Below are 113,145 nucleotides of genomic sequence, written 5' to 3' on the forward strand. Positions count from 1 at the left end.
GGCGGCCCTGGCGGAAGGCGCCGGGCTGGGAGACCGCACTGGACGGGGAAGGGCGACGGGTGTGCGCTGTGTGCCGCTCGGCCGTCCGGTCGTACACGCACCGGCTGTACGCGGCCGGCTCCCGCTGGTTCGAGCGGTGCGTCGGGCTGACCTGGTGTCCCGGTTGCCGCGTCTACGGCGGCACGATGGTGCACGTGCCGCGGGAGCGGGTGCTGGCCGACGCGCTCGCCGGGCTGCCGGCCGCGCAGCGGGAGCGGATCGCCCGGTCGGAGGCCCGGCTGGTGCAGTTCCTCGACCGCCGGGGGACGTGACGGTCGGTGGACGTGACGGTCGGGGGACGTGACCGCCGGGGGTCGGGACGGCGGCTCTCAGCCGAACCGGTCGGGGCCGTCGTCGGCCTGGCCGCGTCCCTGCGGGGCGTCTCCGGCCGTGAGGTGTCCGAGTACCTCGACCAGTTCCTGGCAGGCCAGCTCCACCGAGCGGCGGGTGTTCTGCTGCTCGGTGATGACGGCGGACAGCAGCAGGGCGGTCAGGGCCATGGAGCCGTTGAAGGCCTGGAGCTTGACCATCACCTCGACGTGGGTCAGGCCCCGGAAGGAGCCGGCTCCGTCGGTGGCGGCGATCGTCGCGACGACGGACGTGCACAGGGCGCACAGCATGCTGCCGGCGAGCTGGAAGCGCAGCGCCGCCCAGATCAGCAGCGGATAGACGAGGTACAGCATGCTGAGGGTGCTGTAAGCGGCGAGCGGCACGAGGAAGCACGTGGTCAGGCCGAGGATCAGCGCCTCCGGCCAGCGGGACAGGCGCACCGGCAGCCGGATCCGGTGCAGCAGGATGAGGGTCGGGGTGACGATCAGGACGCCCATGGCGTCGCCCACCCACCAGCCCAGCCAGACGGGCCAGAAATCGTCGGAGGCGATCTTGTCGGTGAGGACGAGGAGGCCCGCGCCCGCGGTCGCGCTGATCAGCATGGCGCCGAGTGCGCCGAGGAACACCAGGGCGAGCCCGTCGCGCAACCGGCTCAGGGAGGGTCGGAAGCCCACGGCGCGCAGCATGAGGAAGGCGCAGACGGGGGCGGCGGTGCTGCCGAAGACGGTGCCGAGCGCGGCGGGCTGGAGGTCGGTGGTGATCGACAGCATGACGAGGAAGACACCGAGGGCGATGCCGGGCCACACGCGCAGCCCGAAGTAGAGCAGGGCGGCGACCGCGACGCCGCTGGGCGGCCAGACGGGGGTGAACACCGCGCCCTCGACGACCAGCTCCCTGACCAGTCCGAGGCGCCCGGCGAGGTAGTAGGCGCCCGCGACGGCCAGCGCCTGGCCCACGAGGACGAGGACGCCCCGCAGGCGCTGATCCCGGCTTGCCTCCACAGCAGCCATCACACACCGGTGGCGCCGGGACGGCGAGGCGAGCGGCCCCGCCGTCCCGCCCTATGGCTGAGAGCGCGGCGCGCGCTGCCCGTCGTGGCCGATGACGAGGACGGCCGCGTCGTCGGCGTGTCCGACGCGCTCGGCGCCCTTGATGACGGCCCCGGCGAGCGCGTCGACGTCGAGGCCGGCCACGGCGGCGACGCCGGCGAGGCGCACCACCTGGTCCAGGCCCTCGTCGAGATGCATCGACGGCCCTTCCACCACGCCGTCGGTGACCAGGACGAAGACCCCGCCGGTGGTGAGGCCGTAGCGGGTGACGGGGTAGCGGGCGCCGGGGACGACCCCGAGTGGCGGCCCGCCGTCGTCTTCGGCGATGCCGGAGCGTCCGTCGGCCGTGGCCCACACGCACGGTATGTGGCCGGCGCGGGCGCTCTCCAGGACGCCGGTGGCCGGGTCGAGGCGCAGGAAGGTGCAGGTGGCGAAGAGGTCGCTGCCCAGGGAGAGCAGCAGTTCGTTGGTGCGGGCGAGGAGGTCGCCGGGTTCGCCGGTGACGGAGGCGAGCGCGCGCAGTCCGGCCCGGACCTGGCCCATGAAGGCGGCGGCCTCGATGTTGTGGCCCTGTACGTCGCCGATGGACAGCCCGATCCGGCCGTCGGGCAGCCGGAAGGCGTCGTACCAGTCGCCGCCGACGCTGAGGCCGTGCGTGGCGGGGGTGTACCGCACGGCCAGGTGGAAGCCGTCGGCGGTGGGCAGGTCCCGGGGAAGCATGCCGCGCTGGAGTGCGATGGCCAGCTCGACCTGCGAGCGCTGCAGCTCGGCACGCTCACGCGCCTGGGCGGTCAGCGCGCCGAGCCTGGCGAGCAGCTCGTCGCCGTCGTCCGGCGGACGCGTGCGGGACATGGATCACTCCGGCAGGACTTGTGCCCGTGGACAGGGCAGGGCCCCGATTTCTGGGCAAAACCCCGGATTATGCTTTGAGAGGATGATAGCCAGGCAAAGGGGCGGACCGACATCCGTGCGCGCGGGGCGCCCTGCCCTCAGTGCCGTTGCGTGGGCCGTTGCGCCTCGTTGAGGATGCGGCCGCGCTCCAGGAAGCGCACCCCGCGCTCGCGCAGCACCCGGTCGACCTCGTGCGGCTTGCGGCCGGAGGAGAGCATCCGGGCGGCCTCGGCGACGAGGTCGGCGGGCAACGGCGCGGACAGCGCGGCCAGGCCGGACGGGCGCGGGGGAACGGCCGGGGAGGAGGGGCGCGCCGGCCAGGCCTCGCTCCGCTTCCCGCGCCGGCCCTTGCGGGTCACCAGCAGATAGCCGCCCACGAGCCAGCAGCCCGTGAAGATGCCGACGAACTTGACGGCGTCCAGGGCGAGCGGCCCGGTGTAGGTCTTCTCGTCGCCGATCGAGCCCAGCGGGGCCAGCAGCAGGGTGACGCCGAACCACACCCGCAGGGCGCGCTGCCAGAAGGGCCGCTCGGGCGGGGCCGAGGCGCGCACCGGGACGGAGGCGGGGGCGGTCCGGGTCGGCGCCTGGGCCGAGGGCTGCGCGACGGCCCGGCGCTGGACACGCCGGGCGACGTCGTTGGCCGGGGTCATCGCGCCGTCGAGGCCGTACCTGAACAGGGCGATGTCCCATTCCGCCGCATAGGTGAGGGCGGACTGGGTGTAGTCGCTGCCGGTGAAGAAGATCAGCTGGGCGGTGGAGCCCCGGGGCCGGGCGCCGACGAAGCGCTGCAGTTCGGGGCGTCCGACCTGGGCGGCCTGGTACTTCACCTGCCCGAGCGCGCCCCGCGCCCGTACGTCCACGCCCGCGTCGGGGCCGCCGGGCCGCGCGGTGGCGTCGGCGTACCCCCAGTACCGCATCCAGCGGGCCGCGTTGTGCTCGGCCCGCTGCCATGACGAGATCTGCGTCGGCTGCGGCACAGCCCTGTCCGTCGCACCGCTCATGTGGTCCCTCCCCTGCCCCGGTGGCCGGATCATGGTACGGCGCGTCGGCAGTGCTCCCACCAGGCGGTACGGCGTTCAGCACAGCACGCTGAGGGCTCCCGGCAGGACCCTGGCCGTGACCGGCAGGGTGGCGTCGACCTCGCCGTCGGCGCCGTAGGGCAGGGGGCGGTCGGCCTCGATGCGGATCTCCTTGGCGCGCAGGACGCGCACCTGCGGCCGGCGCACATGGGCGCCGGTGCCCAGCTCGTTCATGAGGGAGAAGAACAGCCGCCGGGGCGCGTGGGCGATCAGCACGATGTCGAGGAGGCCGTCGTCGACGCGCGCGTCGGGGGCGACGAGGCGGCCGGAGCCGTAGTAGCCGGAGTTGGCGGCGACCACGGTGTAGCCGTGGTGGAGATGCTCCTCGCCGTCGAGGGTGAGCCGGTAGCGCGCCGGGCGCCAGGTGGTGACGGCGCGCAGGCCGCCGAGGTAGTAGGAGGCGGCGCCGCGCAGCAGGCGGGCGTTGTTGGCGTGGAGGTTGGCGAGGGCGTCGACGCCGGCGTAGACGCTGCCGAGGACGGCGGTGCGGTCGTGGACGGCGGAGGTGACCTCGATGGTGTCGACGGGGCGCGGCTCGGCGTGCAGGAGGACGCCGGCCAGCGCCTCCGGTTCGGCGGGCAGGTTCAGGGCCCGGGCGAAGTCGTTGCCGCGTCCGGCGGGGACGAGGCCGAGCGGTACGCCGGTGCCGCTGAGGGCGCCGCCGATCGCGCCGGCCATGCCGTCGCCGCCGACGGCGAGCACCACCCGGCCCTGCTCCCCGGCGTCGCGGGCCAGCTGCCGGGCGTGGTCGAGGCTGCGGCTGTAGGCGGTCTCCAGCCCGGCGCCGGCCTCGCGCAGCAGCCGGGCCACGCCGAGCAGCGCGGCGGCGCCGGCGGACGCCCCCGAGGTGGGGTTGACGACGGCGGTGAACTGTCGCATGGGTGCTGCCTTTCGGGACCGGGACGGGGAGGAGGGGTGCGGCTCAGTCGGCGGGGAGCAGGACGCCGGGGTTGAGCAGCCCGGCCGGGTCCAGGCGGCGCTTGACCGCGTGCAGGGCGGCGACGCCGAGGTCCCCGGCCTCGCGCAGGTACCAGTCGCGGTGGTCGGTGCCCACGCCGTGATGGTGGCTGATGGTGCCGCCGGCGGCCAGGATCGCCTCGTTGGCGGCGTGCTTGGCGCGCGTCCAGTGGGCGAGGGGGTCCTCGCCCTGGGCGGAGACGACGGTGAAGTACAGCGAGGCGCCGTTCTCGTAGACGTGGGAGATGTGGCACATCACCAGGGGCGGGGTGCCGGCCTCGGTGAGGGTGCCGGTCAGCGCGTCGCGCACGGCGGCGTACAGCCCGGGCACGCGGGACCAGAAGGTCGCGGTCTCCAGGGTCTCGGCGAACGCGCCGGCGTCCAGCAGGGAGTCACGCAGGTACGGCGCCGAGTACCGTCCTTCGGCCCAGCGCTGTCCGGGTGCGTCGCCGAGCGGGGTGCCGCCGCTCGCGGCCAGCACGGCGGCCGCCTGCTCGCGGCGCAGCGCGGTGTCCTCCTCGGTGCCCTCGAAGCCGACGACGGCCAGGCAGCCGGCGTCCTGCCCGCCGTCGAGGGCGGAGCCGATGGCGTCGGGCTGGGCGAGGCCGATCAGGGTCTCGGTCTCGTCGGACAGGCGCAGCACGGTGGGCCGGGGGCCGTCCTGGGCGATGCGGCGCAGGGCGGCGGCGCCCGTGTCGAAGTCGGCGAAGCGCCAGCCCTCGTAGCGGCGGGCCTGCGGGCGGGGGCGGATGCGGACGGTCACGGAGGTGATGACGCCGAAGGCGCCCTCGGAGCCGAGGACGAGCTGGCGCAGGTCGGGTCCGGCCGCCGAGCGCGGGGCGCGTCCGGTGTCGAGGGTGCCCTCGGGGGTGGCGAGGGTGAGGCCGAGGACCATCTCGTCGAAGCGGCCGTAGCCCGCCGAGGCCTGTCCGCTGGAGCGGGTGGCGGCGAAGCCGCCGAGGGTGGCCCACTCGTAGGACTGCGGGAAGTGGCCGAGGGTGAAGCCGTGCCCGGCGAGGAGTTCCTCGGCCTCGGGGGCGCGCAGGCCCGGTTGCAGGGTGGCGGTGCGGGAGACCGGGTCGAGGTCGAGGAGCCGGTTCATGCGGCGCAGGTCGAGCGCGACGAAGGGCCGCTTGCCGGCCGGGGCGAGGCCGCCGACGACGGAGGTGCCGCCGCCGAACGGGACGAGGGCGAGGCCGTGGTCGGCGCAGGCGCGCAGGACGGCGAGGACGTCGTCGTGGTCCGCGGGCAGGACGACGGCCTCGGGGAGGTCGTCGACGTCGCCGTGGCGGATGCGCAGCAGGTCGGGGGTGGACTTGCCGCGGGTGTGCCGGACGCGGGTCTCGGCGTCGGTGCGGACGTGTTCCGTGCCGTGGACGGCGGTGGCCAGGGCCTGGTGGGCAGCGGCGTCGAGCCGGGGCTCGGGGACCGGCAGCTGCTCCAGGGCGAGCGGGGCGGTGGTGCGCGGGGTGACGCCGAGCCAGTCGCGCAGCAGTCCGGTCACCGTCTCGGGCAGCGGGGCGGCCTTGGCGGGGTCGCCCCAGCCGTTCCACAGCATGTCCATGGTCGTCGTCCTCACGGGTCGGTCCGAGGGTTTCCGTCCTGCGCGGCGTGTCCGCTCCGGCAGGGGCGTTACACTGTGACACATGACGCCTATTCGTCACAAGGACGCGGACAGCGGCGAGGACCAGGGCCCCGAGGGCGGGCCGGAGAAGGGCACGGCGAACGACCGGGTGCTAGACGCGGTGCGCGACTGCGTGCTCGCGGTCGGCGTGCGCCGCACGACCATGACCGACGTGGCCCGGCGCGCGGGCGTCTCCCGGATGACGCTGTACCGGCGCTGGCCCGATGTGCGGTCCCTGGTCGGCGATCTGATGACCCGTGAGTGGATCGCGGTCGCCACCGGGGCGATGCCCGCGCGCCGGCCGGATCTCGACGCCCGGACCCTGATCGTCGACGGGCTGGTGGCGGGCGTGGAGGCCTTCCGCGCCCATCCCCTCTTCCGGAAGATCGTCGACGTCGATCCCGAGCTGCTGCTGCCGTACGTCCTGGACCGCCGCGGGGCGAGCCAGGAGGCCCTGCTCGGGCTGCTGGCCGAGGCCATCGAGGCCGGCCACGCCGACGGGTCGGTGCGCGCCGGGCACACCGCCCGGCAGGCCCGCGCCCTGCTGCTGGTCGTGCAGTCCTTCACCCTGTCCCTGCGGACCATGACCGACGAGGACGACGCCGAGCTGACCGGCGCGGCCTTCCTCGGCGAGCTGCGGTCCCTTCTCGAGAGGACCCTCGCCCCATGAGCCCCCACTCCCCCGAGGCGGTGCCGGGATCCTCGCTGTCCGCGGCGCGCCGCACCCGCGAACTGGCCGACACGGTCGGCGGCCCGCCCGTGGACGTGCTGGTCGTCGGCCTGGGCGCGACGGGCGCCGGGGCCGCGCTGGACGCGGCGGCCCGCGGGATGACGGTCGCCGCGATCGACGCGCACGACCTCGCCTTCGGCACCTCCCGCTGGAGCTCCAAGCTGATCCACGGCGGCCTGCGCTACCTCGCCTCGGGGCAGCTCGACGTGGCCCATGAGAGCGCCGTCGAGCGGGGTGTGCTGATGGAGCGCACGGCACCCCATCTGGTGCACGCGCAGCCGTTCGTGCTGCCGCTGACCCCGCTGGTCTCCCGTCCGCAGGCGGCGCTGGCCTGGGCGGGGTTCCGGGCCGGTGACACGCTGCGGCTGGCGGCCCGTACGGCCCGGGCGACGCTGCCCGCGCCGCGCCGGCTGTCCGCCGTGGAGACCCGGCACCTGGCCCCTGCGCTGCGCGCGCAGGGGGTGCGCGGCGGGCTGCTGTCCTGGGACGGCCGGCTCAGCGACGACGCCCGCCTGGTGACCGCGCTCGCCCGGACCGCCGCCGCGCGCGGCGCGCGGATCCTGACCCGGGTGCGCGCCCTGGAGCTGACCGGCACCGGTGCGCGCGTGCGGGACGAACTGACCGGCGAGGAGGGCGAGATCCGCGCCCGCGCGGTCGTCAACGCCACCGGCGTGTGGGCGGGCGCCCTGGTCGACGGCATCCGCATCCGCCCCTCGCGCGGCACCCACCTGGTGCTGCGCGCCGACCGCCTCGGCCCGCTGCCCGCGGGGCTGCACATCCCGATCCCGGGCGAGACCAACCGGTTCGTGCTGGTCCTGCCGCAGGGCGACGGCCGGGTGTACGTCGGCCTGACCGACGAACCCGTTGACGGTCCCGTCCCCGACGTCCCGGAGGTGCCGGAGACGGACATCGGCTTCCTGCTGGACGTGCTCGGCTCGGTGCTGGACGAGCCGGTGGGCCGCGGGGACGTCGTCGGGGCGTTCGCTGGCCTGCGCCCGCTGCTGGACACGGCTCCGGACGGACCGGCCGGCGCGCCGCCGCGGACATCCGACATCTCACGCCGACACGCCGTGCTGACCTCGGCGGACGGGGTCGTCACCGTGGTCGGCGGCAAGCTGACGACGTACCGGCGCATGGCCGAGGACGCCGTCGACGCCGCGGTGGCCGCCCGCTCCCTCACCGCCGGCCCCTCCCCCACGGCGCGGCTGCCGCTGGTGGGCGCCGCCTCGCCGCGCACGCTCGGCGCGCTGCGGGCACCGCGCCGGCTGGTCCGCCGCTACGGCACCGAGGCGGCCGCCGTCCACGCGCTCGCCCTGCGGGACCCCGCGCTCGCCGCCCCCTTGCTGGCGGGCCACCCCGCCACGGGCGCCGAGGTGCTGTGGGCGCTGCGGCACGAGGGGGCACTCGACGCGTCCGACGTGCTCGACCGGCGGACGCGGATCGGCCTGGTGCCCGAGGACCGGGCCGCCGCGCTGGACGCCGTACAGGCGCTGGTCGAAGGGGCGCGGGTCACGCGTTAGGGACCGTCGGAACCCGGCAGGGCGTGCCCTGCCGGGTTCTGTCATGTCGGTACGCCCTCTGGCGCGGTGCGCGAAGCGTGCGCTATACCTCCCTCCGCGTGATTGTTTCTGCGTGATTCGCGCCCCGAACACGCAGATTCCGTCACCGCGTTCGCGGCACCGGGTCGGCTGGACCGGCCCTGCCGGCCGACTCTGCGAAGGGATCGCGATGACCGCTCCACCCCGCAGACCCGGGGCCCGCCGCCGAAGAGGCGTGGTCCTGGCCGCCGTAGCCCTCTTCGCCGTGCTGGGCACCGCGGGTGCCGCCCCGCCCCCGGCGGAGGCGGCGGCCGCGGCGGACACCCCGACCGTCATCGGCGCCGTCACCGGCTTCTCCGCCTCGGGTGCCGGCTTCACGCTCACGGCGGGCCCCGCCAAGGCCCGCGTCGACTTCGTCTCCCCCGGCGCCTTCCGGCTCCGGGTGGCGCCCGACGGCACGTTCACCGACCCCGTCGGCGACGACATCGTGCTCCCGCAGGGCACACCGCCGGCCACCCGGTGGGCGGACCGCGGCGACCGCTACGAGCTGTCGACGAGTCAGCTGACCCTGCGCGCCTACAAGTCGCCCCTTCGCTTCGCCCTGTACCGGGCCGACGGCACCCGGCTGTGGGAGGAGGCCAAGGGCATCAGCTGGACCGGCACGGCCACCACCCAGACCCTCGCCCGCGGCGCGACCGAACAGTTCTACGGACTCGGCGAGCAGAACGGCAGCGGCAACACCTCGCACCGCGGCAGGACCCTCCAGGTGGGCGTCGACTACAACTGGAACGAGGGCGGTCACCCCAACTCGGTGCCGTTCTACCTGTCGTCGGCGGGCTACGGCGTCTACCGCAACACCTACGCCCCCGGCACGTACGCCTTCACCGACCCGGTCACCACCACCGAGCAGGAGAAACGGTTCGACGCGTACTACGTCGCCGGTTCCTCCGCCAAGGACGTCATCGGCGGGTACACGAAGCTGACCGGCCGGCCCATGCTGCCGCCGGTCTACGGCCTGGAGATCGGCGACTCCGACTGCTACCTGCACAACGCCAACCGCGGTGAACGGCATACCCTGGACGCGCTCAAGGTGGCCGACGAGTACGTCGAGCACGACATGCCGCTCGGCTGGATGCTCGTCAACGACGGCTACGGCTGCGGGTACGAGGACCTCGCCGAGACCGCGCAGGGGCTCAACGCCCGCAAGATGCAGATGGGCCTGTGGACCGAGGACGGCCTGGACAAGCTCGCCGACCAGGTGCGGGCCGGGCAGCGGGTCGCGAAGCTGGACGTGGCCTGGGTGGGCGACGGCTACAAGTTCGCCCTGGACGGCTGCAAGGCCGCCTACCGGGGCATCGAGGACAACAGCGACGCCCGCGGCTTCACCTGGGCGCCGGAGAGCTGGGCCGGGGCGCAGCGCTGCGGGGTGCAGTGGAGCGGCGACCAGTCCGGCAGCTGGGACTACATCCGCTGGCAGATCCCGACGTACGCGGGCGCCACGATGTCGGGGCTCGCGTACACCACGGGTGACGTGGACGGCATCTTCGGTGGCAGCCCCAAGACCTACGTGCGGGATCTGCAGTGGAAGGCGTTCCTGCCGGCGGTGATGACCATGGACGGCTGGGCCGCCAGCGACAAACAGCCCTTCCGGTACGGGGAGCCGTACACGAGCATCAACCGCAAGTACCTGAAGCTGAAGGAAGCCCTGCTGCCGTACATGTACACGTACGCGGCGCAGGCGCACCGCACCGGCGTCGGGCCCGTCCGGCCGCTGGCGCTGGAGTACCCGGACGACCCGGTGGCCGCGACCGACGCGGCGAAGTACGAGTTTCTGAGCGGGGAGGACTTCCTGGTCGCGCCCGTCTACCGGGACACGGCCACCCGGGACGGCATCTACCTGCCGAAGGGCACCTGGGTCGACTACTGGTCAGGGCGGATCTACCAGGGCCCCACCACGGTGAACGGCTACCAGGCCCCGCTGGACACCCTGCCGCTGTTCGTGCGGGCCGGGGCGGTCGTGCCGATGTGGCCCGGCATCACCTCCTACCGGGACCGCACCGCCGACTCCCCGCTCGCCTGGGACGTCTACCCGCAGGGCCGCGGCTCCTTCACGCTGTACGAGGACGACGGCGTGACCCGGCAGCACCGCCAGGGCCGGTACGCCGAGCAGCCGGTGACCGTGGCGGCGCCGGCCGGCGGGGCGGGCGCGGTGCGCCTGGACGTCGGCGCGAGCACCGGCTCCTTCACGGGCAAGCAGACCGCGCGGCCGTACCGGTTCACCGTGCACACCGGGTCCGCGCCCGCGCGGGTGCTGCTGGACGGCCGTACCCTGGCCCGGCACGCCTCGAAGGCGGCCTTCGACGCGGCGGCCGAGGGCTGGTGGTACGACCCGGCGGACCGGGCGGGCGTGGCGCAGGTCAAGACGCGGGCACTGAGCACGTCCCGCGCGTTCCGGGTCGATCTGGAGGGCGCGAGCGCCGTGGGCGGGAAGGTGCCCGGCGCGGCCGGCACACTCTCGGTGGCGCCCGAAGCGGAGATGAGCGCGGATGCCGGGGCGAAGGTGGCGGTGGACTTCACCGCCGGTGCGGCCGGTGCGGACGCCACGGAGATCGCGCTGGACGCGCCCGAGGCCTGGTCCGTCCCGGCCGCGCGGACGGCCGGCCGGGTGGAGCCGGGCCGGACGGCGCACACCGAGTTCACCGTGACCCCGCCGGAGGGCGCCGGGGCCGGGGAGGCGGTGCTCACCGCGACCGCCCGGTACCGCGCGGCGGGCGAGGAGAAGGTGACCACGCAGCGGTTCGCGGTCCGTACGATGCCGAGGCCGCCGTCGGCGGACAGCTGGGCGAGCGATCTGCCGTGGCTGAGCGCGTCCAACGGCTGGGGACCGGCCGAGCGCGACCGCAGCAACGGCGAGTCGGGCGCCGCCGACGGCCACCCGCTCACCCTGAACGGCACGACGTACGCCAAGGGCATCGGCGCCCACGCCGACTCCGCCATCGAGTTCTGGCTCGGCGGCCGGTGCTCGGCGTTCACCGCGACCGTCGGCGTGGACGACGAGATCGCCGGCTACGGCGGGGTGTCCTTCTCGGTGGTGGCGGACGGCCGCAGCCTGTGGTCCTCGCCGACCGTCACCGGGAAGTCTGACCCTGTGGCCGTGGACGTGCCGCTCGCCGGGGCGCGCCACGTCCACCTGGTGGTGAAGGACACGGACGGCACGAAGTCCGGCGACCACGCCGACTGGGCGCAGGCCCTGTTCCACTGCGGCGGCTGACCGCCCGCGAGACCCGTCCCTTCCCCGGGGCGGGTCTCGCCGCGCGCCGCGGGCTATCCGCCGCGGGCTATCCGGCGCGGGTGTGCGCGAGCTTGCGGGTGAAGCGGTGCAGGTGCGGGTCCAGGGTGTCCAGGGGTTCGGCGAGGATCTGCCGCGGGGTCGCCCAGCGGATCGCCGCGAACTCCTCCCGGTCGTAGGCGGTGACGCTGCCCGCCTCGGCCCGCAGGACGTACCAGAGCGACACGTCGGTGTGCGCGCCCTGCCCCCGGGTCCGGGTGACGGTCAGGAAGAGGGGCCGCCTGCCGGTGCGGGGCAGGGCCCGCGCCGGGATCCCCAGCTCCTCCCGGCACTCCCGCACGACCGTGGACCACGGGTCCTCGCCCGGCTCCACATGCCCGCCGGGCGGCAGCCACAGGCCCGCCTTGCGGTGGTCGACCAGCAGCAGCTCACCGCGTTCGTCGTCCAGCACCACGAAGTAGCTCACCAGGTGCACCGGGGGCACGTCGGGCGGAGCGAGCCGGTGCAGCCGCGCACCGCTGGTGATCCACTCGGTCGCGGTCCGCAGGTGCGTCCGCTCCAGGTCGTCCCAGGGGTCGATGCCCTCGACGAGCGTGAGCAACTCGCCGCGCAGGGACTCCTCCTGGGGGCCGGACAGGCCGTTGCGGGATGGCATGCGCGCATCCTGGCACGCCCCCGCCTCCGCTGTAACCGGGGTGGAGCCGAGGGGCCGGAGGCGAGGGTTTATCATATGAGCGCCGTCTAGCTCGAAAGATGACTTCTGTGACTGTCAACGAGGACTCGTTCACCAACTGGAAGAACCGCGAGGAGATCGCGGAGTCGATGATCCCGATCATCGGGAAGCTGCACCGGGAGCGGGACGTCACCGTCCTCCTCCACAGCCGCTCCTTGGTGAACAAGTCGGTGGTCAGCATCCTGAAGACCCACCGGTTCGCCCGGCAGATCGCCGGCGAGGAGCTCTCGGTCACCGAGACGCTGCCGTTCCTGAAGGCGCTCACCACGCTGGACCTCGGCCCCTCCCAGATCGACATCGGCATGCTCGCGGCCACCTACAAGGCCGACGACCGGGGCCTGACGATCGAGCAGTTCACCGCGGAGGCCGTCGCCGGCGCCTGCGGCGCGGACAAGATCGACCGTGCCGAGGGCCGTGACGTCGTCCTGTACGGCTTCGGCCGCATCGGCCGGCTCGTCGCCCGCCTGCTGATCGAGAAGTCCGGCTCCGGCAACGGCCTGCGGCTGCGCGCCATCGTCGTGCGCGGAGGCGGCGAGCAGGACCTGGTCAAGCGCGCCTCGCTGCTGCGCCGGGACTCCATCCACGGCCAGTTCCAGGGCACGATCACCGTCGACGAGGACAACAGCACCATCGTCGCCAACGGCAACGCCATCAAGGTGATCTACGCCGACGACCCGACCTCGGTCGACTACACCGCGTACGGCATCAAGAACGCCATCCTCATCGACAACACCGGCAAGTGGCGCGACCGCGAGGGCCTGTCCAAGCACCTGCGCCCCGGCGTCGACAAGGTCGTGCTGACCGCGCCCGGCAAGGGCGACGTCCCGAACATCGTGCACGGCGTCAACCACGACACCCTCAAGCCGGACGAGCGGATCCTGTCCTGCGCGTCCTGCACCACCAACGCGATCGTGCCGCCGCTGAAGGCGATGGACGACGAGTTCGGCGTGGTGCGCGGCCACGTGGAGACCGTGCACTCCTTCACCAACGACCAGAACCTGCTGGACAACTACCACAAGGCCGACCGCCGGGGCCGCAGCGCGCCGCTGAACATGGTGATCACCGAGACCGGTGCCGCCTCCGCCGTGGCCAAGGCGCTGCCCGACCTGAAGGCGAAGATCACCGGCAGCTCGATCCGGGTGCCGGTGCCGGACGTCTCGATCGCGATCCTCAACCTCCAGCTGTCCCGCGAGACCGACCGCCAGGAGGTCCTGGACTACCTGCGCGAGGTGTCCCTGACCTCGCCGCTCAAGCGCCAGATCGACTTCACCACGGCGCCCGACGCGGTCTCCAGCGACTTCATCGGCTCGCGCCACGCCTCGATCGTCGACGCCGGCGCCACCAAGGTGGAGGGCGACAACGCCATCCTCTACCTCTGGTACGACAACGAGTTCGGCTACTCCTGCCAGGTCGTCCGCGTCGTCCAGCACATCTCGGGCGTCGAGTACCCGACGTACCCGGCCCCGGCGGCCTGACGCACCCCGCCTGCGCGACCCCCGGGAGCCCCTGTGGCTCCCGGGGGTTTCCCCTATGCCCCGCCGCCCGCTCTTGTGGCCGGGCGGGCCCGGACGCTTCAATTCCCCCACCCCCGCAGGAGAACGCCCGTCCCACACCCGTCGAAGGGGTTCTTCTTGACTGCCCTACGCGCCACCGCCGTCACCGCAGCGGCCTGCGCCGCCGTGCTCGCCACCGCGCTGCCGTCCTCGGCGATCAACTCGTACAACGCCACGCCCGCGCCCGAACGCACCGAGGTCGGCGCGCTCGTGGCCACCTGGGACAACGACGGGGATCCGGCGACCCCGGACCGCGTCGACTGGGTCTGCTCCGGCACGATGATCGACAGGGACACCTTCCTGACCGCGGCCCACTGCACCACGGACTGGCCGGACAACGTGCGCTTCTACGTCTCCCTCGACCAGGACGTGCAGGCCGGGCTGGACGCCGCCGCGAAGAAGTACCCGGGCGATCCGGCCGCGCAGGCCCGTGCCGTCGCCGTCGAGGGCACCGCGCACAGCCACCCCGACTACCCGGGCCCCTCCTCGGACCCGCACGACATCTCGGTGATCGAGCTGCCCGCCAAGCAGGTCGCGGCCCGCTGGACCTTCACCCCGGCCACCCTGCCGGCCGCCAACCAGCTCGGCGCCCTCGGGCCGCGGCAGCTGAACTCCACGGACTGGTTCGTCGCCGGGTACGGCACCCAGGAGGCCGTCAACGGCCCCGGCGGGCAGACCCACCCGGGCGGCGGTGTCCGGATGAAGGCGCCGGTCACCTTCGACGCCCTCAACGACGCGTGGGTCCGGCTGGCCATGACCGCGCCGCAGGGCAACGGCGGCGCCTGCTACGGCGACTCCGGCGGCCCGAACTTCGCGGTGATCGGCGGCCGGAACGTCCTCGCGGCCACGACCATCACCGGCGACGGCCCCTGCTACGCCACCAACGTGTCCTACCGGCTGGACACCCCGGCGGCGCGGGCCTTCCTGTCGCCCTTCGTGAAGCTGCCGTAGCCGCCGCGGGGCCGGGCGCACGGCAGCGCCCGGCCCTGTGGGGTGCCGTGCGGGCGTGCGGTGCCGTTCGAGTGGTGCCGGACACGAGGCGGTCGTAGGTTCAATAGCAGCACGACCGCAGCCGCCGGGGAGCAGACATGCGCGCACACACGGTCAGAACGGCCCTCGCCCTCGGTGCGCTCGCCTCGCTCATGGCGGCGACCGCACCCGTCTCCGCGAGCGCCGGCGAGCAGAGCCGGCCGGCCGGACCGCCGCCCGTCCTCGTGGACTGCCTCTGGCACGCGCAGGTGCGCCCGGCGGACTTCGTCCTCGCCTGCGGGGACGGCAACAGCCGCCTGGTGTCGCTGCACTGGTCGCGCTGGGACGCGCGGGCGGCGGTCGGCGAGGGCGTCAACATGGTCAACGACTGCAAGCCGTACTGCGCGGCGGGCCGCTTCCACGGCTACCGCGTCGCCGTACGCCTCGACAAACCGGTGACGTGGAAGAAGCAGCCGAGGCTGCGGCAGTACACCCGGATGACGCTCACCTTCAGGGACGCCCGGCCCGAGCGGCTGCCGCAGTCGGTCACCTACCCGCTGTGGAGCTGAGCGGTCAGTCGAGGACCAGCTCGGGCCGGTAGAGGTCGAGCCAGACGGCGAGGTCGAGGGCCCGCTCCAGGCTGCGCCGGGCCGCCTGGGTGCGCACCGGTCCGCCGGGGCTCGCGGCGCGGCGCAGGCGCTCGCGGTCCACCAGGTCGAAGACGGGGTGGGCGGGGCGGGCGAGCAGGTCCTGCACCTGGTCCTGGAGGGCCGTCGCGTAGGCGGGGTCCTGGGTGGAGGGGTAGGGGCTCTTGACGCGGTCGTAGACGGAGCGCGGCAGCAGGTCGGCGGTCGCCTCGCGCAGCAGGCTCTTCTCGCGGCCGTCGAAGGACTTCAGCGCCCAGGGCGTGTTGTAGACGTACTCGACGAGCCGGTGGTCGCAGAACGGCACGCGGACCTCCAGGCCGACGGCCATGCTGGCGCGGTCCTTCCGGTCGAGCAGGATGCGGACGAAACGGGTCAGGTGGACGTGGCTCATGCGCCGCATCCGGTACTCCAGGTCGCTCTCCCCGTCCAGCCGCTCCACCGCGGCGGCGGCCGTGCGCCAGCCGTCGGCGGTGTAGGCGGGCAGGTCGAGGGCGCGGGTCAGCTCGGGGCGCAGGACGCCGGCGTCCTCGCCGAAGTGCCGCGCGAACCGCACCAGCCAGGGGAAGGTGTCGGCGGTGCGGGCCTCCTCGTCGAAGAACTGCAGGTAGCCGCCGAAGACCTCGTCGGCGGACTCGCCGGACAGGGCGACGGTGGAGTGCTCGCGGATGGCGCGGAAGAGCAGGTAGAGGGAGGTGTCCATGTCGCCGAAGCCGGTGGGCAGGTCGCGGGCCCGGATGACCTTCTCACGGACGCCCGGGTCGGCGAGTGCCTGGGCGTCGAGCACGATGTCCTGGTGGGCGGTGCCGGCGGTGCGGACCACGTCGTGCACGAACGGTGTGTCGGGGGTGCCGCGCAGCTCGTCGGCGACGAAGTGGTCGGCCTGGCCGGCGAAGTCGACGGCGAAGCTGCGCACCTTCTCGCCCTGCTCGGCCAGCTGCCGGGCGGCCAGCGCGGTCATCGCGGAGGAGTCGAGGCCGCCGGAGAGCAGGGTGCAGCGCGGCACGTCGGCGACGAGCTGCCGGCGGACGATGTCCTCCAGCAGCGAGCGGACGGTGGCGATCGTGGTGGCGCGGTCGTCGGTGTGGGCGCGGGTCTCCAGCCGCCAGTAGACGCGGGTGCGCACTCCGGTGCGGTCGACGGTGACGACGGTGCCGGGTTCGACCTCGCGCAGGCCGTCCCAGACGGCGTGGCCCGGCGTCTTGACCAGGGCGAAGACCTCGCGCAGCCCGTCCAGGCGGACGCGGGGGCGGGCGAGCGGGTTGGCGAGGACGGCCTTGGGTTCGGAGCCGAAGAGGACGCCGTCGTCGGTCGGGGCGTAGTAGAGGGGCTTGATGCCCATGCGGTCGCGGACCAGCAGCAGTGTGTCGGTGCGGGCGTCCCAGAGGGCGAAGGCGTACATGCCGTTGAGCCGCTCGGGCAGGGCCTCGCCCCATTCGAGGTAGCCGCGCAGGACGACCTCGGTGTCGGAGCGGGTGGTGAACCGGTGGCCGCGGTCGGTGAGTTCGCGGCGCAGCTCGGTGAAGTTGTAGGTCTCCCCCGAGTAGACGAGGACGACCGGGCCGTCGGGAGTGTCCACCGTCATCGGCTGGCGTCCGCCGGGCAGGTCGATGATGGCCAGCCTGCGGTGGCCGAGCGCGGCCGGGCCCTCGGCCCAGATGCCGCTGTCGTCCGGGCCGCGGCAGGCCATCGTCCCGGTCATCGCGTGCAGCGTCGCGTCCTCGGCGCGCAGCTCACGGTCGAACGACACCCAGCCGGTGATGCCGCACATACGGGGCCTCCTGACAGTTGTATGTGACATCTATGTGTCGACCGTGCTCCTCCCCGGCTGGTCGGGTCAACGCGTTCGTAACATGTGCGACCTTGCAAAGGGAGCACTTTCGGCCGCGTTTTACCTGGTGATCACCGTGCGCGGCAGGCGGCGCCGGGCGGACCGCAATGAAATCCGGCCATATGCAAAGTCTTGGCCAACGGGCCGCTGGGCGGGGCCGCCGACCTGGTTCAGTCCCCGGTGCCGCAGCAGCCGCCCACGGGCGCGGACGTCTCCAGGCGGCAGAAGCAGGACGACGTGACCGGTACGTCGGCCAGGGCGGTCGCCACCTTCAGCTGCTGGGCGACGAGCTGCGCCTCGCCCGTCCGTCCGAGGCGCACCAGGCACTCGTGCAGGCCGTGCAGCGCCCATACGTTGCCCGGGTGCTGGAGCGGACGCGGCAGCGTGCCGTCGAGGCCCAGGTCGGCGCGGTAGACCGCCTCGGCCTCCGCGACGCGGCCCTGCTCCAGCAGGAGGGCGCCCAGCGCGTGCCGGGTGGGCTGCATCCAGCCCCAGGGCTCGTCGTAGGGCAGGGAGTCGTCCAGTTCGACGGAGCGGGCGAGCGCGGCGAAGGCGGCGTCGTACGCGCCCTTGCGGTACTCCAGCTCCCCGTCGAGCATCGCGGAGGCGATCGCCAGGATGTCCGCGCAGGTGTTGTTGAACAGCATGCGGGTCTCCGGGACCCGGTCGGCCGCGGCGCGGAACAGCCGCCGCTCCTCCTCCGCCTCGGCGATCCGGCCGGTCGCGGAGAGCGCCACGCCCCGGGCGTAGTGCAGCATCGCGGTCGTCACGCAGTACAGCTCCCGGTCGGCGGGCGGCGGCAGGCGCAGGACGTCGTCCCAGCGGCCGAAGCGGATCAGCACGTGCACCCGCATGGCGAGGAACGCCTCCAGCCAGTCGGCCATGGGCGGGCTCTGCACCCGCAGCAGCTCCTCCGGGACGCACTCCTCCAGCGCGGCCGCGGCCTCCAGGGCGACGCGGGACGCCCCGAGGAACAGGGCGCCGTAGATCCGGAAGTGGTGGTTGTGCGCCCGGTACAGGGTGTAGAAGTTCATCGCCCCGGACCGGGCGAGGTACTTGGTGTCGGCGGCGATCGCGGCGGTGTTGTCGGAGACGACACGGCGGTAGTCGCCGCAGAGCACCTCCAGGTGCGAGGGCATGTGCAGCAGGTGGCCGGCGTCGGGGACCAGGCCGCGCAGCCGGTCGGCGACGGCCAGCGCGGCCTCCGGGGCCGGGGACATCTCCATCAGGTGGATGTAGAGGTGGACGACGCCGGGGTGCCGCGGGCCCGCCTCGCCGGCCAGCACCCGGTCGAGGACCGCCTTGGCCTCCAGGGTGCGGGCGCCCTCGGCGGACTCGCCGGTGCGCAGGTCCCACAGCTGCCAGGGGGTGAGGTTCATCAGCGCGTCGGCGTACAGCGCGGCGATGTCCGGGTCGTCGGGCGCGAGCGCGTGGACGGCGCGCATCCGGTCGGCGTACGGCTCGTTCCACACCGAGCAGTCCTCGGCGGGCACGGCCTGCGGGTAGCGGGCGCGCAGCGCCTCGATCAGGGCGCGCTCGACGGGGGTGGCGTGCGCGGCCGCCGCGTGGGCGCGTTCGACGGCGGCGTGGGTGCGGTCGACGGTGCGGGCCAGGTCCCGCTCGTCGAAGAACTCCCAGGGCTTGTTGTAGTTCGGGCCGAGCGCGTAGGCGAGGCCCCAGTGGGCCATGGCGCAGTCCGGGTCGGCCGCGGCGGCGGCCTCGAAGCAGGCGACGGCCTCCTCGTGGTGGAAGGCGTACGTCCACACCAGTCCGCGGTCGAACCAGGTCTGGGCCTCGGGGGACGAGGTCGTCACCGGGCGGGTGTGGGTGCCGAGGTCGTAGTAGTCCATGCGTCCCTCCTGGCCGCTGTGCCGTCTGCCCCCTTAACGCGCGGGCGGCCCGGGGGGTGTCCCGTCCGCGGGTGCTGCGGTGGAGCCGTGCGGTGCGGCACCGTTGTGGGCCGCCGCGCCGGATGCGAGGATGCGCAGCCGCCGTATGTCGCCGGAAGGCACCGACGAGAGGGAGCATCGTGAGCGAACCCGGTCACCGGCCGTCCGCCGCCGTGGTGTTCGACGCGCTGGGCACGGAGTACGAGAAGGCGTTCGCGGGCTCCGCGGCGCATCGGGCGTCGCTGCAGTGGCTGCTGGGCCGGCTGGCGCCGCGCAGCAGGGTGCTGGACGTGGGCAGCGGGACCGGGCGGCCGACCGCCGCGACGCTGGCCGCGGCGGGGCACCGGGTGCTGGGGGTGGACGTCTCCCCCGTCATGGTGGACATCGCCTCCCGGCAGGTCCCCGCGGCGGAGTTCCGCTGCGCGGACGTCCGGCGGATGCCTCTCGACGACGGGGCCTTCGACGCGGTGTGCGTGTACTTCTCGCTGCTGCAGATGTCCCGCGCCGAGCAGGCGGAGCTGGTGCGCGCGCTCGCCGGGGCGGTCCGGCCGGGCGGCAGCATGGTGCTGGCGACGGTCCCGCTGGACGTGGAGGGCGTCGACGCCGTCTTCATGGGACAGCCGGTACGGGTGACCAGCTTCGGGGCGGCGGAGTTCACCGCGCTGGCCGAGGCGGCGGGGCTGGGCGTGGTGGCCCGGCACAGCGCGGAGTTCACGCCCGCGCACCCCGACGCCGTACCCGAGCCGCATCTGTTCCTGTACTGCGAGCGCGGGGTGGCGCGGGGTGCGGGGTGAGGGTCAGGGGCGGCCGCGCAGGAGGGCGCAGACGAAGTCCTCCTGGACGGCGCGCATCAGGGTCAGCTGCTGCGGCCGGCCGGCGTTGATCTGCGTGGTGACCGAGAAGGTCAGGGAGCGGCGGCCGTCGGGCGTGGCGGCGATCAGCTGCGTGTAGCCCGCGGTGTTGCCGGTGTGCCCGAGGACGGTGCCGCAGCGGGTCTCGTACCGGAAGAGCGCCAGGCCGGCCGAGTTGCGGCCGGGGCCGGGCGGCTGGGACTCGCCGGGGATCCAGCGCCGCTGCTCGCGCTGGACGGCGTCGCCGAACAGCGCTCCGCCGACGTAGCCGCGGATGAAGCGGGTCAGGTCGGCGGGCGTGGAGACGATGCCGCCGGACGCCCACGCGCCGGAGGCGCTGATCAGCTCGCTGACGTCCTCGGGCGGCGAGACGGTGACGTCGTAGCCGTGCAGGTAGGGCCGGGGCAGGCGGTAGCCCTGCGGGAGGCTGGTGTCGCGCAGGCCGAGCGGGCGGTAGACCAGTTCGGCGAGCAGCCGCTCGTACGGGGTGCCGGTGACGGCCTCGGCCATCAGGGCGACGGCGATGTTGTCGGAGTTGGAGTAGTGGTAGCGGCTGCCGGGCGGGAAGAGCAGGGGCTGGTCGGCGACGTAGTCGAGCAGGTGCCGGGAGTCGAAGTGGTGGCGCGGGTCGGCGATCACTTCGGCGATGAAGTCGGGGTCTTCGCTGTAGTCGGGCAGTCCGCTGGTGTGGTTCAGCAGCTGGCGCAGGGTGACGGCGCCCCAGGCCGCGGGCAGCTGGGGCAGCCGCCGTCGCAGGGTGTCGTCGAGGCGGAGGACTCCGCGGTCGACGAGGCTGAGGGCAACGGCGCCGCTGAAGGCCTTGGCCGTGCTCGCGATGCGCATGTGGTCGCCGGGCCGGGGCGGACGGCCGGTGGCGAGGTCGGCGACGCCGGCCCGGACCACGCGGGTGTGCCCGTCGGACTGGAGGACGGCGATCGCCCCGGGCGGACCGCCCGGTGCGCGGACGAGCTGTTCGAGCCGCTGCTCCAGGGCTCGGTCCTGGCCGTCGTGGTCGGGACCGGGCGTGGCGGCACCGGCCGGGAAGGCGGGCAGCAGCGCGGCGAGACAGAGCGCGGCGACGGCGAGCGCGCGCAGCCGGCGCGGGGGTGCGGGGAGCGGGGGCATGCAGCCTCCTGGGGACGGTGTAGGAGCGGGTCCTCGGCCAGCATCGGGCCGCGGGCCCGCACCCGCCGGGTGGCGCTGCTGCATCCGGCCCAATGGGGCGCGATGGCTCGTCGGCGGTCGGAGCGCGGACGCACCCGCCGCGCCCCCGCTGCCCTCAGCCCACGTCCCACAGGAAGCGATGGGTGTGGATGGCGAAGTACGGGAAGGGCTGGACCTGCCGGACCCCTTCGAGGGGGCGTACGGCGTCGTTGACGAAGTCGAGCAGGTCCTTCGGGCCGGGGGTGACGACCTCGGCGAACAGGTCGAAGCCGCCCGAGGTCAGCACCGAGTAGACGACCTCGGGACGTTCGGCGAGGGCGTCGGCGACGGGGCGCGGGTCGCCGTCGACGGTGATGCCCAGCAGGGCCATCGCCTGGCCGCCCATCGCCATCGGGTCGGTGACGCCGACGACCTGGACCTTCTTGGTGTCCAGCAGCCGTTGCAGGCGTTGCCGGGCGGCGGATGCGGACAGGCCGACCTTCGGGCCGAGGTCGGCGTAGGCGATGCGGCCGTCGGTCTGCAGTTCGCGCAGGATGGCGCGGTCGATCTCGTCCACGGAGTCCCTCTCAGCCCAGCAGTTCGGTCAGGGCGGCGGCGAACAGCCCGGTGTGCGTGTCGACGTCCTGCTCGGTGGTGTCCGGGCACATCAGGGCCATGTTGTGGAAGGGGGTGAGCAGGATGCCCCGGTTGGCCAGGTACAGGTGGAGGTAGTCCTCCAGCTCGGGGTCGGAGGCGGCGGCCGACTCGCTGCCGGTGCGCGGGGCAGGACCGGTGAAGCGGTACTCGGTGCGCGCGCCGAGCCGGCTCACCGACCAGGGCAGGCCGTGGGCGTCGATTCCGGCGCGGACACCGGCCTCGAAGCGTTCGGAGAGCTTGCTCATCCGCGCGAACGCCTCGTCGGTCAGGACGTGTTCGAGGGTGGCGCGCATCGCGGCGACGGACAGGGCGTTGCCCGCGAGGGTGCCGCCGACGCCGCCCATGTCGACCAGGTCGAGGTCGGGCCGGCCGAGGAGGCGGGCGGCCAGATCGGCGGAGAGCCCGTAGGCGCCGGCCGGGATACCGCCGCCGATGGCCTTGCCGACGGTGACGACGTCGGGTTCCAGGTCCCAGGCTGCGGTGCAGCCGCCGGGCCCGGCGGAGAGCGTGTGCGTCTCGTCGTTGATGAGCAGGGTGCCGTACCGCCGGGTGAGGGCGCGGACGCCGGCGAGATAGCCGGGCTCCGGCAGCACGATGCCGATGTTGGTGAGGGCGGGTTCCATCAGGACCGCGGCGACGTCGCCGTGGGCGAGTTCCCGCTCCAGCTGCTCCAGGTCGTTGAACTCGGCGACGCGGCTGGTGAGGGTGACGTCGCAGGGCGCGCCGACGTTGCCGGGGCGGGCGGTGCCGCGGCCGTCCGGGCCGACGACGATGAGGGACTCGTCGACGCTGCCGTGGTAGCAGTAGCTGTTGACGAGGATCTTCGGGCGGCCGGTCGCCGCGCGGGCGAGGCGGATCGCCCAGCGGTTGGCGTCGGTCGCGGTGAGCGCGAAGCTCCAGTGGGTCGGCCCGAAGCGGCGGGTCAGCTCGGCGCCCACCCAGGCGGCGTCCTCGGTGGGCAGCATGGCGGTCGCGCCGCCGAGTTCGGCGAACCTCCGCTGCACCGCCTCGGTGACGGGCGCGGGCGAGTGACCGGCCATGGCGCCGGTGTCGCCGAGGCAGAAGTCGATGTACTCGTGGCCGTCGATGTCGGTGACCCGGGCGCCACGGGCGGTGGCCAGGTAGCGCGGGAAGGCGCCGGCGGTCTTGTTCATCCAGGTCATCGGCACCCGCCCGAAGAGGTTCCCGGCCCCTTCGTAGGCGGCCCGTGAGCGCGGGTTGCGGCGCTCGGCCTCGGCGCTCTCGCGGGCCAGGAGCCGGTGCAGACGGGTGCGGTCCATGGGTACCCCAGGGAAGACGGCGGAAGTGGAATCCCCGGAGCGTACGGCTGATTCCACTGCGACAGCAAGCCCTCGCAACGGAATCGATCGTCGTGACGCGTGATTCAGGCGTCCACGTCGCTGGTGACCACGGACCGGCCGACCGCGGGCGGCACGGTCTCCCGCGCCGGTTCCAGCCGGGCCACGGCGGCCGCCAGCTGCTGCTGGACCGTCTCGTCGAGCGGGGCGCCCCGCACAGCGGTGACCAGGTCGCGGGCGAGGTGGTGGAGCTTGGTGTTGGTGTTCTGGGAGGCCATCACCAGCACCGTCCACGCGTCGTCGGCGCTCAGGCGGAAGGTGGCCATGAGGATGCCGCGGGCCAGGTCGATGGTGGGCCGGGTCTGCATGGCCCGGCGCAGCTGGACCAGTTCGACGACCAGGTCCTGTACGGCCGACGCGTCGGACTCCTCCTCCTGCTCCTCCTCGTCGCCGTCGCCGCCCGCGAACAGGGCGCGGGTTCCGGACAGCTCCAGCAGGCGCTCCGCGGCGGGGCCGGTCTCGCGCACGGCGACGGTCTTGCCCTCCTGCAGGGCGCGTTCCCGCAGGGCGAGCAGGATGTTCAGCGCGGAGCAGTCGCAGAATCCGACGCCGGCCAGGTCCAGGTCGACACCGCGCACCGAGCGCGCGAGCGCGGCGCGCAGCTCGTGCTGCAACTCCCGGCCGGCGTCGAGGTCCAGCTCGCCGCGCACCACGACGAGCACCCGGTCACCGTCCGGGCGGGTCTCGATCACCGGCGGCGCCGGCGCACGGGGCACCGACAAGCGGCTCGACGCCGCACCCACGGTCGAGTCCCCCTCGGGGGACTGCGCCTGATAGCCGGGTTCCGGCATGACCGCCTCCGGTCGGTCGTGGCACGTTCAGCGGATCCAGGGTGGTCCCACGTGCCTTACACGTCAAGGGATACATGAAATTTAGTTCAGGCTTTTGTATACGCGAAAACGGGGCCGTACAATCCCACTCATGGAGGGAGTGCCTGAGCCACACACGGGATGGACGTTTCTCACCAACCACGCGCGCGTGCTGGCCGCCATCGCCGACGACCACACCGCGCGCATTCGTGACATCGCGCTGCACTGCCGCCTCACGGAGCGCGCGGTCCAGAAGATCATTTCCGACCTCGAGCGGGACGGCTACCTGTCCCACAGGCGCGAGGGACGCGGCAACACCTACCGGATCGACCCCACCAAGGTGCTGCGCCATCCGGCCGAGGCGGGACTCGGGCTGACCGTCGCCTCCCTCCTGTCGCTGCTCGCCCACGACGAGGCCGACCGCGCGGAGGCCGGCCACCCCGTGGGCGGCGCCTGAAACGACCCGCGGCGCCACACACCGTCACCACATCGGCACAAGACCGCCGACATCACGATTACGTATCGGACATTCCTCGCCTCAACCTTCACACGAGGTACACAAGTTGGCTAGGTTGACGGTCGGGCCGCACGGACGACTCCGGCGAACTGCGCCGGGCCGGGCGGCCTCCGCCGAATCCGGACCGCCCGAGCGGTCGCCGGAGCCGGGGCCGACCACCCCGGGGTGAAGCGGCCGACTGCCCGCGCGGCAGGGCCGCAGGGCACGACCTCCATGCGTCCGCGCCCGCACCGACGGGCCGGCACGGCAGGCGGAGCACGGGAGGAGTACGGCATCGATGGCGCCGGAGCGCAACACGATCCCCACCACCGGTCCGGCCCGCGCGAGCGACCCGTTCCGCGCCCCGGCCGTTCGCTCCCGCCCGGTACCGGCCGGTGACACGACACCCCTCACGGGCGATGACAGTCCCGGCCGGGAGGAGGTGCGGCGCCGCATCGCCGCGCTGTACGACCTCGCGGAGAACGACACCGGGACCTTCAACGCCACCCGCGCACAGGCCACTCGGGGGCGCCGGCCGGCCGACGACGCGCGGGGGCGCGCCGAGTCGCCGCTGGGCGCCGTGACCCGGCAGTGGTTCGACGTGGCCCGCGCCAAGCTGGGCCCGACACTGCCGGCGGTGCTGCCCGGCAGGGCGCCGACGCGGGCTGAGACACCGTCACCGGCAGTGCGTACGGCGACCGATGCCCCGTCGCGCGCGTTGCCGCCTGCGTCCGGCGCACCCTCGCGGGCCCTGCCGGCGGCGTCCGGCGCACCCTCACCGGCGCTGCCCGCGGCGCCCGTGCTTCCGGCGCTTCCGGAAGCCGGGCCGGCATCCGGCCGCCAGGAGCCCGGCCCCGCGCAACAACGGCAGAGCGTCTCCCCCGCGGCGGCCAAGCAGCGCACCCAGGGCCAACTCGCGGCGTGTCGTGAGCTGTTGGCGGGGCTGAACGCGGCGGCCGACACGGGCTGGGCGCTCCCGTGCGACGCTGGGGGACCTACGGCCGACGGTGCGGAGTCCCGGGCCGACTCTTCGGGACTCTCAGCCGACCTTGCGGGGCTTGCGGCTGACACTGGGCAACACATCTTCGACAGCGGCCAGTTCGCACTTCCCGCCTACACTCCCGCCATGGCGCCCGCCCCGGTCATGGAGCCCGCCCCGGTCGTGGACCCCTTCCCGGCCATCGAGCCCGCTCTGGCCACGGAGCCCGTCCCCGACGGCAAGGCCGCGCCCGCCGTCGCCTTCGCGCGGGCGCAGACCGGCAAGCCCTGTGTGTGGGGTGCGACCGGTCCCGGCTCCTACGACGGACCCAGCCTGGTCCGGGCGGCATGGCGGGCCGCCGGGGTCGTACTGCCGCGCACCGCACAGGACCAGGCGCTCGCCGGCACGCCCGTGCCGCCGGCCGCAGCCCGCCCCGGCGACCTGGTGTTCTTCCAGGACGCGGCCGACCACGTCGGCCTGTGCACGGGCGCCGGGACCGTCGTCCACGCGCCCGGCCCCGGCGCGTACATCCGTGAGGAGCCGCTGGCCGAGGCGGGCCCCGTCGACGGCGTCGTACGGCCGAGCTGACCGCGCGGGGGCTGCCCCCGGACACGACGAAGCCACCGGGTGCGTCCCCGCACCCGGTGGCTTCGTCGTTGTGTGCCCGTGTCACATGGGACGGCGGCGTGTGCGGCGCAGCAGGAGGAAGCCCGCGGCGGCCAGCACCGCTCCCAGCGCCCCCGGCCACAACTGGGCGCCCGTCTCGGCGAGTCCGCCCTGCGCCTGCGGTTCGCTCTGCGGGAGGTCCGTCGTCGCCGGCCGGGCGGAGGAGGTGACCGGCGGCGCGCTGGCGCCGTCTGCGGCGGGGGCGGAGCCGGACTCGGTGCCGCCGCCGGTGCCGCCCTGCGCCTCCTGGGTCGAGGCCGCCGTCGGGGAGGCCGAGGCGTAGACCTGGGGGGCCGTGGCGGTGGGGCCGGTGGCCGGCTGTTCGGCGGCGCCTGCCGTACGGCTCGGCTGTTCCTGCGGGGCCTGGGAGTGCTGCGGCGCTCGCGAGGTCGCCGGTGCCTGGGGCGTCTCAGGCGCTTGCGGCGTCTCGGAGGCCTGAGGCGACTCCGGGGGCGCGGTCGTCTGGGAAGCCGGCGGGGCCTGGGAAGCCGGCGGGGCCTGGGAGGCCGGAGGCGTCTGCGGGGCCTCGGGGCTCTGGGTCGGCTCCTCCCCCGTGCCGGTGCCCGGCGCGTCCGTCGCGCCGCAGCTGCGGCCGCTGTTGATGCAGTCGACCATCTCCCCCATCAGGTCCTCGTCGAAGACGTTGATGAAGTCGCCGTGGTCGGTGACCGGCTTGTGCAGCTGCTCCGGGAAGGAGTCCACGGCGAAGAACGGCGTGGTCCGGCCGCCGTCGGCGAGGCTCGGGGCGTCGACGTCGTAGACGATCCGCTGCACGAGCTGCGGTATCGGCCGGAAGCCGGCCGGGCAGCTGCCGTCGGCGGCCGCGAAGGCCACGTGGGTGCGGTGGTTGGCGCTGTCGATGTTGCGGCCGTCCCAGCAGCTCTGGAAGCGGAAGGTGCGCACCACCTTGCTGCCCTCGGGGCACAGCGGGTAGCGGTCCTTCAGCTGGCGGTCCTCGTAACCGGTGCAGCTCCAGGAGGCGTTGGCGTTGGTGGTGCCGTTGACGAAGGCCTTGGCGTCACCGGTGATGATGCGCAGCAGCCGGGGCATCGCGGTGACCTTCTCGCGCGGGTTGCCGACGAAGGTGAGCGTGACCTCGGCGGGCGTGACGATCTCGCCGGAGTTGCCCTCGGTACCGCCGCCGGGCGCGTCGGCGTCCCGCTCGCGCGTGCCGTTCTGCAGCCGCAGCACCGGCCAGTAGTACGACGACCTGTCGCCCTTGTCCACACAGCTGGTGTCGGCCCTCGCCAGGTCGTCGTCGCCGGCGAAGGCGGTGTTGGACTGGTTGCCGACGTAGTCGTGGAAGTGGTGGGCGCCGTTGCTGACGCCGGGGGCGACGATGACGTTGTCCGAGTTGAACAGGCCCTGGGCATTGACGCCGCAGCTGGTGGTGAAGGTGCCGCGGAAGGCGCCCTGCTGGACCGGCGGTGCGGGGACGTTCGGCGGGACGGTGGTGATGTCGGCGTAGTCGTCGGCGTCGGGTCCGTTGCCCGACCGCTGCTGGTCCTGCTGCTGCGACTGCCCGGACCCGCCCTGGTCGCCGTTCGCGCCGTCGTCGCTGGTGCGCAGGGTGCAGGCGACCAGCTCGTCCAGGCCCTCCGGGCGGTCGCCGGCCGTGTCGACGGCGTCGGCGATCTTCCCGATCGTGGCCTCGCGCTCCTCCTGGAGGGGCTTGACGACGGCGTCGGCGGCGGAGCCCGGGTCCTGCCGGGCCGCGCCCTCCTTCAACTGCCGGTAGGCCCGGGCGATCTGCTCGTCCAGCGCGGCGAGCTGGAGGTCGACCTCGGTGCGTGCCGCGTCGGGCACGTCGCCGAGCCGGTCGCCGACGTCCGGGCAGTCGATGGTGACCGCGTTCCAGGTGCCGTCGGCGCCCTGTGCGGTGGTCTCGGTGGCGGAGGCGTACACGTTCGCCACCACCAGTCCCCCGCCGCCCAGCATCAGGGCGACGGCTGCGAAGGTTGCCCGTCGTGCGCCAGTGGGGCGCCTGCGCGTGTTGCGTGCCAAGGAGTGCTCCTGCGTCGTGGCCGGCCGGGACGGTGATCCCCCGGTCCCATACGCGGCGGGAGCCCGTCGTGTTCAACGGCCCCGGAGATTCACAGGAATTCTTCACCACGCGCTCCCCGCCCCTCGAACGGCCGCCCTCTTCGTGCCGTTGTGCGTCGGCTGTGCCAGATTCGTGCCCGGTGGAAGACGACAGCGCAGCGCACGAGCGGCCCGGAACGGCGCACGGCGGCCACGGCGGGCCTCCGGCGCCCGGCGAGCGGTGGGCGCGTTTCAAGGCGTCTCCGCTGCTGCCGGCCGCGGTGCTGGTGCTGATCCTGGCGAGCGCGGCGGCGCTGTTCGCGGGCTCGTACACCTACGCCATGGCGAACCCGACGCCGCACTCGATCCCCGCCGCCGTGGTCGGCTCGTACGAACAGACGCGCGGCCGGGCCTTCCTGGACGGGATGGAGAAGGCACTCGACGCCTCCGTGAAGGTGCACGCCTACGACACGACGGCGCGGGCCCGGCAAGCCCTGGACGAGCAGAAGGTGTTCGCCGTCTTCGACGTGCGCGACGACGGCCGGACGGTGGTCCTGGACCTGTCGAGCGCGTCGGGTGTGTCGGTGGCGGAGGTCCTCGCCGACACCGCGCCGGCCGTGGGCGAGCGCACGGGTGTCCGCGTCACGCTGAGGGACGTCAAGCCGTTGCAGGAGGGCGATCCGCGCGGCCTGGCGATCTTCTACGTCTCCCTCGCCGCGGTGATCATCGGTTTCGTCGGGGCGATCCAGCTCAGCGTCCACGCCCGGGCGCTGACGCCGGTGGAGCGCATCGCGTTCACGGCGGCGTACGCGCTGCTCGGCGGGTTCGCCGTCGCGGCCACCGTGGACTGGCTGCTGGGCGCGCTGGAGCTGCCGTTCGTCGAGTCGTGGATGATCCTGGCGCTGACGATGTTCGCCGCCGGCATGGTCTTCACCATGTTCAACACGCTCGTCGGCCGCTGGGCGATGCTGCCGACGTGGGGGCTGATGGTGCTGCTGGGCAACCCGTCGTCCGGCGGCGCGGTCTCCTGGCCGCTGCTGCCGTCGCCGATGGGGGTGATCGGGCGCTGGCTGCCGCCGGGCGCCTCGGTCGACGCCCAGCACACCGCCGTGTACTTCCCCGGTCATCAGCGCGCCTTCCCGTTCCTGGTGCTGGCGGGCTGGGCGCTGGTGTCGTGCGCGGTGTTCTGGATCTGGCGGCACCGCCACCCGGGCGGCAGCCGGCCGGCCGGGCCCGCGCCCGAGCCGCCATGAGCGGGGTGAGCCCCGGGATCCCGGCATGCCGGGGGCGGGGCCGGGCACCCGAAGAGCACTGTTCACGACATCGTTCCGGGAGAGGATCATGAGTCTGTTGCGCCTGGTCGGCCGTCCCCTGCTCGCCTCCATGTTCCTCACCGGGGGCCTGAACTCCCTGCGCGCGCCGGAGAAGGTGGCGCCCGTGGCCGAGCCGGTGGTGCAGCCGGTCGCGGAGCGGGTGCCGCTGGTGCCCGACCGCACCGAGCAGGCCGTGCGGCTCAGCGGGGCCGTGCAGGTGGTGGGCGGGCTGATGCTCGCCACCGGCCGTGTGCCGCGGATCGCCGCGCTGGCCATCGCGGGCACGCTGGTCCCGACCACGCTGGCCGGGCACCGCTTCTGGGAGGCCGAGGACCCCGGGGAGCGCGCCCAGCAGCGCATCCACTTCTTCAAGAACCTCTCGATGCTCGGCGGTCTGCTGATCGCCGCCGATGACACCGGCGGCGCGCCCTCGCTGCTGTGGCGCGGCCGGCACGCCGCGCACGACCTGCGGCGCGACGCCCACCTGGTGCGCCGTACCGCCAGGGTGGCCGCCCGTCCGGCGGCGGCCGTGGGCGGCGTACGGAGCAAGCTCCCGGTCTGAGCAGCCAGGTACCGAACCGAAGAACTGCGGGTCAGGCGACGCGGCGGAAGGCGAGAACCGTCGCGTCGTCCTCGGTGTGCGGGCCGGTGAGCCGGTCGACCAGCCGCTGGACGTAGGCGTCCAGGGCGGCGCTGCCGGGCGGGATGCCGTCACGGGCGGCGGCCCGGGCGGTCCGCAGCAGGCGCCCGCCGTCCCGGTCGAGGTCGGAGCCGCGGCGTTCGATCAGGCCGTCGGAGTAGAGCAGGACGACGTCGCCCGGCCCCATGAGGGTCTGTCCCGCCGTGTAGTGCTCGCCGGGCAGGACGCCGAGCGGCATGCCGGGACCGCCCGGCGGCGGGTCCAGCAGCGTCACGTCCGAGCCGTGCACGAGGAGCGGGCAGGGGTGGCCGGCGCAGGTCCAGCGCAGCAGGCTGCGGTCGCGGTGGAAGCGGGCGATGACCGCGGTGGCGGTCGACTCGTCGCCGTCGTCGCAGGCGACCTCGTTGAGCCATGCGGTCAGTTCCTCCACCGGCCGGCCGGTGAACGCCAGCCCGGCGAGCGCGTACCGCAGCTTCGCCATGAGGGTGACCGCGTCCAGGCCGTGGCCGCGGGCGTCGCCGAGCGCGATGAGGACCTGCCCGGAGGGCAGCATCCGGGTCTTGTACCAGTCGCCGCCGACCCGGGCCGTGCGGGCCTCGGGGCGGTAGACGGCGGCGGCCTCGACGCCGTAGCGGGCGAGTTCGGCGGGGAAGCGGGGTACGACGGCGTCGCGCAGCCGCTCGGCCACGTCGACGAGGGTGTCCGCCCGTTCGCGCTGCGCCCGCGCCTCGCGGACGGCCTGCTCGGCGAGCGCGCGGCTGTACCGCTCCTCGGTGACGTCGTGCAGCACCGCCCGCAGGGTCCACACCGGTCCACCGTCGGGTTGGACGGGCTCGGCGACGAAGTGCACGATCCGCTCGCGGGGCTGGACCACGCGGAGGTCGCACTCGGTGACCCGCTCGCGCAGCAGAACGTCGTGGACGGCCTGCTGGAAGTGCTCCAGGCTGTCCGGCGCCAGCATCCGGCCCAGGTCGACGAGGCCCGGCAGCGGGTGGTCGGGCGGCAGGCCGAGCACCGAGCGCAGGCCGAGGGAGGTCTCCACGGTCCCGTCGCCGAGGTTCCACTCGGCCCAGCAGACCCGCACCAGGCGCTGGGCCGCCCGGGCGGTCCGGCTGTGCTGGCCGCGTTCCCAGATGAGCAGCAGCAGATCCCCGCACGGGGCGACGCGGACCTCGTGGCTCATCCGCACCACGGTGCCGTCCGGCGCGGCCAGGGACCACTCGACGGGCTCGGGGCCCTGGACGCGGCCGGTGCGGTGGGCCTCGGCGAGCATGCGGGGCACGGGGGTGTCGGCCAGGCCGGGGAAACGTTCGAACAGCGGCACCGGTCCGGTCCATGGCGGCAGGGTGCCCGGCGGGACGATCCGGTCGGCGTGCGCGCGGGCGGCGACGTTCCGCCCGGTGTACAGGAAGTCCCGGGCCCGGCCGCGCTCGTCGAGCAGCGGGGTCACGGTCAGCGTGACGAGGGGCAGCGCGTCGAGGAGTTGCCGGGCCGACGGATCGGCGGCGGAAGCGGGGCGCAGAGGTCTGCCGGATCCGCCGCTCTCGCCGGCCGGGGCGGCACGCGAGAGGGCGTACGCGCTGATACGGCGTCGCTGTGCGGTGAGCAGCGCGTCCAGGGCCTCGATCCGGGGCCCGCGCTCGTCGTCGGGAGTGCCCACGCGGCCGGGGGCGGCCGGGGCCTCCGCCGTGGGGGCGGGGTCCTTCGGTGGCGTGGTCCGGTGGCTGCCATGGCTGGTGGTGCTCATGGTGTGCGAGTCACCCCGTACGGACGCTTGACGCGTCCCGTCGGGCAGGTCGTCGGCCGCGCCCGTTTTCCGCGGTTACGCCGCCCGTGGCCCGCCACCCGGGTCCTCGGGGTGGTCCGCCCCTGCCGCACACGGGCGACGGGCCCGGCCCTTCCGTGAGGGGGGCCGGGCCCGTCGGGATGGGCCGGGTCAGGGGCGGGACGGCTGCGTGCCGCCGTAGCGCCGGTGGAAGCGCTCCACACGGCCCGCGGTGTCGACGACGCGCTGGTTGCCCGTGTAGAAGGGGTGGCTCGCGGAGGAGATCTCGACGTCGACCACCGGGTAGGTGGTGCCGTCCTCCCACGTCACGGTCGCCGTCGGGGCGGCGGTGGAGCGGGTGAGGAACGCGACGCCCGCGGCGCGGTCGCGGAAGACGACCGGGCGGGTCTCGGGGTGGATGCCGGGCCTCATGGTGTGGTCCTTCCTCTCGGTGGTCCGACGGTGGACGGGGTGGGCGGGGTCAGCGCTCCTCGCGGAAGAGGACGTGCTGCCCGGCCACCCGGTCGTACTTGCGCAGGACCAGCCGGTCGGGGTGGTGGAGACGGTTCTTGCGCGTCACATAGGTGACGCCGGTCCCGGCCGTCGACTTCAGCCGGACGACGGGACGCGCGGTGCTGCGTGCCATGGGGCCCTCCTTTCGCGGACCGACACCCACCGGATTGATCGGTTCATGTCAGTCACGCCTTGTCCAACACGGGGCCGGGCCGGTTCATTCCCGGGTCATCGCGGGGGCGACGCCGCGACCCGCGCGGTGAACGCCAGGAGGACGCGAAGCATTCCTCGACGTCCGCGTCGGACGCGCCGATCCACAGATGGTCGGCGCCGGGCACCCGGTGGAAGGCGACGTCGGCGCCCACCGCGAGCAGGGCGGACGCGAGGCCTTCTCCCTGGGCGGCCGGTACGACGGTGTCGTCGGCGCCGTGCGGGACCAAGGGCGGCGGCGCGTCCGCGGAGGCATGGGCGACCGAACCGCTCAGCCGCCCTGACCGACCCGTCCTCGTCGGTGGACGGGCCCCGCTCACCCCCCAGCGGCGGCTCGCCCCAGGGGTACTACGACCTCCCCCGCGCCGCTCGCGCTCGCGCCCCCCGCCACCCGCACCGTGAACGGGCGGTCGGTGCCCTGCGCGCTGACGCGCAGCCGGTCGCCGTCGCGGCGGACGGTGAAGTGCGCGGCCGGGGCGCCGGTGAGGGCCGGCACCGTGACCTCGGCCGTGTAGTCGCCGGCCGTCGTGGGGTGGACGAGCAGGGTGGGGTTCTCCAGCCAGTCGCCGTCGGGGCGGCTGTCGTCGGAGGCGAGCGGCAGGACGGCGCCCTCGCGGACGTACAGCGGCAGGCTGTCGTAGCCGTGCCGCTCGGTGCGCCAGGCGGGGCCGGTGACCCGTTCGCCGGTCAGCAGGTGGGTCCAGGTGCCCGCGGGCAGGTAGACCTCGACCTCGCCGTCCTCGGTGAACACGGGCGCCACCAGCAGGTCGGGACCCAGCAGGTACTGGCGGTCCAGCGGGCGGCACGCCGGGTCCCCGGGGAACTCCAGGACCATCGGGCGCATCACCGGGACGCCGGTACGGTGGGCCTCGGCGGCGGCGCCGTACAGGTAGGGCATGAGGCGGTGCTTGAGCAGCGTGAACCGCCGGGCGACCTCGACCGCTTCCTCGCCGAAGTTCCACGGCACCCGGTAGGACGAGGAGCCGTGCAGTCGGCTGTGCGAGGAGAGCAGGCCGAAGGCGAGCCAGCGCTTGAAGACCGCCGGGTCGGGGGTGCCCTCGAAGCCGCCGATGTCGTGGCTCCAGAAGCCGAAGCCGCTCAGGGACAGCGACAGTCCGCCGCGCAGCGACTCCGCCATCGCCTCGAACGACGCCCAGCAGTCGCCGCCCCAGTGGACCGGGTACTGCTGGCCGCCCGCGGTCGCGGAGCGGGCGAACAGGACGGCCTCGCCCTGGCCGCGTTCCTTCTCCAGCAGTTCGAAGACGGTCCGGTTGTACAGGTGCGTGTAGTAGTTGTGCATCCGCTCAGGATCGGAGCCGTCGTGCCAGACGACGTCGGTGGGGACGCGCTCGCCGAAGTCCGTCTTGAAGCAGTCCACGCCCTGGTCGAGCAGGGTCTTGAGCTTGGCCTGGAACCAGGCGCGGGCGTCGGGGCTGGTGAAGTCGACGAGGCCCATGCCGGCCTGCCACAGGTCCCACTGCCAGATGTCGCCGTTCGGGCGGCGCACCAGGTGGCCGAGGCGGGCGGCCTCGTCGAACAGCGGGGACTTCTGCGCGATGTAGGGGTTGATCCAGGCGCTGACGCGCAGGCCCCGCTCCTTCAGCCGGGCGAGCATGCCCTCCGGGTCGGGGAAGACGTCGGGGTCCCACTCGAAGTCGCACCACTGGTACTCGCGCATCCAGAAGCAGTCGAAATGGAAGACGGTCAGCGGGATGCCCCGCTCGGCCATGCCGTCGACGAAGGACGTCACCGTCGCCTCGTCGTAGTCGGTGGTGAAGGACGTGGTCAGCCACAGGCCGAAGGACCAGGCGGGCGGCAGGGCGGGGCGGCCGGTGAGGGCGGTGTAGCGGGCGAGGACGTCCTTCGGGGTGGGGCCGGCGACGACGTGGTACTCGATCGTCTGGTCCTCGACGCTGAACTGCACCTGGCCGACGGACTCGGAGCCGACCTCGAAGGACACCTTGCCGGGGTGGTTGACGAAGACGCCGTAGCCGCGGGAGGAGAGGTAGAAGGGGATGTTCTTGTAGGCCTGTTCGCTGCTGGTGCCGCCGTCGGCCTGCCAGACGTCGACGACCTGGCCGTTCTTGACGAACGGGGTGAAGCGCTCGCCGAGGCCGTAGATCTGCTCGCCGACGCCGAGGGCGAGCTGGGCGAGGACGTGGTGGGCGCCGTCGTCGGTGGTGGCGAAGGCGGTGCCCTTGGCGCCCGCGCGGGTCAGCTCCCGGCCGTCCGGGCCCAGGAAGGCGAGCGCCCAGGGGGCGGCCTCGTCCAGACGCAGGGTCAGCGGGCCGCTGGCCAGCTCGGTGACAGTGCCGTCGCGGCGGACGGTGCCGGCGCCGTCCGGGTCGCCGGTGAGCGCGAAGTCGGGGCCGGGGCGGCGCTTGCCGGCGTGATGGGTGACGCGGACGCCGATGACGCCCTCGGCGGGCGAGAAGCAGTCGACCCGCAGGAGCGGGGCGTTGAGCGTGTCCCCCCTCTTCGTCACCTTCTTCACGGCGGCATGGGCGGTGAAGCGCTTCGACTCTGCGCGTACGTCACGGACCTCGGTGGCGTAGGAGATCTGCACGCCGTCCCGGATGCGCCAGAAGCCGTCGGTGAACTTCATGTTCTTCCTCGGGGGGAGAAGGGCTGTTCGAGCGAGGCACGGAGACGACCGCTCCGGCATTTTGATCGTACACAAAACAAATAGGCCGGAACAGGGTCGACTCTCTAGATCTGACGGCTGACCTGCACAGATATACAGAAGACCGGTGACCGTCACCCCGGAGCGTGAACGAGCGCACACGGATCCGGGTCTGGCGCGGGCAGCTCCGCATGACGTATTAGTCATCGCAGCAAACAAAACAGCTCCGGCGCCGCCGCCGGATGGGACGACAGCAAGGGCCGCCTATGTCGAAGCGCTTCAACAGACGCTCCCGAAGGGCCGTGATTCCGCTCGCAGCCGTCTCCGCCCTGGTCGCCGGGGCGGGACTGACCGGCTGCGGCCAGCAGCGCGACGCCTCCGTCTACACCGTGCTGAACTCGTCGACCGATGAGACGTACCACCGCTGGGACGCGGAGGCGATGGCCCGGTGCGGCGAGCGGCTGGGCGTCCGCATCGAGCAGCAGAGCGTCCCGGCGGCGCAGGTGATGACGAAGGCGCTGCGCATGGCGTCGTCGAAGTCGCTGCCCGACATCGTGCAGTTCGACGCCTCGGAGATGCCGACCTTCGCCGAGGCGGGCGGACTGGTCGACCTGCGCACGCTCGGCCTGAGCACCGCGGACGTCCCGCAGGGCATCGTCAACTTCGGTTCGTACAAGGGGACGTACTACGGGGCCGCCCGCTCGGTGAACACCCTCGCCCTCTTCTACAACAAGGACGTCCTCGACCAGGCCGGGCTGAAGGTGCCCACCACCTGGGCCGAGCTGCGCGAGACGGCGAAGCAGCTCACGCGGGGCAAGCGGTACGGGCTCGCGCTCAGCGCGGGCGGCGCCGAGGACGGCGTCTTCCAGTTCACGCCGTTCATGTGGTCCAACGGCGGCGACGAGACCCGCCTGGACGGACCGGAGGTCGTCGAGGCGCTGGACTACTGGAAGAGCCTCCTCAAGGACGGCTCCCTGTCGAAGTCGACGGTGGGCTGGACGCAGGCCGACGTCAACGACCAGTTCATGGCGGGCAACGCCGCGATGATGATCAACGGGCCGTGGCAGGTCGAGACGCTCAACACCAAGAAGTCGCTGCACTGGGGCATCGCCCGGATCCCGGTGCCGGAGGCGGGCGGGAAGTCGGTCGGCCCGCTGGGCGGCGCCGTGCTGACCGTGCCGAACACCGGTGACGAGCAGCGGGAGCGGACGGCGGGGAAGATCGTCGCCTGTCTCTCCAGCGAGCAGGAGCAGCTGACCTACGCGCTCAACAGCTGGATGGTCCCCGCCAACGAGAAGGCTGCCGCGGTGTGGCGGCAGCGGGTGCCCGAGCTGGACGCGCTGGCCGACCAGGTGGCCGCGGCGCGGTCCCGTACGGCCAAGCTCGGCGCCGGCTGGTCGAGCGTGTCGCTCGCCCTGCAGAGCGCCTTCCAGTCGGCCCTGACCGGCGAGTCCAGCCAGGCCGCCCTGAAGCGCGCCCAGCAGCGGGCCACGAGCGGGAACCGAGGTACGCGCCCATGACCACGTCCACCGTCACCGCGCCCGCCACGGTCGCGCAGGCGCCCGCGCCCGGCCCCGCCCGGCTGCGCGGCCGGCGCCGGCTCGCCCAGTGGGGGTTCGTCGCCCCCGCGGTCGTCTTCATGCTGCTGTTCTTCGGCTATCCGCTCGTCCGCAACGTCGTGATGAGCTTCCAGCACTACACGCCGAAGACGTTCTTCACCGGCGAGGCGCCCTTCAACGGCTCCGACAACTGGTCGAACGTCTTCCGGGACGCCCTGTTCGGCAAGGCGCTGTGGCACACGCTGGTGTTCACCGCGGGCTCGCTGCTCGGCCAGTTCTGCGCGGGGCTCGCGCTCGCCGTGTTCTTCAGCCGGAGGTTCCCGCTCAACGGCGTGCTGCGGTCGCTGATCCTGCTGCCCTGGCTGGTGCCCATGGTGGTGTCCGGCATCGTGTGGCGGCGCATCCTCGACCAGGACACCGGGGTGCTGAATTCCTTCCTCGGCACGCTCGGCCTCGACGGCAGCACCCCATGGTTGACCGATCCGCACATGGCGCTGCTATCGGTCATTCTGGTCAACATCTGGATCGGCATCCCGTTCAACATGGTCATTCTGTACGGCGGTCTGCAGGAGATCCCGCGTGAGCTGTACGAGGCGGCTTCTCTTGACGGGGCGTCGGCATGGCGGACGTTCCGGTCCGTCACCCTGCCGATGCTGCGGCCCGTCATCACGGTCGTGCTGGTCCTGGGCTTCATGTCGACGGTCAAGATCCTCGACCTGATCCTCGCCCTCACCGACGGCGGCCCCGCCGACGCCACCCAGACCCTGGGCACGCTCACCTACCAGAACTCCTTCGTGCAGCTGGACTTCGGGGCGGGCGCGGTCGTGGGCAACGTACTGATTCTGATCTCCGCGGTGTTCGCGGTGTTCTACCTGCGGGCCAACCGCACCGAGGGGAAGTGACCGACCATGGCCACCGAGACCGTGAAGCCGCGTGGCGGCCGGCGCCGCTGGGGTTCCACCGTGGCCGGCGTGCTCGTCCTCGCCGTGATGCTGTTCCCGCTGTACTGGATGCTCAACACCGCGCTGCAGCCGGAGGCCGGGCTGCTGGAGGTCGACCCGGTGCCGCACGGCCTGGACCTGTCCGGGTTCTCCAAGGCGCTGACCGACCAGGGCGGCCACCTGCTGACCTCCCTGGTGGTGTCGCTGGGCGCGGTGGCGATCTGCCTGGCGGTCGCCGCGCCGGCCGCCTACGGGCTGGCGCAGTTCCGGCTGCGCGGCTCGCGCACGATCGTGTTCGGCACGCTGATCACGCAGATGGTGCCGGGCATCGTGATCGCCAACGCGCTGTACAACTCGTACGTCGACCTGGGCCTGGTGAACTCGTACTTCGGACTGATGCTCGCCGACGCCTCGCTGGGCATCCCGTTCTCCATCGTGCTGATGCGGTCGTTCATGGTGTCGATCCCGGGTGAGGTGGTCGAGGCCGCGCAGGTGGACGGCGCGGGGCGGCTGCGGACCTTCGTGCAGGTGGTGCTGCCGATGAGCCGCAACTCGCTGATCACATCGGGTCTGTTCGCGTTCCTGTTCTCGTGGAGCGACTTCATGTTCGCGCTCACCCTGAACACCACCGATGACGTCAAGCCGGTCACGCTGGGCATCTACCAGTACATCGGCGCGCACGTGGGCGACTGGGGGTCGGTGATGGCCGCGTCCGTGCTGTCCGCGATCCCCGCCGCGATCCTGCTCGTCCTCGCACAGAAGTACATCGCCGCCGGCATCACCGGCGGTTCCGTCAAGTGACCCCTGGAGCCTCGTACATGAGCGACTTCCCGCGTTTCCCGGCGGGCTTCGTCTTCGGTGCCGCGACCGCCTCGTACCAGATCGAGGGCGCGGCGGCCGAGGACGGCCGCGGTCCGTCGATCTGGGACACCTACAGCCACACCCCCGGCCGGACGGCGAACGGCGACACCGGTGACGTCGCCTGCGACCACTACCACCGCTACCCGGAGGACGTGGCGCTGCTGCGGGAGCTGGGCGTGGACTCGTACCGGTTCTCGATCGCCTGGCCGCGGATCGTGCCGGACGGGTCGGGCACGGTGAACGCCAAGGGGCTGGACTTCTACGACCGGCTGGTCGACGAGCTGCTCGCGGCGGGCATCGAACCGGCCGCCACCCTCTACCACTGGGACCTGCCCCAGGCCCTGGAAGACCGGGGCGGCTGGCGGGTGCGGGAGACCGCCGAGCGGTTCGCCGAGTACACCGCCGTCGCCGCCGAGCGCCTGGGCGACCGGGTGCCGCGCTGGATCACGCTCAACGAGCCGTGGTGCAGCGCGTTCCTCGGGTACTCCGTCGGCCGGCACGCGCCCGGCGCGCGCGAGGGCCGGGGCGCGCTGGCCGCCGCCCACCACCTGCTGGTCGGGCACGGTCTCGCGGTGCGGGAGCTGCGGGCGGCCGGGGTGCGGGAGGTGGGCATCACCCTCAACCTGGACCGCAACCTGCCCGCCTCCGGCTCGGACGCCGACCGGGCGGCCGTGCTCCGCGCCGACACCCAGCACAACCTGGTGTGGACCGAGCCGCTCCTCGCGGGCCGCTACCCCGCGTCGGAGGAGGAGACCTGGGGTGAGCTGATCACCGGTCAGGACTTCCGGCGGGACGGGGACCTGGAGCTGATCGGGCAGCCGCTGGACTTCCTCGGCATCAACTACTACCGGCCGATCGTCGTCGCCGACGCCCCCTACCGCGAGGCCGATCCGGCGCGGCGCGTGGCGACCGACAACCGGTACGCCGAGGTGCGCCTGGAGGGTGTCCGGCACACGGCGATGAACTGGCCGGTCGTCCCGGAGACCTTCACCGACCTGCTGGTGGACCTGAAGGAGCGGTACGGCGACGCGCTGCCGCCGGTCCACATCACGGAGAACGGCTCCGCCGAGGCCGACGAGGTCGGCGCCGACGGCGCGGTGCACGACGCCGAACGGGTGGCCTACCTGCGCGACCACCTCACCGCGCTCAGGGCGGCGATGGACGCGGGCGTGGACGTGCGCGGCTACTACGTCTGGTCGCTGCTGGACAACTTCGAGTGGGCCCTCGGCTACGACAAGCGGTTCGGCATCGTGCGGGTGGACTACGCCACCCAGCGGCGCACGCCGAAGGACAGCTACCGCTGGTACCGGGCGATGATCGCCGCCCAGCGAGGCTGACGGCCGCCGGGCCGCCCGGGGCCCGCGGGGACACCCTCGCTCAGCCGGCCGCGGCCGCCTGCGTGAGGAGCTGTCCCATGCGCTCGGCGGCCCGTACGGCGGCGTCGCCGCAGCAGTTGTTGAACAGCACGTGGACGTCCTCGGCCCGGGCGGCGAGGTCGTGTATCCGGGGCACCCACTCGGCGAGTTCGGCGTCCGTGTACGCGTGGCGGAAGCGGTCCTCCTTGCTGCCGGTGCCCCAGGCCGGGCTGCGGCCGTGGAACCGCACCACGGCCGTCCGCGCGGTGACGGCCGTCACGGGCGGGACCGAGGTGGGCAGTCCGGGCGCGGTGTCCACGGCGACGGCGGCGAAACCGTGGCCGCGCAGCAGCTCCTCGGTGCGCGGCCGCTGGGCGCCGTCCCACCAGGAGGGGTGCCGGAACTCCACGGCGACCGGCCAGCCCGCGGTGCGCTCGGCGCACTCGGCCAGGAACTCCCGGGCCCGCGGGCCCGGCCGCAGCCACGGCGGGAACTGGAACAGGACGGTGCCGAGCCGGCCCGCATCGCGCAACGGGGCGATCCCGTCCGTGAACCGCGCCCACACCTCGTCCAGCACCCGCGGGTCACGGGAGTTCGGCGGCAGGCCCGGCGGCAGCAGCGCGGGGCGGGTCGGATGGCCCGTCAGCAGGGAGAAGGCCTTCACGTCGAAGACGAAGCCGTCGGGCGTGCGGGCCGCCCACAGACGGCTGTTGCGTTCGCTCGGCAGCGCGTAGTACGTCGCGTCGACCTCGACGAGGGGAAAGCGCCGCGCGTAGTGCCGCAGGCGCCCCTCCGCGTCCTTGTGTCCGGCCGGGTACCAGCCGCTGGCGACCAGTTCCCGGTCGGTCCAGGAACAGGAACCGACCAGAATCTCACCCATGACGGACGGTTACCCCCGAGCCGCCGCCCGAGTCCGCCTTCTCCTCCGCCCCTCAGGCACCCCGGTGCACGACATGACCCCCCGTCACCGTCAGCCGCACCGGCGCCTCGGCGACCTCGTCGGCCGGGGCCTCGACCGGATCGAGTCCGAACGCGGTCAGGTCGGCCCGGAAACCGGGGGCGATACGGCCCGCGACGGCGGACTCCCCGGCGGCGCGGGCGGCGTGCGTGGTGCACCCCTCCAGCGCCTGAAGGCCCGTCAGGCCCGGGTGGGCGGAGGCGGCGCCGCGCGGTGAGCGCGCGGTGGCCAGGACGGCACGGGCGTCGTAGTGCGCGATGGGCCAGTCGGAGCCGAGCGCGACGGTCGCGCCCGCCTCGCGCAGGTCACGCAGCCGCCAGGCACGCCCGGCCCGTTCGGCACCCAGCCGGCGCGACCACTCGTCGGTGCCGTCGGCGCGCGTGTACGCGGTGTGCGGCGGCTGCATGGACGCGGCCACGCCCAGGGCGGCGAACCGCGGCAGCAGGTCGTCCGGGGCGGTCTCGATGTGCTCGACGCGGTGGGCGCCGTACCCGTCCGGGCCGAGCGCGGCCACCGTGTCCAGGACGTGCCGCACGGCGGCGTCGCCGATCGCGTGCGTCGCCGTGCGCACGCCGGCCGCGTGCAGATGGCGTACGGCGGCCGCGTAGGCCTCGGGATCGGGCCAGAAGGCGTCCGTGCCCCGGCCGTGGCAGTCGGCATGCTCCAGCCAGGCGGTGCCGCCCTCGACGGTGCCGTCCATGAAGAACTTCACCCCGCCGACCCGCCAGTGCCGGCCGCCGCGGCCCTGCAGCGCGATCAGCTCGTCGAGTGCGTCGCGGTCCGCGCCGGGCATGCACCAGGGCGCGAACCGCAGCCGCACCGGCAGCACGCCCTCCTCGGCGACGGATCCGACCAGCTCCAGGTCGCCGCCGTCCATCACGTGCGCCCCGGTCAGCCCGGTCGCCGCCATCGCCGACAGCAGCTCCAGCAGGCGCGCGCGCCGGGCGGCGTACGGCAGGCGGGGCAGCACGTCGGCGACCAGGTCCATGGCCGCGTGCTCGACGAGATGCCCGGTGGGCCGCCCGTCCGGGTCGCACACCACCTCCGAGCGCTGGGTGAAGGCGCGGGGCCCGGTCACCCCGGCGGCGGCGAGCGCCGCGCCGGAGGCGAGCGCGGAGTGGCCGTCGTACAGACGCAGGAAGGCCGGGGCGCCGCCGAGGACGTCCTCGACGAGGTCGCGGTGGATCGGGCGGCCCTGGAAGGCGTTGTGGTCCAGGCCGTAGCCGACGACCCAGCCGTCGACGCGTTCGGCGGCGGCGAGCGCGGCCCGCAGCCCGGCCAGGTCGGTCACCGCGGACAGGTCGGCGCCGGTGGCCATCTCCAGGCCCCACACGGGGTGGCTGTGCCCGTCGGCCAGGCCGGGCACGAGGTGCGCGCCGCCCAGGTCGACGACCTCGGTGCGCGGACCGCGCCAGTCGCGTACGTCCGCTTCGTCGCCGACCGCGCGGATGACGCCGTCGGCGACGGCGACGGCGGTGGCCCGCGGGCGGTCCGGGTCGAGGGTGCGGGCCTGGGCGCCGATGAGCAGGAGGTCGGCGGTGGGCATGCGGGGGACTCCTTGGTGCGGTGGTGGTGGAGGGAGTTGGTTACGGCAGTTCGGCGGGCCTTGCCGTATCGGCGGGCTCGGCCGGCGGGGTGGGCTCGGCCGCCTCGACGGAGCCGGTGGGCTCGGCCGCGAAACCCGCGTACGCGTGGGGTCGCCTGTGACGGAGCCAGGCGGCGAGCGGGAGGCCGAGGAGGAAGACGGCGGGCGCTACGAGGACCAGCACGGTGTTGACGGTCGAGGACGCGCCGGTGAACAGGTCGATGTGGGTGACGACGAGGACGATCGCCGTGGCCAGCAGCGCCGTGGCGGCCAGCGGGGCGAGAACCGTGCGCAGGGCGCCCTCCTGGTGGCGGAACCGGCGGAAGTAGCAGGGGACGGCGATCGCGGCGAGGAGCTGGAGCAGCAGCAGGCCGATCATGCCGGGCGTGTTGACCCACAGCAGCAGCTGCCCGTACGGGTCGGCCCCGGCCGCCCGGAAGGCGAGGACGACGGCGGCACCGAGCACGGTCTGGGCGATCCCGGCGACGTACGGGGAGCGGTGGCGGGGGTGGACGCGGCCCAGGGCGCGGGGCAGCACGCCCTCCTCGGCGAGGGCGAGGCCGTAGCGGTTGATGGCGTTGTGGAAGGCGAGCAGGGAGGCGAGGACGCTCGTGACGATGAAGACGTGCATGAGGTCGGCGGCCCAGCCCCCGACGTACGTGGTGATCGCGGAGAAGAACAGCCCGCCCGGGTCCTCGGCGGCGGCCCGGACGACCTCCTCGTCGCCGAATGCCTGGACGACGGTCCAGACGACGAACGCGTAGAACAGGCCGAGGAATCCGACGGCGAGGTAGGTGGCGCGCGGGACGGTGCGCTCGGGGTCGCGGGCCTCGCGGCGGTAGATGACGGTCGACTCGAAGCCAGTGAAGGCGGCGAAGGCGAAGGCGAGGACGGCGGCGGTGCCGGGGACGAGCACGTTGCCGGGGGCCAGGGAGGCGGCGGACAGCCCGTGCGCGCCGCCCTTCAGCAGCACGCCGGCCGCGAGCAGGACGAGGATGCCGGTCTCGGCGACGAGCAGGACGCCGAGGATCTTGGCGCCGAAGTCGATGGAGCGGTAGCCGCCGTAGCCGATCAGCAGCAGGCCGGCCAGGGACACCGGCAGCCAGGGGATGTCGGTGCCGAGGAGGGCGTGCACGGTGTCCTGGGTGGCGGTGCCGAGCAGGCCGTAGACGCCGATCTCCATGCCGTTGTAGCCGACGAGGGCGAGCAGGGCGGCGCCGATGCCGACGGGGCGGCCGAGACCGCGGGTGATGAAGGCGTAGAAGGCGCCGCCGCTCTTCACATGGCGGCTCATGGTGGTGAAGCCGACGGCGAAGACGGCGAGGGTGAGACCGGCCAGCAGGTAGCCGACCGGGGCGCCGATGCCGCCGAGCAGGATGGCGAGCGGGGCGACACCGGCCATGACGGTCAGGGGCGCGGCGGCGGAGACGACGAAGAAGGCGATGTCGGCGGTGCCGAGGGAGCCGGGGCGCAGGGTGGCGGCCGCGGACGCGGCCGGGCCCTCCTGCGGGGCGTCGGGGGTGGTCACGGACATGCACGGGTCCTTCGAGCGGAGGGATCAGGAGGTGCCGGGGCTGCGACGTGAGGGGCGGGGGCGTGCAGGGCTGGGGCCTGCGTGGCCGGGACGTGCGGGGCTGGGACGTGCGGACGTAAACCTAAAGGCTTTCGGTTTCGGCAATGTAGCCTCTCCCTGGGCATCCGGGAAGATCCCCGGGCAGACCTTCAGGGAGAACGCAGACCATGGGACGGCCGCGCACACCGCTCCTCGACCGGGAGCGCATCACCACGACCGCGCTGCAACTGATCGACGAGCAGGGCGACTTCAGCGTCCCGCAGATCGCGCGGCGGCTGGGCGCGCAGACCGGCTCGGTGTACCACCACGTCGACGGCCGGGACGGCATCGTGGAACTGCTGCGCGAGCGGGTCGCGTCCGCGATCGACCCGGCGACTCTGGAACTGGCCCCGTGGGACGAGGCGCTCGCCGCCTGGGCCCGCTCCTATCGCGCCGCGTTCGCCGCCCACCCCCGGACGATCCCGCTGCTGATGACGTCCCCGGTGCGGGCGCCCAGCGTGCTCCGGCAGTACGAGCGGGCGGTGACACTGCTGGGGGACGCGGGTTTCGCGACCGAGGCCGTCATGCCGGTGATCGTGGCGCTGGAGAACCTGGTCCTCGGCTCGGCCCTGGACCTCGCCGCTCCGGAGGCGATGTGGGAGCTGCGCGAGGACACGCCCACCCCCCGGCTGGCCGAGGCCCTGGCGGCGGTGGGCGAGGGCCGCGCGGACCGGGCGTTCGAGGTGGCGCTGACCGGGTTCATGGACCATGCGCGGGCGTTGCTGGAGCGGGGCGGGGGCGGGGAGGCCTGACCTGCGCCGGTGCGGGGCGGGTCCGTCCGCCGGTGCGTGGGCGGGTCGCCGCCGATGCGGGGCAGGTCCGCCCGCCGGTACGGGCGCAGATCCCGTACGCCGGCGCAGGGCAGGTCCGCCCGTCGGTACGGGCGCAGGTCCGTCCGCCGGTTCGGGGCGGGACCGTCCGTGTGGGATGTGCCGCCCTGGCTCCGCCCGCCTCCCCCGCCCGGATCCCGGCCGTCGGCGCCCAGCGGATGCGCCGCGCCCCGCGCCTGGCGCATCCTTGCTGTGTCGCCCAGGCGGCGGCGCACGGACGAGGTAGGGCGATGACTGGGAGCGCCGGAGACGGCTCGGGGACATCCGGGCGGCTGGCCGCGCTGCTGACCGGGGCCGCGTCGGACGCGACCCGCGCGGCGGGCGGCCGGGTCGCGGGCGTCTACCTGCGCTCGGGCAGCCCCGGGCTGCTCCGGCTGGCCGCGCTGGCCGGCCTGCCCGGTGAACTGTTCCGTCCCTGGTGGCGGCTGCACGTCGACCGTCCCTTCCCGGTGGCCGACGCCCACCGCCTGGGCGTGACCGTGGTACTGCCGAACGCCACCGAGGCGATGCGCCTCTACCCCCAGTTCGCGGCCGGGCTGCCGTTCCGCTTCGGGTCGCTGAACGTGCCGGTGGCGACGGCCGACCGGTCCTTCGGCGTACTCACCGTGCTGCGGCCCTCCGTTCCCGACGTCACGGAGATCGTCACGCAGCGCGAACAGCTGGCCCAGGTGGCCCACGGGCTGGCCGCGGCCCTGCGCGGCCTGGAGAACGGCGGATCCCCGGTCCTGTGGGACGAGCCGCCGCTGTGCGTGCATCCTGCCGCGGCCGACTCCCCGAGGAGACGGCACGGCTCTCTCGCCTGGGAACCGGGCGACGACCGGCTCACCCTGGACGCACGGGCGCGGGAGCTGCTCGCACTGCCGCACGAGGACGCCTCGGGCACCCTGGCCACGCTGGTGTCCGCGGTCGCCGCCGAGGACGCCCGCCGCCTCACCGCCGTCCTGCGCGAGGCGGCCCACGGCAGACCTCCGCCGCTGCCGGTGCCGGTGCGTACCAGGGGCGGGGCGCTGCGGTTGCTCGACGTGGAGCCTCCGCCGTCCGGGGCGTCACCCGACCGGGCCCGTCGGGTCGGCGCGGCCGTACTGGAGCCGGGTCCCGCCGCTCCCGGCGACGCCGCCGCCGACCTGCTGCCCGAGGGCGTGTTCTGTCTGGACCGGCTCGGGGTGGTCGTCTACGCGAATCCGCGCGCCCTGCGGCTGCTGGACGTGGACCGGGACCGGCTGCTGGGCCGTGCGCTCTGGGAGGCCGTGCCCTGGCTGGGCCGCCCCGGCCACGAGGACCAGTTGCGCGGAGCGCTGCTGGCGCTAGAGCCGGTCCACTTCCACGCCCAGCGGCCGGCGGCCGGTCAGGACCGGCCGGGGTCTCCCGGCGGCGACCTGCTCGCGCTCTCCGTCTACCCCGGGGCGGACCTGCTCACCTGCACCGTCGTCACGGCGGCCAGCGCCACGGACACCCCGGCGGCCGACGTCACCGCACCGGCCGGGCCTCCCCTGTCCGCCGACGGCGACGCCGTGGTGCCCGCTCCGCCGGGGCCGGCGCCCGCGGCCCTGCCGTACCGGCCCATCGTGCTGGCCATCGCGCTGACCGAGGCGGTGACCGCCCGGCAGGTGTCGGCGGTGGTCATGCAGGAGCTGCTGCCCGCCTTCGGCGGCCGCCGGCTCGCGATCTACCTGCTCCAGGAACGGCATCTCTTCCTGGCGTGGGAGTCCGGCTTCCCGCCGGGCTTCCTGTCCCCCTTCGAGGGTGTGGGGCTGGACGCGCGGCTGCCCGGCGTGGAGACGCTGACCACCGGCCGGCCGCTGTTCTTCGACTCGATGGAACAGCTCCAGGCCGCCTACCCGGGCATCCCGCTGGACTCGACCGAGGGGGCCCGCGCGTTCCTGCCGCTGATCGCCTCCGGCCGCCCGGTCGGCTCGTGCATCCTCGGCTTCGACCGGCCGCGCAGTTTCAGCGCCGAGGAGCGCACGGTGCTCACCGCGCTGGCCGGGCTGATCGCGAACGCGATGGAGAAGGCGCAGCGCTACGACACCGAGGCCGCCCTCGCCCGCGGACTCCAGCAGGCGCTGCTGCCCCACCGGCTGTCCACGCACCCGTGGGTGCAGACGGCCGGCCGGTACCTGCCGGGGACGGAGGGGATGGACGTGGGCGGGGACTGGTACGACGTGGTGGAGGCGGGCGACGGGCTGGCGCTGGTCATCGGGGACGTACAGGGGCACGGGGTGCAGGCCGCGGCGACGATGGGTCAGCTGCGCACCGCGGTCCGCGCCTTCGCGCTGGGCGACCGGCCGCCCGAGGAGGTCGTCGCCGGCACCAACCACCTGCTCATCGACCTCGATCCGGGGCAGTTCGCGAGCTGCTGCTACGTCCGTCTGGACCCCTCGACCGGGCGGGCGCGGGCGGTGCGCGCCGGGCATCCGCCGCCCCTGCTGCGTCACGCGGACGGACGTACGGAGGTGGTGGACCTGCCCGGTGGGGTCGTACTGGGCGTGGACCCGCGCGCCCACTACCCGGTGGCCGAACTGGAGCTGGAGGCCGGGGCGGTGCTGGCCCTGTACACCGACGGCCTGGTCGAGCGGCCGGGCACGGACATCGACGAGGGCATCGCGGCGCTGCGGGACGCCCTGGCCCGCTCGGACGTCCCCGCTGGCCGCCCGCTGGCCGAGATCGCGGACCTGCTCACCGCGACCGCCCGCCGGGCGGCCGACCGCCCGGACGACATCGCCCTGCTCCTCGCGTCCCGCCGCGGCCCCTGACCGCACGGCGGTCCCCTCGGCCCGTCCGACTCGCCGGCACACCGGTCGACCCGCTCCCGTGCTCACCCGGTCCTCCGCACTGCCTCCGCCGGTCGGCCGGCTCCCGTGCTCACCCCGCCCTCCGCACCGCCTCCGCCGGTCGGCCGGCTCCCGTGCCACCCCGCCCTCCGGACCCCCTCCACCACGGCCCCCCACCGCCGCCCCGCACGCCCTCCACCCTTGCCCCGTACGGCCCCCGCCCCGCTCGGGCGGGGTCTCCTCCGGATGTGACGCCCCTCGCCTCACACGGCGCGGCAGTGTAGACATGGCACATGGTCCGACTTCTCGGTCGCTCCGGGACCCGGTCGCCCCGTCCCGGCGGCATGCGCTCCGCGCCCGCCTCCGACCGTGTCCGTCAGACCTCCACGGGACGGAAGCCCGCCCCGGCCGGGGACCGGGCGCGGGACGGCGGGGGCAGGAACCGGTGGGGGGCCGGGCTGCGGGCGGCTCTGGCCGGACGCAGCCTGGCCGGACAGGTGTTCGTCTTCCAGGTGGTCATCGTCCTGCTGCTGGTGCTGGCCGCCGTGGTGGCGCTGGTGCTGCAGTCGCGCGCCGACACCACGCGCGAGGCCCGCAACCGTTCGCTCGCCGTGGCCCAGACCTTCGCCAACTCCCCCGGCATCGTCGAGGCGCTGCGCAGCCCGCACCCCACCGCCGTGCTCCAGCCGCGCGCGGAGGCGGCGCGGAAGGCGACCCACGTCGACTTCATCGTGGTCACGAACACCGAGGGCATCCGCTACACGCACCCCAAGCCGGACCGGATCGGCAAGAAGTTCGTCGGCACCATCGCGCCCGCGGTGGCCGGCGGGACGGTCGTGGAGGAGGTCGACGGCACGATCGGCCGGCTGGTGCAGGCGGTGGTGCCGGTCAAGGCGCCCGACGGGACCGTGGTGGGTCTGGTGTCGTCCGGGATCACCACGCGGCACGTGGGCGGCGCCGCGGACCGGCAGCTGCCGCTGGTGCTGGCCGCCGCGGGCGTGGCGATGGCCCTGGCCACGGCCGGCACCGCGCTGGTCAGCAGACGGCTGCTGCGCCAGACGCACGGGCTGGGCCCGCGCGAGATGACCCGCATGTACGAGCATCACGACGCCGTCCTGCACTCGGTGCGGGAGGGCGTGATCATCGTCGGCGCGGAGGGCGAGCTGCTGCTCGCCAACGACGAGGCGCACCGGCTGCTGCACCTGCCGGCGGACGCCGAGCGGCGCCCCGTGCTCGACCTGGGGCTCGATCCGGACACCGCCGAGCTGCTCGCCTCCGGCCGGATGGCCACGGACGAGGTGCACCTGGTGGGCGACCGGCTGCTGGCGATCAACCAGCGGCCGACCGACCTGGAGGGCGGCCCGTCCGGCAGCGTGGCCACGCTGCGCGACTCCACCGAGCTGCGCGCCCTGTCGGGCCGCGCGGAGGAGGCCCGGGAGCGGCTGCATCTGCTGTACGACGCCGGTGTGGCCGTCGGGACGGGCCTGGACGTGGGCCGCACGGCGGAGGAGCTGGCCGAGCTGGCGGTACCGCGGTTCGCGGACTTCGCCACCGTCGACCTCTTCGACGCGGTGCTCGCCGGGGAGGAGCCGGAGCCGGGCGGCACCCTGCGCCGTACGGCGCTCAGCGGGATCCGCAAGGACGCGCCGCTGTACCCGGTGAGCGAGCAGCTGCGGTTCGTGGACTCCTCGCCGCAGGGGCGCGCCCTGCGCACGGGGCAGGCCGTCGCCGAGCCGCGGCTCGCGGAGGCGGCGGGCTGGCAGGCGCAGGACGCGGAACGCTCGGCGCAGGTCGTGGAGTTCGGCATCCACTCGCTGATCGCGGTGCCGGTGCGGGCGGGCGCGCTGATCCTCGGCGTGGTCACCTTCTGGCGCTCCGAGCGGCCGGTGCCGTTCGACGCCGACGAGGTGGCGCTGGCCGAGGAGCTGGTGGCGCGGGCCGCGGTCTCCATCGACAACGCCCGCCGCTACACGCGCGAGCACGGTCTGGCGGTGACGCTGCAGCGCAGTCTGCTGCCGCGCAGCCTGCCCGCGCAGAACGCCCTGGACATCGCCTACCGCTATCTGCCCGCGCAGGCCGGGGTGGGCGGCGACTGGTTCGACGTACTGCCGCTGTCCGGGGCGCGGGTGGCGCTGGTGGTGGGCGACGTGGTCGGGCACGGGCTGCACGCGGCGGCCACGATGGGCCGGCTGCGGACGGCCGTGCACAACTTCTCGGCGCTCGATCCGGCGCCGGACGAACTGCTGGCGCTGCTGGACGAGATGGTGGGGCGGATCGACCAGGACGAGGCGGCGGACGGCGGCACCGCGCCGGTCAGCGGGGCGACCTGCCTGTACGCGGTGTACGACCCGGTGACGCGGCGCTGCACGATGGCCCGCGCGGGTCATCCGCCGCCCGCGGTGGTGGCGCCGGACGGCACCGTGGAGTTCCCGGACGTGGCGTCCGGGCCGCCTCTCGGCGTGGGCGGGCTGCCGTTCGAGACGGCCGAGCTGGAGCTGGCGGAGGGCAGCCGGCTGGTGCTGTACACCGACGGTCTGGTGGAGGACCGGGAGCGGGACATCGACTCCGGGCTCGATCTGCTGCGCGACGCGCTGGCCGGGGCGGGCTCCTCCCCGGAGGAGACGTGCCGGGCGGCGCTCGACGCGCTGCTGCCGGCCCGGCCCGGCGACGACATCGCCCTGCTGGTGGCGCGGACCCGGGCGCTGGGCGCGGACCGGGTCGCCGAGCGGGAGGTGCCGCTGGACCCGGCGGCGGTGCGGGAGGTGCGCGCGCTGGTCGGGCGGCAGCTGGCCGCGTGGGACCTGGAGGAGCTGGCGTTCACCACGGAGCTGATCCTGAGCGAGCTGGTGACCAACGCGATCCGCTACGGCAGCGCCCCGGTGCGGGTACGACTGCTGCTCGACCGGACGCTGATCTGCGAGGTGTCCGACGGCAGCAGCACCTCGCCGCACCTGCGGTACGCGGCGGCGTCGGACGAGGGCGGCCGGGGCCTGTTCCTGGTGGCGCAGCTCGCCGAGCGGTGGGGGACGCGGTACACCCCCACCGGGAAGATCATCTGGGCGGAGCAGGCACTGCCGTAGGCGCCCGCGCACCTCCAACCGGGCCTTTGATCCCTCATAAGCGGCCCTTATGACGTCATAGACCGGACCCCCGTACCGGGTTAGGTTTGCCTTAGTTTAGGCTTCCCGACGAGTCGATCCACTGCCGCTCGAAGGGAACTGATCATGCCCCGCCCCCTGCGGGTAGCCATTGTCGGAGCCGGCCCCGCCGGGATCTACGCCGCCGACGCGCTGCTCAAGTCCGACGTGGCCGCCGACCCCGGTGTCTCCGTCGACCTCTTCGAGCGCATGCCGGCGCCGTTCGGACTGATCCGTTACGGCGTCGCCCCCGACCACCCCCGGATCAAGGGCATCGTCACCGCCCTGCACCAGGTGCTGGACAAGCCGCAGGTCCGCCTCTTCGGCAACGTGAACTACGGCACCGACGTCCACCTGGACGACCTGCGGGCCTTCTACGACGCCGTGATCTTCTCGACCGGCGCCATGGCCGACCGCGAGCTGCGCATCCCCGGCGTCGACCTGGACGGCTCCTACGGCGCCGCCGACTTCGCCTCCTGGTACGACGGCCACCCGGACGTGCCGCGCACCTGGCCGCTGCACGCGGAGAAGGTCGCCGTCCTCGGCGTCGGCAACGTGGCCCTGGACATCTCCCGGATCCTCGCCAAGACGGCCGACGAGCTGCTGCCGACGGAGATCCCGCCGAACGTCTACGAGGGCCTCAAGGCCAACCGGGCCAAGGAGATCCACGTCTTCGGCCGCCGCGGCCCGGCGCAGGCGAAGTTCAGCCCGATGGAGCTGCGGGAGCTGGACCACTCCCCCAGCATCGAGGTGATCGTCAACCCCGAGGACATCGACTACGACGAGGGCTCGATCGCCGAGCGCCGGGGCAACAAGCAGACCGACATGGTCGCCAAGACCCTGGAGAACTGGGCGATCCGCGACGTCGGCGACCGCCCGCACCGGATCCACCTGCACTTCTTCGAATCTCCGGTGGAGATCCTCGGCGAGGACGGCAAGGTCGTGGGCCTGCGCACCGAGCGCACGGAGCTGGACGGCACCGGCAACGTGAAGGGCACCGGCACGTACACGGACTGGGAGGTCGACGCGGTCTACCGGGCGGTCGGCTACCTCTCCGACAAGCTGCCCAAGCTGCCCTGGGACCTCGAGTCGGGCACGGTCCCGGACGAGGGCGGCCGGGTCATCGAGGAGGGCGGCGACCACCTGCAGTCCGTCTACGTCACCGGCTGGATCCGGCGCGGCCCGGTCGGCCTGATCGGCCACACCAAGGGCGACGCCAACGAGACTGTGGCCAACCTGCTGGACGACTTCGCCCACGAGCGGCTGCACACGCCGGTCTCGCCCGGCCCGGAGGCGGTCGACGCCTTCCTCGCCGAGCGGGGCGTCCGCTTCACCACCTGGGAGGGCTGGTACAAGCTGGACGCCGCCGAGCGCGCCCTGGGCGAGCCGCAGGGCCGTGAGCGTGTGAAGATCGTCGAGCGCGAGGACATGCTCCGCGAGAGCGGGGCGTAACTCCCCGGCACCACAAGGGCGTCGGGCCCCCGACCAGACCGGGGGCCCGGCGCGCCGGCGTCCGCGCGGTTGTTACCGTCCCCGGGTGTTCACCCTTCACGAGCCTCCCTTCTTCACCCGGCTGCGGGACGCCCGCAGCGTCCTCGTCGCCGGCGCCGGCGGCGGTTTCGACGTCTACGCGGGGCTGCCGCTCGCGCTGGCCCTGCGGTCGGCCGGGAAGGAGGTCCACCTGGCCAGCCTGTCCTTCGCGGACCTGCACGGGCTGGGCCTGGACCACTGGGTGGCCCCGGACGTGGCGGCCGTCGGACCCGAGACTCCGTTGCGCGGGGACTACTTCCCCGAACGGACGCTGGCGGCATGGCTGGACGGACAGGGCCTGCCCGCGACGGTGTACGCCTTCCCCCGCACCGGCGTGGCCCCGCTGCGGCACGCGTACCGGGCGCTCGTCGGGCGCCTGGGCGGGGTGGACGCCGTCGTCCTGGTCGACGGCGGGACCGACATCCTCCTGCGCGGCGACGAGCACGGGCTCGGCACCCCGGAGGAGGACATGGCCAGCCTGGCCGCGGTGGACGCCCTGGCGGAGATCCCCCGGCGGCTCGTCGCCTGCCTCGGCTTCGGCGTGGACGCCTACCACGGTGTGAACCACGCGCACGTGCTGGAGAACCTGGCGGCGCTGGACCGCGAGGGCGGCTACCTCGGGGCGTTCTCGCTGCCCCGCGACAGCGCCGAGGGCGCCCGCTACCTGGACGCGGTGGCCCACGCCCAGGAGCACACCCCGCACCACCCGAGCATCGTCAACGGCTCGGTCGCCGCCGCCGTACGCGGCGAGTTCGGCGACGTGCGCTTCACCGACCGCACCAAGGGCAGCGAACTGTTCGTCAACCCGCTGATGACCCTGTACTTCTGCGTGGACGCCCCGACCCTGGCCCGCCGCAACCTCTACCTGCACCGACTCGCCGACACGGTGCTGATGCGTCAGATCAGCACCCGTATCGCGGAGTTCCGCGAGGAGATCACCCGCCCCCGGCAGCCCCGCGTCTTCCCGCACTGACGCGGTCAGCGGGCGGCGAGATCCCGCCCGCCGACGACGGCCAGGGCCACGGTCAGCAGCGCGACGGCCACCGCCTGCCCGACGAAGCCGGCGACCACCACACCGGGGACGGACACGTCCAGCCAGGGAACGAGGGCGGCGACCCGCAACGCCAGCACGAGCAGGCCGAGAAAGGCCAGCGCGAGCGTGCCCGCGCCGCCCTGACCGGACGACCGGGCACGCCACAGCAGCCAGCCGAGGGCGCAGGCGAGGAACCCGGTGGCCGGCGCCCACACCGCGTCGGCCGACGTCGGCACCAGCACGACGGACGCCCCCATCACCACACAGCAGGCCAGATGCCAGAGCCCGGGCGTACCGGCCGGGAGGACGACAGCCGGCGCGTCACGGTGGAAGGCCGCGCACACACCGAACGCGGAGAGCCAGGCCAGCACCAGCGAGGCGGTGGCGTACGCCGGATCGGGCGGAACGGCGTCCGTCACCAGCGGCGCCACAACAGGCCACAGGGTCGGCAGAGCAGCCACCAGAACACAGACCCGCGCGAGGCCACGCCGCTCACGGAACAGGGCGAACCAGCCCCCCGTCCACAACAGGGGCAGCACCCACTGGGCGACGGCAACGCCCCCCAGCCCCGCACCGCGCCCGGTGAACCCGCTCAGGAACATGTCCCACCCGTGGGTCCCCGCCCAGGTCACCTCCAAGGCACGGTCGACGACCGCGGCGGCGGCCTGGAGCAGCACGGCGAAGAGCGCGAAATGGCGTACGGCGGCACCGAGCAGGGCGTAGCGGCGAGGGGCTCCGGCGGCGCCCAGCCGGGTGCGCACGGCAAGGGCGGCGATGCTCGCGACCTCACCGACCGTAGGCCGCGACTGGTCCTGCGTGTCGCGGTCGACGTCCCAGAGGTAGACCTCGACCATCTCCTCCTCGCGCTCGCGGCGGTAGTAGGCGGGGAGGAGCCGCAGCACGGCGCGGTAGCGGGATTCGAGCAGGGTCGTCATGCGAGGCCTCCGGCGAGTCCGGGTCCCGGGGCGTGCCGCCCCTCGGCGAGACGCCGCCGGGCCGCGTCGGCTCCGGCGGCCATGCGCTGCGCCTCGGCGCCCAGCGCGCGGACACCCTCGTCGGTGAGGCGGTAATAGCGCCGCAGCCGCCCCTGCTGGACCTCCTCACGGTCCAGCGCGATCAGTCCGTCGGCGGTGAGCCGGTCGAGCACCCCGTACAGCGTGCCGACACGCAACTGCACCTCGCCGTCCGACAGTTCCTCTATCTCGCGCAGGATGCCGTAACCGTGCCGGGGCTGATCGGCCAGAGCCGTCAGTACGAAGAACGCGGCCTGGGTCATGCTCCTCGATGCCATGCAGCCAGGATATATCGGCTGCCGATATATGCACACCGCCGCCCGGGGGAAGCCACGCGCGCGGAGACGGATTGCATCGCCAGGTCACGGGCATGCTGTGAACGGGCTCACTCCCGGTGGACGGCTGCTCCCCCTCGGTGACCGCCCCCCGTCTCCCGCACCGCTTCCCGAAGGACGTGTCGCTCTTGGCTCTCACGTACCCTCACGCACCGTCGGCCCGCCGTCCCGGCCGCTCCTGGACCATCCGGGTGGTCGGCCACCGCGACCGCACGGCCTCCGTCACCTGCTCCTCCGCCTGCGCCATGCCGCCGCGCTCCCGCGACGTGGCCGCGCTGCGACGGTTCGCCGAGGCCCATGCCGCCGCCCACGCCAAGGCGGCGGCGGTACGACCGGACGCCGCCTGCTGGTGCCGGCAGCAGCGGTGCGCCGCACACGAGGGCACGCGGGTGGCCTGCGCCGGCCAGGTCCTCCTCGTCCTGCGGCACGATCCCGCGGTCGGCCAGGTCTGGACCCTCTGCGAGGTGTGCTCCGCGTGCGCCCCGCTGATGACCCACGCGCGGGTGGTGGCCCGCGCCGCACCCCCCGAACGCACCCGGGTACCGGAACAACCGGGCCCCCGTCACACCGCCCCGGGCCCCCTGGTCCCGGGCGGCTTCAGCGCACCCCCGCCCGGGGACACCCCACCGGACCCACCCCGCCGCCGACGCCGGGGCGGACACCGCTGACCGGCACCGAAACGGACAGGACCCGCCCCGATGCGGATGGTGGACGGGCCCTGTCCGCCCGGACGATTCTCGACGGCCACCGGGCCCGGAACCACGTGTGAACCGACCGAGCTGTTGTGCGCGCCCCACACCCCGTGCGCGGCTCCGAGCCACCGACGGGCCGCAGCCGCGCACGGCGGGAAGGGGCCGCCCAGGCATCCAAGGGCGCGGGGAACTGCGCGAGCAACCCCCACCACCCCGCAGGCGAAATCCGCACCCCGGCCCCCCGTGACCAAGTAGAACCCACCCCCACCCATACTGGCTGGAGCACGCCGCCCGCCCCCGCCTCACGAATGGACCCATGCCCAGCACCCCCGCCGACCGGTCCGCCACCCCTCCCACCGTCTGGACGGCCCGAGGCCGTCACCTCGGCTACGCCGCCGCGGGCGTCGTCCGCAAACACCTCCAGCTGCTCAAGGACGACGGCACACTGCAGGACTTCCTGGAGCTGCCGGAGGACGAGGCCCCACCGGGCCGCCGGGCGTTCGAGGCCCGCTGGCGCCTGGAGGACGAGGTGACCGTCCGGGCCACGCTGACCGTGGCCGAGGGGGCCGACCGCGGACAGGAGTGGACGCTCCTCGCGGAGGCCGACCGGCCCTGGGACCTCGCCTGGCCCGCCCCCTCGGCCATGTTCTGGCCGCACGACCCGGACGGCACCTGGCCCCACGAGTCGGCCGGCGGCCCGCGCCACCTGCACGCCAACGCGCTGCCCGAGGACGACAAGGTGATGCGCCGGATCCTGCGCGACGCCATGCGCGACACCTGGGACGTCCATGTGGTCGTGCACGAGGCGATGACCCCCGACGCGCGCGGCCAGGCACCACTGACGCCGTATCTCCCGCCCGGCCTCCACCACCGCGTGATCGAGCACCGCGCCGCCCCGCACCAGCTGCGCGCCGTCAACTGGGCGCTGCGCGAGTTCGGCGTCGAGGTGCCGCGGGGCGGAGCCCTGGTGCTGCCGGGCACCCCGGCGCCGCAGGGCATGGAGACCCACGAGCTGTCGGTGCGCACCGTCTTCCTCGACGGCTCGGAGCCTCTCGAACTCGTCGGCACGGTGACACGTTTCGCCGCGCTGTCCAGGCCCCTGCCCGAGGGCGCCGAGGAACTGCTGACGGCCGTACGGGAGCACTGGCACCTGTTCACCCTGGAGGAGGAGCTGGAGCGGGAGCGCAGGCTCGTGGCGATGTACGCCGAGGCGCTGGAGGCGATGACCAGGTCCCGGGACCTGTACCGGGAGGCGGCCGAGCGGGCCCACGAGGCGCTCGCGGCCTACCAGGAGTCGGCCGGAGCCGTGATCCCCGCGCAGCAGCAGCCGTCCGGGCGGTTGGGCGGCTCGCCGTTCCAGCAGCTGACCCGCACGCTGGAACGGCTGAAGGACTCGGCGAAGGCCCTGCGCCCACCGACCGCACCACCCCGCGACACGGACGAGAGAACGAAGTCATAGCCCCGAAGCCCCGGACAGAGACGCGAGGTCTCAGCAGAAGAGCGGAAACCGCCCGGCGTCCGAGCCCAGCACCCGCCGCTCCTCCTCGGTGAGCGCCGCGCGCCCCGTCGCGGCACGCGCGTACTCCGCGTCGCTCCACGGCACAGGCACCGGCCGCCCCAGCAGGCCGTCGAGAGTGCCGCGCACCGCCGCCAGCCCGGCGGACGACGGCGGCTCGGCGCCGGGCAGTGCCACGACCAGGTCGAGGTGGTGGACGGTCGCCTCGACGGCGAGGGTCGTGATCAGGTCGCCCGCGGTGAGCACGTGCCCCTGGGTGGCCACGAGGCGACCGGGGTCGGTGGCGGCGGAGGCGTGCACGGCGGCCGCGGCGGTCTCCAGGTACAGGTCGCGCAGCTGCCCGAAGTCCAGGAACATGCTGGCGCCGACCCGCGCGAAGCGGCGGCCGTTGGCCGCGCCCACCGGGTCGCCGGGCCCCCAGTCCCGCCAGTAGGTGACGGCGTCGCGGTCGGCCGGGCCGGCGGCGGGCGTGTGCAGGGCGATCAGGGCGCGCCGGGCGTCGCCGAGCAGGTGGAACAGCAGATCCCTGACCGCCCAGCCGGTGCAGGCGGTGGGCAGCCAGGACTCCTCGTCGCCCAGTGGACGGACGACGTCGGCGAGGGAGCCGTAGGCGGCGCGCAGCGCGGGGACAGCGGCGTGGGGGACGTCTGTGTCGGCAGCCATGCACCGAGCCTAGAAAACGGCACCGCACGGTCAGAAGACGGCACCGCACGGTCACCCCCGTTTTCTCCCGCCCCGGCACGTGTCAGCCGCCGCAGCGTGGATACGCGGTCCGAACAGCACGACGGACCCCCGTCCCCCGGAAGGGCAGCCACGACATGACCGGTCAGCACACCCCGGCCGGCGCCACCGCCTCCCACGCCACCGCCTCCGACGTCACGCTTCGCGTGAACGGCAAGCCGTACACGCTCACCGTGGACCACCGGCGCACCCTGCTGGACCTGCTGCGCGAGGATCTCGACCTGCCCGGCGCGAAGAAGGGCTGCGACCACGGCCAGTGCGGCGCCTGCACGGTGCTGCTGGGCGGCCGGCGCGTCAACAGCTGTCTGCTGCTGGCCGTGTCCCTGGACGGCTGCGACGTCACGACCGTCGAGGGCCTGTCCGGCGACGGGGAGGAGTTGCATCCCCTGCAACGGGCGTTCCAGGAACGGGACGCCTTCCAGTGCGGTTACTGCACGCCGGGTCAGATCTGCTCCGCCCTGGGCATGCTGGCCGAGGCGGCCGCGGGGCATCCGTCCCACGTCACCGATCCGGCGGCGCCCGCCGACCGCCCGGTGCGCCTGGACCGGCCGGAGATCCGCGAGCGGCTCAGCGGCAACCTGTGCCGCTGCGGGGCCTATCCACGCATCGTCGAGGCGGTGGAGGACGTGATCCCGTGAAGCCCTTCGCCTACGTACGGCCGGGCAGTGTCGCGGAGGCCGCCGAGGCGTTCGCCGCCCGGCCCGGCGCCCGCTATCTGGGCGGCGGCACCAACCTGGTCGACCTGATGAAGCTGGGCGTGGAGGAGCCGGGCGCGCTGGTCGATCTCACGCGGCTGCCGCTGGACGCGGTGGAGGAGGTGCCGGGCGGCGCGCTGCGCGTCGGGGCGCTGGTCCGCAACAGCGACCTGGCCGCGCACCCCCTCGTGCGGGAGCGTTATCCCGCGCTGTCGCAGGCGCTCCTCGCGGGCGCCTCGGGCCAGCTGCGCAACGCCGCCACCACGGGCGGCAACCTCCTCCAGCGCACGCGCTGCCCGTACTTCCAGGACGTGTCGAAACCGTGCAACAAGCGCACGCCCGGCAGCGGGTGCGGCGCGCTGGAGGGTGTGAACCGCGACCACGCCGTCCTCGGCTGGTCCGAGCAGTGCGTCGCCACGCACCCGTCGGACATGGCGGTGGCGCTGGCCGCGCTCGACGCACGGGTCGAGCTGTACGGCGCCTCGGGGGTGCGGACCGTCGAGGCGGCGGAGTTCCACCGGCTGCCCGGGGAACAGCCGCAGCGGGACACCGTGCTGCGCCCCGGCGAGCTGATCACCGGGGTGCTGCTGCCGGCCGCGACGGCGGGGCTTCCCTCGCGGTACCGCAAGGCCCGGGACCGGGCGTCGTACGCGTTCGCGCTGGCGTCCGTCGCCGCCGTACTCCAGGTGACCGACGGTGTGGTGGAGCACGCGGGGATCGCCTTCGGGGCGCTCGCGCACCGGCCGTGGCGGGCCCGCCGGGCCGAGGAGGCGCTGCTGGGCGCGGCTCCGACCGCGGCGGCGTTCGAGCGGGCCGTCGACCTGGAGCTGTCGGCCGCGCGCCCGCTGCGGGACAACGCGTACAAGGTGCCGCTGGCCCGCGCGCTCGCCCTCGACGTCCTGACGCGACTGGCACCGCCCGCAGCCACCGCCTGACCGGCACCAGCCAGGAGGACCCATGGCCGACACCACCACCGCTCCGCCCTCCGCCCCCGAACGCCGTGAAGGCCCCCTGAAGGTCACCGGTTCCGCCCGCTACGCCGCCGAGCACCCCTCCCCCGGGCGGCTGTTCGCCCGGCCGGTGCCGGCGACGGTGGCCCGCGGCCGGGTGACCGGGGTCGACGTACGGGCCGCGCTGGAGACGCCCGGCGTGGTCACGGTGCTGACGCACGAGAACGCGCCCCGGCTCGGCGAGGGTGACGACCCGACGCTCGCCGTGCTGCAGGACGACCGGGTGCCGCACCGCGGCTGGTTCGTCGCCCTGGTCGTGGCCGAGACCCCGGAGGCGGCCCGGGCGGGCGCCGCCGCCGTCCGGGTGGACTGCGCCGAGGAGCCGCACGATGTGATCCTCATCCCCGGCCATCCGTCGGCGTACGTCCCGGAGGAGGCCAACGCCGGCCACCCGGGGCTGCGCCGGCACGGCGATCCGGACCGGGCGCTGACGTCCGCCGCGGTCGCGGTCGACGTCCGTTACCGGGTGCCGCCGCTGCACAACCACCCGATGGAACCGCACGCCAGCAGCGCGCACTGGGACGGGGAGCGGCTGACGGTGCACACCTCCAGCCAGGGCACGACGGTCGTACGGGCCGTGCTGGCCGGGCTGTTCGGGCTGCCGCGGGAGCGGATCAGCGTGCTCGCGGAGCACGTGGGCGGCGGCTTCGGCTCGAAGGGGACGCCCCGCCCGGACGTCGTGCTCGCCACGATGGCCAGTGTGGTGACGCGGCGTCCGGTCACGGTGGTGCTGCCGCGTCGCTTCCTGCCGCAGGTGGTCGGGCACCGGGCGCCCACCCTGCACCGGGTACGGCTCGGAGCCGGCCGGGACGGGCGGCTGACCGGCCTGGTGCACGAGGTCGCCACGCACACCTCGCGCGTCAAGGAGTTCGTCGAGCAGGCGGCCGTACCGTCGCGCGTCATGTACGCCGCCCCGAACAGCCTCACCGTTCACCGGGTGGTGCCGCTGGACGTGCCCACCCCGTCGTGGATGCGCGCGCCCGGGGAGGCGCCGGGCATGTACGCGCTGGAGTCGGCGATGGACGAGCTGGCCGGGGCGCTCGGCATGGACCCGGTGGAGCTGCGGATCGTCAACGAGCCGCGGACGGAACCGGACAGCGGCAGGCCGTTCAGCAGCCGGCACCTCGTGGACTGCCTGCGCGAGGGGGCCCGCCGCTTCGGCTGGGACGGCCGCGACCCGCGCCCGCGGTCCCGCGCCGAGGGACCGCTGCTGATCGGGACGGGCGTGGCGGCGGCGACGTATCCCGTCCTCGTCCAGCCGTCGACGGCGGTCGCCCACGCACTGCCCGACGGCACGTTCCTCGTCGAGATCAACGCCACGGACATCGGCACGGGCGCGCGTACCGTGCTGGCCGGGATCGCCGCGGACGCCCTGGGCGTGCCCCCGGAGCGGGTGCGGGCCGAGGTGGGGCGCAGCGATCTGCCGCCGGCGTCCCTGGCGGGCGGCTCGTCCGGGACGGCGTCCTGGGGGTGGGCGGTGCACGAGGCGTGCGTGGGGCTGGCCGGCCGGCTGTCCGGGCACGCCGGCCCGCTGCCGGCGGAGGGTCTGACGGCGCGTTCCGACACGAGGGGGAAGGCCGACGCGGAGAGCCCGTACGCGCGGCACGCCTTCGGCGCCGTCTTCGCGGAGGTCGCCGTCGACACGGTCACCGGGGAGATCCGGGTACGGCGGCTGCTGGGCGTCTACGCGGCCGGGCGCATCCTCAACGCCCGTACCGCCCGGTCCCAGTTCACCGGGGGCCTGACGATGGGTCTGGGCATGGCGCTCACCGAGGGCAGCACGGTGGACGCGGCCTTCGGCGACTTCGCCGAGCGCGATCTCGCCGCCTACCACGTGCCCGTGCACGCCGACGTCCCCGACATCGAGGCGCACTGGATCGAGGAGGACGACCCCCACCTCAACCCGATGGGCAGCAAGGGCATCGGCGAGATCGGCATCGTCGGCACGCCCGCCGCCCTCGGCAACGCCGTCCACCACGCCACCGGCGTCCGCTTCCGCGAACTGCCGCTCACGCCGGACCGGGTGCTGCGGGGGCTGACGGAGGCGGGCGCGCACTGAGCGGTCCCAGCGCACGCCCGCAGGACACCGACGTCCTGGGGCGCGTCCGCAAAGTCCCGTCTGCCGCCCGCCGCTAGGTCGGCGTCACTTCCACCCTCCGGTCCGCCGGGGCCCGTACGAGCAGCGCCGCCAGGGCCGCCACCGCGGCGACCACGGCGGCCGGGCCGGCCAGCCACGAGGGGGCGAGGGTCAGTTCGAGCGACCGCACCAGTCCCGGTGACCCGAAGCGCTCGGCGGCCACCTGGGCGCCGGCCAGGGCCGCCGGCACGACGACGGCCGCGCACAGCAGGACCCGGGAGGGCCGCACGGCCAGCAGCAGCGCGAGCACCAGGCAGACGCCGGACAGCGCCAGGGCCAGGGCGTACACCTTCGCCGGTGCGCCGTGGCGGTGCAGCGGGAAGTACGCCGCCCCGCACAGGGCGAGCAGTGCCGTGGCGAGCCAGGTGACCCACGGGGCGGGCCCGGCGGCCTTCGCGGCGGTCCGGGCGGCGGTCTCGGTGCCCGGCGCACGGCCCTTCGCGCGGCCCTTGCGACGGACCTTCAGGCCGGACCTGGTGCGGAACTGGGTGCCGGAGGTGGTGCCGGTGGGGCCCTGCGGCTCCTGCGGCTCCTCCGGCGCCTCTTCTGACGGCGTGACGTTCGTCACGTCACGTTCACGGGCGAGCAGCTCTATGAGGTGCGCGAGTTCCTCCACCGGCCGCCCCGTGGCCGCCGCCCGGACCGCCTCGTCGACGCGGCCCTGTTCCAGCGGCGGCCGGTGCAGCAGGCCCATCAGCCGGGTGACCTCCTCGACGGGGCGGGCCTCGGCCGCGGCGCGGATCATGCGGTCGGCGTCGTCGGCGTGGTGCGGCGGGCGGGACAGCAGGGCGGCCAGCCGGGACACGTCCTCCACGGGCCGCTCCGTGCCGACGGCACGCAGCATCTCGGCGGCCGTGCCGGCGCCGTCCTCGGACTGCTCCAGCAGGGTGATGAGCCGGGCGACGTCCTCCAGGGACCGCTCGGCGGCGGCCACCCGGAGCAGTCCGGCGACGGGGTCGGCGTAGCCGAGTTCGGCCTCGACGGCCTCCACGGCCTCCAGGGAACCCGCGAACTCGTCGGCCCCTGCGGGCTCGTAGGCCGCGGAGGACTCGTCCGCCCGGAGGTACCGGGCGGGATCACCGGCCTCGCCGAGAGGTCCTGGATCGCCGGGGTCACCGGGGGCACCAGGGGTACCGGCATCCGCCGGTGCTCCGGGTTCGGGCTCGGGCGCGCGGGCGAGGCCGGCCTCGGTTTCGGCGCGCACGCCGGGTGCGGGGGCCGGTCCGGCCCCGTTCACGACGGGCGTCGCGGCGCCGGGCGCCGCGACGGGCTGCACTGCGTCCCCGTAGGGCGGTGCGGTGCTCGCTCCGGCTTCGGCTTCGGTGAGCGTGGTTGACGGTCGGTCCGGTCCGGGCGGCGGTGAAGAGCGGGTGATCATGCTGAGCTCTCTCTGAGGGGTGCGGTCGCTCCTGCGCCCCGAGCTGCGACACGCGACTTGACCCTGCCCATTACTAGGGTCACCGCCGGGTGATCGCCACTCGGGCGGCGCACACGTGTGAGGACCGGGCCGAAACGGGAAAGCGTCCAACAGAAGCGGGGGAAGAACAGACGCGGCGCGGCGCACCGCGCAGGGGAGGATCCGTGGATTCGACCACCACGCTCGTCGCCGTGGCCGCGATCCGGGCAGCGGCCGTACCCACCCTGACCGCCGGCACCCGGCACGACGCCCGGAGAACGGGCCGGCGGCTCCCGCGACCTGTACATCCCGTGTCCGTCGACACCGAGGCAGCCCGCTGACGCCTCCCCGCAACTCCCCCGCACCACGCCCCTCGATCGTGCCGTGCCGCGACGGGCGACGAGGCCCGACTCCGCGCTGACTACGCAGAGTAAGGAAACCAATCACCCGTTCGATTCGTATAAGTGACTGGAGGTCGCAGGAACGCGCTGGGCCAAGCGGTGCCGTCCGGCGGCGCCGCTTGTTCGAGGCAGTACCGAAGAGGGAGAGACGATGCAACCGTTCGCGCTCAACTACGCACGCCCCGCGGCGGAGTTGGAATTCGCCACGCCCTACACCTACGACTCCGGACTGCAGCTGAACGTGCTCCTGGACGGCGGGATAGCGGCCCGTGACCACGCCCTGCTGAGAGAACTGGGGACCACCACCTCGACCGCGGGCTCGAAGACCCACTTCGACGACTGAACACGGAACCGACGACGATGACCGTGTTGATCCTGACCTCCGAAGAGGACGTCACGGCGGACATGGTGGTGGTCCACCTGAACGCCCTGGGCGTCCCGGTGGTCCGGTTCGATCCCGCCGACCTGACGAGCGGCGTCGCGCTCTCCGGCGAGTACGTCCATGGCGCCTTCCGCGGACATCTGTCGTCCGCGGGGCGCCTGGTGAGCCTGGACGGCCTGCGGTCCGTGTGGGTCCGCAGGCCCGGGGCGGCGGCCGCGCGGGCGGTCGTCCCCTCCGCGTGGCTGACCGAGGAGTCCCAACAGGCGTTGTACGGCATGCTGCGCGGGGTGCCGGCCCGTTGGATGAACCATCCGGACGCGGCCCGGCGCGCCCGGCACAAGCCCTGGCAGCTGCGGCTCGCCCAGCGCAGCGGACTGCCCGTGCCGGCCACGCTGATCACGACGTTCCCGCAGGCCGCGCGGGAGTTCGCGGCACGCTACCCGGACCTGGTGGTCAAGCCGGTGTCCGGGGCACACCCGCAGGACCCGCCGCGGGCGGTGCCGACCAGCCGGGTCGACCCGGACACGGACTTCACGGCGGTCGCCTACGGCCCGACGCTGCTGCAGCGCCGGGTCGCCAAGCGGGCCGACATCCGGCTGACGGCGGTGGGCGAGTCGCTGCTCGCGGCGCGCAAGCCGGCCGATCCGGACGCCGACCCGGACCATGTCGACGTACGCTTCGCGCCCTCCACGGGGCCGTGGCAGCCCGCGGAGGTGCCGCCGCGGATCGCCGACGCCGTCCGCGTCTATCTGCGCGAGGCCGAACTGGCGTACGGCGCCTTCGATTTCGCCGAGGACGCCGACGGGACCTGGTGGTTCCTGGAGTGCAACCAGTCGGGCCAGTTCGGCTTCGTGGAGGTGGACACGGGGCAGCCGATCTCCCGCGCGATCGCCGAGTGGCTGAGCCGGCCGCTGCCCGGTGAGCGGCAGCAGCCCCTCAACCGGACCGATTCCGTGCTGCCCTGACGGGCCGCCGGGTCACTGCGGCCGCGGGCCGGGCAGCAGCGCCGTGCGCTGCCACCCGGCACCGGGGTGCGCGCCGCGGCCGGAAGGGTCCGGGAAGCCGGGCGACTGGAGGGGACGCAGGACGAGTTCGAGCTCCCGGTGGACGCGCTCGGCCTCCCGGCGTACATCGGCGGGTACGTCGCCGCACTCCGCGATCAGTCGGTCGTAGATGGGGGAATCGTGGAACACCCGGCAACGCGCCTTTCATCTCATACGTCCATGTGCCCTGACACGGCTGCCGAGTCTAGGCGCCCGGCCACCCCCGGGTGCGCAAGAGGCCGGAGTGCGTGCGCCGCCGGAGGGAAGTGTGCCCGTGCCCCGACGGCGCGCAGGGGTCAGACGGCCAGCGACAGACCGGTCTCCCCCTCCTTCCCGGTCGTATCGGCCCTGCCGCGCCCCGCGTCCAGAAGCAGGGCGTCCGCCTTGGTGATGGCATCCTCCACGCTGGTGCAGCCCATCAGGACGCACAGGGTGTAGCTCACGTCCTCCAGTTCCCGGGCGGCCGTCGCCCTCTCCCTCTCCGCCTGAGCGATCTTCAGTGTGGCGTACCGCGTCAGCAGAATCCTGACGGTCTTCGGGTCCGGCACGAGCAACGGAGTTCCCCTCTCTGCATTTTTTGCTCCGTATGCCCGCACCAGGCCGGACTATGCACGCTTTTCGCGCGTCACCGCCGGAATTTTCACGTGAGCCGCCGGTCTGGACGGACAGTGCCGTCTTCGTCCCGGGATACGGACGGTCACCCTGATTCACCCGAACCGCCGTCACGGGGGCGCGGGCCGCTTCCCCCCGGCGCCGGACGCCGTTGGACACAGCAGTTGTCCCGGCTACGAACGGTGTCCATCCATGAGTTGGTCCAGCCGCTTCCTGACCGCCCTCTATGTCACCACCAGCGCCGGCCTGGCCTGGACGGCCGTACTGGAGTTCCGGTACGGCCCCGCCTGGGCCGGCTGCCTCTTCTGCGCGGCCTCTCTCGTACCGGTCATCGCGGTCGTGAGGGAAAGCGTGCTGTGCGATCTGCGCCGGGCCGCCCGCCTGAGCGCCGGCCCCCTGCCGCGGATCGCCGGCGCGGAGGCGGTGGTCCGCGCCGAACTGGAGGCCGCCTGCTGCGAGCGCTGGTGGACCAGCCTGGGCACGGACCACGACGCCGGCTGCCCGCACCGCTCGCGCCGCAGCAGCGCGGCCTGAGACACCGACGTACCGGCCCCACACGGGAGGGGTCAGGCCGCCTGACCCGCGTGCAGCGCGCTGTAGGCCCCGCCCCGGCGCAGGAGTTCGTCGTGCGTGCCCGTCTCCAGGATCCGGCCGTCGCCCATCACGGCGATGCGGTCCGCGCCGCGCACGGTGGACAGCCGGTGCGCCACCACGAACGTGGTGCGGCCCCGCAGCAGCCGTGCGAGCGCCTGCTGCACCAGAGCCTCGGAGCGGGTGTCGAGGGCCGAGGTGGCCTCGTCCAGGATGAGCACCTTCGGGTCGCGGATCAGGGCGCGGGCGATGGCGAGGCGCTGGCGCTGCCCGCCCGACAGCCGCGCCCCGTGCTCGCCGACGAGGGTGTCCAGGCCCTGGGGCAGCCGGTCGACGAACTCCAGCGCGTTGGCGTCGCGCAGCGCGGCGCGCACGCGCTCCTCGTCGGCCTCGTCCTCCATGCCGTAGGCGACGTTCTCCCGGACGGTGCCGTCGAAGAGGATCGACTCCTGCGGCACCACGGAGACGAACCGGCGGTAGGTGCGCAGGTCGAGGGTGCTCATGTCGGTGCCGTCCAGCAGCAGCCGGCCCGAGGTCGGCCGGATGAAGCCGATGACGAGGTTCAGCACGGTGGACTTGCCCGCGCCGGAGGCGCCGACGAGGGCGATCGTCTCGCCGGGCGCGACGGAGAGCGTGAAGCCCCGTACGGCGGCCCGGCCCGAGTCGTAGGCGTAGCCGACGCCGTCGAAGGCGACCGCCCCGCGCACAGCGGTGACCTCGGACTTGCCCTCGTTGTCCTCCAGTTCGGGCGCCTGGAGGACCTCGCCGACCGACCGGACGGACTCCAGGCCCTTGGTGATGACCGGGGCGAGTCCCGCAAGAGTGGTCGTGGAGTTGGTGAGGGTGGTGAGGAAGGCGCTGAGCATGACGACGTCGCCCGGGGTGACGCCCCAGACGCGGTAGTACGACACGAGGGCCGCGGCGGCGAGGACCAGCACGCCGACGACGTTGAGGACGACCCAGGCGAGCGAGCCGAACCGGCCGTTGACCAGGTCCAGGCGCATCCCCGAGGTGAGCAGCCGGCGCAGCGTGCGGTCCATGCGGTGCAGCGCCTTGCCCTCCAGGCCGTGGGCGCGGGTGACGGGGATGAGGCGGGTCATCTCCGTGACCCGGGAGGAGAGGGTCTCCACCTCGTGGCGGAAGTGCTCGTTGTGGGTGCGCAGCCGGGCCCTGAGACGGGCGACGAGGAGGGCGGCGGCGGGCACGACGACGAGGAAGACGGGGAGGAACTCCGGGGTGCGGACGGCGATGATGACGAGTCCGCCGATGAGGACGGTGGTCGCGCCGAGTCCGAGTTCGGCGGTCTGCTGGACCATCTGCTCCACGGTCTCCACGTCCCGGACCACCTTGGCCTGCAGCACACCGGCGCTGACCCGGGAGTGGTAGCCGATGGAGAGCTGCTGCATGCGGGTGCACAGGGCCGAGCGCAGGGTGGTGCCCATGCGGCGGACGCTGCCGTAGAGCAGGCGGACGTAGAGCACGTGCAGCGGGTAGTTGACGACCAGGATGAACAGGATGATCCCGGTGCTCGTCCAGATCCGGTCCACGGGCCCGCGCTGGACGACGGTGTCGATGATGGAGGCGGTGATCAGCGGAAGCAGCCAGATGGGGCTGTGCTTGACGGTGAAGACGACGACCGCGGCGGCGAGGCGCCGGCGGTCGGCGCGCAGCAGGTAGGCGAGGGTGCGGACGGGGTGTTCGTCCCGGTAGCGGTGGTCGAGCGGTCTTTCCAGTGACGACGCCATCGGCGTGGTCCTCCCAGGTGCCGAGTGAAGGGCAAGCGCTTTCCTTCCCCTGCGGCCCAGGAGTACACCAGCCCGCGTCCGCACCCCGGCGGCGTCCGCACGACGAGACGGCGGGCGGGGTGGCTAGGCGTCGAGCGTGCGGGCCAGTTCGGTGGTGGCGCGGGCGATCTCGGCGTCCTCGTCGGCGAGGAGCCGGCGCAGGTCGCCGCGGCGGGAGCGGACGGCCTGGCGGGCCGCGCGCTCCCAGGTGACGTGGTTCTCGCGGTGATTGAGGAGCTTGGGGTAGACCGCCGCGGTGCGCTCCCACTGCCGGGCGTCGGCGATGTTCTTCAGCAGCTGGATGATCTGCGCGCGGCAGCCGACGTGCGGCAGCTGGGCCAGCTCCCAGAGGAAGGGCACGGTGGCCGCGGTGGCCTGTTCGACCACGAAGCCGTACTGGCAGATGCGTTTCCGCACCTCGTCGAGGGCCGCCCGGGCGGTCTCGGGGTCGCCCCAGGCGATGCTCCTGAGCAGCCGTGGGATGGCCGCCGCCGAGCCGGTGGAGTCCTTGATGTCAGCCCAAGGGACCCGGTCGAGCGAGGCGAGGGCCGTGGTGCGGGCGGGGGCCGTGGGGGAAGTGCCGCGCCGCCCGTCGGTCCCGGTGACCGGCCGCGGCGCCTGAGACGCTGGTGAGGACACGGTTTTCTCCCTGATACGCAGTCAGGTACTGGCGCCCAAGCGGGGGTTGACGCCCGGGCTATTATCCACGCTGACAGTGCTCGCGTGCAATTGCACGAGAAATTGCGCGAACGGCGAGGAGAGTGCGGTGCCACCAGTACGCAACGGAGTGCGGGCCAGTTCGCTGGACGTCCGCTGGATCAAGAGCCGCTACAGCAACGCGGAGGGCAACTGCGTGGAGGTCGCCACGCTGCCCGGCGGCGGCGTCGCGCTGCGCAACTCGCGGGACCCCGACGGGCCCGCGCTCGTCTACACGCCGGCCGAGGTGTCGGCGTTCCTCGCCGGCGCGAAGGACGGGGAGTTCGACCACCTGCTGTGAGGCCGGGGGCCCGCTGGGGCACGGAGAGGGCGCGCGTGTACCGCGTGCGCCAACTCCCCTGACAGCAGGGCGGAGAAGAGGGGATCGGCCCGGCCGCCGTACGGTACTCTGACCTTCAGGTCTGCCGGTCAACTGGGAGTCAGGATGTCTGCCGAGTCACCCCGCACTTCCCGGCTGGAATCCTATCTGGACGGGACCGAGCCCGCCCCGACTCTGCTGAAGATGCTGGTCGGCGTCCAGCTCGCGGGTTTCCGCGAGGACGCGGGCCTGTCCCAGGACCAGGCGGCCCGCGAGGTCGGCTTCAGCGGGGCGAAGCTCTCCCGGATCGAGTCGGGCAAGGGCCGCCGCCCGCCGACCGAACAGGACGTCCGCGCGCTCCTTGACCTGTACGGCACGGGCGAGCACGAGGCCTCCGTGCTGCTGAGACTGCTCCAGCGGGCGGGTGAGCCGGGCTGGTGGCAGCGGTACGACAAGCGGCTGATGCCGGAGTGGTTCGAGCGGCTGGTCGGCCTGCAGGAAGCGGCCGCCACGATCCGGACCTTCGAGATCCAGTACGTCCCCGGCCTGCTGCAGACCCCCGCCTACGCCCGGGCCGTGGTGGAGCGCGGACTGCCGAACGCGACCTCGGGCGAGGTGCAGCGCCGGGTCGATCTGCGGACGCGGCGCGCGCAGTTGCTGCACCGGCCGGACGCGCCGCGGCTGTGGGCGGTCGTCGACGAGTCGGTGCTGCTGCGGGTGCTGGGCAGCAAGCAGGTCATGCGGGAACAGCTCGCGCACCTGATCGAGATGGCGCAGCGACCGCACATCACCGTGCAGGTGGTGCCGCTGGACGTCACCAACGCCTCGGCGCCGGCCATCCCGATCACCTATCTGCGCTTCGGCGGCCTGGACCTGCCGGACGTGGTGTATCTGGAGCACATCGGCAGCGCCAACTTCCTGGAGGACCGGGACGAGACGGAGCAGTACCGGCTCGCCCTGGACCGGCTGGCCGACGAGGCGCTGCAGCCGCGCGCGACGCTGAACCTGCTGCGCGAGACGATGGAGAGCCGCTACCCCGCCCCGTGACGGGAACGGCCCCGCGCCGCCGTCAGCGCAGGCGTCCGACGCCGCCGAACTCGATCCACTCCTGGGTGAGCTGACGGGGCGCCACCTCGCTGTCCGGACGCCAGGTGGAGACCTCGACCAGGCCGGGTTCGAGGATGTCCATGCCCTCGAACCACTCGGCGACGTCCTTCTCCTCGCGGACCCGGCCCCAGTGGCCCTGGGTGGCCTGGTCCATGAACTCGGTGACGAACCGCCGGACCTCGGGGTCGTCGCTGACGAGCTGGCACATCACCATCATGCTGCCCGGCACGAGCCGCTCGGTGACGCGGCGGATCACGGCGAGCGGGCCGTCGGTCTCGCTGTCGGGGATGCAGTGGAAGACCGAGTTGAACAGCACGGCGACCGGCTGGGAGAAGTCGATCAGCCGCCGGGTCTCGGCGTGTTCGAAGATGGTCCGGGTGTCCCGCAGGTCGGCGTGGATGACGGTGGTGCGCTCGTCCTGCTCCAGCAGGGCCCGGCCGTGGACCAGCACCATGGGGTCGTTGTCGACGTAGACGACGTGCGTGGTGGGGTCGACGCGCTGGGCGACCTGGTGCACGTTGTCCTGGGTGGGCAGGCCGGAGCCGTGGTCCAGGAACTGCCGGATGCCGTGCTCGGCGGCGAGCGTCTTCACCACGCGCTGCAGGAAGCGGCGGTTGTTCAGGGCGAGGGCCCGGGTGCTGGGGACGACCTTGTCGAGTTCCGCGCAGGCGGCGCGGTCGGCGGCGTAGTTGTCCTTGCCGCCGAGGTAGTGGTCGTACATCCGCGCGGCCGTCGGCACGCTCGCGTCGATCGTGGTGGACAGCTGCTCTTCGGTGGACATCGCTCCCCCAGCTCGGTGCCGCCAACTCCCTTGGTGTGACAGAGAGTACAGCCTCGTGTGCACGGGCTCGACCCGTCCGGGGAGGTCCGGGCAGCCCGGGGGACGGCCACCGGGGGCGGACCCGGTGGCCGTCCGGTACCCGGGACGGGGTCAGCCGCGGGTGCTCAGGTACTCGTCCACGCCCGGGGCCTTGTGCGCGTCCTCGGCGTTGACGACGCCGCCGTCGGCCTTGGCGTCGGGCCGCAGGACGTAGGCCTCCCGGCTGGCCGGGCTGCCGGCGTCGGAGAAGTCCTGCGGGGTGCCGAGGCCGGTGTCGGCGTTCTTCTGCGAGCGGTGCGCCTTGACGAGGTCCTCGCGGGTCAGGCCGCCGGACGCGCAGGCCTTCTTCAGGTCGGCGCCGAGAAGTTCGGCGGCGTTGTAGCCGGAGAGCACGCCGGAGTCGACCGGGGAGCCCGGGTACTTCTTCTTGTACGACGCGACCATGGCGCGGACGCCGGGCAGGTCGGAGCTGACGGCCGGGGCGGAGCTGATGATGTTCAGCATGGCCGCGAGGGCCGGTGCCGCGGGCGTCTTCATCAGCTGCGGGGCGAAGCCGGGCGCGTTGCTGACGACGGGGACGCGCAGGCCGCGGGAGGCGGCGACGCCGACCAGGGAAGCCGTCTGGGCGGGTCCCGCGCTGATCAGGATGGCCTTGACGCCGGCCTTGCGCAGCGCGGAGACCTGCGCGGACAGGTCGGTGTCGGTGGCCTTGATCTTCTGCCCCTCGATCTTCAGCCCGGCCTTCTTCGCGGCCCAGGTGGAGCCCTCCAGCGCGTTGGCGCCGTAGTCGCCCTCGAAGTAGACGTGGCCGATGGTGTCGCCCTTCTTCAGGCCCTTGGTGCGGGTGAGGAAGTCGACGGCGGAGATCATGTCGATGTCGTAGGTGGTGCCGATGACCTGCACGGAGTCCTTGCCGAGCAGGGAGGCGGCCCAGGCCTGCGGGAAGGTGAGCATGTGGTCGCGGTCGATGTCGTCGAGGAGCGCGGCGACCACCGGGGAGCCGATGACCTGGGGCAGCGCCACGACGTCCGGGGCGATGTCGGCGTAGGCGGTGACGGCCTTCTGCACGTCGTAGCCGTGGTCCTTGACGACGATCTCGACCTTGCGGCCGCAGATGCCGCCCTTGGCGTTGGTCTCGTCGGCCCACATCTGCTGGGCCTGCACGATGGACTTGCCGAGGGTGGCGTAGGGGCCGGTCAGGTCGGTGAGGGCGCCGAGCTTGATGGTCTTGGCGGTGACGCCGGGGCCGGTGCGGACGCCGTCGGCGCTGTCGGAGGAGCCCTTGCCGTCGGCCTTGGAGCTGCATCCGGTGGCCGCCAGCAGCAGGGCCAGGGCTCCGGCGAGGGCGGCCGCGGCGGTGCGGTGCCTGGAGTGCGTGGTGTTCACGGGGTGTGCTCCTTGGGTCGTACGGCGGGTGCGGAGGGGACGGTGGAGGCGGGGGTCTGCTCGGCCGGGGCCGGGTGCGGGCGCAGCCGGGCGCGGACCCGGCGGGCGAGGCCGTGCAGCCCGTCGGGGGCGTAGAGGAGGATGACGACGATGGCGGCGCCGTAGAGGTAGCGGGCGGCCTCGGTGGGGCCGACGCCGCCGTCCTCGGTGCCGGGGGTGGCGACGAGCGGCAGCTGGTCGGCGTAGCGGGTCATCAGCAGCGGCAGCGCGGTGACGAAGACGGCGCCCGCGGTGGCTCCGGCGACGGAGCCGAGGCCGCCGATGACGATCATGGCGAGGTAGTCGACGGACAGGGCGAGGGAGAAGTAGTCGGGGACCACGCGGCGGAAGGCGAGGGCGAGCAGCACCCCGGCGAGGCCCGCGTACATCGACGACACGACGAAGGCCGCCGAGCGGTAGCGAGCGACGTCGACGCCCATCACCGCGGCCGCGGTCTCGCTGTCGCGCAGGGCGGCGAGTGCCCGGCCGGGGCGGGAGCGCAGCAGGCCGCGGGCGGTGAACCAGGTGAGCCCGAACAGGGCGAGGCCCAGGAACCACAGCCGTTCCTCCGCCCCGAACGGCACGCCCAGGACGGTGAGTTCGGGATCGTCGGCGGTGAAGCCGAAGCCGCCGAGGGTGAGCGGGGGCACGGAGCGGCCGTTGAAGCCGCCGGTGACGGAGTCCGCGGTGAGCAGCAGATGGTGGCCGAGGAAGACCAGGGCGAGGGTGGCGACGCCGAGGTAGACGCCGCGCAACCGTCCGGCGACGGGGCTGAACAGGCCGCCCGCCACTCCGGCGAGGAGCACCGCGAGAACGGCGGCGAGCGCGGTCGGCAGGCCTGGGCCGGGGTCGCCGGCGAGCCAGGTGTAGCCGTAGGCGCCGACGGCGAGGAAGAAGGCGTGGCCCAGGGAGAGCTGGCCGGCGGTGCCGGACAGCAGGGACAGGCCGACGGCGCCGATCGCGGCGGCCACCGAGAACAGGCCGATGCGCAGCCAGAACGCGTCCAGGTAGAAGGGCGGCAGGCAGAGCACGAGCGCCAGGGCGACGGCCGCGGCGGGCTTCAGGTACCGGCGGTCAGACACGGGCCGCTCCCTTCGCGCCGAACAGCCCGGTGGGCCGGACCAGGAGGACGAGGACCATCACGGCGTACGGCGCCACGTCGCCGAACCCCTCGCCGAGGACGTGCAGATCGGACTGGTGTCCGGCGACGAGGGCCTCGGTCAGCCCGATCAGCAGGCTGCCCGCGAGGGCGCCGGGCGGGGAGGCCATGCCGCCGAGGATGGCGGCGGGGAACGCCTTCAGCGCGATCTGGCCGGTGGTGCGCTCCAGGCCCGGCGCGGGGAACGCGGCGAGGAACACCGCGGCCAGCGCGGCGAGCGCGCCCGCCAGACACCAGGCGAGCATGCGGACCCGGCTGAGCCGTACGCCCATCAGCGCGGCGGCCTCCGTGTCCTCGGCGGCGGCGCGCAGCGACAGGCCCCACGGGGTGAACCGGAACAGGGCGAAGACGGCGGCGATCGCGACGGCCGACACGGCGATCGCAGCGAGCCGGCTGTCGGCGACGGTCACGGAGCCGAGGGTGACCACCGAGTCGCCCCAGGGGTCGCCGAGAGAGAGCAGGTCGCCGCCGATGCGCCGGGACAGGTCGGTGAGCAGCACGATGTCGACGCCGATGGTGACGATGGTCTGCACGTGCGCCATGCGCGGGTCGGGCTCGCCGCGCTGGAGCAGCAGCCGGTCGAGGGCACCGGCGAGGAGTGCGGTGGCGAGGACGGCCACGGCGAGGGCGCCCGCGAAGCCGAGGTCGTCGTGGAGGACGGCGGTGAGGTAGCCGCCGAACAGCAGCAGGGAGCCCTGGGCGAAGTTGATGACGCCGGAGGCCTTGAAGATGACGACGAAGCCGAGGGCGACGAGGGCGTAGACGGCGCCGAGGGCGAGGCCGTTGAGGAGGTCGTCGAGGAGGGAGGTCATGCCGCGTCCTCCTCGCCCGCCGCGGTGCCGAGGTAGGCGCGCAGCACCTCGGGGTCGCGGCGCACCTCGTCGGGGGTGCCGTGGGCGATGCGGCGGCCGAAGTCGAGGACGGTGACCTCGTCGGCGAGGCGCATGACCAGGCCCATGTCGTGCTCCACGAGGACGACGGACAGGCCGAGTTCGGTGCGCACGTGCTGGATCACCTCGGCCATGCGGACGCGTTCGGCGGCGTTCATGCCGGCCACCGGCTCGTCGAGGAGGAGCACGCGCGGTTCCAGGCACAGGGCGCGGGCGAGTTCGACGCGCTTGCGGTCGCCGTACGACAGCAGCGCGACCGGGGTGTCGAAGTGCCCGTCGAGTCCGGCCAGTTCGGCGATCTCCCGGGCGCGGGCGAGGTGCTCGCGCTGTTCCCGCACGGCGCGCGGCAGGTGCAGGGCGCTCGCGGCGAACCCGGCGCGGGACAGGACGTGGCGGCCGAGCATGAGGTTGTCGGCGACGGTGCCCTCCGTGGTCACGATGTTCTGGAAGGTGCGGGCCACGCCGAGCGCGGCGATGCGGTGCGGGGCGAGCCGGGTCAGGTCGGTGTCGCCGAGCCGGACGGTGCCGGAGGCCGGGCGGTACAGGCCCGACAGGACGTTGAAACAGGTGGACTTGCCGGCGCCATTGGGCCCGATGAGGGCGTGCGTGGTGCCGGGGGTGACGGTGAAGGAGACCTCGTCGAGCGCGGTGAGCCCGGCGAAGCGGACGGTGACGTCGCGGACCTCCAGCTGCGGGACGGTCATGCGGCCCCCTCGGTGGTGTCGCCCAGGTAGAGGCGGCGTACGGCGTCGGTGCGGGCGAGTTCGGCGGCCGGACCGGACAGCCGTATCTCCCCCACCTCCAGCACATGGGCGTGGTCGGCCAGCGACAGGGCCATGCCGGCGTTCTGCTCGACCAGCAGGACGGCGGTGCCCTGGGCGTTGATCTCGCGGACGACGTCGGCGATCCGGTCGACCATGAGCGGGGCGAGGCCGAGGGAGGGCTCGTCGAGCAGGAGCAGGCGCGGGTGGGCCATCAGGGCGCGGCCGATGGCGAGCATCTGCTGCTCGCCGCCGGACAGCAGGCCGGCGGCCTGCCGGGTGCGTTCGGCGAGCCGCGGGAACAGCGCGAAGACGCGGTCGCGGGCCTCGGCGACCTGGGAGGGCTTGCGGCGGGCCAGCCCGAGGCCGCCGGTGCGCAGGTTCTCGTCTACGGTGAGTCCGGCGAACACCCGCCGTCCTTCCGGTACTTGTACGACTCCGGCGCGTACGGCGGCGACGGGGTCCCGCCCGTCGAGGGAGGTGTCGCCGTAGCGGACGCGGCCGGCGGTGATCGCGCCGCGGTGCAGACGCAGCGTGCCCGACACGGCGCGCAGCAGCGTCGTCTTGCCGGCGCCGTTGGCGCCGAGCAGGGCGACGACGCCGCCCGGCGGCACGGTCAGGGACACGTCGCGGAGGGCGGACAGGGCGCGTCCGTACGTCACGTCCAGATGCTCGACGTGCAGCGCGGGGCGCTCGTCCGGTGGTGCTTCGGGCATCGCGGCTCCTTGAGGCCGTGCCGGGGCGGCGGCACGGGGTGCGGGGATTGCGGGTCGTGCGGGAAAGCGGAGCTCACGACAGCACGGGCGACGGGCCTCGGGACAGCGTCCGGGGCCCGGACGCTGCGGGGTCCCAACGGGGGCGGGGAGGGGTTGTGCGGGTGCCCAGGGGTGCCGGCCAAGGGGGTTGAAGGGGCCGAGGTGGGTGCAGGGGGTGCAGGAGGTGGAAGGAGTGGCCGCAGGTCGCGTGGGGCGCACTTCGGCCGTGGGCGGCGCCGGGTTCGGGCACACGTCGGCCGTGGGCAGCGCCGGGTTCGGGCGCACGTCGGCCGCGGGCGGCGCCGGGTTCGGACGTACGTCGAGGGGCAGCGGGTGACCGGACGGGGTGGAGACGGGCCGCCCCGCTCCGCCCGCGGCCGAGTGCTCCGGACGGCCGCAGGCGGCGGCCGCACGGGACACCAGGCGCCGCGGCCGGAGCGGGTCCAGGCGGCGGCGGTCGGTCGGCACGGGCAGGACGGACCGGACCGTCCGCCGGAGGCACGCCCGGCCCCCGGTGAAGGAGCGCTCGGACGCCGGCCGAAGTCGCGGCCGGCCCCCAGGCCATGGGCACGGTGAGCCGCTCGACCGAGGGCACCGTCGGTCCAGGCCGCAGGCACGCCTGGCCCCGCTGAACGACGCGGTCGCAGCCGGCCGAAGGCGCGGCCGACCCCCCGGGCCGTGGGCACGGTAAGCCGCTCAGCCGAAGGCACGCCCGGCCCCGCTGAACGACGCCGTCGTGGGCCGGCCGAAGGCGCGGCCGACCCCCCGGGCCGTGGGCACGGTAAGCCCCTCGGCCGAAGGCACGCCCGGCCACGCTGAACGACGCCGTCGTGGGCCGGCCGAAGGCGCGGCCAGTCCTCCAGGCCGTGGGCACGGTAAGCCCCTCGACGGGCGGCACGCCCGGCCACGGCCGGGAGCACGGCCGTACCGCCCGGCCGAGGGGGCCCAAGGCCCCGGGCGAGGCTCAGCGGGGCAGCAGGCGGTGGGCCGTCAGGGCCAGGGCCACCTCGATCAGGTCGGTGGGGCGGGACAGGGAGCGGCCGGTCAGCTGCTCGTAGCGGCGGAGGCGGTTGAGGACGGTGTTGCGGTGGCAGTACAGCCGCCGGCTCGCCCGCTGCGCGGAACCGTCGCAGGCCAGCCACGTGGCCAGGGTGTCGAGCAGGACCTCGGCGTCGGCGGCGTCGAGGTCGGCCAGCGGGCCGAGCACCCGGTCGGCGAGGGCGGTGGCGAGTTCGGGGCTGGAGACGACCAGCGCCTCGGGGAGGTGGTCGGTGAGCCGGATCGTGCCACCGCCGTCCGGGCACAGGCCGAGCGCGATGTCGGCGAGCCGGCGGGCGTCGCCGACGGCGGCGAGACCGTCGACGGCACTGCCCACCCCCGCGCGCACCCCGGCGTCCTCCGCGGCGGCGACCACGGCGTGCTCGTCGGGGGCCGGGACTATGCCGTAGTCCACCTCCGCGCCCGGATGCCAGTGCACGCGCACACCCGGAGCGATCACCGCCGTACGCCGCTCCGGCGGGCCGGCGACCGCGACGACGACGTACCGCCCCTGCTCCGGCAGGTCCAGCGCCGCCGCCGTCTCGGGGAGGTCGGCGATCCGGCTGGTGCCGTCGAGGAGGGCGGCGGCCAGCAGCCGTACCCGGTTCTCGCGCCGCCAGGCCAGCTGCCGCTCGGTCTGCCGGTAGGCCTCCGCCAGGAGGGTGCAGTGCTCGTCGACGAAGTCCCACACGTCGGACGCCACGTGCACCAGGAGTCGTACGTCCTCGGGCGCGGTCCGCGAGGTCTCGTCGACCAGGTCCTGCCAGACCAGGGAGCCGCCGAGCCGGAAGGCGTGCAGCAGCGCGTCCAGCGGCAGGCCCTGCTCGGCCCGGTTCGCGCCGATCGCCCAGGTGCAGCGGCGGGCCGCGTCGCGGGCGCCGCGCGGGTCGAGCAGCGAGGACACGCTGTGCCGCAGCGAGCGGTGCGTCTCCTGCCAGGTGCCGGCCGGGTCGTTGTCCAGGCAGGAGCGGTAGGCGGGCTCCTGCTCCCGGAGGAGGGCCAGGAGGCGGTCGGTGAGCTGCGGCAGGTCGTCCAGGAGGACGCGGGCGGCGCGGTGCAGCACGCGCAGCGCCTCCGCGTCGATCAGCGGGCGGCCGCGCCCGGTGCGCGGGCGGGGCGCGGGCGCGGCTTTGGGGCGGGGCACGGCTCGTGGCCGCAGGGCTTGGTGCATCGCGGTCCTCTCCCCAGGGTCGGCTTGCGGCGGCGGCCGCGCGGCGGACCCGTCACCGGTGTCGGGCCGGTGACGGAGGCCGTGGGGCGGCCGCCGCCTGACTCGTCCTGCCCCGAAGGATGACATACCGTCCGGTCGGTCCCTAGAGCTGTGCACCGGACTTTTCCGCCTGCTCGACCATCCGGGCCAGTTCCACGCGGGAGCGCACCCCGAGGGCGGCGAAGACGTTGCGCAGGTGGTAGTCGACGGTGCGGGTGCTGACGGAGAGGCTCAGGGCGACCTCGCGGTTGGTGGCGCCCTGGGCGACCTGGCGGGCGATGCGCAGCTGCTGCGGGGTGAGCCGGGACAGCTCCCCGGTGGGCCGGCCGTCGGCGGAGGCGCCGTTGGCGCGCAGTTCGGCGGCGGCCTGCCGGGCCCAGGGCCGGGCGCCGCTGCGTTCGAAGCCGATCAGGGCGGCGCCGAGCCTCTCGCGGGCCTCGCGCAGCCGGCGGCGGCGCCGCAGCCACTTGCCGTAGAGGAGTTCGGTGCGGGCGCGTTCGTAGTCGGAGGCGTTGTCCTCGTGCCGGTCGAGGGCCTGCCGGTACAGCTCGTCGGCGGTGTCCGGCGCGGCGGCCAGCAGGGCCCGGCAGCGCAGCAGCTGGGCGGGGGCGTGCGGGTCGGCGCCGCAGGCCGCCCACAGGGCGAAGTCGTCCACGACCGCGCGGGCGTCCTCGGGGTGTCCGGCGAGGGCGGCGGCCTCCACGTAGCAGGGGACGGCGAGCATCCAGACGGCGAAGTGGCCCCGGCGCGGGCCGGGCCGGACGAGGAGGCCGAGCCGGTCGGCGGCCTCGCGGGGCCGGCCGCGGCCGAGGTCGGCGCGGGCCGCCGCCCACTGGGCGAGGGTGCCGGCCTGTGCGAGCCCGTGCCGCCGGGCCGTGGCCAGCGCCGCCGCGGCGTGCTCCTCGGCGGTCTCCCCGTCCCCGCCGTGCTCGGGAGCCCCTTCGATGGAAGCGGTCAGGGCGAGTACGGCCTGGTGGTGGGCCGCGGTGTTGCGCTGGCCGGTGCGGCGCGCCGCGCGCAGGCCCTGCTCGGCGTGGGTGCGGGCGAGAGCGTGGCGGCCGGCGCGCAGCTCGGCGTAGGCCAGGTACTCCAGGGCCCGCGGTTCCAGCGCGGCCGAGCCCAGCGTGCGGGCGACCGCGAGGGCCCTGGCCCCGGCCCGGCGGGCGGCGGCCACGTCGCCGAGCAGCAGGGCCGCGGCGGCCGACCGCAGCAGATGCTCGGGCTCGTCGGCGTGCACGGAGTGCGCGAGCACGCGGCGCAGCGGGGCGGCGGCCTGGTCGAAACGGGCTTCGAGGACGGCACGCATACCGGTGCGGTAGTCGTCGAGGGGGCCGGGGCGGTGCGGGGCGGAGGGGCCGGCGGTGAGGTCGGTCGCCACATAGGGGTCGGGCGCTTCCCCTTCCTCCCCGAGGATGCGCAGGCACCCCGCCGCGTCCCCCGCCGCCCAGGCCGCGTCGGCGGCGGCGAGGGTCGCGCGGGCGGCCCGGGCGGGGTCGCCGGGGGTGAGCAGGCGGGCGGCGAGGAGGAAGGACGCGCGGGCGTCGTCGACGGGACCGTCGCGCAGCAGGGCCGTGCCCCGCAGCAGTTCGGCGCGGCCGCGGACGGCGGCGGGGGCCGGGTGGTCGCGGACGCTGTCCAGGAGGCGTACGGCGTCGGCCGTGTGCCCTCCGAGCAGGGCCTGTTCGGCGGCGCGGGTGTGGCTGTGGGCCCGCAGGGCGCTGTCCCCGCTCAGCGCCGCGGCGCGCAGGTGGGCGGTGCGGCGCAGGTCGGGCGGTGCGTCGACGGCCGGGTCGGACGCGGTGGCGGTCAGGGCGGCGGCCAGGCCGGGGTCGGGCGCGGTGGTGGCCCAGGACCGGTGCAGCAGGGCGAGCAGGCGGTCGTGGGCCGGCAGGGAGCGGGCCAGCGCGCGGTGCACCTCGCGGCGCTCTTCGGGGGGCGCGGCGGCGTACAGGGCCCGGCCCAGCAGGGCGCTGCGCAGGCGCAGCCGTCCGTCGGCCGCGTCCACGGTGTCGGGCCAGGGCCGTGGGTCGCGCAGCCCGAGCCGCGCGACGGCCCGCAGGACGGCGGCGGCGTCGGTCTCGGGGCCACCGGAAGCCCGTGTCGCGGCGGCGACGGTGAGCAGCAGGGCGTGGTGGTCGGGGTGGAGCCCGGTGAGGTGGCCGCCGAAGGCGGCGGTCAGCGTCTCGGCGTCGGCCACCGGCCGGGGCAGGGGCCGCTCGCCGCGGAGCTGGGCGGCGGACAGGCGGCGGGCCAGGGCGAGCAGCAGCGCCGGGTTCCCCTCGGCCTCCGCCACGAGGGCGTCGCGCACCGCCGGGTCGACGGGCACCCCGGTCACCTCGTCGAGCAGGGCGGCGGCGTCGGCCGGTGCGAGCGGGTCGAGGCGGAGGACGGGCAGCCCCGTGAACTCCCGGTCGACGGGCCGGTGCCCGGCGACGCCGACCAGCAGCCCCACCCGGCCCCCGCCGGCGCCCGGCCCGCCGAGGTCCGGCGCCCCGGCGGCGGCGTGCAGGCGGGCGGCGGCGTGGCCCAGCGCGGCACGGGACGGGGCGTCCCAGAGGTGGGCGTCGTCCACGCACACCAGCAGGGAGCCGGCGGCTGGCTGAAGCGCTGTCAGGAGTGCCTCGCCGGCGGTGCGCGGGTCGGCGCCCGGGAGCGGTGCCGTTCCCGGCGGGCCGCCCCAGGCGGCGGGACGCGACGCCGCCCCCGCTCCCCCGGCCCGTACGACCGCCCGGCACAGGGCGCGCAGCCCGGCATACGGCTCGTGCGCGCGGGACGGGTCGGACCGTACCCGGATCACGGGTCCGGCCGCCTCGTGCGAGCGCGCGGCGAAGTCCAGGAACGCGGTGCGCCCGCCGCCCGGTTCCCCGGTCACGAGGTGGGCGCCGCCCTCGGTGCGCAGCCGGTCCAGCAGCGCGGCGATCCGCTCCCCCCGGGGGCCCGGGCGGTAGGAGGGCGCCGCGGCTCTCTCGGTCGTCGTCCGTCCGGTCATTCCCGCGACGTTACTCAGCCGTAACGCGGGGCGGAAGCCGTGCGTCCTCGTTTCTTGACTCTTCATCAATCGCCTGACCTGCGTCTTCGGCGGGCCGGGGCGCGGGAGTCGGTGTGCCGCGTCCCAACGGGCCGGGTGCTCGGGCGTGCACCGGCACAACGCGGACGGCGACCGCGCGCTGCCGCACGGTCGCCGCCGGGGAGGGACGTCGGTCAGGAGGTGTGCGGGCAGTTGCCCCGGTACTCCTCGATGGTCAGGCTCGGCCGCGGGACCGGGCAGAGGAACTGCTCGTAGCGGGTGTCGTTGTCGATGAACCGCTTCAGCCAGGAAATGCTGTACTTCGCGATCGTCGTGTTGGACGTGTTCGGGGTGAAGTGGGTGGCCCCGTTCAGTTCCAGGTAGGCCCGGTCCAGGGAGGACGGGAGGGTGTTGTAGAAGGGCTCGGCGTGGCTGGCGACCGGCGCGATGGTGTCGCCGTCGGCGCCGAAGATCAGGGTGGGGGTGGTGATCTCGGGCCAGGTCTTGTCGAGGTTCCACGGGGTGAGCGGGATCGCGGCCTGGAGCGAGGGCCGGCTCTTGGCGGCCTCCAGGGAGCCGCCGCCGCCCATGGAGTGGCCCATGACGCCGAGGCGGCTGCTGTCGATGCGTCCGCGGACGGAGCTGTTCTGGGTGAGGTAGTCGAGCGCGGCGAGCAACTGGCGGCCCCGGGAGTCGGGTTGGTCCAGGGTGGTGAGGGTGTCGATGGTGAAGACGACGAACCCCTGGGAGGCCAGGCGCGGTCCGAGCCAGGCGATGGAGGACTGGGTGCCGGTGTAGCCGGGCGAGACGGCGATGGCGCCGAAGGTGCCGTCGGCGGTGCTGGTGGGGTAGTAGATCGTGCCGCCGCCGAAGCCGGAGACGGCGACCCGGGAGACGGTGACCTCCGAGACCGCGTACGGGCCGCGCAGCGCCTCGATGCTGGCGGTGCTGGGCGCCGGGCCGCGCTCGTAGGGGTTGTCGGCGGCGTGCGCGCCGGGGCCGCCGAGCGCGGTGAGCCCGACCACGGCGGTCAGGGCGGCGGCCGCGGCGGCGAGCCGGCTGCCGCTTCTGCGGCGGGAGCGGTGCGTGGTGCGGGTGTGGGGGTGCTGCACGACGAGTCGTCCTCTCGGTCGTGGCGGGTCGCCCGGGGAGTGGGCGCCGCCGTCGGTTCGGCGGTGCCACTGTGGGCGGGACCCCCTGGTCCGCGGACCGGCGAAGTCACCGGTCTCGCGGGGTGCGTTCACGCGGCCGCGCGCTTCCCCACACCGTCTTCACGACACTTCACGAAAGTTCACGACAGTTCGGGGCGCCTTCCGGCATCGAACGCATCAGCGGCCGGATTCGGAGCACTCGTACGTGCATCGCCTGGCCGAGGAGAACGCCGTGCTCTGGGTCGCCGTCTCGCTGTTGCCCCTCATGTCCCTGCTGTTGCTGGTCGCCGACCGGCTGGAGGAGCGTCTGCTCGCTCCCGCCTCCCGGCGTCACCGGCACGCCGCCCGACGGCGCCATCTGCGCCTCGTCAGCGGCGGCCGGCGGCAGGCCTCCGACAAGGCGGAGACGCGCCCGGCCAAGGCCCGGGCCGCCCGGGTGGCGGCTCCCCGGGAACGCTCCGCGGCCTGACCGGCGAGACACCCCCTCGGCCCGTGTGGCACGCTCACCCGTGATCTGGTCGGTCCTTCGGGAGAGGCGGCGGCATGCGCATCGGACTGCTCGGCACCGGACCCTGGGCGCGGATGGTGCACGCGCCCGCCCTGGCGGCACACGACGCCTTCGACCTCGCCGGTGTGTGGGGCCGCCGTGCGGACGCCGCGAAGGAGCTGGCGGCACAGCACGGCACCCGGGCCTACGACGACGTGGACGCGCTGCTCGCCGACGTGGACGCCGTGGCCGTCGCCCTGCCGCCGGACGTGCAGGCCGGCCTGGCGGTGCGCGCGGCACGGGCCGGACGGCATCTGCTGCTCGACAAGCCGCTGGCGACGACGGTCGCGCAAGGGCGGGCCGTCGCCGACGCGGTCCGCGAGGCGGGGGTGGCGTCGGTCGTCTTCTTCACCACCCGGTTCCAGCCGGAGCCCGAGGCCTGGATCGCCGAACAGGCGGACCGCGGCGGCTGGTTCACGGCACGCGCGCTGTGGCTGGGCGCGGTGTTCACCGAGGACAGCCCGTTCGCCGACTCCCCGTGGCGCCGTACGAAGGGCGCGCTGTGGGACGTGGGCCCGCACGCGCTGTCGGTGCTGCTGCCGGTGCTGGGCGGCGTACGGCGGGTGGCCGCGGCGGTGCCCGGGCCCGGCGACACCGTCCAGCTGGTCCTGGACCACGAGCGGGGCGCGTCGAGCACGCTGACGCTGAGCCTGACCGCACCGCCCGCCGCGGCGGGTGCCGGCGTGGAGCTGCGGGGCGAGGCCGGGGTGACGCTCCTGCCGGACGCCGCCGACGGCCCCCTGCCGGCCTTCGGGCGCGCCGCCGAGGCCCTGCGCGGCGCGCCCGAAGGCCGGCCCCATGCGTGCGATGCCGCCTTCGCCCTTCGGGTCACCGAGATCCTCGCCGAGGCGGAAGCCCTGCTGGAGGGTGTGCGGCAGCACGACTGACGGACCTCCGGCGTGTGCACCGCCGCCGTCCGTGCCGTCCGGACCGCGTCCCCGGCGTGCGGTGCCGTACCCGGCGTAGGAGCGTGGTGCCATGGGCAGTGCGCGCCTGCTGGTCTCGCGTCGGGGGACGGACCGGCGTGGCTGGCTGCGCGGGGCCCCGCCGCCGCGCTGGGTGCGGGTACTGCCCGTCGCGCTGGCCGTGGCGGTGTGCGTGGCCACGCTGGTCAGCAGTGAGCCGCTGGACATCGGCTTCCTGCTGGGCGCGATCCCGCCGCTGGCCGTCCTGTCGTACGGACCGCTGGCGACCGCGGTGCTGGGCGCGGCCGTGATCGCGTTGCTCACCGTGCCCGCCTTCCACCTGGACCGGCCCGGGCAGACGGATCTGCTGACCGTCTGCTTCGTCGCCGCGCTGAGCGTGTTCGTGTCGTTCGTGCGCAGCCGCCGTGACGCCCAGCTCGACCTGGAGCGCACGGTGGCGGTGGCCGCCCAGCGGGCCATCGCCCCGCCCGTGCCGGAGACGGTGGGGATGGTGCGGTGTGCGGGCCTGTACCGGGCGGCGCAGGACGGCACGCTGGTCGGCGGGGACTTCTTCGACGTGCGGCGCGGGCCCTTCGGGGTGCGGGCCGTGCTCGGCGACGTACAGGGGCACGGCCTGGCGGCGGTGGCGACGGTCGCGTCGCTGCTGGGGGCGTTCCGCGAGGCCGTGCTGGACCAGCCGGACCTGGAGGCGGTGGCCGCCCGGCTGGACCGCCGGCTCGCGGCCGACTCCGCGCACACCCCGCACGCCGAGCTGTTCGCCACGGCCGTGCTGCTGGAGTTCGCCGCCGACGGGAGCGCGGTACGGGCGGTGTCCTGCGGTCATCCGGCGCCGCTGCTGCTGCGGGCGGGGGCGGCGACGGAGGTGGCGGTCGAGCCGTGGCAGCCGCTGGGTCTCGGTCTGCCCGGTGCCGGGCCGCCGAAGGGCGTGGCGGTGGAGCTGCGGCCCGGGGACCGGCTGCTGCTGGTCTCGGACGGGGTCGTCGAGGCCCGGGACGCGGCCGGGGCGTTCTACCCGCTGACCGAGCGGCTGGCGGAGTTCGCCTCCGTGCCGGTGACCGCGCTGCCCGACCGCCTGTGGACGGACCTCGACGCGTACGCCGAGGCGCTCGAAGACGACGTCACGATGCTCGCTCTCGCTCCGGGGGCGCCGGAGCGCTGACCCCGTCGGGGCCGCCCTCGTGGTCCCCTTCGGCGTCGATGTGCGGCATGATCCGGTCCAGCCACCGCGGGGTCCACCAGGCGTGCCTGCCGAGCAGGGTCATCACGGCGGGCACCATCAGCAGGCGGACCACGGTGGCGTCGATGAGGACGCTGACGGCCAGGCCCAGCCCGAGCATCTTCACCACGATGTTGTCGCTGACGATGAAGGCCGCGAAGACGCTCACCATGATCAGTGCGGCACAGGTGATGACGCGGGCGGTGATCTCCAGGGCGTGCGCGACGGAGTCCTTCGCGTCCTTGGTGCGCATCCAGTTCTCGTGCACCCGGGACAGCAGGAAGATCTCGTAGTCCATGCTGAGGCCGAAGATGATGGCGAACATCATCATCGGCACATAGCTCTCGATGGGCACCTTGCCGTGCACGCCGAGCGCGGGCCCGCCCCAGCCCCACTGGAAGACGGCCACGACGACGCCGTACGACGCCGCGATCGACAGGACGTTCAGGACGGCCGCCTTCAGCGCGACGAGCAGCCCGCGGAAGACCGCGAGGATGATCAGGAAGGCGAGGCCGACCACCACGCCGATGATCAGGGGCAGCCGGCTCGCGACGATGTCCCGGAAGTCCACCTGGGCGGCGGTGGTGCCGGTGACGTAGCCGTGGGCGTCGGTCCCGGCCACGGCCTGCGGCAGCGTGTGGTCCACCAGGCGGTTGGTGAGGTCGGTGGTGGCGGCGTCCTGCGGGGAGTGCTGCGAGTAGACGGTGGCGAGGAGGACGTCCCCGTCCTTCGTGGGCGTCAGCGGGGTCACGGTCGAGGCGCCGGGCACGCTGTTCAGGGTCTTCTGTGCCTGGGAGGCGAGATCGGAGCGCTGCGAGGACGGCACGCCGCTCTGGTCGACGACGATCGTGAGCGGGCCGTTGGAGCCCGGCCCGAAGGCATCGGTCATCAGGTCGTAGGCCCGCCGGTCGGTGAAGGAGGTCGGGTCGGCGCCGTCGCCGATGTGGCCGAGCTGGATCGAGAGCAGGGGGATGGCCAGGACGACGACGGTGGTGACGCCGGCGGCCAGGAACTGCCACGGACGGTGCTCGACCCGCTTGGCGTACCGGTGCCAGGTGCCCTGCGGCACGTCCGCGCCTTCCTCCGTCTCGGCGACCGGGCGGCGCACGGTGAACCGGTCGATGCGTTTGGCGAGGAGACCGAGCAGGGCCGGTACGAGGGTCAGCGCGCCGACGACGGCCGAGACGACGGTGACGGCGGCGGCGAGCCCGAGTTTGCCGATGAAGGTCACCCCGGACGCGTACAGCCCGGTCAGCGCGACGATCACCGTGCAGCCGGAGACCAGGACCGCCCGTCCGCTGGTCGCGGTGGCGTGGCCCGCGGCCCGCACCGGATCGGCGCCGTTCATCAGGTTCTGTCGGTGTCGGGTGATCAGGAACAGGGCGTAGTCGATGCCGACGCCGAGGCCGATCATGGTGGCGAGGGTCGGTGACACGGTCGCGAAGGTGAAGGCGGCCGCGAGCAGGCCCAGCAGCGCGAGCCCTCCGATGACGGCGACCAGGGCGGTCACCAGCGGCATGACGGCGGCGAGCACACTGCCGAAGCCGATCAGCAGGACGACGATCGCGACGCCGAACCCGATCAGCTCGCTGACCCGGTCGTCGGCGGCGGGACGCGCCAGTTCGCCGAGGGGTCCGCCGTACTCGACCTGCGCCCCGGCCTTGCGCAGCGGCTCCACCGCGTTGTCGACGCCGGGGAGGTAGCCGTCGCCGAGGGTGGAGGGCTGCACGTCGAAGCGGACGGTGATGTAGGCGGTCTTGCCGTCGGAGGACAGCGGGCCGACGTTCTTCTGCGGCGCGGACTGCTGCGACTGCTGCGACTGGGATTGCTGGGAGCTGCTGCCGGGGGCGGTGAGCGGGTTCTGCGCGGACAGCACGTGCGGCAGCTTCTGCAGGTCGCCGGTCGCGGTCGCCATCTGCGAGCCGAGGCCGGTCAGCGGCTGGTCGTCGTGGAGCACGATCTGGCTGCTGTAGCCGCCGGCCTGCGGATCGTGCTTCTTCAGCACGTCCAGGCCCTCCTGCGACTGGACGCCGGAGAGGGCGAAGTCGTCGGAGTACTCGCCGCCGAAGGAGCGGTTGAGCGCCTGCAGCGCCACCAGGGCGACGAGCCAGGCCACAATGACGATCACGAAATGCCGTGCACACCATTCGCCCAGCCGCCTCAGACCCCCTCGGGCGGCGCGTCCCCCGGTGTGCGGATGGCTGGGTGACATGGCCTCGGTCGTTTCCGCCGGCGGACAGTCCGGCCCTTCCATTGCACTCCCCTGTGACCGGATCGGCATCTCGGGGCCGGAGGGGCCAGGGGGGTTGGGAGCGCCGTGGGAAGGTACCCCGGCCTTCGGAGCCGACCGCTCCGGGAGCCCCTCCTGTCTCCGGATGCAGGGTGCGCTCCCGCGGTGAATGGTGTTAGTGGACCCGATGACAGCACCGGGGCCGCCGCACCCATCCGGACCGGAGGAGTCGCACCATGTCGACGTCACAGCCCGACGCGTCCCGGTCGTACCGGGACCGCACCACCCCGGACAAGCTGCTCCACGCCCGCACCGGCACCGAGGTGTCCCCCGAGGACGTCGTGCTGGCCGCGGGCCGGGACCTCACCCCGCGCAACCTCGAGTGGGCGAAGCGGAAGCTGGAGCAGGAGGGACCGGCCGCCCTGGACAAGCTGCTGCCCTGAGCCCGGCAACGTACAGGGCAGTCCCGGTCCTCCGGATCCAGGCGGAGGACCGGGACTGCCGGTCGCTGGGGGGACCAGGACTGCCGGTTGTCAGGAAGACCGGGACTGCCGGTTGTCAGGGAGACCCGGACTGCCGGTCGTCGGGGGGGGCCGGGAGTGCTGGTCATCGGGGGGCGTCGGCGGGTTCGCTCAGAGCCGGTCGTCGTCGATGACGTGCATCGCCGCCTCTTCCGCGCCCGCGGCGCCCGCGTCGATGCCGATGTCCTCGGCCACGGCCTCCTTCGTGGTGTCGGGGTGCGCGCCCTCGTCGGGAGCGACCAGGCGTCCGGCGCGGCCCTCACCGGCCTCGGGATCGACGGGTTCGCCCTCGCCGCCGGGCAGATCGCCGACGTCGTCGCCCTCGGGCACCGTGACGTCCGGCGTCTCCTGCGCGAGGCGCTGGTCGAGGGACTCGCCCTCGTGCTGCTCCGCGGCCGTGGTGCCGTACTTGGTGACGCCCAGGGGCTTCTCCGGCGGGGAGTAGCCCTCGTCGAGGGTGTCGTCGTAGGTGCGTTCGTCGACGGCGTCCTGCAGGTCCAGGGGCGCGGCGTCCTCCTGCTCCTCGTTGCTTCCGGTGGGCTGGTAGGCGTCGTCGGCCATCGGTTCGGGGCGGGCGGATTCCGTGCCCATGGTGCCTCCCTCGGGTCTGCTGACGGCGTTCCTCGTCCGCGTTTCCCGTTGCGCGGGCTCCAATCCGGGATCCGGTCGTCTGGGGCTATCATCACTCGCACACTCGGTGTGACCGTTCGTCCACGCAGCGGCGGCACGGTGCGCACCAGCGCAGTGCACCCGCCGCCGGCCCGAGGCCATCCCTCATCCGTCCGCGGCGGCCACCCCCCACCCCCCTCCACGCCGCCGGGGTCCGCGACACCCCCGCGTCGTGCACACGGAAAGCAGCACGACCATGACCCACAGCAGGGGCAGAGGGCTGCAGGCAGGCGCCCTGGGTTTGTTCGACACCGTGGTGATGGCGGTCGCGGGCAGCGCCCCGGCGTACTCGCTGGCCGCCACCACGGCCGTGCTCGTCGGCACGGTCGGGCTCGCGAGTCCGGCGGCGCTGCTGTACTGCGCGATACCGATGCTGGGCATCGCGCTGGCGTTCAGCTATCTCAGCCGTATCGACGTGAACGCGGGCGCCAGTTACTCGTGGGTGGGCCGAACCCTCCACCCGTTCCTGGGCTTTCTGAGCGGGTGGGCGCTGGTGGTGTCGGCGACGCTGTTCATGGTGGCCGGGTCGCTGCCCGCCGGTTCTCTGACGCTGGCCCTGTTCGACGAGGAACTCGCCGCGGACACCGCGCTGTCGACGGCGGTGGGCGCGGGCTGGTTCCTGCTGATGCTGTGCGTGGTGCTCGGCGGGGCGCGGCTGACCGTGCGGGCGCAGCTGCTGATGTCGGGGGTGGAGCTGGCGATCCTGGTGCTGTTCGCGGTGCTGGCGCTGCTGCACTCCGGCGACGCCCGCCCGTTCGACTGGTCGTGGCTGGGGCTCGGCCGGTTCGAGGGGGTGTCGGGCTTCGCGTCGGGCGCGCTGGTGGCGGCCTTCTACTACTGGGGCTGGGACGTCACCTGCAACCTGAGCGAGGAGACCCGGGACAGCCGCCGTACGACGGGGGCTGCTGGGCTGATCGGGCTGGGCGTCGTGTTCCTGCTGTTCGAGGTGTTCACGATCGCGGTGAACATGGTTCTGACGCCGGACCAGATCGCGGACGGCGGGGCGAACGTGCTGGCGGTGCTCGGTGAGGAGATCTGGCCGGGGTGGGGCGGCCGGCTGCTGGTGGTCGCGGTGATGCTGTCGACGATCGCCACGCTGGAGACGACGCTGATCCAGGTGACGCGGTCGCTGTTCGCGATGGGCCGGGACCGGACGATGCCGGCGGCGCTGGGCCGGGTGCATCCGCGGTGGAACACGCCGTGGGTGGCGATCGTGGTGGTCGGGGCGGTGGCGCTGGTGATGTTCGTGGCCGCCATCACGCTGGGCACGGTGGGCGACATCCTCGCCGACGCGATCCAGGCGATCGGTCTGCAGATCGCCGTGTACTACGGGCTGGCGGGCCTCGCGGTGGTCGTCGCCTACCGACGGGTCCTGCTGAGGTCGCCGGCGCATCTGCTGCTGGGCGGGGTGTGGCCGCTGCTGGGTTCGGCGTTCATGTTCTGGGTGTTCGTCGAGTCGCTGGGCGAGCTGAGCGCGGCGGCGGTCGTGATCGGGCTCGGCGGGCTGGCGCTCGGGGTGGTGCCGATGCTCCGGTACTGGCGGAAGGGCAGCGAGTACTACCGGCCGGCACGGCTCGACGCCTCGCGCACGGTGCGCACGGAGTACGACCCGTCCGGCCGCCCGGCCGTGCCTCCGCGCGCCCATGAGGGCCTCCCCACCGACTTCTGATCCGAGGGGGCGTGATGGCACGAGAGCGTTTCGCTCCCGATTTCGACCCCGACTGCGGGGACGCGCCGCTGACCTCGGCCCGGCAGGACGTGGTCATCGGCCGCTGGCAGGGTCTGCGGGCGCTGCTGCGGGCCACCGGCACCGACTGGGAGGCGCGCGGGCACCGGGTGCGGATGCTGGCGCAGGCCTGTGCGGACAGTTCCGCGGTGGAGACGTGGCTGGCGGCGGAGCCGCGCAGCGCGGACGCGCTGGTGCTGCGGGCGGCGACGGAGACGACCCGGGCGTTCCAGCTGGCGATCGCGGCCGGCCGGGGGGTGCCGATCGAACGGCGCCGGATCGACTCGGCGGTGCTGGCGTGCCGGGCGGCGACCGAGGCGGTCCCGGAGGACCCGACGCCGTGGATCTCGCTGATCTCCGTGGCGCGGCTGTATCCGTCGGGGGTGCGCCGTACCGAACTGGCCCGCTGGTGGGACGAGTTGCACCGGCGGGACCCGTACAGCGTGGAGGGCCACCTTCAGGTCCTGCACTACTACTCCGCCCGCTGGCACGGCACGCACGGCCTGATGTACGACTTCGCGCGCGACGCGGCGGGGGTGGCGCCGGCGGGCTGCCCGCTGCCGGTGCTGGTGCAGTACGCGCGCGTGGAGGAGTACCGGTACGCCCTCGACGCCGCGCACGGCGACCGGGGCGCGGTCGGGCTCGGCCACCACTGGAACCACGACGGCGCGGTGAGCGACGTACGCCGCACCTGGCAGCGCTGGATCGGCGCCCGCCCTCCGGGCCCGATCACCCCCGCCGAACTGCGCGACGTCAACTGCCTGACCCACGCGGCCTGCTGGGCGGACCTCCCGGACATCGCAACGGCACTCCTCCGCATGCTGGACCGCCGCGCGACAAGGACACCGTGGTCGTACACCGGCGACCCGGCCCAGCAGATCCTGAGGTGGCGAAAGGAGCTGGGGGTGGGGTGAGCCGACGGCATCGACGGTCACTCCGCCCAACGGTCGCCGCCGGCATCGACGGTCACAGCGCCCCCCGCCGCACCAGCACCCCCAGCACCACCAGGCCGGGGGCGAGCGGGAGCCATACCGTCAGGAGGCGGTAGCCGAGGACGGCGGAGGCTGCTGCGGTGGCCGGGGCGCCGGCCGTGGTCAGTGCGAGGGCGAGCGCCGCGTCGAGGGAGCCGAGGCCGCCGGGGGTGGGCAGCAGGGCCGCGGCGGCGCTCGCGGCGAGGTAGAGCAGCGTGACCAGCCCGGGCGGCAGCGGCAGGCCGACGGCGCGGGTGACCGCCACCAGCACCGCCGCGTGCAGCAGGGCGAAGCCGAGGGAGCCGCCCCACAGGGCCGCGGCCCGGGCGGGCCGGGCGTGCACGGACCGGATGTCCGCGAGGACGGCGGCCAGCACCGCGCGGCACCGGGTCCGCCTCAGCGCCACGGCCGCCCCGACGGCCAGCGCCGTTCCGACGGCCAGCGCCGTTCCGACGGCCACCGCGGCCCCGGGGACGTGCGGCAGCCGCGGCGCGCCGGGGCAGGACAGGGCCAGTACGGCCATCAGGGCGGCCCGGGCGAGCGCGCCCGCCGTGCCCTTGACGGCGATCGCCGCCGCCGAGCGCCCGGCGGACAGCCCGCACCGCATCAGGAAGCGCAGGTTCACCGCGCCCGCCCCGAGGCCGGCGGGCAGCACCTGGTTGGCGGCGCCCGCCGCGAACTGCGCGGCCACCAGCCGCCCGGCGGGCAGCCGGTGCGGTACGGCGCCCTGCTGGGCGAGGGCCGAGGCCACCCAGGTCCCGGCCGCGGCCGAGGCGCCGACCAGCAGCCAGCCGTGGTCGGCGACGGCGAGCCGCAGGGCCCCGCTCTCCAGCACCGGCCAGTGCCGCCGGGCCAGCAGGCCGACGGCGACGAGGAGGGCGAGGGCGCACAGCGTGTGCAGGCCGGCCCGTCGGCGGGCGGACGCCGGGGCGCACGACCCGGGCGTCGTCTCCGGCGTCATGCGGTCCCCGCCCGGGCGGTCGGACAGTTCGACGCTGCCGGCCATCGTCGCCCCTCCCCCTGCGGCTCGTCGGTCGCCCGCACCCCGCCGCAGGGCGACGAAGATCCGGACTTCAGCGACAAATTAACCCCTGGGGCGACAAGGGGGACACCGTATGCGGCCAAGCGGCGGACACCATCCGACCCTCGACGCGTCCCTCACCCCGACCGCAGCTCCGCGAGGTCGCTCACCACGCGGTCGGCGCCGTGCGCGTACAGGGCGTCGCGCTGCCCGGTCCGGTCGACGCCGACGACGTACCCGAAGTGCCCCGCACGTCCGGCGTCCGTGCCGGCCAGCGCGTCCTCGAAGACGGCGGCACGGGCCGGCGGCACGCCGAGGACCTCGGCCGCCGCGAGGAAGGTGTCGGGGCGCGGCTTGCCGGGCAGCCCGCGCTCGGCGGCCACCACGCCGTCAATCCGTACGTCGAAGAGGTGCTCGGCGCCGATCGAGCGCAGCACGTCGACGGTGTTGGCGCTGGAGGAGACGACGGCCGTGGCCAGCCCGTGCGCCCGCGCCGCCTCGATGTAGCGCACGCTGCTGTCATAGGCCTCGACGCCGTCGGTGCGGATCTTCTCCAGCAGCAGGGCGTTCTTGCGGTTGCCCAGTCCGTGCACGGTGCCGGCGTCCGGCGGGTCACCGGGCGTGCCCTCGGGCAGCTCGATGCCCCGGGAGGCGAGGAAGGTGCGCACGCCGTCGGCGCGGGGGCGTCCGTCGACGTACGTGTCGTAGTCGGTGTCGTCGAACGGGCGGAAGCCTGGCCCCTCCCTCTCGCGCAGGAACGCGTCGAACGTCTCCTTCCATGCGGCCGCGTGCACGACGGCCGTGCGGGTGACGACCCCGTCGAGGTCGAAGAGGCAGGCCCGGATGGCTTCGGGCAGTCCGAGATCCGTCGTCATACCGGGACCGGTTCCCCGGGACGCGCCTCCCTAGCGCCGCGCCCCGGGAAGAGCACCCCAGGGCCGGCTGCCGCACCACAGGGCCGGCTGCCGCATCGCGGGTCCTGCGCCCGCGCCCCGCGGCGGCACCGGGGTCTCCTCCGACCGCGGCGCGGATGCCAGACTCTCCTCTGTGCCGATCACCTTCGACGACCTCCTCGACCGTGCCCGCGCCCTCGCCGACCGCCGGCCGCGGGCGATCCTCGGGATCACCGGAAGTCCGGGCGCCGGGAAGTCCACGCTCGCCGAGCAGCTGGTGCGCGCCCTCAACGGGGACGGGCCGCCGTGGGTGGCGCATGTGCCGATGGACGGCTTCCACCTGGCCGACGTGGAGCTGGAGCGGCTCGGGCGCCGGGACCGCAAGGGCGCGCCCGACACCTTCGACGCGGCCGGGTACGCGGCGCTGCTGCGGCGCCTGCGCGAGGAGGACGACGGAGAGGTCGTGTACGCGCCGGGCTTCGAACGGGTGCTGGAGCAGCCGCTCGCCGGCGCGATCCCGGTGCCGCCCGCCGCGCGGCTGGTGGTGACGGAGGGCAACTACCTGCTGCTGGAGACGGGAGCCTGGGCGCGGGTACGGCCGCAGCTGGACGAGGTGTGGTTCTGCGAGCTGGACGAGGAGGAGCGGATCCGCCGGCTGGTCGCCCGCCACGAGGAGTTCGGCAAGGACCACCGGGAGGCGGAGGCCTGGGTCCTCGGCACCGACCAGCGCAACGCCGACCTGGTGGCGGCGACGCGGGAGCGGGCGGATCTGGTGGTGCGGGACGTCGTAGGGTGGCCGGGTGGGTCTGGACATCACCGTACTGACGCTGGACTGGGGGGAGTTGGCGCGAACCCCGGAGGCTGAGCGGGAAGGCCTGCTGTACGAGGCCATGTGCCCGGAGGACGAACCGGCCGAGGCCGGCCCCGAGGCCGGGTGGGTCCTGCCCGCCTCGCCCCGGGTGCCCTGGTGCGCCCGGTACGAGTTCTCCCGCACCCTCGGCTCCTACAAGCCGCACTTCTGGGCCTCGGAGGGCTGGTCCAGGGCCCGCCCGCACGCCGCGCCGCCCCTGCGCGACGCGCTGGACGCCTTTCTGCGGGGCCTGATCTGGCCGGGCGACGATCCGGCCGCGGGGGACGACGAACCGTCCCTCGGCCTCGTCCTGCCCGCGCGTCCGCGCCGGATCCTGGCATGTCCCCCGTCCGCCACCGCGGAGCGCGCCGCCCACTGGGCCCGAGCCGAGCCGCTGCTGGCGGGGCTGCGCGGGGCGTACGACCGGCACGCCGCCGCCCCCGGCGGCTGGATCCCCGACTTCGCCGCCTTCGCCGCCCTGGTGGGCCAGTGGGGCGAGGTGGTCACCGGGGCCGCCGGACGCGGCTGGGGGGTGCTGGGTCTGACCGTCTGAGGGAACAGTCCAGCACGCTGAACTCCGGCGCGTGCCGAGCCGTACCCCTGGGTACGGCGGAAGGTCCGCCGGTACGACGCGTGCGGCGGCCGCCCCGCGCGGCGGGAACGGGTGCACAGTGGGCGCATGCGCCTGCCCGCACCCCGCTTCCGTCCCCGCGCGGGCGGCGGTGCCGCGGGACGGACCATGACGAGCGAGCAGCAGGCGGTCCTCGCCCCCGCGAGCCCCGACGAGGCGCCCCGCGGCCCCGGCGAAGCGCCCCGCGGCCCCGGTGAGCCGCCCCCGGTGCGGGCGGCGCGGCGGCGCCGGCTGCTGCCGCTGGTGGTGGCCCTGCTGCTCGGTCAGATGGCGGTCGCCATGGTGACCACCGCCGTGCAGCAGACCCCGACCATCGACGAGCCGGTCTACGTCGGCACGGCCGCCGTCTACCTGCGCGAGCACAGCCTGCGGCTCAACCCCGAACACCCGCCGCTCGGCAAGCTGGTGATCGCGGCCGGGGTGGCGCTCGCCCGCCCTCACGTCGACACGTCGTTCCGCGGGGACCAGGGGCAGGTGGGGCGGCATCTGCTGTACGAGTCGGGCAACGACCCGGGGCGGCTGCTGCTGTGGGCGCGGCTGCCGGTCATCGTGCTGACGCTGCTGTGCGGGCTGGTGGTGTTCGCCTTCGCCCGCGAACTGGCCGGGCCGGCCGGCGGGTTGCTCGCGCTCGCGCTGTACGCCTTCTCGCCCGACGTGATCGCCCACGGCTCGCTGGCGACGCTGGACGCGCCGACGGCCGGTTTCCTGCTGACGTCGGCCTGGCTGCTGTGGCGGGCCCGGGTCCGCCCGCGCCGGTGTCTGCCGCTCGCCGGGGCGGCGCTGGGCGCGGCGCTGGCGACGAAGATGAGCGCGCTGCCCGCGGTACCGGTGCTGCTCGCGCTGGCCGCGCTGTCGGTACTGCACCGCCGGCCCCGCGACTGGCGGCGGGCGGTGATGGGTGCCGGGGTGGTGGCGGTGGCGGCCGTGGCCGTGGTCTGGGCGGCGTATCTCGCGGTGGACCCGCGGCTGCGCTGGGCGCCGCCGCAGCCCGTCCCCGCGGTGCACGGCCTGCGGGAGCTGCTGGTGCGGGTGCTGCCGTTCCCGGAGGCCTACCGGGACGGCCTGCGCATCCAGTTCGCCTTCGAGGACCGGCCCTGGCAGGGCTTCCTCTTCGGCCGTCTCTACACGGGCGCGCTCTGGTACTACCTGCCGGCGGCCCTGCTGGTGAAGACCCCGCTGGGCATGCTCGCGCTGTGGGCGGCCGGTGCCCTCGCGCTGTGCGCGGTACGGCGGCTGCGTCCGGCGGCGCCCTACCTGCTCGCGCCGGCCCTCGTGCTGCTGGTGGCGGCGATGCAGGGCGCGCGGGACTTCGGCACCCGGTACGCCCTGTTCGTGCCCGTGTTCGGTGCGGTGGCCGCGGGGTGCGCGGTGCTGCTGCGGGGCCGCTGGACGCCTGTCGTGGCGGGCGCGCTGGCGCTGTGGGTCGCCGTGAGTTCCGTACGGACCTTCCCGTACTACCTGCCGTACTCCAACGAGGCGTTCGGCGGTCCTGCCCGGACCCATCTGCGGCTGCACGACTCCAATGTGGACTGGGGGCAGGACCTGGGGCGGCTCGCGGACCGGCTGCGTGAACGGTACCCGGGCGAGCGGGTGTGGCTCGTGTACAAGGGCAGTGGTGTGCCCTCCGCGTACGGCATCCACGCCGCCGATCCGCGTGCGGTGCCGCCCGGGCGGGTGCGCGGGCTGCTGGTCGTCTCCGACTCCGCCGCGGCGAAGGCGCGGGGGCGGCTGGCCGGGCTGCTGGCCGACGCGCGTGCCGTCGACGACGTCGGCCACTCGATCACGATCTACCGCAGATGAGGCCCGCGGCCCCGGTCCGCGTCACTTCTCCTCGTAGTCCTCCGGCCTGACCTCGGCCTCCTCCATCGCCTCCCGCAGCGTGCGGCCGCTGGCCCCGCGCTCGCGCCCCTGCTCCGCGGAGCGCTGCTCGCGTGTCTCCAGCACGTCGTCGGTGGTGTCGGTCTTGCGCCGGTTCTCCTCGGGGACGGTCATGGCCCGAGTTCCTCCTTCGTCGTCGGGGTGATGCGGAGCGACGGGTTCCCGTGCGGCGGGCGGGTATCCCCGGCGCCGCCCGGTGCGCCGGGGTCACTGTCCGGCCCTGGTCAGCACGGTGGGTGAGCTATGTTGAGTCACCGTGGGAGACAAAGGAGGCGCACCCGTGCCCTCGCCGCAGCAGGCACGCGCCCAGGCATCAGCGATCACCTCGGGAAAGACCGCGCCGGAGGCGGAGGCGTCCCCGACTTCCCAGCTCAGGAAACTCTTCGACAAACCCCGGCTGTCCCCGGGGCAGCGGCGCATCGCCCAGTACCTGATCGAGCACATCACCGAGGCCGCGTTCCTGTCGATCACCGACCTCGCCGAGCGGGTCGGGGTGAGCCAGCCGTCGGTGACGCGGTTCGCCGCCGCGGTGGGCTTCAGCGGGTACCCGGCGCTGCGCGAGCGGCTCCAGACGATCACGCTCGGGACCCGGGCCGGCGGGCTGGCGGCGGACGTGGTGAGCCGGGGCAACGAGCTGCAGGCCGCGGTGGACGCCGAGATCGAGAACCTGGAGAACCTGCGCCGCGACTTCGCCGATCCCGACCAGGTCATCGAGGTCGGCCGCAAGCTGTCGGAGTCGACCCCGCTGACCGTGCTGGGGCTGCGCATCTCCTCGTCCCTCGCCGAGTACTTCGCCTACGCCGCGCGCCGTATCCACCCGGACGTGCGGCTGGTGACCCTCGGGGGCACCGTCGCCTACGACACGTTGCTGCAGTCGCGGGAGGCGGGCGGCTCCTGGGTGCTGGCGTTCTCGATGCCGCGGCACGCGCAGGAGACCCTGACGGCGGTGCGGGTGGCGCGCACCGCGGGGCTGAAGGTCGCCCTCATCACCGACCTCGCGCTGGGGCAGGTCGCCGACGAGGCCGACGTCGTGTTCGCCACCGGCACCGGCTCCCGCCTCGTCTTCGACTCCTACGCCGCCCCCGGTCTGATGGCGGCGGCCCTCCTGCAGGCGATGACGGACGCGGGCCCGGAGCGCACCCAGGCGCGGCTGGAGGAGTACGAGCAGATCGCCGAGCAGCACCACTTCTTCCTGCGGGACTGACCTTCGGAGATTCCCCGGCCGAAGCGGCGGTGTGCAGGGGCTTTCACCCCCAGCGCGCATGAATGTTTTCATACGTCTTGCAAAGGCGACGGCATATATAAATACTGCTCACGGCCGCACCGCCCGCAGCCGCCGTCCCCTACCCGCGTCGGCGCCCGGGAGCGCGGCCGGGCCTCGCCTGGCGAGCGCCCTGTGGCGGCCCCGGTCATCCCCTAGGCCGGGGCCGCCCCAGACTCGTCGGACACCCCTCGACGCCGGAAGCGATCATCATGTCCCTCACGACGACGCGTACCCGCCCGGACTGGCCGTGCCAGGTCAAGGCGCCGGGCACCTACGACTGGGAGCGCTCGGCCGCCAAGTGGCTGCGCGAGCTGGTGCCGGCGCGCTACGCCGGTTACCCGGCGCTGATCCGCCACCCCGTCCTGCTGGCCCGGCACGCGCAGATCCAGGTCCAGCACGAGATCCGCGTGGCCCGCACCGCCCTGCAGACCGCCCGCGCCGACCTGCCCCGGCTGGGACTGCCCGAGTCGGTCATCGAACACACGATCAAGCTGTACGCGGCCGAGGTGATGCAGCTCCAGCACATCGCCCGCAGCGTCCGCAGCGTCACCCAGGCCCTCGTCGAGCACAGCGCCGGCCGCTGAGCCGGCCCCGGTCACCGCAACCTGCGGGGCGCGTCAGCCGGCCGCGGGCCGGAGATCCGCCTCCCCTCCTGCCCGGTGGCGCGACCGCTGGGGATGCCGGTGCGGCTGTGGCCGGGTGCGCCGTCCGAGCGGTGAGCGCCGGGCACTGATCAGACGCGGCGAACTGTGACATGCTCGATGGCGTGACAAGCGAACCGGTCGACCCGGCGGAGTCCGGCGCCGCGCCCGACCTGGCCGCCCTCACCAGGATCGTCGCACGGCAGCGTGCCGAATTGGACCGGCTCCACGACCTCGCCGCGACGACGGCGGTGCTGGAGCGCGCCAAGGGCGCGGTCATGGCACTCACCGGCTGCTCCCCCGAGGCCGCGTACGAGGAGTTGCTGCGCCGCGCCAAGAGCGGTGGCCGCACGCTGCTGGAGGAGTGCTGGCTCACCCTCGGCACCCTGCTGCCGCCCCTGCCCCGGCCTTCCGCACAGCACCCGGAGCCGGCCCTCACCGCCGCCCCCGTGGCGGACGGTTCCGAGCAGCGTGAGGTGCTCGGCGCCCAGGACGCCGACGCGCTCGCCCGGCTCGGCCGGGCCCTGGTCCTGGTCCGCTCCCCGCAGGACCTCGCGGTGGCGCTGCTGGAACACCTCGCGCACGGCGTCGGCGCCGAAGCCGTCATGATCTTCGCCCGGCTGCCCGTCGGCGGCATGGAACTGGTCGGGCACGCGGGCATCGACGACACGCTGGCCGCGCAGTGGCGTCATGTGCCGCCGCTGCGCGGGGTCGCGCCGTACGACGTGCTGCAGGCCGGCGAGGCGGTGTGGCTGGAGGACATCACCGAGGCCGAGTCCCGGTACCGGCTGATCGGGGACCCGCCCGAGCGCTGGCGGTCACGGGCCTGGCTCCCGGTGGGCCCCGGGGAGCGCACGGACATCGTGATCGGTGTGTTGCGCAGCCGCCCCGAGCCGTTCGGCCCGCGTGTGCGGGAACACCTGTGGGCGGCGGTGGGGCTGTGCGCCGGACGGCTGCACTCCCTCGACGCCCCGCCGGAGGCCGGGACCGACGGTTCCGCGGAGCTCGTCCAGGCCGTGTTCGACGCGCTGCCGGGCGCCGCGCTGCTGCTCACACCGGTGCGCTCCCCGGTCGGCACGGTGGAGGACTTCCGGATCGACGCCGCCTCGCCGCAGGCCGTCGACGCCGCCGGCCGGGCCGGCCGGGATCTGGTCGGGCTGCGGCTGCGGGAGTACCGGCCCACCGTGCCCGACGAGCCGCTGTGGCAGGGCTGCCTGGAGGTGCTGGAGGACGGGAGGCCGTACGAGAGCGAGCCCTTCGCCCAGCGGCAGACGGTCGCCGGCGCCGCCGAACTGGCCACCTACATCGTGCGCGTGGTGAAGTTCGGCGACGCGCTCATGACCACGTGGATCCGCCACGATCCCTCCGACCGGCAGGAGCAGCGGCTCGCGGACGTCCAGCGGCTGGGCAACCTCGGCTGGGCGACCTGGAACCTGGTCACGCACGAGTCGACCTGGTCCGTCCAGGCCTACGCCGTCCTCGACCGGGACCCCGGGCGCGGCCCCGTCCGGCTGGCCGAACTGCCCGGGCTGGCCGTGCCGGAGGACATGCCGGTACTGGCCGGGGCGGTGGGCCGGCTGCTGCGCGAGGGGCGGCCGTTCGACGTGCCGTTCCGGGTCCGCACCCGCCACGGGACGCGGCATCTGCGGGCGGTCGCCGAGGCGGTCACCGACAGCAGCGGCACGCCGATCCAGGTGCACGGGTTCGTGCAGGACCTCACCGCGCAGCGCAGCGCCGAACTCGCCCTCGTCGAGAGCGAGCGGGCGATCCTCTCCCAGCACACCGTGCTGGAGGCCGAGCGGACCATGGCGGCCCGGCTCCAGCAGGCGCTGCTGCCCCTGCCGAAGAGCCCGGTGCTGCTGGCGGGGCTGCGGATCGACGTCGCCTACCTGCCCGCGCAGTCCGGCCTGAACGTCGGCGGCGACTGGTTCAGCGCCATCGAACTGCCCGGCGGCGACGCCCTGTTCGTCGTCGGGGACGTCGCCGGGCACGGCATCGACGCCGTCGCCACGATGGCCCAGCTCCGCTTCACCGCCAAGGGCATGGTCAGCACCGGCTCTTCGCTGACCGGGGCGCTGGCCCGCCTCAACTCACTGCTCCTGCACTCCCGCGACCCGCACGGCACGGCGACGATGATGCTGGCCCGCTACCACGCCGGGGAACGGCGGCTGGTGTGGGCGCAGGCGGGGCATCCGCCGCCGGTGCTGCTGCGCGAGGGGCGCGCGTCGCTGCTGCAGCGGCCCGCGGGCATGATCCTCGGCGCGAGCGACACGCCGCGCTTCCAGGAGGCCGAGCTGCCGCTGGAGCCCGGCGACCGGCTGGTGCTGTACACCGACGGGCTGGTGGAGCGGCCCGGGGAGAGCATCGACGTGGGCTTCGCCCGGCTCCTGCGGGCCGTCGAGGCGCAGACGCCGGACACGCCCGGGGCGACGACGCCGCTGCTGGCCGCGCTGCTGCGGGGCGAGCAGCGGGACGACGTGTGCGTGCTCGACATCAGGATGCCGGTCCGGCACACGTGACCCCGGGGGCGCCCGCCGGTCGCGGACCGGCTATGCCCGGCTGTCCGGGGCCGCCTCCAGGAAGCGGCGCAGGGACGCCTTCGTAGCGGTCACGAAGGCGTCGCGGGTGGTGTCGTCGAGGGCGTCCAGGGAGAGGTAGGGGTTGAGGTCTTCCAGCTCCACCAGCAGCAGCCGGCCGTCGGGGGCGCGGCAGGCGTCGACGCGCTGGATGCCGTGGTCCAGGCCGTTCCAGTCGATGAAGCCGCGGGCGAACTCCAGGTCGGCCGCGGTGGGTTCGTACCGCTCCAGCTCCCAGCGGCGGTCGGGGCGCGGGGCGTACAGGGCGTACAGGAAGGTGTCGTCGACGAAGTAGAAGGAGACCTCGTAGGCGAAGTCGACGTGCGGCTGGACCAGGACGTCGCCGGTGACCTCTGTGCGCAGCCGGGCGGGCGGGACCTTCCGCAGGCCGATGGAGTCGGCGCCCAGCCGCGGTTTGACGACGTACTCGGCGGCCTCGGGCAGCAGGTGCAGGTCCTCGGCGCGGTCGACGGTGGGGATCACGGGGTGCCCGGCGGCGGTCAGCTCCAGCAGGTACCGCTTGCCCGCCATGTCGCCGCGCCCGGTGGGCGGGTTGTACAGGCGGACGCCGCCGGCCAGCGCGCGGGCGCGCAGAGCGCCGTAGGCCTCCGGGTGGGTGAGGACGGGCCCGCTGTTGCGGACGACGACGGCGTCGAAGCCGTCCGCCAGCGCCGGAGCGTCCCCCGGGTGGCACAGGGCCAGGTCGAAGTCCTCGCGCAGGCGGGAGGTGAGGAAGACGTCCTCGTCGCCGTAGCGGCGCCCGCGGGCCGGGTAGGCCAGGTCGGTGACGTAGAGAAGGCGGGGCCGGCGGGGCTGCGACATGCGGGTTCTCCTGCGGGGTCGGTACGGGCAGAGCGTACGGGGCGTCCTCCGGCGGATCTGCACCGGGCACTCAGTACCCCCGATGGAGGGTACTGAGTGCCATCCGGGCGTCCCGGGTGCTACGTTCCGTGCATGAGCTCCAGCAGTGCGGCATCCGGGCGGGACGACAGGGACGGGACGGCGGGCGGGCGGCCGCCCATGCGGGAGGCGCTGGTCGCGGCGGCGTTCCGGCTGTTCCTGGAGCGGGGCTACGAGCAGACCACCGTGGACGACATCGTGGCGCTGGCCGGGGTGGGACGGCGCTCGTTCTTCCGCTACTTCCCGTCCAAGGAGGACGTGGTCTTCCCCGACCACGAGCGGTGCCTGGCGGACATGACCGCCTTCCTCGCGGCGAGCGGCGAGGAGCACGAACCGCTTGCGCGGGTGTGCGACGCGGCCCGGCTGGTGATGCGCCTGTACACCGAGAACCCGGCCTTCTCGGTGCAGCGCTACCGCCTCACCAAGCAGGTGCCGGGGCTGCGGGCCTACGAGCTGTCGGTGGTGTGGCGCTACGAGCGAGCCTTCGCCGAGTACCTGCGCGGGCGTTTCGCCGGCCGCCCCGACGGCACCCTGCGCGCGGACGTGATCGCGGCGGCCGTGGTGGCGGCGCACAACAACGCGCTGCGCTCCTGGCTGCGCTCGGACGGCGAGGGCGACGCGAGCGACGCGGTGGACCGCGCGCTCGGGTACGTGCAGTCCGCCTTCGGCGAGCCGGCCCCGGCGTCGCCCGCCGAGACGCCCGAGGACGTGGTGGTCGTGGTGTCCCGGCGCGGGGCGCCGCTGTGGCGGGTGGTGCAGGAGATCGAGTCGACGCTGGCCCGGGACTGAGCCCGCCGAAATTCAGGGTACGGAGTGCCTTTACGCATGACACTCAGTGCCATAACCTGTGGTCGTGCACGGTCGCACGGTGCCGCGCACGGCGTGCCCGGGCGCCCCGAGCACGCGGGTTTCCGGCCGAGCGCAGGGAGTTGACCAGCGTGTACCACCACTCAGGAACCGCCCTTCAGCAGGCGAGCGGGTCCGCGGCCGGTGTCCTCCAGCCCCGCTCCGAGGACACGGACGCCATCCTCTACCAGCGCTGCACCTGGTGCGGCACCGCCATGTACCACCGGCTGCTGTGTCCGGTCTGCCGCGGCAGCGACCTGCGCACGGAGCGCAGCGAGGGCACCGGCACGGTCCGCCACTCCACCGTGGTGCACCGCAACACCCCCGCCGCGCGCAATGTCTCCCTGATCGAGATGGCCGAGGGGTTCGTCGTGCGCGGCCGGGTGATGGGCCCGCCGATCGGCATCCACAGCGGCGACCGTGTCCGGCTGTCCACCGCCAAGGACCCGGTCCGCGGCGAGCCGGTCTTCCAGCTGCTCGACGAGCCGTACCGCGCCTGGAGCTGACCGGGTCCGACGCGAGCCCCGGCCGCTCGGGCCTGACCCCGTCCGTGGAACCGCCGGGGTCACAGGCGGATGACGACGAGAGCGATGTCGTCGGACACGCCCCCGGCGACATCCAGCCGGTCCAGCAGGGCGTCGGCCAGCGGGTCGGGGGCGAGGGTCCGGTCCTGGGCCAGGGCGGTGATCAGGCGTTCCAAGCCGACGTCGATGTCCTCGCCGCGGCGCTCGATGAGCCCGTCGGTGTACAGCACGAGGATGTCTCCCGGCTTGTAGGGAAGCCCGGCCTGGGGGCGGGGCACGTGGTGCTCGCGCGTGCCGAGGGGCGGGTCGGTGGCGTTCTCCAGCAGGTCGCAGGACCCGTCGGGGTGCAGCAGGACCGGCGGTGGATGCCCGGCGTTGCTGTAGATGATCAGCAGGCTGCGGGTGTCGATGAGGACCTTCACCGCGGTGGCGGCCATGGCGCCGTCCACGGAGCGGGCGTAGATGCCGAGGACTTCCAGGGCCTGGGCGGGGCTGGGGATGGCGCGGATGACGGCGCTCAGGGCGCTGCGGAGCATGCCCATGACGGCCGCGGCGTGCAGACCGTGGCCGACGACGTCTCCGACGGCCACGGCGTAGCGGTCGGGGGGCAGGTCGACGACGTCGTACCAGTCGCCGCACACGTTCAGTGACGCGGTCGCGGGCAGGTAGCGCACGGCGATGTTGGTGTGCCGGTCCAGGTCGGGGACGGACAGCATGGCTTCCTGCAGGGTGACGGCGACCTGCTGCTCGCGGGCGTGGGCCTGGCGCAGTTCCTGGTTCAGCCGGTGCAGCTCGCGGGCGCGCGCGTACAGCTCGGCCGCCATGTTCTCGGTGCGCTCGGACGACTCCTCGCCGGGCCGGCGGGCCGGGGGCGAGCGGACGAAGGCCGTGACGTCCGTCAGCTGCTGGATGATCCATTTCACCGTGCCGTCGGGTCCGCGGAGGGGGGTGTGGATCACGGACCACCACCGCTCCTCGGGCCCGTCCCGCTCACCGGCGGCAGGCACGTCGTACCGCCGGAGCACCGGGGTTTCCGGCCTCCCGGTGGCCAGGAGCCGGTGCAGGGTGGCTTTCAGGTCCCGTTCGGCGTCGTCGTGGAAGCCCGGCTTCTCCGGCAGGGCGTCGAAGAAGTGCTTCCCGGTCAGCTGGTCCTCGGTCCGGCCCGCGGTCCGCAGGCATGCCGGGTTGACGTAGCGGATCACCAGGTCCGCGTCCAGCACCAGGTACGGGCTTGGTGCGGCGTCGAAGAACGCCGTGAAATCGATGTCCGCTGTCATCACGCGCTCCCCGTGGCCGTGAGCGCGACCGTCTGCATCCAATCTACGGGCATTCCGGTGCCCGGGCTCGTTCCCGTGGTCATCACCCGGCACCCGCCCCCGACCGGGTTCCGGAAGCCGCCGCCCAGCAGCCGGGGCCTCGCCGGTCGGTCACGCCCCGCGGCCGGAGCCCCGCCCGTCGGCCACGCCCGGGCTTCGGCGGGGCTCGGCGACCGGCCGCGGAGCCCCGCTCCCCTCCCCCACGCGACGATCCGCCGTGCGCCGTAAGGGAATTGGGCTCGCGGAGAAGGCCGTTTCGGCCAGCGGGCGGCTCCGCACCCGCCGCTCCGGCGACCTTGAGACAAGATCGCCCGCACAGGCAACCCACAGCTTCCGCCACCCGTCCTCCCGGGCACGAGAGGGCCCCGACTGACCGACGGGGCGCCTGAGGACGGGGTGTGAGGAGTGAACCATTGCATTTCGCCCGGCGAATAGGGGTGACCGCCGCGGCGGTCCTCGCCTTGGCGGGGGCCGTGCCGGCGGCGGCCCGGGCGGCGGGACCGCCCGGCGACGCACCGGTGGCGGCCGACGGGAACAGTCTGCCGCCCGACTGGCGGATCACCGGGGAGGGCGCCGAACGGAGACTGGAGTGGCGGGCCGCGGCCGAGGTGCCGATGGGGGACGCCCGCGTGGAGTTCCGCAGCGGTGACCGGCTGCTCGGGGTGCCCGCCCCGCAGCGGGACGGCCGTACCTTCCGGCTGCCGCTGGAGAAGGCCCGCACGACGGCGCTGACGGACCTTCAGGTGACGGCCGGCGGGCGTCGGCTGGACGCGGCGGACGGGCCGTCGGCCCGGCAGGGCCTGCGCGGCCCCGCCCCGGCCGCGCCGCCCGCCGCGCTCCCGGCGGCCCGGATCGACCCGGGCCGGCCGGGTGCGTACCGCACGGTGAGCGGCGAGTACGCCCTGCCCCCGGTACGGCTGCCCGGTTTCGCGGCGCCGGTGGAGATGCGTGCCGAGGTGGTGGCGCCCAAGGGGGTTCGCGGGCCGCGCCCGCTCGCGCTGTTCCTGCACGGCCGGCACGCGACCTGTTACCGCGGCGGCGAGGTGACCGGCGACTGGCCCTGCGCGACGGGGGCGAGGCCGATCCCGAGCCACCGCGGCTATCTGCGCGACCAGCAATTGCTGGCGTCCCAGGGCTATGTGACGGTCTCGATCGCCGCCAACGGCATCAACGGGCAGGACTGGGCGGCCGAGGACGGCGGCGCGCAGGCGCGCTCCTCGCTGGTCCGGCAGCACCTGGCCCGCTGGGCCGACTGGGCCGCCCGCCCGGCGACCGCACCGGCCGCCGTACGCAACGCGCCGACCGCGGACCTGTCCCGGGTCCTGCTCGTCGGCCACTCGCGCGGCGGCGAGGGCGTCAACCGGGCCGCGATGGACAGCCTGTACCCGCCGCCCGCCGCGCAGGACGGCTACCGCGGCCGGGTGCGCTGGCACATCCGGGGCACCGTGCTGATCGGCCCGACGATCTTCGGGCAAAACCCGGTGGCGGACGTGCCGTCGGTGACGGTCCTGCCGGGCTGCGACGGCGACGTCTCCGACCTCCAGGGCGAGGTGTACGTCGACGGCACCCGCGGCGTCAGCCAGGGACGGGCCCTGCACAGCGCGGTGTACGTGGTGGGCGCCAACCACAACTTCTTCAACAGCGAGTGGACGCCGGGCCAGGCCCAGGCGCCCGCCGACGACGACTTCTGGGACGACCCGGACGAGCGTGACCCGGTCTGCTCGAAGGGCAGCCGGACCCGGCTCACCGCCGACCAGCAGCACCGGGCGGGCGCCACCTACGTCGCCACCGCGGCCCGGCTGTTCCTCGCCGGCGACGACCGGGCGCGCGAGCTGCTCGACGGCACCGGACGCAGGGCGCCCTCGGCCGACCCGGCCCGGGTGCTCACCCACGCGGTCGGCGCGGCACGCGGCGCGGGCTTCCTGCCCGACGGCGGGGTGTCGGTGACCGGCGCGCGGCTGTGCTCGGCGGTGGACACCGATCCGCGCGTCGCCTGCCTGGGCGGCGACGGCCACGGGATCTCGCCGCACTTCGCGCAGTGGGAGACACCGCGCGAGCAGGGCCGCCGGGCGGTCGCGCTGAACTGGTCGGCGCCGGGCACCCCGGCGCGGGTCCGCGCGGCGCGCCCGCTGTCGCTGGCCGGTGCCCCGGAGCTGGCGCTGCGGGTGATCGTGCCGCCGGGCACGTCCGGCACGCGCCTCGACGTGGCCGTGGCTGACGCGCGCGGCAAGCGGGCGGTGCTGGGCCAGGTACGGCTCGACGGGCTGCCCGGCAGCGACCGTACCGCCTCCTACTGGGCGCGTGAGGTGCGCGTCCCGCTGGCCGCAGCAGTGCGGGCGGGGCTCGACCTGCGCCGGGTCGCCACGCTGGAGCTGACCCCTCGGTCGGCGTCCGGGCGGGCCTGGCTGATGGACGCCTGGGCCTGGCGGCCCGGCACCCCGGCGGTGCGGGAGGCCGCGCTGCCGCGGGTGGACATCGGGCGGCTGACGGTGGACGAGGGCGACAGCGGTGTGCGCACCTACCGGGTGCCGGTCCGGGTGTCCGGGCACGGCAGCGGCCAGGTGCGGGTGTACGTCCTCGACCCGGCCACCGGCGAGGCACGGGACCGGCTGGTGACGGTGCGGCCCGGCGGCCGTGACATCGACGTGCCGGTGCGGGTGACCGGTGACCGGCTCTTCGGCTACGACGTCACGCACGACGTGGTGGTGAAGGCGGTGCACGGCGTGGTCGTGGGCGCCCACCGCGGCGGGGTCACCGCGCGCAACGACGACCCGATGCCGCGGATCACCGTGACGCCGGTCGCGGACCGGGTGACCGAGGGACAGCCCCTGACCTGGCGGGTCGGGCTGTCCGAACCCGCCGCCGTCGGCATCCAGGTGACCTTCGCCGTCGCACCGGTCACGGCCGGACCCGAGCTGTCCACCAAGGACGTCGACCCGGCCTGGCTGGAGGAGAACACCGGCGAACGCCCGGACCCCGAGCGGCCGTTGTCCAAGGTCGAGTACCTCGCCCTGTGGGTGGACGTCCCGGCGGGCTCGACGAGCGCGGAGGTGAGCCTGCCGACGGTCAAGGACACGGTGGCCGAGCCGGCGGAGTCGGTGCGGTTCCGGATGCTCGGCGAGGACGGTGAACCGCAGAACGGCGGACCGGAGTTGACAGGGACGGTGCTGAACGCGTCGTAACCTTGGTGCCGTTGCCGTGAGCGGCGGCGGGGCTTCACAGTGACGGTGACGGCCGGTCGTGCCCGTGGGCGCGGCCGGCCGTCGCTCACGTGCCGAGGGTGATGCGGATGCCGACCGTCCCGTCCACGCCCCGGCGCAGCCGGCTGCCCAGCAGGGAGAGACGGCCGATCAGGCCGTACTTGCGGGCGAGGAGGCGGCGGTAGCGGGCCGTGGTCTGCGGGTCGCACAGCTCGGCCGTCGCCGGGACCTGGGCGCCGGTGGGCCTGCCGCGCACGTCGCAGGGGCCGACGAGGACGTCGGCGCGGGCGCGGATCCGCTTCACCTTCCAGGAGTCGGCCACCGTCCATACCCCGAGCGTGTCGCCGTCGCGCACCACCCACACCGGGGTGGCGACGGCGGTGCCGTTCTTCCGGTAGCTGGTGAGGAGCAGGTACTTGCCCGCGCCGAGACGTGCGAGGGGGGTGGAGTCCATGCCCGCAGTGTAGGCAGTGCGAAGGTTTCCGTCCTTGCGAGCCCCGTCCGGTGCCGGTGAACGCGCCCGGCCCGTGACCCGTATCAGGGGTGGGCGCTCGACGACCGGAGGGCCCCGCGGTGTGACGCCGCCCGCGCGAAGGTTTCGGGAGCCCTGCATGAGGCACGCACGACGACGGATCGTCCGGCGCGTCGCACGACTTGCCGCCGTCGGCGGACTCCTCGTGGGAGGGGGCATGGTGGGGCAGGCCGCCATGGCCGACGAGCCCGTGCCGCCCGCCCCCGGTGGCCTCAGTGCCGCACAGTCGGCCGGGGAGACGGGCGCGGCGCTGACGGCACGGCTCGGCGGCGACCGTACGGCGGGGAGCTGGGTCGGCGCCGACGGGCGGCCGGTCGTCGCCGTCACCGACCGGGACACCGCGGCCGAGGTGCGGGCGGCGGGCGCCGAGCCGCAGGTCGTGCGGCACAGCATGAACGAGCTGAGGTCGGCCACGGCGACGCTGCGGGCGGCGCCCCGGGTGCCCGGCACGGCCTGGGTGGTGGACTACCGCCGCAACGAGGTGGTGGTGCAGGGCGACCGCACGGTCTCCGCGGCCGACTGGTCCCGGCTGACACGGGTGGCGGACGGCATCGGCGGTTTCGTGCGCATGGAGCGCACCGCCGGCGCCTTCACCACGCGGCTCAACGGGGCGCTGCCGATCCTGTCGACCGGGGGGCGCTGCTCGGCGGGGTTCAACGTCACCGACGGGCAACGGGACTTCATCCTCACGGCGGGGCACTGCGGGCCCGCGGGCACGGTGTGGTTCGCCGACGGCCGCGCGACACGGCAGCTCGGGCAGACCGAGAGCGCCAGCTTCCCGGGCGGTGACTTCTCGCTGGTGCGGTACGCGAGCGGGCGCGCCGGGGACGGCGCCGACGTGGTGGCGATCGGTGGCGGCAACGGCGTCCGCATCACCGGCGCGGCCGATCCCTCGGTCGGGCAGCGGGTGTTCCGCAGCGGCAGCACGAGCGGGCTGCGCGACGGCAAGGTGACCGGCCTGAACGCCACGGTGAACTACCCCGAGGGCACCGTCACCGGTCTGATCCAGACGACGGTGTGCGCCGAACCCGGGGACAGCGGGGGGCCGTTGTTCTCCGAGGGCATCGCCCTGGGGGTGACGTCGGGCGGCAGCGGTGACTGCACGACGGGCGGTACGACGTTCTTCCAGCCGGTGACGAAGGCGCTGGAGGCGCTCGGGGTGAAGCTGATCGTGTCGGACGCGGCGGCCGGCGGGGCGCGGCAGGGCGCGACTCCGTCGGCGGGGGCCACCCAGGGCGCGATCGCGCCCGGCGCGGCGTCCCCGGGCTCCTCGGCGCCGGTCACGGGCGGCGGCACCGGGGAGCCGGCGCTGCTGTCCCGTCTCACGGACACCCGGAACGCGGGGCCGGGCCTGCTGATCGTCGCGGGAAGCCTGGTGGCGCTGGTGGCGACCCGGTACATCCGGGACGAGCAGGACCGCCGGGCCTATCGCCGGCACTACTCGGCGAGCTGGGGCTGAGCCCTGCCGCGGCCCTTTCCCGCATGCGCACGGCGACTTGGGCCGGGTCCCGGTAGCAAGACCCCCGACCCGCGCTCAGCCCAGGGTGAGCAGGACCGCCGGGCCTATCGCCGCCGCCACTACTCGGCGAGCTGGGGCTGAGCCCTGCCGCGGCCCTTTCCCGCATGCGCACGGCGACTTGGGTCCCGGGGAGAGCCGGAGCAGGTCGGTGCGCGGGCCGACCGGAAGCCGGCGAAGGTGGACGCGGCGCTCGCCGACACCGAGGGCCGGGTCCCGCCAGCAAGGGCCCGCCCGGCGCTCAGCCCAGGGTGAGCAGGACCGTGGCCGCCGCCGCGCCGACCAGGCCCACGGTCTGCCGTGGCGTGATCCGCTCGTGCAGCAGGGCCAAGCCGAGGATCACCGGGACGGCCGGGTAGAGCGAGGCGAGGACGACGGCGACGGCGAGCATCTGCCGGTGCGCGGCGAGCAGGTACAGGATGAGCCCGAGCGCGGCGCCCGCGCCCACCAGTACGGAGGCGCAGGCCGGCCAGGGCCGCAGCCGGGGCGGCCGGCGCAGGGCGCCCGGCAGCAGGACGAGCACGGCGGCGACCCGCCCGGCGGCGACCGGCCACAGCCCGCTGTCCGCGCCCGCCTGGCCGAGCGCCAGGTACTGCACGGCCACGCCGGCACTGGCGACCAGTCCGTCGCGTACGCCCGTGCCCGGCTCGGCCCGGCCGCCCGCGACGAGCCAGAGGGCGGGGGCGGTGACGGCGATGCCCGCCCAGGCGACGGTGCCCGGCCGGTCCCCCAGCAGCACCCCGCACAGCACGGACAGCGCGACGGAGGTCACAGCGCTGACGGGGACGACGACGGACATGGCGCCGCGGCTCAGCCCGCGGTTCAGGAACAGCATCGCGAGGCCGCTGCCGACGCCGGAGAGGGCGCCCCAGGCGCAGTCCGCGGGGGCGGGGACGTGCGGGGACAGCAGAAGGGCGGCCGCTGCGGCGAGCAGCAGGCCGCCCAGTTGGCCGAGGAAGGTGACGGCGCGGAAGGGGGCGCGGCGGGAGAGCAGACCGCCGGTGAAGTCGACGATGCCGTAGGTGACGGCTGAGGCCAGAGCGAGAAGGGCACCCATTCCGTCAGGGGTGCCCCGAGGCGGCGCCGGGATGCGCGGGGCGCTCCCGCCGGGACCGCGGTCAGGCCGCGTTGACCGGTCGGCGCTGGGCCGCGGCGGCCCACTCCAGGACGAGGCGCTGGTACTCCTCGCGCTGCTCGCCGGTCAGTGTCCCGCCGGACCGGAGCCACAGGGCTCTGATCTCCTCGTTGACCTCCGCGGCCGATCGCTCGGAGGCGGGTTCAACAGTGGTGGACATGCTGTGAAGCATACGGGGCCGGACGTGAAGACCACGTGAGTAAGCATGGATGATTCGGACATTTCGGACCGTGTCAATGATCACGTCGATCATGGACCGGATGCGGGAATGAGATTGGCCCCGCCCCCGTCGGGGAAGGGCACCACACCATGACCTTCTCCCTCGGCATCGTGGGCGCGGGACAGTTCTCCGCCCGGTTCGCCAAGCTCTTCGCCGCGCATCCGGGCGTCGCCGGCGTCCATGTCACCGACCTGCTGCCCGAGCGCGCCGAGCGCCTCGCCGCAACGGAGGGCCTCACCGGCACCTTCCCGTCGTACGAGGCCATGCTGGACTCCCCCGCGGTCGACGCGGTCGCGATCTTCACGCAGCGCTGGACGCACGCGCCCCTGGTCCTCGACGGCCTGCGGGCCGGCAAGCACGTCTTCTCCGCGGTCCCGATGGCGATCACCGTGGAGGAGATCGCGGCGATCGTCGAGGCGGTGCGGGCCACCGGGCTGACGTACATGATGGGCGAGACGAGCCACTACCACCCGGCGACGGTGCACGCCCGGCAGAGGATCGCCGAGGGCGCCTTCGGCCGCCTCTTCTACGCGGAGGGCGACTACGTCCACGACATGGACCTCGGCTTCTACGACGCGTACCGCTACAGCGGCGGCGCGGACTGGAAGGCGACGGCGAGCTATCCCCCGCTGCTGTACCCGACGCACTCGGTCGGCGGCGTGCTCGGCGCCTGGCCGACGCGGGCGGTGAGCGTGTCGGCGATCGGGGTGCGCGACGAGCGCGGCGACGGTGTCTTCGACCGGTCGGTCAGCCGGTTCGACAACGACGTGTCGAACGCGACGGCGCTCTTCGAGGTGGCGGGCGGCGGCTCGTTCCGCACCAACGAGTTCCGGCGGGTGGGCTACCCCGCGCACATCCGCGAGTCCCGGTTCCGCTTCTTCGGCACGGAGGCCAGCATGGAGCAGCTGGCGACGGTGGCCCTGTGGCAGGACAAGAAGGGGGTACGGGACATCAGCGAGCTGCTGGAGCCGAGGAAGCGCACCGCTCCCGACGACCCGTCGCTTCAGGACGTGGCGCCGGAGCTGCGGGCCGCGTTCACCTCGGGGTGCGCGCCGGTGCACGACCGGTCCCGGCTGCCGCGGGCGTACGACACGCTGCCCAACGGGCACGAGGGCAGCCACCACTTCCTGGCGGACGACTTCGTGACCGCGGTGAACTCCCGCACCCTGCCGCCGGTGAACGCCTGGGTGGCGGCCCGCTACACCCTGCCGGGCATCGTCGCGCACGAGTCCGCGCGGCAGGGCGGGGCACGGCTGGAGATCCCCGACTTCGGTGACCCGCCGGCCCGGTGAGCGAGGCCCACCGGGTGGCTCCGGTCAGGTGCCGGTCACGTGCCGGTCACGTGCCGGCGAGCGCCGGTCAGGTGCCCAGCTTGCGGCCGTAGACGAAGACGTCGTCGCCGTTCCGCAGCAGCGACCAGTAGGCCTTGGCGTCGGTCTTCGTCATGTTGACGCAGCCGTGCGAGCCCGGCGGGTTCCACATGCTGACGCCCACCGAGTGGAAGGCCTGGCCGCCGTCGAAGAACTGGCTGTAGGGCATCGGCACGTTGTAGATCGTCGACACGTGGTCGATGTCCCGCCAGTAGATCTTCTTCAGCCCGGTCCGCGTCTCGTACCCGTCACGGCCGGTGCGCACCGGCACGGGCCCGTAGACGAGCTTGCTGCCGTCCTGGATCCAGCTCAGCTGGAGCGTGAGGTTGACGCAGGCGATGCGGCCCTTGTTCACCGGGCACTTGCCGTCCTTGTTGGGGTTCTTCCCGACGGCCTTCTGCTTGTTCATGAGGTCCATCACGCCCCAGGTGACCGGCCCGGCGTAGCCGATGTTCGGACTGATGCCGTGCTTGGTCTGGAAGGCCTGGATGGCCTTGCAGTCGGCGGTGGACTGCTTGCCGTCCACCGGCCGGCCGAGGAACTTCTCGACCTGCTTCTGGTAGGGGCCGGCCTTCGTGGTGCAACTGGGCGCCGCCTGCGCGGTGCCGGCGCCGACGGCGAGTGTGACGGGCGTCACCAGTGCGGCGACCCCGAGTGCGACGGCGCCCCGTCTGCGTATGTCCCCCATGGCAGGCCTCTTTCCGGTGTGTGCGGGGTGGTCTCTGCCAGGTAGACAGGCGCAGGGGGGTGCCGGTTGTAGCGGCGGGCGCGCTGTGACGAAACAGTGAACTTTCCCTCCGGAAATGCCCGGAAGGTCAGGTATCCGGCCGTGTCACGCTGCGGAAGCCGGTGTTGACGGCGGTGAGGCCGCCGTCGACGCACAGGGCGGTGCCGGTGATCCAGGCCGCGTCGGCTGAGGCCAGGAAGGCGACGGCCGCGGCGATGTCCTCCGGCTCGCCGACCCGGCCGAGCGGATAC

Annotated in this window: 98 protein-coding genes (2 of these 98 running past the window's edge); 48 read left to right on the forward strand and 50 right to left on the reverse strand. The window is 74.2% G+C overall.

The features are described from left to right. Positions 1-311, forward strand: the 3' portion of a protein-coding gene (locus IE308_RS02295; RefSeq protein WP_190217422.1) for a hypothetical protein. The gene continues 16 nt to the left of window position 1, outside the view; 311 of the gene's 327 nt are visible here — the last part of the coding sequence; its start codon lies beyond the left edge, outside the window; the stop codon is at positions 309-311. A 57-nt stretch (positions 312-368) separates the two neighbouring features. Here IE308_RS02295 and IE308_RS02300 read toward each other — a convergent pair whose 3' ends face one another. The 5 genes from IE308_RS02300 to IE308_RS02320 all read right to left on the reverse strand — a co-directional run bounded on the left by IE308_RS02300 (position 369) and on the right by IE308_RS02320 (position 5,909). Further along, positions 369-1,379 carry an MASE1 domain-containing protein gene (locus tag IE308_RS02300; RefSeq protein ID WP_190216358.1) on the reverse strand — a complete coding sequence of 337 codons (1,011 nt, stop codon included), beginning with the start codon at positions 1,377-1,379 and terminating at the stop codon, positions 369-371. Between the two features lie 51 nt (positions 1,380-1,430). Beyond that, entirely contained in the window at positions 1,431-2,270 is an 840-nt protein-coding gene (locus IE308_RS02305) for a PP2C family protein-serine/threonine phosphatase (protein ID WP_190216359.1), read from the reverse strand. A gap of 137 nt (positions 2,271-2,407) precedes the next feature. Further along, a complete protein-coding gene (locus IE308_RS36735) occupies positions 2,408-3,310 on the reverse strand; it encodes a restriction endonuclease (protein WP_229908673.1) in 903 nt (300 codons plus the stop codon). A 75-nt stretch (positions 3,311-3,385) separates the two neighbouring features. Beyond that, the gene (locus IE308_RS02315) at positions 3,386-4,267 is read right to left on the reverse strand and encodes a diacylglycerol/lipid kinase family protein (protein ID WP_190216360.1); all 882 of its coding nucleotides are present in this window, start codon (positions 4,265-4,267) and stop codon (positions 3,386-3,388) included. 43 nt (positions 4,268-4,310) lie between these two features. Continuing rightward, entirely contained in the window at positions 4,311-5,909 is a 1,599-nt protein-coding gene (locus IE308_RS02320; protein WP_190217334.1) for an FAD-binding oxidoreductase, read from the reverse strand. 82 nt (positions 5,910-5,991) lie between these two features. On the opposite strand from IE308_RS02320, the gene IE308_RS02325 reads away from it, so the two are divergent. From IE308_RS02325 to IE308_RS02335, 3 genes are all read left to right on the forward strand, one after another. Further along, positions 5,992-6,639, forward strand: coding sequence for a TetR/AcrR family transcriptional regulator (locus IE308_RS02325; RefSeq protein ID WP_190216361.1), 648 nt, complete (start codon positions 5,992-5,994; stop codon positions 6,637-6,639). Continuing rightward, positions 6,636-8,219 (forward strand): glycerol-3-phosphate dehydrogenase/oxidase, encoded by a 1,584-nt coding sequence (locus tag IE308_RS02330; protein WP_190216362.1) that lies wholly within the window; start codon positions 6,636-6,638, stop codon positions 8,217-8,219. The genes IE308_RS02325 and IE308_RS02330 overlap by 4 nt, the downstream gene beginning before the upstream one ends. A 208-nt stretch (positions 8,220-8,427) precedes the next feature. Beyond that, complete coding sequence (locus tag IE308_RS02335) at positions 8,428-11,508, forward strand: NPCBM/NEW2 domain-containing protein (RefSeq protein ID WP_190216363.1); 3,081 nt, start codon at positions 8,428-8,430, stop codon at positions 11,506-11,508. Between the two features lie 67 nt (positions 11,509-11,575). On the opposite strand, the gene IE308_RS02340 is transcribed toward IE308_RS02335, so the two are convergent. Next, a complete protein-coding gene (locus IE308_RS02340) occupies positions 11,576-12,181 on the reverse strand; it encodes an NUDIX hydrolase (RefSeq protein ID WP_190216364.1) in 606 nt (201 codons plus the stop codon). A gap of 107 nt (positions 12,182-12,288) precedes the next feature. On the opposite strand from IE308_RS02340, the gene IE308_RS02345 reads away from it, so the two are divergent. The 3 genes from IE308_RS02345 (at position 12,289) to IE308_RS02355 (ending at position 15,350) form a co-directional block, all read left to right on the forward strand. Then, positions 12,289-13,734: a glyceraldehyde-3-phosphate dehydrogenase gene (locus IE308_RS02345; RefSeq protein WP_110634908.1), complete on the forward strand. Its 1,446-nt coding sequence runs from the start codon at positions 12,289-12,291 to the stop codon at positions 13,732-13,734. Between the two features lie 156 nt (positions 13,735-13,890). After that, entirely contained in the window at positions 13,891-14,763 is an 873-nt protein-coding gene (locus IE308_RS02350) for a trypsin-like serine protease (protein WP_190216365.1), read from the forward strand. A gap of 137 nt (positions 14,764-14,900) precedes the next feature. Further along, complete coding sequence (locus IE308_RS02355; protein WP_190216366.1) at positions 14,901-15,350, forward strand: hypothetical protein; 450 nt, start codon at positions 14,901-14,903, stop codon at positions 15,348-15,350. A 4-nt stretch (positions 15,351-15,354) separates the two neighbouring features. Here IE308_RS02355 and asnB read toward each other — a convergent pair whose 3' ends face one another. Together asnB and IE308_RS02365 are read right to left on the reverse strand one after the other, a co-directional pair. Beyond that, complete coding sequence (gene asnB, locus IE308_RS02360; protein ID WP_190216367.1) at positions 15,355-17,196, reverse strand: asparagine synthase (glutamine-hydrolyzing); 1,842 nt, start codon at positions 17,194-17,196, stop codon at positions 15,355-15,357. 230 nt (positions 17,197-17,426) lie between these two features. Continuing rightward, positions 17,427-19,106 carry a hypothetical protein gene (locus IE308_RS02365; RefSeq protein WP_190216368.1) on the reverse strand — a complete coding sequence of 560 codons (1,680 nt, stop codon included), beginning with the start codon at positions 19,104-19,106 and terminating at the stop codon, positions 17,427-17,429. A gap of 179 nt (positions 19,107-19,285) precedes the next feature. Between IE308_RS02365 and IE308_RS02370 the strand changes: the two genes are divergently transcribed. Continuing rightward, the gene (locus IE308_RS02370; protein ID WP_373314410.1) at positions 19,286-19,939 is read left to right on the forward strand and encodes a class I SAM-dependent methyltransferase; all 654 of its coding nucleotides are present in this window, start codon (positions 19,286-19,288) and stop codon (positions 19,937-19,939) included. Between the two features lie 3 nt (positions 19,940-19,942). Here the strand turns inward: IE308_RS02370 and IE308_RS02375 are convergent, their stop codons facing one another. The 4 genes from IE308_RS02375 to IE308_RS02390 form a co-directional block, all read right to left on the reverse strand. Continuing rightward, a complete protein-coding gene (locus IE308_RS02375; protein WP_190216370.1) occupies positions 19,943-21,121 on the reverse strand; it encodes a serine hydrolase domain-containing protein in 1,179 nt (392 codons plus the stop codon). 154 nt (positions 21,122-21,275) lie between these two features. Next, complete coding sequence (locus IE308_RS02380; RefSeq protein WP_190216371.1) at positions 21,276-21,716, reverse strand: Lrp/AsnC family transcriptional regulator; 441 nt, start codon at positions 21,714-21,716, stop codon at positions 21,276-21,278. A 10-nt stretch (positions 21,717-21,726) separates the two neighbouring features. Further along, complete coding sequence (locus IE308_RS02385) at positions 21,727-23,076, reverse strand: transaminase (RefSeq protein WP_190216372.1); 1,350 nt, start codon at positions 23,074-23,076, stop codon at positions 21,727-21,729. Between the two features lie 104 nt (positions 23,077-23,180). After that, positions 23,181-23,945 (reverse strand): ANTAR domain-containing protein, encoded by a 765-nt coding sequence (locus tag IE308_RS02390; protein ID WP_190216373.1) that lies wholly within the window; start codon positions 23,943-23,945, stop codon positions 23,181-23,183. A 130-nt stretch (positions 23,946-24,075) separates the two neighbouring features. Between IE308_RS02390 and IE308_RS02395 the strand changes: the two genes are divergently transcribed. Continuing rightward, positions 24,076-24,420, forward strand: coding sequence for a helix-turn-helix transcriptional regulator (locus IE308_RS02395; RefSeq protein ID WP_162655679.1), 345 nt, complete (start codon positions 24,076-24,078; stop codon positions 24,418-24,420). Between the two features lie 1,165 nt (positions 24,421-25,585). Continuing rightward, positions 25,586-26,026 (forward strand): C40 family peptidase, encoded by a 441-nt coding sequence (locus tag IE308_RS02400; RefSeq protein ID WP_190216374.1) that lies wholly within the window; start codon positions 25,586-25,588, stop codon positions 26,024-26,026. Positions 26,027-26,107: 81 nt separating this feature from the next. On the opposite strand, the gene IE308_RS02405 is transcribed toward IE308_RS02400, so the two are convergent. Then, a complete protein-coding gene (locus tag IE308_RS02405) occupies positions 26,108-28,042 on the reverse strand; it encodes a DUF1996 domain-containing protein (protein ID WP_190217335.1) in 1,935 nt (644 codons plus the stop codon). Positions 28,043-28,287: 245 nt separating this feature from the next. Here IE308_RS02405 and IE308_RS02410 point away from each other — a divergent pair, with 245 nt between their 5' ends. Both IE308_RS02410 and IE308_RS02415 read left to right on the forward strand, forming a co-directional pair. Continuing rightward, entirely contained in the window at positions 28,288-29,379 is a 1,092-nt protein-coding gene (locus IE308_RS02410) for an ABC-2 transporter permease (protein WP_190216375.1), read from the forward strand. Positions 29,380-29,467: 88 nt separating this feature from the next. Further along, complete coding sequence (locus tag IE308_RS02415; RefSeq protein WP_110634872.1) at positions 29,468-30,001, forward strand: DoxX family protein; 534 nt, start codon at positions 29,468-29,470, stop codon at positions 29,999-30,001. A 31-nt stretch (positions 30,002-30,032) separates the two neighbouring features. Here IE308_RS02415 and IE308_RS02420 read toward each other — a convergent pair whose 3' ends face one another. The 5 genes from IE308_RS02420 to yicI all read right to left on the reverse strand — a co-directional run bounded on the left by IE308_RS02420 (position 30,033) and on the right by yicI (position 35,172). Beyond that, entirely contained in the window at positions 30,033-31,826 is a 1,794-nt protein-coding gene (locus IE308_RS02420; RefSeq protein ID WP_190216376.1) for a PP2C family protein-serine/threonine phosphatase, read from the reverse strand. A gap of 189 nt (positions 31,827-32,015) precedes the next feature. Next, on the reverse strand, positions 32,016-32,276 hold the full coding sequence (locus tag IE308_RS02425) for a type B 50S ribosomal protein L31 (protein WP_190216377.1): 261 nt from the start codon (positions 32,274-32,276) through the stop codon (positions 32,016-32,018). Between the two features lie 49 nt (positions 32,277-32,325). Continuing rightward, complete coding sequence (gene rpmG / locus IE308_RS02430) at positions 32,326-32,490, reverse strand: 50S ribosomal protein L33 (protein WP_110634866.1); 165 nt, start codon at positions 32,488-32,490, stop codon at positions 32,326-32,328. 52 nt (positions 32,491-32,542) lie between these two features. Continuing rightward, positions 32,543-32,797 (reverse strand): alpha/beta hydrolase family protein, encoded by a 255-nt coding sequence (locus IE308_RS02435; RefSeq protein ID WP_190216378.1) that lies wholly within the window; start codon positions 32,795-32,797, stop codon positions 32,543-32,545. 86 nt (positions 32,798-32,883) lie between these two features. Next, positions 32,884-35,172, reverse strand: a complete 2,289-nt coding sequence (gene yicI / locus IE308_RS02440; protein ID WP_190216379.1) for an alpha-xylosidase — start codon at positions 35,170-35,172, stop codon at positions 32,884-32,886. Positions 35,173-35,456: 284 nt separating this feature from the next. Here yicI and IE308_RS02445 point away from each other — a divergent pair, with 284 nt between their 5' ends. The 4 genes from IE308_RS02445 to IE308_RS02460 are packed head-to-tail and all read left to right on the forward strand — an operon-like array spanning position 35,457 to position 39,888. Further along, positions 35,457-36,710 carry an ABC transporter substrate-binding protein gene (locus tag IE308_RS02445; RefSeq protein ID WP_190216380.1) on the forward strand — a complete coding sequence of 418 codons (1,254 nt, stop codon included), beginning with the start codon at positions 35,457-35,459 and terminating at the stop codon, positions 36,708-36,710. Next, positions 36,707-37,651 carry a carbohydrate ABC transporter permease gene (locus IE308_RS02450; RefSeq protein WP_190216381.1) on the forward strand — a complete coding sequence of 315 codons (945 nt, stop codon included), beginning with the start codon at positions 36,707-36,709 and terminating at the stop codon, positions 37,649-37,651. Before IE308_RS02445 ends, IE308_RS02450 begins: the two co-directional genes overlap by 4 nt. Positions 37,652-37,657: 6 nt before the next feature. Then, positions 37,658-38,491, forward strand: coding sequence for a carbohydrate ABC transporter permease (locus IE308_RS02455; protein ID WP_190216382.1), 834 nt, complete (start codon positions 37,658-37,660; stop codon positions 38,489-38,491). A 17-nt stretch (positions 38,492-38,508) separates the two neighbouring features. Beyond that, the gene (locus tag IE308_RS02460) at positions 38,509-39,888 is read left to right on the forward strand and encodes a GH1 family beta-glucosidase (RefSeq protein WP_190216383.1); all 1,380 of its coding nucleotides are present in this window, start codon (positions 38,509-38,511) and stop codon (positions 39,886-39,888) included. A gap of 40 nt (positions 39,889-39,928) precedes the next feature. On the opposite strand, the gene IE308_RS02465 is transcribed toward IE308_RS02460, so the two are convergent. The 3 genes from IE308_RS02465 to IE308_RS02475 are packed head-to-tail and all read right to left on the reverse strand — an operon-like array spanning position 39,929 to position 43,983. Next, complete coding sequence (locus IE308_RS02465; protein WP_190216384.1) at positions 39,929-40,786, reverse strand: DUF72 domain-containing protein; 858 nt, start codon at positions 40,784-40,786, stop codon at positions 39,929-39,931. A gap of 52 nt (positions 40,787-40,838) precedes the next feature. Next, a complete protein-coding gene (locus IE308_RS02470; protein ID WP_190216385.1) occupies positions 40,839-42,410 on the reverse strand; it encodes an amidohydrolase in 1,572 nt (523 codons plus the stop codon). A 40-nt stretch (positions 42,411-42,450) separates the two neighbouring features. Then, on the reverse strand, positions 42,451-43,983 hold the full coding sequence (locus IE308_RS02475) for an APC family permease (RefSeq protein WP_190216386.1): 1,533 nt from the start codon (positions 43,981-43,983) through the stop codon (positions 42,451-42,453). A gap of 206 nt (positions 43,984-44,189) precedes the next feature. Between IE308_RS02475 and IE308_RS02480 the strand changes: the two genes are divergently transcribed. From IE308_RS02480 to IE308_RS02500, 5 genes are all read left to right on the forward strand, one after another. Then, positions 44,190-44,813, forward strand: coding sequence for a TetR/AcrR family transcriptional regulator (locus IE308_RS02480; RefSeq protein ID WP_190216387.1), 624 nt, complete (start codon positions 44,190-44,192; stop codon positions 44,811-44,813). A 308-nt stretch (positions 44,814-45,121) separates the two neighbouring features. Next, positions 45,122-47,644 carry a SpoIIE family protein phosphatase gene (locus IE308_RS02485; protein WP_190216388.1) on the forward strand — a complete coding sequence of 841 codons (2,523 nt, stop codon included), beginning with the start codon at positions 45,122-45,124 and terminating at the stop codon, positions 47,642-47,644. A 311-nt stretch (positions 47,645-47,955) separates the two neighbouring features. Further along, positions 47,956-50,742, forward strand: coding sequence for a SpoIIE family protein phosphatase (locus IE308_RS02490; RefSeq protein WP_190216389.1), 2,787 nt, complete (start codon positions 47,956-47,958; stop codon positions 50,740-50,742). A gap of 144 nt (positions 50,743-50,886) precedes the next feature. Then, positions 50,887-52,251, forward strand: a complete 1,365-nt coding sequence (locus IE308_RS02495; protein ID WP_190216390.1) for an FAD-dependent oxidoreductase — start codon at positions 50,887-50,889, stop codon at positions 52,249-52,251. Between the two features lie 85 nt (positions 52,252-52,336). Further along, complete coding sequence (locus IE308_RS02500; RefSeq protein ID WP_190216391.1) at positions 52,337-53,302, forward strand: DUF1152 domain-containing protein; 966 nt, start codon at positions 52,337-52,339, stop codon at positions 53,300-53,302. Between the two features lie 5 nt (positions 53,303-53,307). On the opposite strand, the gene IE308_RS02505 is transcribed toward IE308_RS02500, so the two are convergent. Both IE308_RS02505 and IE308_RS02510 read right to left on the reverse strand, forming a co-directional pair. After that, positions 53,308-54,297, reverse strand: coding sequence for a hypothetical protein (locus IE308_RS02505; RefSeq protein WP_190216392.1), 990 nt, complete (start codon positions 54,295-54,297; stop codon positions 53,308-53,310). Further along, positions 54,294-54,638 (reverse strand): PadR family transcriptional regulator, encoded by a 345-nt coding sequence (locus tag IE308_RS02510; protein ID WP_110634818.1) that lies wholly within the window; start codon positions 54,636-54,638, stop codon positions 54,294-54,296. Before IE308_RS02510 ends, IE308_RS02505 begins: the two co-directional genes overlap by 4 nt. A gap of 200 nt (positions 54,639-54,838) precedes the next feature. Here IE308_RS02510 and IE308_RS36740 point away from each other — a divergent pair, with 200 nt between their 5' ends. Next, complete coding sequence (locus IE308_RS36740; RefSeq protein ID WP_229908674.1) at positions 54,839-55,378, forward strand: hypothetical protein; 540 nt, start codon at positions 54,839-54,841, stop codon at positions 55,376-55,378. A 340-nt stretch (positions 55,379-55,718) separates the two neighbouring features. Continuing rightward, on the forward strand, positions 55,719-56,861 hold the full coding sequence (locus tag IE308_RS02520) for a hypothetical protein (RefSeq protein ID WP_190216393.1): 1,143 nt from the start codon (positions 55,719-55,721) through the stop codon (positions 56,859-56,861). A 30-nt stretch (positions 56,862-56,891) separates the two neighbouring features. On the opposite strand, the gene IE308_RS02525 is transcribed toward IE308_RS02520, so the two are convergent. Continuing rightward, a complete protein-coding gene (locus tag IE308_RS02525) occupies positions 56,892-57,581 on the reverse strand; it encodes a maleylpyruvate isomerase N-terminal domain-containing protein (RefSeq protein ID WP_190216394.1) in 690 nt (229 codons plus the stop codon). A 155-nt stretch (positions 57,582-57,736) separates the two neighbouring features. Here IE308_RS02525 and IE308_RS02530 point away from each other — a divergent pair, with 155 nt between their 5' ends. Genes IE308_RS02530 through IE308_RS02540 form a run of 3 tightly spaced genes read left to right on the forward strand, consistent with a single transcriptional unit; the run spans position 57,737 to position 61,423 of the window. Further along, positions 57,737-58,297 (forward strand): 2Fe-2S iron-sulfur cluster-binding protein, encoded by a 561-nt coding sequence (locus tag IE308_RS02530; RefSeq protein WP_190216395.1) that lies wholly within the window; start codon positions 57,737-57,739, stop codon positions 58,295-58,297. Further along, complete coding sequence (locus IE308_RS02535) at positions 58,294-59,289, forward strand: FAD binding domain-containing protein (RefSeq protein ID WP_110634807.1); 996 nt, start codon at positions 58,294-58,296, stop codon at positions 59,287-59,289. Before IE308_RS02530 ends, IE308_RS02535 begins: the two co-directional genes overlap by 4 nt. Positions 59,290-59,311: 22 nt before the next feature. Continuing rightward, the gene (locus tag IE308_RS02540; protein WP_190216396.1) at positions 59,312-61,423 is read left to right on the forward strand and encodes a xanthine dehydrogenase family protein molybdopterin-binding subunit; all 2,112 of its coding nucleotides are present in this window, start codon (positions 59,312-59,314) and stop codon (positions 61,421-61,423) included. A gap of 73 nt (positions 61,424-61,496) precedes the next feature. Here IE308_RS02540 and IE308_RS02545 read toward each other — a convergent pair whose 3' ends face one another. Beyond that, positions 61,497-62,777, reverse strand: a complete 1,281-nt coding sequence (locus IE308_RS02545) for a hypothetical protein (protein ID WP_190216397.1) — start codon at positions 62,775-62,777, stop codon at positions 61,497-61,499. 672 nt (positions 62,778-63,449) lie between these two features. Between IE308_RS02545 and tgmA the strand changes: the two genes are divergently transcribed. Further along, positions 63,450-63,641 (forward strand): putative ATP-grasp-modified RiPP, encoded by a 192-nt coding sequence (tgmA, locus tag IE308_RS02550; RefSeq protein WP_110634798.1) that lies wholly within the window; start codon positions 63,450-63,452, stop codon positions 63,639-63,641. Positions 63,642-63,658: 17 nt separating this feature from the next. After that, the gene (tgmB, locus tag IE308_RS02555; protein ID WP_110634795.1) at positions 63,659-64,645 is read left to right on the forward strand and encodes an ATP-grasp ribosomal peptide maturase; all 987 of its coding nucleotides are present in this window, start codon (positions 63,659-63,661) and stop codon (positions 64,643-64,645) included. Positions 64,646-64,657: 12 nt separating this feature from the next. Here the strand turns inward: tgmB and IE308_RS02560 are convergent, their stop codons facing one another. Then, positions 64,658-64,873 carry a hypothetical protein gene (locus IE308_RS02560; protein ID WP_110634792.1) on the reverse strand — a complete coding sequence of 72 codons (216 nt, stop codon included), beginning with the start codon at positions 64,871-64,873 and terminating at the stop codon, positions 64,658-64,660. A gap of 146 nt (positions 64,874-65,019) precedes the next feature. Beyond that, positions 65,020-65,277 carry a DUF5133 domain-containing protein gene (locus IE308_RS02565; protein WP_190216398.1) on the reverse strand — a complete coding sequence of 86 codons (258 nt, stop codon included), beginning with the start codon at positions 65,275-65,277 and terminating at the stop codon, positions 65,020-65,022. Positions 65,278-65,527: 250 nt separating this feature from the next. On the opposite strand from IE308_RS02565, the gene IE308_RS02570 reads away from it, so the two are divergent. Next, positions 65,528-65,869 (forward strand): hypothetical protein, encoded by a 342-nt coding sequence (locus IE308_RS02570; protein ID WP_190216399.1) that lies wholly within the window; start codon positions 65,528-65,530, stop codon positions 65,867-65,869. Between the two features lie 32 nt (positions 65,870-65,901). Here IE308_RS02570 and IE308_RS02575 read toward each other — a convergent pair whose 3' ends face one another. Both IE308_RS02575 and IE308_RS02580 read right to left on the reverse strand, forming a co-directional pair. Further along, positions 65,902-67,671 (reverse strand): ABC transporter ATP-binding protein, encoded by a 1,770-nt coding sequence (locus IE308_RS02575; protein WP_190216400.1) that lies wholly within the window; start codon positions 67,669-67,671, stop codon positions 65,902-65,904. A gap of 123 nt (positions 67,672-67,794) precedes the next feature. Next, a complete protein-coding gene (locus tag IE308_RS02580; RefSeq protein ID WP_190216401.1) occupies positions 67,795-68,349 on the reverse strand; it encodes a hypothetical protein in 555 nt (184 codons plus the stop codon). A gap of 127 nt (positions 68,350-68,476) precedes the next feature. Here IE308_RS02580 and IE308_RS02585 point away from each other — a divergent pair, with 127 nt between their 5' ends. Continuing rightward, positions 68,477-68,707 (forward strand): DUF397 domain-containing protein, encoded by a 231-nt coding sequence (locus IE308_RS02585; protein WP_110634777.1) that lies wholly within the window; start codon positions 68,477-68,479, stop codon positions 68,705-68,707. Between the two features lie 144 nt (positions 68,708-68,851). Continuing rightward, a complete protein-coding gene (locus IE308_RS02590; protein WP_110634774.1) occupies positions 68,852-69,772 on the forward strand; it encodes a helix-turn-helix domain-containing protein in 921 nt (306 codons plus the stop codon). Between the two features lie 22 nt (positions 69,773-69,794). Here IE308_RS02590 and IE308_RS02595 read toward each other — a convergent pair whose 3' ends face one another. The 9 genes from IE308_RS02595 to bdeA form a co-directional block, all read right to left on the reverse strand. Then, entirely contained in the window at positions 69,795-70,613 is an 819-nt protein-coding gene (locus IE308_RS02595; protein ID WP_190216402.1) for an SAM-dependent methyltransferase, read from the reverse strand. Positions 70,614-70,763: 150 nt separating this feature from the next. Next, complete coding sequence (locus IE308_RS02600) at positions 70,764-72,038, reverse strand: ABC transporter substrate-binding protein (RefSeq protein ID WP_190216403.1); 1,275 nt, start codon at positions 72,036-72,038, stop codon at positions 70,764-70,766. Beyond that, positions 72,035-73,159, reverse strand: coding sequence for a branched-chain amino acid ABC transporter permease (locus IE308_RS02605; protein WP_190216404.1), 1,125 nt, complete (start codon positions 73,157-73,159; stop codon positions 72,035-72,037). Before IE308_RS02605 ends, IE308_RS02600 begins: the two co-directional genes overlap by 4 nt. Next, a complete protein-coding gene (locus IE308_RS02610; protein ID WP_110634762.1) occupies positions 73,152-74,048 on the reverse strand; it encodes a branched-chain amino acid ABC transporter permease in 897 nt (298 codons plus the stop codon). Before IE308_RS02610 ends, IE308_RS02605 begins: the two co-directional genes overlap by 8 nt. Further along, a complete protein-coding gene (locus tag IE308_RS02615; RefSeq protein WP_190216405.1) occupies positions 74,045-74,830 on the reverse strand; it encodes an ABC transporter ATP-binding protein in 786 nt (261 codons plus the stop codon). Before IE308_RS02615 ends, IE308_RS02610 begins: the two co-directional genes overlap by 4 nt. Then, positions 74,827-75,603 carry an ABC transporter ATP-binding protein gene (locus tag IE308_RS02620; protein ID WP_190216406.1) on the reverse strand — a complete coding sequence of 259 codons (777 nt, stop codon included), beginning with the start codon at positions 75,601-75,603 and terminating at the stop codon, positions 74,827-74,829. The genes IE308_RS02615 and IE308_RS02620 overlap by 4 nt, the downstream gene beginning before the upstream one ends. A gap of 1,003 nt (positions 75,604-76,606) precedes the next feature. Further along, the gene (locus tag IE308_RS02625; RefSeq protein WP_190216407.1) at positions 76,607-77,851 is read right to left on the reverse strand and encodes a PucR family transcriptional regulator; all 1,245 of its coding nucleotides are present in this window, start codon (positions 77,849-77,851) and stop codon (positions 76,607-76,609) included. A gap of 142 nt (positions 77,852-77,993) precedes the next feature. Next, entirely contained in the window at positions 77,994-80,879 is a 2,886-nt protein-coding gene (locus tag IE308_RS02630) for a helix-turn-helix transcriptional regulator (protein ID WP_190216408.1), read from the reverse strand. Positions 80,880-81,091: 212 nt separating this feature from the next. Beyond that, positions 81,092-82,009 (reverse strand): bis(hydroxyethyl) terephthalate hydrolase, encoded by a 918-nt coding sequence (gene bdeA, locus IE308_RS02635; protein WP_190216409.1) that lies wholly within the window; start codon positions 82,007-82,009, stop codon positions 81,092-81,094. A gap of 244 nt (positions 82,010-82,253) precedes the next feature. On the opposite strand from bdeA, the gene IE308_RS02640 reads away from it, so the two are divergent. From IE308_RS02640 to IE308_RS02650, 3 genes are all read left to right on the forward strand, one after another. After that, entirely contained in the window at positions 82,254-82,517 is a 264-nt protein-coding gene (locus IE308_RS02640; protein ID WP_229908675.1) for a hypothetical protein, read from the forward strand. 74 nt (positions 82,518-82,591) lie between these two features. Further along, positions 82,592-83,482 (forward strand): Gfo/Idh/MocA family protein, encoded by an 891-nt coding sequence (locus IE308_RS02645; RefSeq protein ID WP_190216410.1) that lies wholly within the window; start codon positions 82,592-82,594, stop codon positions 83,480-83,482. Between the two features lie 91 nt (positions 83,483-83,573). Beyond that, positions 83,574-84,680, forward strand: a complete 1,107-nt coding sequence (locus IE308_RS02650; RefSeq protein WP_190216411.1) for a PP2C family protein-serine/threonine phosphatase — start codon at positions 83,574-83,576, stop codon at positions 84,678-84,680. Here IE308_RS02650 and IE308_RS02655 read toward each other — a convergent pair. Beyond that, complete coding sequence (locus IE308_RS02655; RefSeq protein ID WP_190216412.1) at positions 84,640-86,949, reverse strand: MMPL family transporter; 2,310 nt, start codon at positions 86,947-86,949, stop codon at positions 84,640-84,642. The genes IE308_RS02650 and IE308_RS02655 overlap by 41 nt on opposite strands. 254 nt (positions 86,950-87,203) lie before the next feature. Here IE308_RS02655 and IE308_RS02660 point away from each other — a divergent pair, with 254 nt between their 5' ends. Further along, positions 87,204-87,410, forward strand: a complete 207-nt coding sequence (locus tag IE308_RS02660; protein ID WP_110634734.1) for a hypothetical protein — start codon at positions 87,204-87,206, stop codon at positions 87,408-87,410. 189 nt (positions 87,411-87,599) lie between these two features. On the opposite strand, the gene IE308_RS02665 is transcribed toward IE308_RS02660, so the two are convergent. Next, the gene (locus IE308_RS02665) at positions 87,600-88,079 is read right to left on the reverse strand and encodes a DUF5709 domain-containing protein (RefSeq protein WP_110634731.1); all 480 of its coding nucleotides are present in this window, start codon (positions 88,077-88,079) and stop codon (positions 87,600-87,602) included. Between the two features lie 274 nt (positions 88,080-88,353). Between IE308_RS02665 and IE308_RS02670 the strand changes: the two genes are divergently transcribed. Continuing rightward, positions 88,354-89,826, forward strand: a complete 1,473-nt coding sequence (locus IE308_RS02670; protein ID WP_190216413.1) for an APC family permease — start codon at positions 88,354-88,356, stop codon at positions 89,824-89,826. A gap of 14 nt (positions 89,827-89,840) precedes the next feature. Further along, entirely contained in the window at positions 89,841-90,797 is a 957-nt protein-coding gene (locus IE308_RS02675) for a hypothetical protein (RefSeq protein ID WP_190216414.1), read from the forward strand. Between the two features lie 52 nt (positions 90,798-90,849). On the opposite strand, the gene IE308_RS02680 is transcribed toward IE308_RS02675, so the two are convergent. Together IE308_RS02680 and IE308_RS02685 are read right to left on the reverse strand one after the other, a co-directional pair. Next, a complete protein-coding gene (locus IE308_RS02680; protein WP_190217337.1) occupies positions 90,850-91,815 on the reverse strand; it encodes a lysylphosphatidylglycerol synthase transmembrane domain-containing protein in 966 nt (321 codons plus the stop codon). 197 nt (positions 91,816-92,012) lie between these two features. Then, complete coding sequence (locus IE308_RS02685; RefSeq protein ID WP_190216415.1) at positions 92,013-92,750, reverse strand: HAD family hydrolase; 738 nt, start codon at positions 92,748-92,750, stop codon at positions 92,013-92,015. A gap of 172 nt (positions 92,751-92,922) precedes the next feature. Between IE308_RS02685 and IE308_RS02690 the strand changes: the two genes are divergently transcribed. From IE308_RS02690 to IE308_RS02700, 3 genes are all read left to right on the forward strand, one after another. After that, positions 92,923-93,633, forward strand: coding sequence for a nucleoside/nucleotide kinase family protein (locus IE308_RS02690; RefSeq protein WP_190216416.1), 711 nt, complete (start codon positions 92,923-92,925; stop codon positions 93,631-93,633). After that, positions 93,569-94,171 (forward strand): hypothetical protein, encoded by a 603-nt coding sequence (locus tag IE308_RS02695; protein WP_190216417.1) that lies wholly within the window; start codon positions 93,569-93,571, stop codon positions 94,169-94,171. Before IE308_RS02690 ends, IE308_RS02695 begins: the two co-directional genes overlap by 65 nt. A 126-nt stretch (positions 94,172-94,297) precedes the next feature. Continuing rightward, positions 94,298-96,049: an ArnT family glycosyltransferase gene (locus IE308_RS02700; protein ID WP_373314414.1), complete on the forward strand. Its 1,752-nt coding sequence runs from the start codon at positions 94,298-94,300 to the stop codon at positions 96,047-96,049. A 21-nt stretch (positions 96,050-96,070) separates the two neighbouring features. On the opposite strand, the gene IE308_RS02705 is transcribed toward IE308_RS02700, so the two are convergent. Next, positions 96,071-96,241, reverse strand: coding sequence for a hypothetical protein (locus IE308_RS02705; RefSeq protein WP_190216418.1), 171 nt, complete (start codon positions 96,239-96,241; stop codon positions 96,071-96,073). A 142-nt stretch (positions 96,242-96,383) separates the two neighbouring features. Here IE308_RS02705 and IE308_RS02710 point away from each other — a divergent pair, with 142 nt between their 5' ends. The 3 genes from IE308_RS02710 to IE308_RS02720 all read left to right on the forward strand — a co-directional run bounded on the left by IE308_RS02710 (position 96,384) and on the right by IE308_RS02720 (position 100,551). Further along, positions 96,384-97,331 carry a MurR/RpiR family transcriptional regulator gene (locus IE308_RS02710; RefSeq protein WP_110634712.1) on the forward strand — a complete coding sequence of 316 codons (948 nt, stop codon included), beginning with the start codon at positions 96,384-96,386 and terminating at the stop codon, positions 97,329-97,331. Positions 97,332-97,600: 269 nt separating this feature from the next. Continuing rightward, positions 97,601-97,975: a hypothetical protein gene (locus IE308_RS02715; protein ID WP_110634709.1), complete on the forward strand. Its 375-nt coding sequence runs from the start codon at positions 97,601-97,603 to the stop codon at positions 97,973-97,975. 170 nt (positions 97,976-98,145) lie between these two features. Further along, positions 98,146-100,551, forward strand: coding sequence for a SpoIIE family protein phosphatase (locus tag IE308_RS02720; protein ID WP_190216419.1), 2,406 nt, complete (start codon positions 98,146-98,148; stop codon positions 100,549-100,551). Positions 100,552-100,581: 30 nt separating this feature from the next. On the opposite strand, the gene IE308_RS02725 is transcribed toward IE308_RS02720, so the two are convergent. After that, positions 100,582-101,430 carry an ATP-grasp domain-containing protein gene (locus IE308_RS02725; RefSeq protein WP_190216420.1) on the reverse strand — a complete coding sequence of 283 codons (849 nt, stop codon included), beginning with the start codon at positions 101,428-101,430 and terminating at the stop codon, positions 100,582-100,584. 132 nt (positions 101,431-101,562) lie between these two features. On the opposite strand from IE308_RS02725, the gene IE308_RS02730 reads away from it, so the two are divergent. After that, on the forward strand, positions 101,563-102,297 hold the full coding sequence (locus tag IE308_RS02730; RefSeq protein WP_190216421.1) for a TetR family transcriptional regulator: 735 nt from the start codon (positions 101,563-101,565) through the stop codon (positions 102,295-102,297). A gap of 149 nt (positions 102,298-102,446) precedes the next feature. Beyond that, the gene (locus IE308_RS02735) at positions 102,447-102,860 is read left to right on the forward strand and encodes a Zn-ribbon domain-containing OB-fold protein (RefSeq protein WP_110634695.1); all 414 of its coding nucleotides are present in this window, start codon (positions 102,447-102,449) and stop codon (positions 102,858-102,860) included. A 59-nt stretch (positions 102,861-102,919) separates the two neighbouring features. Here the strand turns inward: IE308_RS02735 and IE308_RS02740 are convergent, their stop codons facing one another. Further along, a complete protein-coding gene (locus IE308_RS02740; RefSeq protein WP_190216422.1) occupies positions 102,920-104,155 on the reverse strand; it encodes a PP2C family protein-serine/threonine phosphatase in 1,236 nt (411 codons plus the stop codon). Positions 104,156-104,808: 653 nt separating this feature from the next. Between IE308_RS02740 and IE308_RS02745 the strand changes: the two genes are divergently transcribed. Continuing rightward, positions 104,809-107,376: a hypothetical protein gene (locus IE308_RS02745; protein ID WP_229908754.1), complete on the forward strand. Its 2,568-nt coding sequence runs from the start codon at positions 104,809-104,811 to the stop codon at positions 107,374-107,376. An 85-nt stretch (positions 107,377-107,461) separates the two neighbouring features. On the opposite strand, the gene IE308_RS02750 is transcribed toward IE308_RS02745, so the two are convergent. Beyond that, a complete protein-coding gene (locus IE308_RS02750) occupies positions 107,462-107,848 on the reverse strand; it encodes a PPOX class F420-dependent oxidoreductase (protein WP_190216424.1) in 387 nt (128 codons plus the stop codon). 157 nt (positions 107,849-108,005) lie between these two features. Between IE308_RS02750 and IE308_RS02755 the strand changes: the two genes are divergently transcribed. After that, entirely contained in the window at positions 108,006-109,385 is a 1,380-nt protein-coding gene (locus tag IE308_RS02755) for a S1 family peptidase (RefSeq protein ID WP_190216425.1), read from the forward strand. Between the two features lie 298 nt (positions 109,386-109,683). On the opposite strand, the gene IE308_RS02760 is transcribed toward IE308_RS02755, so the two are convergent. Continuing rightward, positions 109,684-110,499 (reverse strand): EamA family transporter, encoded by an 816-nt coding sequence (locus tag IE308_RS02760; RefSeq protein ID WP_190216426.1) that lies wholly within the window; start codon positions 110,497-110,499, stop codon positions 109,684-109,686. A 61-nt stretch (positions 110,500-110,560) separates the two neighbouring features. Next, the gene (locus IE308_RS02765) at positions 110,561-110,749 is read right to left on the reverse strand and encodes a hypothetical protein (protein WP_110634682.1); all 189 of its coding nucleotides are present in this window, start codon (positions 110,747-110,749) and stop codon (positions 110,561-110,563) included. A gap of 137 nt (positions 110,750-110,886) precedes the next feature. On the opposite strand from IE308_RS02765, the gene IE308_RS02770 reads away from it, so the two are divergent. Beyond that, positions 110,887-112,089, forward strand: coding sequence for a Gfo/Idh/MocA family protein (locus tag IE308_RS02770; RefSeq protein ID WP_190216427.1), 1,203 nt, complete (start codon positions 110,887-110,889; stop codon positions 112,087-112,089). A 67-nt stretch (positions 112,090-112,156) separates the two neighbouring features. Here IE308_RS02770 and IE308_RS02775 read toward each other — a convergent pair whose 3' ends face one another. After that, complete coding sequence (locus IE308_RS02775) at positions 112,157-112,855, reverse strand: L,D-transpeptidase family protein (protein WP_190216428.1); 699 nt, start codon at positions 112,853-112,855, stop codon at positions 112,157-112,159. A gap of 127 nt (positions 112,856-112,982) precedes the next feature. Then, positions 112,983-113,145, reverse strand: the 3' end of a protein-coding gene (locus tag IE308_RS02780; protein WP_110634674.1) for an SDR family NAD(P)-dependent oxidoreductase. It continues 632 nt past the right edge of the window; 163 of the gene's 795 nt are visible here — the last part of the coding sequence; its start codon lies beyond the right edge, outside the window; it ends in the stop codon at positions 112,983-112,985.

Origin of the sequence: Streptomyces griseosporeus (assembly GCF_014656055.1) — a bacterium.
GTDB classification, from domain to species: domain Bacteria; phylum Actinomycetota; class Actinomycetes; order Streptomycetales; family Streptomycetaceae; genus Streptomyces; species Streptomyces griseosporeus.

Bases quoted from the DNA above. Each gene is read 5' to 3' on its own strand.
- IE308_RS02510 (WP_110634818.1), bottom strand. From the start codon at position 54,638: ATGACCCAGGCCGCGTTCTTCGTACTGACGGCTCTGGCCGATCAGCCC.
- IE308_RS02415 (WP_110634872.1), top strand. From the start codon at position 29,468: ATGAGTCTGTTGCGCCTGGTCGGCCGTCCCCTGCTCGCCTCCATGTTC.
- IE308_RS02525 (WP_190216394.1), bottom strand. From the start codon at position 57,581: ATGGCTGCCGACACAGACGTCCCCCACGCCGCTGTCCCCGCGCTGCGC.
- IE308_RS02365 (WP_190216368.1), bottom strand. From the start codon at position 19,106: ATGGACTACTACGACCTCGGCACCCACACCCGCCCGGTGACGACCTCG.
- IE308_RS02540 (WP_190216396.1), top strand. From the start codon at position 59,312: ATGGCCGACACCACCACCGCTCCGCCCTCCGCCCCCGAACGCCGTGAA.
- IE308_RS02670 (WP_190216413.1), top strand. From the start codon at position 88,354: ATGACCCACAGCAGGGGCAGAGGGCTGCAGGCAGGCGCCCTGGGTTTG.
- IE308_RS02720 (WP_190216419.1), top strand. From the start codon at position 98,146: ATGCTCGATGGCGTGACAAGCGAACCGGTCGACCCGGCGGAGTCCGGC.
- IE308_RS02760 (WP_190216426.1), bottom strand. From the start codon at position 110,499: ATGGGTGCCCTTCTCGCTCTGGCCTCAGCCGTCACCTACGGCATCGTC.
- asnB (WP_190216367.1), bottom strand. From the start codon at position 17,196: ATGTGCGGCATCACCGGCTGGGTGTCGTTCGACCGTGAGCTGCGCGCC.
- IE308_RS02340 (WP_190216364.1), bottom strand. From the start codon at position 12,181: ATGCCATCCCGCAACGGCCTGTCCGGCCCCCAGGAGGAGTCCCTGCGC.
- IE308_RS02620 (WP_190216406.1), bottom strand. From the start codon at position 75,603: ATGCCCGAAGCACCACCGGACGAGCGCCCCGCGCTGCACGTCGAGCAT.
- IE308_RS02475 (WP_190216386.1), bottom strand. From the start codon at position 43,983: ATGTCCGTGACCACCCCCGACGCCCCGCAGGAGGGCCCGGCCGCGTCC.
- IE308_RS02645 (WP_190216410.1), top strand. From the start codon at position 82,592: ATGCGCATCGGACTGCTCGGCACCGGACCCTGGGCGCGGATGGTGCAC.
- IE308_RS02520 (WP_190216393.1), top strand. From the start codon at position 55,719: ATGCCCAGCACCCCCGCCGACCGGTCCGCCACCCCTCCCACCGTCTGG.
- IE308_RS02315 (WP_190216360.1), bottom strand. From the start codon at position 4,267: ATGCGACAGTTCACCGCCGTCGTCAACCCCACCTCGGGGGCGTCCGCC.
- IE308_RS02715 (WP_110634709.1), top strand. From the start codon at position 97,601: ATGTCCCTCACGACGACGCGTACCCGCCCGGACTGGCCGTGCCAGGTC.
- IE308_RS02755 (WP_190216425.1), top strand. From the start codon at position 108,006: ATGAGGCACGCACGACGACGGATCGTCCGGCGCGTCGCACGACTTGCC.
- IE308_RS02615 (WP_190216405.1), bottom strand. From the start codon at position 74,830: ATGACCGTCCCGCAGCTGGAGGTCCGCGACGTCACCGTCCGCTTCGCC.
- tgmA (WP_110634798.1), top strand. From the start codon at position 63,450: ATGCAACCGTTCGCGCTCAACTACGCACGCCCCGCGGCGGAGTTGGAA.
- IE308_RS02665 (WP_110634731.1), bottom strand. From the start codon at position 88,079: ATGGGCACGGAATCCGCCCGCCCCGAACCGATGGCCGACGACGCCTAC.
- IE308_RS02595 (WP_190216402.1), bottom strand. From the start codon at position 70,613: ATGTCCACCGAAGAGCAGCTGTCCACCACGATCGACGCGAGCGTGCCG.
- IE308_RS02470 (WP_190216385.1), bottom strand. From the start codon at position 42,410: ATGCCCACCGCCGACCTCCTGCTCATCGGCGCCCAGGCCCGCACCCTC.
- IE308_RS02700 (WP_373314414.1), top strand. From the start codon at position 94,298: ATGCGCCTGCCCGCACCCCGCTTCCGTCCCCGCGCGGGCGGCGGTGCC.
- IE308_RS02495 (WP_190216390.1), top strand. From the start codon at position 50,887: ATGCCCCGCCCCCTGCGGGTAGCCATTGTCGGAGCCGGCCCCGCCGGG.
- IE308_RS02375 (WP_190216370.1), bottom strand. From the start codon at position 21,121: ATGCCCCCGCTCCCCGCACCCCCGCGCCGGCTGCGCGCGCTCGCCGTC.
- IE308_RS02335 (WP_190216363.1), top strand. From the start codon at position 8,428: ATGACCGCTCCACCCCGCAGACCCGGGGCCCGCCGCCGAAGAGGCGTG.
- IE308_RS02425 (WP_190216377.1), bottom strand. From the start codon at position 32,276: ATGAGGCCCGGCATCCACCCCGAGACCCGCCCGGTCGTCTTCCGCGAC.
- IE308_RS02450 (WP_190216381.1), top strand. From the start codon at position 36,707: ATGACCACGTCCACCGTCACCGCGCCCGCCACGGTCGCGCAGGCGCCC.
- IE308_RS02300 (WP_190216358.1), bottom strand. From the start codon at position 1,379: ATGGCTGCTGTGGAGGCAAGCCGGGATCAGCGCCTGCGGGGCGTCCTC.
- IE308_RS02775 (WP_190216428.1), bottom strand. From the start codon at position 112,855: ATGGGGGACATACGCAGACGGGGCGCCGTCGCACTCGGGGTCGCCGCA.
- IE308_RS02390 (WP_190216373.1), bottom strand. From the start codon at position 23,945: ATGCCGGAACCCGGCTATCAGGCGCAGTCCCCCGAGGGGGACTCGACC.
- IE308_RS02570 (WP_190216399.1), top strand. From the start codon at position 65,528: ATGAGTTGGTCCAGCCGCTTCCTGACCGCCCTCTATGTCACCACCAGC.
- IE308_RS02530 (WP_190216395.1), top strand. From the start codon at position 57,737: ATGACCGGTCAGCACACCCCGGCCGGCGCCACCGCCTCCCACGCCACC.
- IE308_RS02400 (WP_190216374.1), top strand. From the start codon at position 25,586: ATGGCGCCCGCCCCGGTCATGGAGCCCGCCCCGGTCGTGGACCCCTTC.
- tgmB (WP_110634795.1), top strand. From the start codon at position 63,659: ATGACCGTGTTGATCCTGACCTCCGAAGAGGACGTCACGGCGGACATG.
- IE308_RS02650 (WP_190216411.1), top strand. From the start codon at position 83,574: ATGGGCAGTGCGCGCCTGCTGGTCTCGCGTCGGGGGACGGACCGGCGT.
- IE308_RS02420 (WP_190216376.1), bottom strand. From the start codon at position 31,826: ATGAGCACCACCAGCCATGGCAGCCACCGGACCACGCCACCGAAGGAC.
- IE308_RS02460 (WP_190216383.1), top strand. From the start codon at position 38,509: ATGAGCGACTTCCCGCGTTTCCCGGCGGGCTTCGTCTTCGGTGCCGCG.
- IE308_RS02725 (WP_190216420.1), bottom strand. From the start codon at position 101,430: ATGTCGCAGCCCCGCCGGCCCCGCCTTCTCTACGTCACCGACCTGGCC.
- IE308_RS02355 (WP_190216366.1), top strand. From the start codon at position 14,901: ATGCGCGCACACACGGTCAGAACGGCCCTCGCCCTCGGTGCGCTCGCC.
- IE308_RS02660 (WP_110634734.1), top strand. From the start codon at position 87,204: ATGTCGACGTCACAGCCCGACGCGTCCCGGTCGTACCGGGACCGCACC.
- IE308_RS02405 (WP_190217335.1), bottom strand. From the start codon at position 28,042: ATGCTGGGCGGCGGGGGACTGGTGGTGGCGAACGTGTACGCCTCCGCC.
- IE308_RS02590 (WP_110634774.1), top strand. From the start codon at position 68,852: ATGTCTGCCGAGTCACCCCGCACTTCCCGGCTGGAATCCTATCTGGAC.
- IE308_RS02490 (WP_190216389.1), top strand. From the start codon at position 47,956: ATGGTCCGACTTCTCGGTCGCTCCGGGACCCGGTCGCCCCGTCCCGGC.
- IE308_RS02480 (WP_190216387.1), top strand. From the start codon at position 44,190: ATGGGACGGCCGCGCACACCGCTCCTCGACCGGGAGCGCATCACCACG.
- IE308_RS02610 (WP_110634762.1), bottom strand. From the start codon at position 74,048: ATGACCTCCCTCCTCGACGACCTCCTCAACGGCCTCGCCCTCGGCGCC.
- rpmG (WP_110634866.1), bottom strand. From the start codon at position 32,490: ATGGCACGCAGCACCGCGCGTCCCGTCGTCCGGCTGAAGTCGACGGCC.
- IE308_RS02305 (WP_190216359.1), bottom strand. From the start codon at position 2,270: ATGTCCCGCACGCGTCCGCCGGACGACGGCGACGAGCTGCTCGCCAGG.
- IE308_RS02770 (WP_190216427.1), top strand. From the start codon at position 110,887: ATGACCTTCTCCCTCGGCATCGTGGGCGCGGGACAGTTCTCCGCCCGG.
- IE308_RS02745 (WP_229908754.1), top strand. From the start codon at position 104,809: ATGGGGGACGCCCGCGTGGAGTTCCGCAGCGGTGACCGGCTGCTCGGG.
- IE308_RS02730 (WP_190216421.1), top strand. From the start codon at position 101,563: ATGAGCTCCAGCAGTGCGGCATCCGGGCGGGACGACAGGGACGGGACG.
- IE308_RS02485 (WP_190216388.1), top strand. From the start codon at position 45,122: ATGACTGGGAGCGCCGGAGACGGCTCGGGGACATCCGGGCGGCTGGCC.
- IE308_RS02675 (WP_190216414.1), top strand. From the start codon at position 89,841: ATGGCACGAGAGCGTTTCGCTCCCGATTTCGACCCCGACTGCGGGGAC.
- IE308_RS02630 (WP_190216408.1), bottom strand. From the start codon at position 80,879: ATGACCGGACGGACGACGACCGAGAGAGCCGCGGCGCCCTCCTACCGC.
- IE308_RS02445 (WP_190216380.1), top strand. From the start codon at position 35,457: ATGTCGAAGCGCTTCAACAGACGCTCCCGAAGGGCCGTGATTCCGCTC.
- IE308_RS02680 (WP_190217337.1), bottom strand. From the start codon at position 91,815: ATGACGCCGGAGACGACGCCCGGGTCGTGCGCCCCGGCGTCCGCCCGC.
- yicI (WP_190216379.1), bottom strand. From the start codon at position 35,172: ATGAAGTTCACCGACGGCTTCTGGCGCATCCGGGACGGCGTGCAGATC.
- IE308_RS02575 (WP_190216400.1), bottom strand. From the start codon at position 67,671: ATGGCGTCGTCACTGGAAAGACCGCTCGACCACCGCTACCGGGACGAA.
- IE308_RS02705 (WP_190216418.1), bottom strand. From the start codon at position 96,241: ATGACCGTCCCCGAGGAGAACCGGCGCAAGACCGACACCACCGACGAC.
- IE308_RS02740 (WP_190216422.1), bottom strand. From the start codon at position 104,155: ATGACAGCGGACATCGATTTCACGGCGTTCTTCGACGCCGCACCAAGC.
- IE308_RS02320 (WP_190217334.1), bottom strand. From the start codon at position 5,909: ATGGACATGCTGTGGAACGGCTGGGGCGACCCCGCCAAGGCCGCCCCG.
- IE308_RS36735 (WP_229908673.1), bottom strand. From the start codon at position 3,310: ATGAGCGGTGCGACGGACAGGGCTGTGCCGCAGCCGACGCAGATCTCG.
- IE308_RS02395 (WP_162655679.1), top strand. From the start codon at position 24,076: ATGGAGGGAGTGCCTGAGCCACACACGGGATGGACGTTTCTCACCAAC.
- IE308_RS02465 (WP_190216384.1), bottom strand. From the start codon at position 40,786: ATGGGTGAGATTCTGGTCGGTTCCTGTTCCTGGACCGACCGGGAACTG.
- IE308_RS02325 (WP_190216361.1), top strand. From the start codon at position 5,992: ATGACGCCTATTCGTCACAAGGACGCGGACAGCGGCGAGGACCAGGGC.
- IE308_RS02765 (WP_110634682.1), bottom strand. From the start codon at position 110,749: ATGCTTCACAGCATGTCCACCACTGTTGAACCCGCCTCCGAGCGATCG.
- IE308_RS02750 (WP_190216424.1), bottom strand. From the start codon at position 107,848: ATGGACTCCACCCCCCTCGCACGTCTCGGCGCGGGCAAGTACCTGCTC.
- IE308_RS02330 (WP_190216362.1), top strand. From the start codon at position 6,636: ATGAGCCCCCACTCCCCCGAGGCGGTGCCGGGATCCTCGCTGTCCGCG.
- IE308_RS02685 (WP_190216415.1), bottom strand. From the start codon at position 92,750: ATGACGACGGATCTCGGACTGCCCGAAGCCATCCGGGCCTGCCTCTTC.
- IE308_RS02455 (WP_190216382.1), top strand. From the start codon at position 37,658: ATGGCCACCGAGACCGTGAAGCCGCGTGGCGGCCGGCGCCGCTGGGGT.
- IE308_RS02655 (WP_190216412.1), bottom strand. From the start codon at position 86,949: ATGTCACCCAGCCATCCGCACACCGGGGGACGCGCCGCCCGAGGGGGT.
- IE308_RS02385 (WP_190216372.1), bottom strand. From the start codon at position 23,076: ATGGACCGCACCCGTCTGCACCGGCTCCTGGCCCGCGAGAGCGCCGAG.
- IE308_RS02625 (WP_190216407.1), bottom strand. From the start codon at position 77,851: ATGCACCAAGCCCTGCGGCCACGAGCCGTGCCCCGCCCCAAAGCCGCG.
- IE308_RS02505 (WP_190216392.1), bottom strand. From the start codon at position 54,297: ATGACGACCCTGCTCGAATCCCGCTACCGCGCCGTGCTGCGGCTCCTC.